This window comes from Filimonas lacunae (assembly GCF_002355595.1).
Taxonomy (GTDB): domain Bacteria; phylum Bacteroidota; class Bacteroidia; order Chitinophagales; family Chitinophagaceae; genus Filimonas; species Filimonas lacunae.
The window spans coordinates 7,151,264-7,266,606 of the sequence record NZ_AP017422.1 but is presented as its reverse complement, the minus strand read 5'-3'; the positions used below and the strand labels follow the sequence as shown (position 1 = coordinate 7,266,606).

Genomic DNA, 115,343 nt, shown 5'->3' with positions numbered 1-115,343 from the left:
GTATCCAGTGTATGTGTAGCCAGTTCTTTCTCTATATCACATAATTGCTGAATCTGGTAAATGAACCAGCGGTCGATATGTGTAGCCTGAACAATGGTTTTTACAGTTACGCCTTGCATCAGCGCATCTTTGATGCGGAAAATACGATCCCACTTCGGAGTTTTGATATATTCAATCAACTCGTCTGTTTTCATCAGGCTTTTGCCATAGTAGCCTAAACCTATAGCATCGTTTTCCAGGCTCTGACAGGCTTTCTGGATAGCCTCGGTAAAGCTGCGGCCAATAGCCATTACTTCACCAACGCTTTTCATTTGTAAACCTAATGTATCATTAGCGCCTTTGAACTTGTCGAAGTTCCAGCGTGGCACTTTTACAATTACGTAGTCCAGTGCAGGCTCGAAATAGGCAGAAGTTGTTTTGGTGATTTGGTTTTTCAGTTCATCCAGGTTATAACCAATGGCCAGTTTCGCTGCTATTTTAGCGATAGGATAACCGGTTGCTTTAGAAGCCAGCGCAGAAGAACGGCTTACGCGCGGATTAATTTCAATAGCAATCAGTTCTTCTGTTTCAGGATTTAAAGAGAACTGTACGTTACAACCACCGGCAAAGTTGCCCAGATCGCGCATGATGTCGATAGCGGTGTTACGCATCAGTTGAAACGCGGTATCGCTTAACGTCATGGCAGGTGCAACCGTGATAGAATCACCGGTATGTATCCCCATTGGGTCGAAGTTTTCTACCGTACATATAATTACTACGTTATCAGCAGAATCCCGTAACAGTTCCAATTCAAATTCTTTCCAGCCTAATACTGCTTTTTCTACCAGTACTTCATGTATAGGAGAAGCAGACAAACCACGGTTCAATGCTTCATCCAACTGATCTTTACTGTGTACAAAGCCACCACCTGTACCGCCCAGGGTGAAAGAAGGACGGATTACTAATGGGAAGCCAATTTCCTGTGCAAATTCTTTGCCTTCCAAGAAGCTGTTGGCTGTTTTAGCAGGGGCAACGGGAACGCCCATCTGGATCATCCACTGACGGAATTTTTCCCTGTCTTCTGCTTTATCAATTGCTTTAATGTCCACCCCTATAAGGCGACAGTTGTACTTTTCCCAAACGCCTAACTCTTCGGCTTCTTTGGCAAGGTTCAACGCAGTTTGTCCGCCCATGGTAGGCAGAACCGCGTCAATCTGATTCTCTTCCAGAATCTGCTCAATACTATCCACAGTCAGCGGAAGCAGGTATACCCTGTCGGCCATCATAGGATCGGTCATAATAGTGGCAGGGTTACTGTTAATCAGTATCACCTTTATTCCTTCTTCACGTAAACTACGCGCGGCTTGTGAACCTGAATAATCAAATTCACATGCTTGTCCTATCACAATAGGTCCTGATCCGATAATTAGTACTGACTTAATTGAATTGTCTCTGGGCATGGTACTTGCTACTAGTGCTTTTAATGTTATTAAAGCAATTTACCCGAAAGCGGTTGTTTATGTTGCTCCGGCTGGATAAATTGCGCAAAAGTAAGTTTTAGAAATCAATTGTAGCCGGATAAATTTTATTTTTTGATGCCCAAGCCATTATTTTTTTTAGTGCTTCTCGTAAGCAACCTCCGTATCCAAGCCCAATCTGCCACTGTTTTCCCGCAGGAATACTTCCGTAACCCGCTGGGAGTGCCCATACAGCTGAGCGCCAATTTTGGAGAAATTCGCAAAGATCACTTCCATATGGGGCTGGATATCCGCACCAAACAACGTGAAAACCTGCCTGTTTATGCCGCTGCCGGTGGTTTTATCAGTCGTATTTCTATTCAACGCTATGGATATGGAAAAGCCATATATATTCAGCACCCTAACGGTTTTACCACGGTATATGGCCATTTGAACGGTTATTACGATACACTTAGCCATTATATTATTCAAAAACAATATACAGATAAACAGTGGGAACAGGATATTACCTTTTCGCCCGGTCAGTTTCCGGTAGAAAAAGGCCAGTTTATTGCCTGGAGCGGTAATACCGGCTCTTCCGGCGGACCACACCTGCATTTCGAAATTCGTGACACCCGCACCGGCAAAAACCTGAATCCCCTGCTGTTTGGAATGGAGGTAGAAGATAATATTCCCCCCGTGCTGGAAGGATTATATTGGTTCGATCGCCGTTACAGCACCTACCAAACCAGCCCCAAACCCATTGCCATCGTGAATAACAAAGGTAGCTACCAGCTGAAAGGTGGTGGTGATACCCTGCACATAGGCTCGCCCCGCATTAGCTTCGGCGTTCGGGCAGAAGACCGTACCAACAGCTCATCTTTCCTGTTTGGCATTTATGAAGCGGGTTTGTGGATGGACGATAGCCTGCGCTGCTATTTTCAGGTAAACAATTTCTCTTATCCTGATAGCCGGTACGTGAATGGCAGCATTGATTACGCTACCTTTTTGCACACCGGCAAAGGCATTCAGCATTTGTCGCGCCTGCCAGGTAACGAGTTAAGCATTTATAATACAGATGACAACAATGGCGTTATCTCGCTTACCGATACCCTGCCACACACGGTTCGTATACTGCTGAAAGATGTGGAAGGCAACAGCACTGTAATGCAGTATATGGTGCGCTACGACAGCACTTTACAGGAAGACCTGTTTTTTACTATGAACAGCGTGGCCGTGCCGCCAAACCAACCTTACAACATTAACGAGCAGGAAGTAAAAGCGTCTTTCGATGCCTTTGCTTTTTACGATATAGTACCTTTTGTGCTGGGCCAGCAGCCCCGCCAGCAATGGCCACAGGCTTCTTCACAAGCCCTGTTGCACAATGAAAACGTGCCGGTACACGATATGTATACCGTGCAACTACCTTTGCAGCCCGTAGCTGCTAATTATACGGATAGATTGGTGATGCAGCTGCAAAGTGGCCGTTATCGTTTATACCAGAAAGCACAACCTGCTTCTAATGGCTGGTTTAGCGGCAGCTTTAACCGCCTGGGCAATGTGCAGTTGCTGGTAGACACTGTACCTCCTTCCATTACTCCCATAGGCTGGAAAGACAACCAGGTATTTACCACCCAAAGCAGCATTCGCGTGCGTTGCAGCGATAATATTGATGAAGTACGCAACTTCAATGCTTACCTAGATGGGCAGTGGATATTATTCACCCACAGCACCTACGATTATATCTATACTTTTGACGAACATTGCACCTTAGGTGAACACGTGCTGAGTGTGTCGGTACAGGATCTGGCTGGTAACACCAGTGTACGTGAATTTAATTTTATTAAAAAAGAACCCAATGGCAACAATAAAAGAAGGAAGTAAAGCACCAGATTTTACAGGCACCGATCAGAACGGCAACACCGTATCGCTGCACGATTTTAAAGGTAAAAAAGTAGTACTGTATTTCTACCCGAAAGATGACACTCCAGGTTGTACTGCACAGGCCTGTAACCTGCGTGATAACTACAGTGACTTACTGAAAAAAGGCTATCAGGTAATTGGTGTAAGCACAGATAGCGTAAAAAGTCACAAGAAGTTTGAAACCAAATACGAGTTGCCTTTTCCGCTGATTGCAGACGAAGACAAAGCTATTGTTGAAAAATATGGCGTGTACGGCGAAAAAACCTTTATGGGCAAAACTCATATGGGCACTATCCGCACCACATTTTTAATTGATGAAGAAGGTAGCGTGTATAAAGTGTTGGATAAACCCGATACTAAAAATCAAACACAACAGGTGTTTGAAGCATGGGAAGCAGCCAGCTAAAGCACCCATTGCACTTCGCCAAACTGAAAACTTTCCTGCATGGCTTCTTTTACCCAAAGGAGGCCATTGCTGTCTACATAATCAATCACGCAGGTAAACGCTGTGTTTTCTTTTCTCAGCATTACCCTTTCACCCCGCTTAAACAGGATGTTGTTGTAAGATTCCAGTAACAGCCGCTCTTTTTCGGGGTTATTGATACTCTGTTGCAACTGAGTATAGCGAATTTGCAGGCAAGCACACAGCTCTTTGGCCAGGGCTACTGTATCGAAAGTTTTACCAGTAATTTGCCTTAATGAAACAGCGCGTTGCAGTTCTTCAAAGGCTCCCTGGTTTACATTAGTGCCCATTCCTACTACGGCCCACTGCCATTTACTGCCTTTTACCACCGTTTCAATCAGCATTCCTCCTGCCTTTCTGTCACGCCAATACAAGTCGTTTGGCCATTTAATTCTTGTTTCGTCCAGCGCATATTTGCTGTAGAAATCGTGCCAGGCCAGCGAAGCCGCCATACTCAGGTAAAATTGTTTGGAAAGCGGTAACCAGCTGGTATCCAGCAACACAGACAGGATAACGTTTTGCAAAGGGGCTGTTTTCCACACTTTGCCGCGTTGTCCCTTACCGGCTGTTTGTTCGTGGGCAAACCAGGCACTGCCATGTATTCCTGCACCATTTTGAACAATGCCCATGGCATAGTTGTTGGTACTGTCAACACTGGTCAATTCTGTAAAAGGTTCCCCAATTATTTGAATGGCACGTGAAAGAGGCAAAAGAATTATTATTTTTGACGAGGCGAAACTACAATTTATTCATTTTAAACTTGTTTGATTATTGGCACCACTATCCGTTTTAGCTGCACGCCCAAAAAGCAGTGTTACTGCGCTCACCAGGAATTCTAAAATATTCAAATCTATAATAAAGGCCATCCAGGATAAAAAGGGTGAAAATATCATTTCGCTCGACCTCCGACAAATACCGGAGGCTGTAGCGGATTTCTTTATTATCTGTGAAGCCACAAGCACCACTCAGGTTAAAGCTATCAGCGACAACATAGAGGTTGAACTCAAAGATCAATTAGGAGAAACGCCCTACAAACACGAAGGCTTCCAGGCCCTGCAGTGGGTAATTATTGATTACGTGAATATTGTAGTGCACGTAATGCATCCTGATACCAGAAAATTTTATAAACTCGAAGAAATGTGGAACGATGCTTCAGGAATGGAGCATAACGACTAAACATTTTATACACTCAAACCTTATTAATACAATTTAGCTTTAGCAAACGACCGTATGGCACAAGATGATAAAAAAACAACGCCCGGCTTTAACGACAAGGGTGGAGATGACAAGGGACAGAGACGAGGGCCTAAATTTAGCATATACTGGATATACGCTATTATAGCCGCTATTTTAATAGGGTACAACTTATTAAACTTTAATTCAGCTAACACGCAGCAAACCAATGAGCAGGAATTCAAGCAAAACATGGTGGCTACCGGAGATGTTGATAAGCTGGATTTAAACAGCACCCGCTCGGAAGTGCTGGTGTATATTAAAAAAGACAGCGTTCACAAATCGTTTTACCAGGACAAATTCAAACGCACTGGTAGCTCTGATCTTTCTAAAGGACCACAGTTTGCTTTTAAAGTGACCGAATTAAAAGATTTCCAGGAAAGACTGAACAAGTTTACTGCCGATCATGGTATCAAAGAAATTGAAATTCATGTTACCCAGGATACAGAATGGTTTAGCCCTGTGTTCAACACCCTGTTTATGGTGTTACTGTTTGCAGGTATCTGGATACTGATGATGCGCAAAATGGGTGGCCCTGGTGGCGGTGGCGGACCAGGCGGTATTTTCAATATCGGTAAATCTAAAGCACAGCTATTTGAAAAAGGTACCAAAGTAAACATCACCTTCTCTGATGTTGCCGGTTTGGATGAAGCCAAACAAGAGGTAATGGAGATTGTAGACTTCCTGAAAAATCCGAAGAAATATACAGCCCTGGGTGGTAAAATACCGAAAGGCGCATTACTGGTAGGCCCTCCCGGTACAGGTAAAACCTTACTGGCAAAAGCAATGGCCGGTGAAGCACAGGTTCCTTTCTTTAGCATGAGCGGTTCTGATTTCGTTGAATTGTTTGTAGGTGTAGGTGCCAGCCGTGTACGTGACCTGTTTAAACAAGCCCGTGAAAAAGCGCCTTGCGTAATTTTCATTGACGAGATTGACGCTATTGGTCGTGCACGTGGTCGCAACGCTATCATGAGCAATGACGAACGCGAAAACACACTGAACCAGTTACTGGTAGAAATGGATGGTTTTGGCACAGACAGCGGTATCATTATCCTCGCTGCAACCAACAGACCTGACGTACTGGATACTGCGTTATTACGCCCAGGACGCTTTGACAGACAAATAAGCATTGACCGCCCGGATGTAAAAGGTCGTGAAGCCATCTTCAAAGTACACCTGAAACCGATTAAAATTTCTCAAACACTCGATATTCACAAACTGGCTGAACAAACTCCTGGTTTTGCAGGTGCTGATATTGCCAACGTTTGTAACGAAGCTGCCCTGATAGCTGCCCGTAAAGGCAAAGAAGCGGTAGACATGAGCGACTTCCAGGATGCCATTGACAGGGTTATTGGCGGTTTGGAGAAAAAGAACAAGATTATTCTTCCGGAAGAGAAAGAAATTATCGCTTATCACGAAGCCGGACACGCTATCTGTGGCTGGTATTTAGAACATGCCTATCCCTTATTAAAGGTGACAATTGTTCCACGTGGCACAGCAGCATTAGGTTATGCACAGTACACTCCTAAAGAGCAATACCTGTACAATACCGACCAACTGACCGATCAGATTTGTATGACTTTGGGGGGCCGTGCTGCTGAGGAAATTTTCTTTGGTAAAATTTCTACCGGAGCATCTAACGATCTTCAACAGATCACCAAAATAGCCTACTCGATGATTACTGTATACGGTATGAACGATAAAGTAGGTAACATCAGCTACTACGATCCGCAACAAGACAATACTTTTACCAAGCCTTATAGCGAAGAAACAGGTAAACTGATTGACACGGAAGTAAGAAAACTGATACAGGATGCTTACGTACGCACTAAACAATTGTTAGAGGAGAAAAAAGCACAGGTAGAAATACTGGCTAAACAACTGTTAACAAAAGAAGTGTTGTTCCAGAGCGATGTAGAGACTTTAATTGGCAAACGTCCTTTCGAAGATAAAAAGCCGCTGGATATAGATCCGGAAGGAAAGCACACAGAGCCAGGAGCTATCAGCGAAGGTGTTCCTCCTTACGATGGTGGTTTAAACAAACTGCCGGTGGAAGAAAAAAACGAAGGCAACGTATAGAACATATATAAAAGATGAAAGTTTCTCCTTCAAAAGAAAACATTCTGAAAAAAATAAGACAGGCACTGAGTAATCCGGTGCCTGTTCCTTTTCCACACAGTGAGGGCACAGAATCAATATTTAAACCTGCACAGCAGGAATTGGAAGTAGAGTTTGCAGAAAATTTTACGAGCCTGCAGGGTCGTTTTGTGTTTTGTGAAAACGAACAGGAACTCGTACAACAACTACAGGCATTAATAGTTTCTAAAGAGTGGAAGCAATTGTATTGCCGCGAAGAGCAAATGAAAACCGCTTTACAACAAAGTGGCTTTTCTATTCCCTTTAATGCGCCTGATGTATACAGCAGCGATGCTGCCATCACCACCTGCGAGTGGCTGGTAGCGCGTACTGGCAGTATTATTATGAGCAGCGCACAACCCAGCGGACGTACCACCAGTGTATACACGCCTATACATATTTGCGTAGCCTACACCGATCAGCTGGTATATGATATTAAAGATGCGCTACTGGGTGTAAAGGAACGTTACCCACGCAATATACCTTCCTTAATAACCCTCGCAACAGGCCCCAGCCGTACCGCAGATATTGAAAAAACGCTGGTTACCGGTGTACACGGACCTAAAGAAGTGTTTTGTTTTTTAGTGGAAAGGACAGCCCCATAACAGCTTATTTTTATCTTTACCCCATGACTGAAGTTGCGCCAGGCAAGAAAATATACTTTTTATCCGACTTTCATTTAGGGGCTCCTAATTACGAAGCCAGCCTGATAAGAGAGAAAAAGATTGTTGCCTTTTTAGACGAGATCAAGCACGACGCACAGGAGATTTTTATAGTAGGAGATATGTTCGACTTCTGGTATGAATACAAAGAAGTGGTTCCGAAAGGCTATGTACGCTTATTGGGTAAGCTGGCCGAAATAACCGACAACGGCATACCTGTTTATTTCTTTTTAGGCAATCATGATATGTGGATGAGTGGCTACTTTGAACGTGAATTACATATTCCTGTATATAGCGAGCCTAAAGTATTTGAGCGCAATGGCAAATCATTCTATATTGGTCACGGCGATGGATTAGGCCCCGGAGATCACGGCTATAAGTTTATTAAAAAGGTGTTCCGCAACCCCGTTTGCCAGTGGTTATTTGGGCAATTACACCCTACCTGGGGCATTGGATTAGCCAATTATTTTAGCCGCAAAAGCAGGGCTAAAACGGGCAATGCTGATTCGTTTTTCCTGGGAGAAGACAACGAGTGGCTGATTATTTATTCCAAAGAGGTGTTGGCCAAACAGCACTACGACTTCTTTGTTTTTGGGCACCGCCATTACCCGTTAGACCTCTCATTAGGCAATAACAGCCGGTATATTAACCTTGGCGACTGGATCACTAACTTTACATATGCCTACTTCGATGGCAATGATGTGTACTTGAAAAAGCGGGATTAATACCTGCTAATGCTATAAAAGCCACCTGGTATGAAAGAACTACTACAACGCTCTATTTTTGGCAATACCATTGAAACCTATTTAATAGTTGCCACCTCCATTGCTATTGCCTTATTGGTAAAACGGTTTGTTTCTAAATACCTGGCAATACTGCTGTTTAAAATATTTACCAAGGCAGGCAAAACCTTTCACAAAGCCTATTTTCTGCAATTAGTGGTATCGCCATTGGAATGGTTTCTTGCCTTGTTTATGATAGTGGTAGCACTGGATAAACTACACCTGCCGTTCTTCCTCGATTTTAAAATTTACCGGGCCGATAGCAGGGATATAATTGATGCTGTAACCAATGCTACATTAATTATCATATTTATACGGTTGTGTGTTCGGGTGGTTCAGTTTTTTGGGATGATACTGGAAGAGAAAGCCCGTGAATCGCAGGCCGACAGCCAGCTGGTAGTATTTTTTAAAGACTTTTTTCGCGTCATACTTATTATTATAGGCATTCTTTTAATACTACGTTTCTCGTTCCATTACAACATCAGCAACCTGCTTACCGGCCTTAGTATAGTAGGTGCCGCTATAGCACTGGCCACCAAAGAAAGCCTGGAAAACTTAATCGCTTCTTTTATTATATTTTTTGATAAACCTTTTACTACAGGCGATACCGTTAAAGTAAACAGCTTTACCGGAGCCGTGGAGAAAATAGGCTTACGCAGCACCCGTATACGTACCGATCAGAAAACCTATATCACTGTTCCTAATAAACAGATGGTAGACTCTATACTGGACAATATTACCCTGCGCAGCCAGCGTAAAGTAGAATTAAGGCTGGAAGTAGGTTTGTCAGCTACAGTGCCACAGCTACAAGCCCTTATCGCTAATATTAAACAGATATTGAAGCAGGATGATGTTATCAGCAACTCCGTATTTTTAAGTGATACGGGTAAGAATGCACATATTATTACGGTAGATTATTTTACCGCTATGCACCAGACTACAGAAGAGTTTAACCAGTTCAGGGAGAAAGTGAATTTTGCTATTATCGACTTACTGGCTCAAAAAGAAACTGCACTGGCAGCAGCCAGTGCAGATGTAGTTATTCATCAGGCCCAGCCTTAACAGCCGGGCTCTTTAATATCTGGTTAAGAAAGCAAACTAGCTTTAAACTCCAGCAGAAAATTACGCACTTTGGTTAACGATTGCACCAGTTGTGTATTGGTATCTGCCTTCTTCTTATTCGTTTTCAGGTATTCTTTTGCTCCTTCAATAGTAAACTTCCGCTGACGTAACAGGTAATAGATCACCTGCAAGTTTTTCACATCTTCCGGACGGAATAAACGATCACCCTTCCTGTTTTTACGTGGCTTTAAAATGGTAAACTCATTCTCCCAGAAACGAAGCAGGGAGGGATTTACATTGAACCAACTTGCCACCACACTAATAGGATAGTATTGTTTTTCAAATAATACATCATCATCCGGCACCTGCAACAGATCAATGTCTGCATCGATTTCCCGGAGCGACTTACGACCTCTTTTCTGCTTCCCCTGATTCGGCAGTTCGCGCTTACCGGTTTTGTCGCCGGAAGCCCTTACAGCTAAAGCTTCTTCTTCTGCCGTGGTAATATACACATCTTCTTCCTCTTCGTCATTCGCAGCATCAAACAAAGATTGTTCTGCGTACACAGGTTTTTCTACAGCCTCGGCATACTCAAATACAGACTGCTGTTTTACTCCACCAGTAATATTTTCTTTGGCAACAGCGGCCACTTGCTCTTCTGCCAGGTCATTAGACTTCTCTGCTTCCGCAACAACCAGCTGCACTTCTTCAACGGTTGCAATTTCCTCAGTCAATGCATCCTCTTCCGTCTCTTCCTCTTCATAGCTAACACCATCTGCATCCTGAGCAACTATATCTTCTTCAAAAACAGGCTCTTCAGCTTCAACAACCTCTTCTTCAATTACTTCATCCTGTTCTTCTGCAGTGGCTTCCACTTCTTCTTCCCATATCTCGTATACTTCCAACTCTTCATCGCCTTCTTCCTCATATTCTATGGCTTCCTCTACCACTTCTTCCACTTCACCACTCGCAGTTACCTCTATCAACTCCTCTTCATACGCTTCTCCTTCTTCCAGTTCTTCATATTCCTCGAATTCATCCTCTTCAACAACAGCTTCTGTTTCAGAACCAGCTTCTACAGTATCCAATTCTTCCTCATCATCCTCTTCATTCTCTTCTGATTCTTCATACTCATATTCCTCAGTGTCCTCTTCTTCTGCAAGCTCTTCTGATTCTTCAATCTCGGAAACCTCTTCGCTCTCTTCTACTTCGGCACTGGCTTCTATAGCATCGAACTCTTCTTCAGTTTCTGCTTCACCTTCTTCCGACTCTTCATATTCGTCAGTTTCCTCTTCTCCAACAAGCTCTTCGGTTTCTTCTACCTCAGCAACTTCCTCGCTCTCTTCTACTTCGGCACTGGCTTCTATAGCATCGAACTCTTCTTCATTTTCAACTTCGCCTTCTTCTGACTCCTCGTATTCATATTCTTCGGCTTCCTCTTCTTCTCCAATCTCTTCGGTTTCTTCTACCTCAGCAACTTCTTCGCTCTCTTCTACTTCGGCACTGGCTTCTACAGTATCGAACTCTTCTTCATTTTCAACTTCGCCTTCTGACTCCTCGTATTCATATTCTTCGGCTTCCTCTTCTTCTCCAATCTCTTCGGTTTCTTCTACCTCGGAAACTTCTTCATTCTCTTCTACTTCGGCACTGGCTTCTACAGTATCGAACTCTTCCTCACTTTCAACTTCGCCTTCTTCTGACTCCTCGTATTCATATTCTTCGGTTTCCTCTTCTTCCACAAGCTCATCGGATTCTTCCACCTCAGCAACTTCTTCGCTCTCTTCTACTTCAGCACTGGCTTCTACAGCATAAAATTCTTCTTCATTTTCAGCTTCCTCTTCTTCCGACTCTTCATATTCACCAGCTTCCTCTTCTTCAACAAGCTCTTCGGTTTCTTCTACCTCGGAAACTTCTTCATTCCCTTCTACTTCGGCACTGGCTTCTACAACATCGAACTCTTCCTCTCTTTCAACTTCGCCTGCTTCCGACTCCCCGTATGCTTCAACACCTTTATCTTCAACAACTTCTTCTGTTTCTTCCTCAACCTCATATTCAGAATCAGCAGATTCACCTATTTCTGTGTAAACCTCTTCTTCAAAAACATTTACCGGTTCGGGAATAACAACAGTTTCAGCAACTTCTGTCACCTCTTCACTAATGATTTCAGTGGCAATTGCAGGTTCCGCAACTTCCACTGTACTCTCCGCAGATATTTTTTCCAGAGCATGTTCTTCTGAAACTACCTCATCATCATCTTCCTCAATGGTGATAATGGTGGGTCTTTGCAGCCAGGTACGGTACGCAGTAATAGGTTTGATTTCTTCCTTAACAAGCTCCGGAGCAGGCTCTTGTATAGTGACAACTGGTTCAGCTGTTTCCTCTTCTTCCACTGGAGTTGCTGCCGTAACAGGTTCACTTACAGCGTCAGGCTGTGGGAGAATAACCTCTTCTATTTCTGGTAGTATCGTTTGTTGAACCAGAGTTTCGTCTGCTTCAATAGCAGCTGGCGCTGTTAAAACAGGTGCAGTCTCTTCTACTTGTATTGCTTCCTCAAAAACAATTTCTGTTGCTACGAGCTCTTCGGCGGATATTATGATTGATTCGGGAACTACCTCTACAGTCGTTTTTTCGGCAACCTTTGTAGCAGCAGCAACCTCAGCCATTGCCGTAGGACGCTGCAGTTCCTTAGGTTCTTCTGCGAAAAAAGGAAATTCCAGGTTAACGAATTCTCTGATGGGTGCATCAGTTGTTTTTTCTTCTGCCACCATGTTGGATTTGACAGTAGCCACTTCTTTCCCCCTGAACACAGGTAATGGCGAAGAAGCTTCTTTTACCACAGGTTGAACATCAGCTGCCTGGGTTTCTACATTACCAGGTTTCAGCTTTACTTTCACTCCAATTTTATTATCAGAAAAAACAAGCGGGTTGTCGGCAGGCGGTGCCACAACAACTTCTTCCGGTTGCTCTATCTCTAAAGGCTGCGGCTCGGTATTTAAACCAAATAAATCTAACTGTCGCATAATGTAAAAATAGTCATCCTTCTGTAGCTTATTATATGGCTACAAACGCGTTATACACATTGTGGATAATATGTAAGTATGTTATGAACGCCGTATGTTTGTAAAAAGTATACACTATGAGTCAAACAACTGTTATTTGTGTATGCGGTGCAGGAACTATGGGAAGTGGTATTGCCCAGCTGGCAGCACAAGCCGGTTTTACCACTATTCAGTTCGACATGCAGGAAAACATGCTTGCCAAAAGCCGCTCTTCTATCAGCAGTAGCCTGGACAAACTGGTGGAAAAGGGAAAGATAACAGCCGACGAAGCAACTGCTGTTCTATCCCGGATCTCCTTTACCAGCACACTGGAAAACTGCGTAGCCAACGTTGTGATAGAAGCCATTATTGAAAACAAAGAAGCAAAAACAACCCTCTTTAACCAACTGGCCGCCCTTAATACACCCGATACCATTTTCGCAACCAACACTTCCTCCATTGCTATTGATGCATTGGCACAGGAAGTGGTAAACCCGGAAAGGGTAGCAGGTTTACACTTTTTTAATCCCGCACCCGTAATGAAACTGGTAGAGGTAATTAAAGGCAGTAAAAGCAGCAGTAAGGTCATCAATCAGCTTACTCAACTGGCTAAAACCATGGGTAAAACACCGGTTGTTTGTAAAGATTCACCCGGCTTTATCGTCAATCGTGTAGCACGCCCTTATTACCTGGAAGCCATGCGTATTGTGGAATTACACCATACCGACATAGCCGGGATAGACAAGCTGCTGGAAGCCACCGGTTTTAAAATGGGGCCGTTTCGCCTGATGGACATGATTGGAATGGACGTGAACTTTGCCGTAAGCAATATTGTGTGGGAAGCACTGGATAAGCCAGAACGACTTACACCCAGTTTGCTGCAACAACAAAAAGTAGCGGCAGGAGAATTAGGCCGCAAAACAGGTAAAGGCTTTTATCAATACCTTTAGCAAACTTTATTTACAGCATTATGATACTTGTAACGGGCGCAACCGGCCTTGTAGGATCTCATCTGATACAGTCTTTATTACAGCAACAGCAGCCCATAAGAGCCACTTACCGTTCTGCCATTCCTTCTTTTACAGGGGCAGAAAAAGTGGAGTGGGTGCAGGCCGATATTCTGGATATTATCAGTCTGGAGCAAGCCATGCAAGGCGTTAAACAGGTGTATCACTGTGCTGCCATAGTATCGTTTCATCCTAAGCAAAAAGAGACACTACAACATACAAATGTAAATGGTACAGAAAACGTGGTAAACGCCTGCCTGCTGTACCATGTAGAAAAGTTGCTGTTTGTAAGTTCAGTAGCGGCACTGGGTCGCATTCGTGAAAAAGAAACCATCAACGAAACCATGTACTGGACGCCCGAAACCAGTAACAGTGAATATGGCAAAACCAAATACCTGGCCGAGATGGAAGTATGGCGCGGCATAGGGGAAGGGTTGAATGCAGTAATTGTAAACCCGGTAATTATACTGGGAGCCGGTGACTGGGAGAAAGGTTCTTCAGAACTTTTTAAAACAGCCTACAAAGAATTCCCCTGGTATACAGAAGGCGTTACCGGATTTGTAGATGTTGCGGACGTGGTAAAAGCCATGGTTGGACTGATGAACAGCAACATTTCGGGTGAACGCTTTATCATTAGTGCCGAAAACATCACTTATCGACAGTTGTTTACTTCTATGGCACAGTGTTTTGGCAAACGTCCGCCGCATCGCAATGTAACCCCACTGATAGCTGCTATTGTATGGCGATTGGAAGCGGTAAAAGGAATGCTTTCCGGTAAAGCCCCTTTACTTACCAAAGAAACCGCTCATACAGCCCAGGCTAAAGTGTATTTTGATAACAGCAAGCTCTTGAAGTTTTTACCCGACTTCCGTTACAAAGCATTAAGTAGTTCCATTACGGACATTTGTGGTGAACTGAAAAAGAAATACCAACTTCCCTAGAATGGTTTAACACAGTAAAGTGTTCATAATAAAAAAGTGGAGACACACTGTGATTACGAAAGTTATTGGAAAAAAATAAGGTCTGCTATAGCAGACCCCATTGTACACTTTTCAACAGAACAGTATATTTTTATTTGCCTTTCAGGATATTCCACATTTCAGGAATACGTTTAACCCACACTAACTCGCGCTTTTTAATACCCGCGTCTTCTGCAGGAGAACCAAAGTAAATTTTACCCCCTTCCAAAGAACCAGCAACACCACTTTGTGCAAGCACTACCGCATTCTCACCAATGGTGAGGGTTTTACTTACACCTACCTGACCCCAAAGGGTAACGCCATCCTCAATAACTGTGCATCCGGCTATACCTACCTGCGCAGCAAACAAACAGTTTTTGCCCACCACGGTATCATGTCCAATATGTACCATGTTGTCAAGCTTTGTTCCCCTGCCTATGCGGGTAACTGCTGTAACACCACGATCAATAGTACAACCAGCACCTATTTCTACATAATCTTCAATTACCACATGCCCGCAACTTTCCATTCTTTTATACCATACTTCACGGTTCTTTTTGGTGTTGTAATAAAATGCATCACTACCAATTACCGTTCCTGCCTGAATAACTACGTTATCACCAATCTCGGTGTAGTCCATAATGGTAACATTGGGGAAAACAACACAGTTACTACCTATAGTAACATGCTTTCCAATAAACACATTAGGCATAATCACCGTGTTTTCACCCCTTACCAGTGTGCTACTGATGGTTTCTACCGGCGCAACAAATGGCCTGAAGTGGTTCACTATCTTAAGATATGCTTCAAACGGCTGCTCAGTTACCAGCAAGGTTTTACCTTCCGGCACTTCTACCTCGTTTGTGTTGATGATGATGTGTGTAGCAGCGCTGTTTAAACAGGTGTTGTAATATTTTGGATGATCTACAAACGCAAGATCGCCTGCTTCTACCTGATGTAACTCATTTATACCCGAAGCTTGTGCCAAAGCATCGCCTTTAACGGATGCGCCTATGATGTTTGCGATATATTGAACGGTTACCGGAGCGGGAAACTTCATAAACTCTACTTATTTAGGCCGCAAAGTTAGGAATAGACATGTTGCTTACAGAAAATTTAATGTTTCATTACGAAGCGCTAAAAACGCATCAATAACATGTTCTCTCCTGCGCAAAAAATGCAATCGCTTTATGAAAGAACAATCGCTACAATGCAGTGTTCATCAATGTTTCAACCACTCATCATTTTTTGTTTTGCACATACACTACACACTTTATATTCGCATCATCAGCCTCTGATTACATGCCTCCCTTAACATAATTCACAGATTCTACAAAAAATGTGAATAAAATTCTTGTCATTTTTTTTTGAGTTAGAAAAAACTCTTTTTAATATTGTGTCGGGAATACAAGTTCCCGTACTTACTAACCCATCCATATAATAATCCCGCTTCTGCGGGATTTTTTATTTTATATGACTCACTACTTCATTATTTACAAGCCGTACCTGGTGTTATCACAGTTTTCTACACAAGACACCGACAAGAAAACATTGAAAGATTGCTTTGATGTTCCTTCTGATGTATATCCTGTAGGCCGTCTTGATTACGACAGTGAAGGTTTGTTACTGCTTACTAATGATGCGCGTTTAAATCACCGCTTGTTGCATCCTTCTTTTGCACACGAAAGAGAATACTGGGTGCAGGTAGATGGCGCTATCGACGCAGCCGCTATCAACAACCTGCAAAAGGGTGTGGTAATAACGCCCGATGGTAAACCGTATACTACCAAACCTTGCCGCGTTAAACTGTTAGAGCCTGCACCACCTGTTCCTGAACGTAATCCACCTATCCGCTTTAGAAAAGAAATACCCGCCCCGTGGGTGCAAATGATTTTGACAGAAGGCAAAAACAGGCAGGTGAGACGTATGACTGCTGCTGTAGGTTTTCCTACCTTAAGGTTGATAAGACAACGGATAGAAAAACTGGAACTGGGTAACATGCAACCTGGAGAAATTATCAGTTTATCTAAAAACACCCTCTTTAAAAAACTGTTCAATGAATAACTTTTATCAGGCAAAGAAAGAAGCGTATTTCATCAGCACCGATCCTTCCTTGCTAAACATCGAAGTAATCCATCACTTTCTTGCCTTCGAAACGCATTGGGCTAAAGATGTACCGGTATCTATTGTTGAAAAGTCAATTGCCGGTTCTTTATGCTTTGGCGTGTATCACCAACAACACAGGTAGGTTTTGCCCGCCTGATTACCGATAAAGCCACCTTTGCTTACCTGATAGATGTATTTATACTACCGGAATACCGTGGCAGAGGATTATCTGCATGGTTAATGGAGGTAATGCATGCACACCCCGAACTGCAAACAATACGCAGCTGGTTATTGACCACCTCCACTGCACACGGCTTGTATGAAAAGTGGGGATATGAAGTACATCCTAATCCACAAAAAGTGATGAGAAAATTCAACAATCAGGCATATACTAAAGACAAATAAACCCATTATATATACGCGCATTTTGTACTGTAACAGCTACTCATTTTCTAATGAGTTTTTAACCTGTTATTACCCGAAAAATACTATATTAGAGTAAGAATAACGTACCCCCTACAGTTGTAAGATTCTCTTCAATCCTTTGTCCTCTAAAAAGCCGCTTTAACGCAAACTACCTATGAACATTGTTAAACTAAACTGTATGCCCTATGGACTCGAATTTTACAGATTTCAATGTATTGGATTACCGCGAAAAGATTGCGGCACTGGATCAGGCTATATTTTATGTGTATGACGATAACGGAAGTAAACAGCCTATCAGTTTAATTACCCATTTCGATTTTGATGAAAACGGCACTTTGTTTTTCTGCTGTAGCCGGTTGCCCCTGACAGTTGCCAACTGGAATACCTTTGATGCAGAACTACAGTTTCATAAAAAAGGAATGTCGTATACACTACAACTATCCGGAATAGCAACAGTAGAAGATGCTGCCACCCGGCTGGTTTATTTTAAAGCATTGGATATCCAGCATCATGGAGACAGTGAAAAGCAGGTTAAGCACACTTACCTGCACAAACAGTGGCTATTTTTAAGAAGCCTATTAGGTCAGCAACAAGCAGCTTCTTTTTAAAGAACATAGTTATTGCATACGGCGATAATTGTAAAACTGCAAACCGCCGTTGCCCTGAACGGTGATAGTGGCAGCTGTATTACCCCCTGTTTTTATCTCTACCTTATTTTCCCCTTTTTTCAATGGAACTCTTATATAAGAGATCTGTGCAGGTAACGACTGCCAGTTACGAGTATCTGCTTTTTCTACCAGCAAGTTTACTGCCTGTAAAATATCCCCGGCTGTTTGATTCTTATCCTTCACCTGCTTCTCTGCAATCTTTTTCACCAGCAGGCGACTTAGTGCCAATGAGATATCCTTCAAAGCACGTTCACTAAGTGTGTTGGTGGCTATATAGTTAATGTCTTCAATAGTATTTACCATCCCCATTGCCACACTGTCTACCGTTACCGAAAACTGGGCATTGGCTAATGGACGCACTACATAGGAGGGCATAGCCAGGCGGAATACATTGAAATCGCTTACCGATAGCTTACTGGCATCAATACCTACTGAAAAATTTACCGGTACCGTAATGAGCTTACTGCTGTTGGTAAAGAAAAAGCCGGCTTCATTTTTAATCAGGGTAAAAAAGTAATCATCCTGCTTTTTATAAGGTGCCGTTCCGTTTTCCAGAAATAGCACCAACTCCCCACCATCAGACACAGGTTGGGCCTGATAGCTAATGCCCAATTTTTGCTGATATTCTGTTACCTGATCGGTAAATCCTAACAGGGTAGCCATACGCAACAGATCCTGCTGCAACTGCAGGGGCAAAGCAACTCCATAATAGGTATGGTTAGGTTGCCTTAAAAACAAATCTGCGGCGTTTCTATACGAGATAAAGGCATTGTTGATGTCATTGTCTCCTTCGTACAAAAGCCCTTGTATAATCAGCGCAAATGCATCCTGGCTATAACGGCTGCTTTTATCATTGAATTTATCGCGCTGCTCGTTATTGCTTAATGTAATACGACGGGCCTCTACCAGCGCATCTTCTTTCTTACCCAGGTACAGGTAGTTCAATGCCTTGTAATAGTGTACCAGGAAAATTTCAAAGTCTTCACCCCGGTAAGTTTGCATCATGGGGTTGGTCAATGTGCCTACGGCTATATCCCAGGCGCCGTTTCTAGGACCTTCTGTAAAATTATCCGCCAGGTTAAAATAGGTATTGCTGGTATCGTACTGGTGCAATAAATGCGACACGTAGCCCTTTTCCATATAATACAGCAAACGGTTTCTCCTGGCTTGAATGAGTTTATTCTTGTCCAGTGAACGTTCGGCCTGCTGGTAATTATTGGTTTGTAACCCATCATAATACGATTGCGCTCTTTCATGATAGGTGGCACACGAAAAGAAAACAGGCATCAATAGCCATGCTATCCATGCCTGCCTGTACTTGAACATATCAATGTAGTTATGTTATCAAAATAGATGGAGTAAAACAGGCATTGCCTAGTTCTTCACGTACTTGGCAATTTTTTTATCGCCTATCCAAACCACTTCGTTTGTTTGCAGATTGGTCAATTCCAGGTTTACCTGGTAAGTAACAGTTTTCTGGCGTTTATAGGCATCTACAATAGAATTGATACTGCCTTGCAGTATATAGTCTGCACCTGATTCCAGGCCAAACTTTTTCATGGTAGATACAGAAGCGTTGGTTTGCTGATCGGCACGTTCTGCACGTAGCTCTTCTCTTTTTTTACCGCTTTGCACCAGGGTTACTCTGCCACCATTTACAAAAGCACGTTCCAGATCTTTCATAAAAGTTTCTGCTTCAATATGCTCGTGACTTTTATTTAAAACCATTCCCACAATCACTACCGGCTTTTTACCAGCTTGCTGTGTATAATCGGTAATCCAGTTGCGACTTAAAGCATCGGTGATCATTTCATCAGAAACCAGGCGGCTATCGGTATTATTCCATGAACCGCTGATATCAACTGTAGCATTAGGATCTAAGCGGGTTACTTTGCGGGAGCATGAGGTAAATGTTCCCACTGTTGCCAGCATAAATGCGGCAGCTATCATTCTTTTGTTCATCTTGTATAATTGTATTTGAAGAGTGGCGTTTTATAAATGCTTAAACGGTTACCAGCCAAACCGCCAGTTACCGGAACGGAAACCAATGCTGGGAATGAAAGAATTGTAATAGCCATTGTTCCATGAGTTGTAACCATAGTTACTATACCCATACGAAGGATAATAGCCTCCATATTGTGCACGTGTCAAATTCACGTTATATCTTCTTTCCCTGCGCTGCGCACGGCGTTCCAGTCTTGCCTGGTAAAAGTCGTATGCTTTATATGTTTGCTGAATGGTGGTGTTAGAACCTGCCAGCAGAGAGTCTTTGTGCCATGTATACTTCTCCTGGCTTTCGAGGTAGTTAGGGTTTTGATCAGGCACTGTTGTTTGTGCATGCGACACTATAAGGCCTGTAAAAAAAAGCACGATTAGGGTAAAAAACTTTTTCATAACAGTATGTGTATTAGATGTTATTTGATAACATTTCCTCTACAAAAATACTTTATTCTTCCATCAACATAGTGTTAATAAGTACTCAATTGGGATGAACGGCAGGCAAAAAAAAGCCCCGCAGCCTTTTTAAACTGCGGGACATAAAGAATGTTGTATATATGTTCGAAAACGTTGTTCTTTTTACTTCCAGGTAGCCAGTACGGTAACGCCGCCCTGTACTTTCTGGTTCAGGTTTACATTAATCTCAGTTCCAACGGGTAATAACACGTCTACACGACTACCGAACTTAATAAAACCCATTTCTTCGTTCTGTTTAACAGTCTGGCCAGGAGCCAAGTAGTTACAAATACGCTTGGCCAAAGCTCCGGCAATTTGTTTTACCAGGATAGTGCCTTTATCATTTTCCAGTACCACACTATGTCTTTCATTTTCCGTAGAAGACTTAGGGTGCCATGCTACCAGGTATTTACCGGGATGGTATTGGCTGTACTTCACCGTTCCACTCATGGCATTTCTGTTCACGTGCACATTAGCAGGGCTCATGAAAATACTCACCTGGATACGTTTGTCTTTGAAATATTCTTCGTCAGTGATCTCTTCAATTACTACCACTTTGCCATCAGCAGGGCAAATGATTTTGTTTTCACCTACCGTGAGCTGACGCGCCGGAATACGGAAAAAGGAAATGATAAATAATACCAGAAAAAGGGTAACAAAGAAAATGAGGGCTGCAAGCCAGAAATACGAAAAACTTAAAAAAGTAAAGGATAAAATATTGATGACGCCGAAGATAAGCGCTGCAATACCAATGGACTTATATCCTTCTCTGTGAATAGTCATGCTAAAAATTTGAACGACAAAGATATGGTTTGACACTACATTTTAAACTATAGAAACAGTTTTAAATACAGCCACACGAAAGGCGTAGCCAGCAACAGCGAGTCAAAACGGTCTAAAAAACCGCCATGGCCCGGCATAAAACTGCCGCTATCTTTTACACCTGCCATCCTTTTCAACTTACTTTCCAGTAAATCTCCGGCCGTACCTATTACAGCAGCTATACCCGAAATCACCAGTAAAGACTGCACATCCCTTAAATTGGCTACAAAATAACCCACTAATGTAACGGTAGCAACCGCCAGGATAGCCCCACCAATAGTACCCTCCCAGGTTTTCTTGGGTGAAATGGATGAAAAAGGAGTTTTACCTATAAAAGAACCCACGATGTAAGCCATGGTATCGTTAATCCAGATAGAAGCGATTAAAATCACCGGGAAAAGCCAGCCGATATTAGCACCTGATAGTACTCCAGCGTAAGAAGCCCCCATACTGTACAGATCTATCATAAAGCCCCAGCTTAAAGAAACGTATGCCAGCCCCAATAAAGAGTAGCCAATGTTTTTTAACTGAAACTGCTTGCTAAACAATACTTCTGTAATAGGCAGTACTATTGCCATAATAAGCAAAAGCCACCAGCCCCCTTCATGTAACGTTATGCTACCAATTTGCCATTGCGCACTCGCCATCCATAACATAAATCCCCAGCCCAACAATATAACGCCATACTTATGAAAAGGGTTGATCTGCTGATAATCAGCATCAATCAACCCTAATAATTTTTGATATTCGAGCCAGCAGCCCACATGGATAATGGAAAATAGAATAAAAAACGACCATTGATTCAGGAATAGACCAGCCAGCATTACTACAGCAAACACTACTGCTGTTAATGCCCTTGTTTTAAAGGTCTGCACGTTAAAAGCCATGCGAAAGGTAAAATTGATGAGGTTCAAAGGTCGTATAAAAAAGCATTCTGCCGTCAACCTTCCTATATCGATGCTCCCTGAACGCTGATATGGCCCTGAACACCTTCTTCATCTCCATTACCACCTGTTACAGCTTTTGCCAGGATATTAAAAAAGGTGATGGCCTTGTTATGTTTAGTGTCCCAGTAATAAGCTTCCTGTGGCGCTACGCAAATCACCGTTAATTCCGGATCATCCAACCCGCCCGGAAACCAAACTTTATCAACTGCATTCCATAGCTCTTCTGCTTTTGCGCGATTGTGATCAAACACAGTGGCATCACCATACACACTTAAAAACTCTGCTTTGGAAGTATTGGAAAAGAACAGTTGCACACGCTTGTCGTTTTTAATATGCAGGTTTTTATCGCTGCTCTTGTTACTTAAAAACCAAAGGTTACCAAATTCATCTACCTGGCTTACGCTCATTGGACGCGTAGAAAGAGGTAACACAGTTAATGCAGTAGTAAACAAACATATGTCTGCACTTTTAGCCAGGGCTTTTAATTTTTCTACAGCCTCTTCACTGGTTAGGTTTTGAATGTTGCTCATAGATTTTCCATTTAACAGGTGAAACAATAAAGGTGCATCCCTTTTGGAATACACCTTTTTATGAATGCTTATTCCTTTTAATTTTCTTTTCTCCTCACAGAAAAGAATGTTTAGCAGGAAATCACCATTCCGTTGTCTATACCCATAAAAACTTCGTGCCATGGTTTACCACAAATGTTAATTGCTCTTAAACGGGAAAAGAAGGAAACATATTTTGTGGCTAAATGCTGAAAGAAGTCTACATCATTATGCCTGTAAAGCCTTTAAAGCAGCCTGCTTACCACTCACTAACGCTGCTTCTACCGTGCCTGTGTAAGAGCCCTGGTAAAATGCTTCGCCTGCAAAGTATAAAGTATCTGCAAGGCCCTGCTCTATCAATGGAAGAGCAGCAGGAGTTTCTACCGTAGCATAAGAGTAGGAGCCCAGTGTAAAAGTATCTTCCGTCCAGTTGGCAACCTTGCTGGCAGTTACATGCTGTTGCAAAACAGCTACCTCTGTCTGCAATATAGTGGCCAGCGATTGCAAAGCCATTTGTAACAATGTTTCGGAAGATGCATGTAAGTGTTTTTTAGCTTTAAACCCACCTAACCAACCGGTAAACACAGGCTGTTGTTGCGGCACCTGTGTCCACCAGGTATCTATCAACTCTTCTGAAAAAAGAAATTGCATATGCTGCAATCCTTTTTCCTGCAATAGTTGCTGATAAAAAGCAGGAGCAAACTCTATCAGAATTTTTATTACAGCGCCCATGCCCACCTGGTGAAAAGCCTGCTCCAGCTTATCAATAACAGGCATAAAGGCAACCGCCGCTTCTTGTTTTGCATTCGCCTGCAACACACCCAACGGTAATGCTATTACTATTTTGTTCGCTATGTAATAACTACCTTCTTCTGTATGCACGGTTACTTTTCCCGGTTGCCAGTGAATTTCTTTTACCAGTGCATTTACAATGATCTGCGAGCCCAGGGCAGTAATATTTTCTGCCATAAAAGCAATCATACTTCCATAGCCCTTATCAATTCTGTATTGTGGTGCATCTTCTTCCTGCAACCATTCTTTACGTAATGCAAAAACACTGGCATTGGAAGCATCGGCATTATCGTAACCGGCAGCATAATTTTCTACCGCCTTACGTAGACCTGAATATCTTTCTCCGGGAAAATATTGTTGTAAAAAGCTTTCCAGTGTAATGTCTTCTTGTAGTAATTCTAGTTGCTTTACCAGCAAAGGCCAGTCGGGTATAAACATTTCACTCTTCACCAATGCCCCTTTCTCCATTCGCCACATTTCACCGGCTACTTCATGATAAGTTAAGCCAGCTTCCTTTAGCAATTGTTGTGTTTCGGGTAAATTGCCATGTATAAACTCAGCACCTAGTTCTAGCTGTCCATTTCCACCGGCATCTGTAGTCGTATAAATACGACCACCCAAACGCGCCCTGGCTTCCAGTACCTGCACTTTTTTGCCGGCTTTCGCCAATTGTAAGGCAGCCATCAGTCCTGACGCGCCGGCTCCAATTACTATCACATCATATCCACTCATACCGTCCATATTATCAGCTTAAATATACAGGATGCTTTTCCCGAACAGGGAACAGGTAATACGTTATGCAGAACTCATTGCTTAATTCAGCAATGCTTTATTGAGTAGCTGATTAGCAAAATCTTTCAAATGTACGGGTACATATATTTCTATCTCTCCGAAATTGAGGTAACTACTGTCCTGCTTATTCAGCAACAGCACTTGTATCAGATTCTCTTCCAGCAAGCCTTTTACAATGCTGGCACGTGTGTAATCGGAAAGACGTAATAATAAAAACCACGAATTAGGTGTCATGGGTTCGTATGATTAAATGGTTCCTGATCATTAGGATATAATTGTGCCACCCTTTCACTTTCCGTTTTAAAACGAATCAATAAAGAAACGGTCACCATTAATCCCAGTAATCCAATATACAAAGGAAAAGTGTCATTCATAGAATCATTTACCGAATCGGGCGTTAGTTTACCGGAACGGCTTAACGAATACACACTGGTTAATGCCATGGCATTATTGAAAAAATGCGCCCAGATATTTAACCAGATATTGTTGCCATAATAATACAGGTAGCCCAGTACCATACCCAGCATCAGGCGGGGTAAAAAACCGTAAAAGGAAATATGAATAGCACTGAACAACACCCCTGTAATCAATATACCTAACCAGGGCTTGCGCACCAGTCCAACAGCCACCTGCTGCACACAACCTCTAAACAACATTTCCTCCATCATAGCAGGTAAAAAAGCAAGCAGTAACAAGGAAACAATATAGTCCTGTATGTTGCGCATACCTGCAATGACCATAATATCTTTATTGTAATTGTCTTCCAGCTTTTTAAATGCTTGGGCCCAATTTGCCGGCACTGGAAGCTGTTGGTTTACTCTGGCCAGCGCACCGCCTAACAAAACCGCAGCAAACACAATTACAATTACCAGAAACACCTGTTTGCCACTGATGCGGCGGGTAAAACGGAGATATTGGGCAGGTTTATGGTTATTTACTATATAGCCAAATACGAGTGAGGGAAGTCCCATTGTTAAAAAAGCGCCAATACATTGCGACAACCTGGCTATGCCCGGAGAACTGGTGAGCGCATCAGGACTCAGGTGTAAAGCCGACATAAGTACCTGAATAAGAAGCGCTAGTACAATTGCACTGGTGCCGAAAATAAAAAGTAACAGACCTAACTGAGCCAGGTAATTGTTCCGAAGTGTTTGACGCATGCTTTAAATATAAGAATCGTAATTTTGCAAATTTACGAGTAACCCGTAGTATTTATTACATGGTGAGAATTGGAGAGATAACGTTACCGGAATTTCCGCTACTGCTGGCGCCCATGGAAGATGTAAGCGACCCGCCGTTTCGTGCTGTTTGTAAAGACAATGGCGCTGATTTGATGTACACTGAATTTATCAGCAGCGAAGGATTAATCCGGGATGCTATCAAAAGCAGACAGAAACTGGACATATTCGATTACGAACGTCCTATCGGCATCCAGATATTTGGAGGTGATGAAGAAGCGATGGCTTTAAGCGCCCGCATTGTAGGTGCCACCAACCCCGACCTGGTGGATATTAACTTTGGTTGCCCGGTGAAAAAAGTGGTAAGCAAAGGGGCAGGGGCAGGTGTGTTAAAAGATATTGACTTAATGGTAAGGCTTACCAGTGCTGTGGTAAAAGCAACGGATAAACCCGTTACAGTAAAAACCCGCCTGGGATGGGATGAAAGCTCTATTAATATAGAAGAGGTAGCAGAACGCCTGCAGGATGTAGGCATTAAAGCACTTTCTATACATGGCCGCACACGCTCGCAGATGTATAAAGGTCATGCCGACTGGACCTTAATAGGTAAAGTAAAGAACAATCCACGCATCCAGATCCCTATTTTCGGCAATGGCGATATTGACAGTCCCGAAAAAGCACTGGAATATAAAAACCGCTATGGTATAGATGGCATTATGATTGGCCGTGCTGCTATTGGTTATCCCTGGATTTTTAATGAAATAAAACATTTCTTCAACACAGGCACTCATGCACCTGCGCCCACTGTACAACAACGTGCAGATGCTATTAAAAAGCATTTACATAAAGCAGTAGAATGGAAAGGAGAAGTGGTAGGCATACTGGAAATGCGCAGGCATTATACCAACTACCTTAAAGGCTTTCCGCATATTAAAGAATTCCGCAACCAGCTGGTAACAGTAAAATCAGTAGCAGAAATTGAAGAGATACTGCAACAGATAGTAACACGTTACGATGGTTTTGTTCCGGAAAGGCGAATGGCCACCTTCCCGGAAGAAAAAGGCTGCGAATGCTAGTTCTTTAACAGGAAAATGTATTTAATCATTTGCTGCGCGTCTGCTTCTGACAGTTGTGGATGCGCAGTCATAGGAACCGGCCCCCAAACACCCTGTCCGCCTTGTATCACTTTATTAGCCAGCATTTTAATATTGGCCTCATTGTTTTCGTACTTATTAGCCACCTGCCTGTAAGATGGCCCCAGCATTTTATCTTCTATTTTATGACAGCTTAAACAGTCATTTTTGGCAACCAGCTCTATACCTTTCTGATAATCGGGGTTGCTGCTGTTGTCTTTTAAAGGTTTGGCCTGTGCCTGATTTTGTCCACTCTGTTGTCCGCAGGCAACCATTGCCACTGCAATCATTGCCAAAGCCCAATACTGCTTTTTCAAAGTAAAATAGTTTGTCCTTCACAAAATTAAGGTGCGTAACTTGTATCTATAAATACTTTTATGCAACATGCCTTTCTACAGCCCATGCAGCAACATTATACCAATGGTGCTACGCGTAGTTACAGCTTTAGAATTCAGCAGCTGAAAAAGTTACGCAACGCCATACAGGAATATGAAACCCGCATTATAGAAGCCCTGTATAATGATCTGCATAAATCGCCCGAAGAAGCCTACACCACAGAAATAGGCATTTGCTATGCAGAAATAAAACATATCCTGTACCACCTGGAAGAGTGGATGCGTCCTTCACATGTATCAACACCATTGGCCCTGTTTCCCGGCAAAAGCAAAGTGATCAAAGACCCGTTAGGCGTATGCCTTATTGTGGCTCCCTGGAATTATCCTTTTAACCTTATGATGATTCCATTGACCGGCGCTATTGCAGGTGGTAATTGTGTTGTACTAAAACCTTCTGAACTGGCGCCGCACACAGCCGCTGTTATTGCAGATATGATACAGGCTCATTTTGCACCTGAGTTTATAAGTGTAGTGCAGGGAGAAGGCAGTACCGTAGTGCATTCATTGCTACAGGAATTCCGCTTTCATCATATTTTTTTCACTGGAAGTATTCCAGTAGGCAAAGCCGTTGCACAGCAAGCCGCAGCGCAATTAATTCCTGTTACGCTGGAGCTAGGTGGTAAAAGCCCTTGCATTGTGGATGAAACCGCTAATATCACTACCGCTGCTGCACGTATTGTATGGGGTAAGTTTACCAATGCCGGGCAAACCTGTGTAGCACCGGATTATCTGCTGGTGCATCAGTCTAAAAAAGAAGCATTGATACAAGCAATGACAGCCGCCATTCAAAAATATTATGGCACTGACCCGCTTCAATCCTACGACTATGGTCGCATTATCAACACCAAAAGATTTGACACCTTACAGGAATACCTGAAACAGGGGCAAATAGTTACCGGCGGCCAAACCAACAGGAACAGTCTTTACATAGCACCTACTATACTGGACCATGTTGCAACTACCGCCCCTGTTATGCAGGAAGAGATATTTGGCCCATTGCTTCCGGTATATACTTACCAGCACCGCGAAGAAGCGCTGGCGTTTATACAGCAACACCCTAACCCGTTGTCGCTATATGTGTTCAGCAGCAACCGCGAAGCACAAACTTACTTTACAGAAAACATTGCATTTGGCGGTGGTTGCATCAACAACACATTGATGCATCTGGGCAACCCGTATTTGCCGTTTGGAGGTGTTGCCACCAGTGGTATGGGGCAATATCATGGTAAATACAGTTTCGATATCTTTACCCGGCCTAAAGCTATTCTTACATCAGCTATATGGCCCGACCCTTCAGTAAAATACCCGCCCTATAAAGGCAAGCTGAAGTTATTAAAATGGCTTTTAAAATAATTGGTTACCATGAAAGGGAAACAGTCTTTTTTACGCTTCGTCTACCCGCTGCTTATGAAACTTACCCGTTTGCTGGGCGTGAACAATCGCATACAATATAACACCAATGAAGCTGTGCCGCCAGCCTCTTTCTACGCATTACAAACCGTGCAGAACAATGGCGTTACCCTTAGCTTTGAACAGTTTAAAGGCAAACAGGTGTTACTGGTAAATACCGCTTCCGGTTGTGGCTGGACCGCTCAATACACGCAACTACAACAACTGCATCAGCAATATCCGCAACTGGTAATTTTAGGCTTTCCCGCCAACGATTTCAAAGAGCAGGAAAAAGGAAGTGATGCAGAAATAGCACAGTTTTGCCAGGTAAATTTTGGAGTTACTTTTCCATTGATGAAAAAAAGTGTGGTGATAAAGGATGTTGCACAAAGCGAAGTGTTCAAATGGCTTTCCGATGCATCGCTCAATGGCTGGAATAACATTCAACCTGAATGGAATTTCAGTAAATACCTGGTGAATGAACAAGGCAGTCTGCAATATTACTTTGGCCCTTCTATTTCACCACTGAGCACCACTGTTACACAAGCTATCACTCATTGATAACCCGTATCCATGCTTACTCAAACAGATATTGAAAAATATTTCACCGCCGAAAAGCAAACAGCACTGGCATTTATCATTACAGGTTGTGTGCTGTTGGTGTTTGCAGTCATCTGCTGGCTGGCGCTAAAAACACCCGCCTGGAAAGGAGCTGCAATTCCTGCTGTTGCTGTTGGTTTGCTGGTGATTATTGCCGGTTACACCGTATATAACAGAAGCGATGAACAACGTATCAGCAATGTGTACGCCTTGTCTATGAATCCCGATCAGCTGCAGCAACGCGAACTACCGCGCATAGAGGCCGTAAACAAACAGTTCAGATACATACACATTGCCGAATGTATATTGCTGTTAACTGGCAGCATTATAATAGCCGCAAACAGGAACAAGCCTGAAAGTTCTTTCTGGTTTGGATTTGGTGGTGCATTAACATTGCTGACCATTATACTGCTGGTTACTGATATCTTTGCAGCGCAACGTGCCAGCCAATACACCCACCAGTTAAAATCTTTATTACAGCAATAATGCCTTTGTACGACGATACTTATTTTATGCAGCAGGCTTTAAAAGAAGCACAGCTGGCCTTTGATGAAGAGGAGGTGCCTGTGGGTGCTATAGTGGTAATTAATAATAAAATAATTTCCAGGGGTCATAACCAGGTAGAACGCTTAAACGATCCTACCGCCCATGCTGAAATCATCGCATTAACATCTGCCTTTAATCACCTTGGCGCTAAATACCTGCCCGATGCTACTTTATATGTAACAGTGGAACCCTGCCTTATGTGCAGCGGGGCCTTATACTGGAGTAAAGTGGGGCGTATTGTATACGGCGCCAGTGATGAAAAAAACGGTTACCAGCGCTTTACCGATCCGGCACCCTCTTACAGCAGCGCTCCTTTTCATCCAAAAGCGGAGATAGTAAAAGGTGTTATGGCAGCTGAATGTGCCTGGTTAATGCAATCCTTTTTTCGGGCCAGGAGAAAGTAAGCTAACACTGGTAAATGTAATTTGGTACTATTCCCCATCTGGCAATAAATTTGTTGCACTTAACATTCTTAATTTCGATCAATAAACATAAAACCAATAATTATGGCATTTACTTTACCGTCACTTCCATATGCACATGAAGCTTTGGAACCACATATCGACACTCTTACCATGCAAATACACCACGGCAAGCACCATCAGGCTTACGTAGATAACCTGAACAAGGCTATTGCCGGTACTGAACATGAGAACAAGAGCCTGGAAGAGCTGGTGAAGAGCGCGGGCGCTATTTCTCCTGCTGTTCGCAACAACGGTGGTGGTCACTGGAACCACACCTTTTTCTGGGAAACACTGGCTCCTAACGCAGGTGGCGCTCCTACAGGTGATTTAGCAGAAGCTATCAACGCTGCTTTCGGTTCTTTCGATGCTTTCAAAGAAAAACTGAATGCTGCTGGTACTACCCGTTTCGGTAGCGGCTGGGCGTGGTTGTTAGTGAAAGATGGCAAATTGGAAGTAAGCTCTACCCCTAACCAGGACAACCCTCTGATGGATGTTGCTGATGTAAAAGGCGCTCCTATCTTAGGTGTTGACGTTTGGGAACACGCTTATTACCTGAAATACCAGAACCGTCGTCCTGAATACCTGGGCGCATTCTGGAATGTGGTAAACTGGACCAAAGTGGCCGAACGTTTTGCCGCAGCTAAATAAAAAATTAGCAAAAAATTCAAATACGTTATAATTTGAGTCCGGCAATAGATAATATTGCCGGATTTTTTATTCAACCTGATCTTCAATTAATAAACGATTACAATGACAATTAAAAAGACATTGTTAGGTCTTATGCCGCTTGCTTTGTTAACAGCCTGTGGTGGTGGTCCCGAAACAAAAGTGCTGGTGATAGCCAAAGGCACTATTGAGCATAATGAAAACAACATTACTGTAAAAGACGGTAGTGGCTATGCACAGTTGGAAATAACCGTAAAAGGCAAAGACAAAAACACCATTACTGCCGATGGCCCTAATGGTAAAGTGAGTGTAGATGTAACTGCCCCTGGTTATTATGTATTAAGCCTGCGCGCTGATACCGTAGTAGGCGCTTACCAGAAGCTGGCCACTAGCAGCACCCCGCACATGTCGCAGGAAGAGCTGAAGGCTAAAATCGATAGCCTGCAACAATTAACAACAGGAGCAAACGTATCAGCTGCTAATCATAACTACCTGGTAGCTCCTAATCAACTGGTGAAAGTAAGTGATAACGGTAATGCACGTGTATACGGCCCATTCCATAAAGTACCGGACAATATTGAGCCGTCTGCAGATGGTAAAGAAGTAGAGATTTACAAATTCTCTACCAATAATGAAGTACGTGAACTGGTTGGCAAACTGTCTAAATTAACACAGGCAGAAGCTCCTAAGCAATAAGAGCATTCAACTACCAGCATAAAGAACGGGATAAAGTGGATAAACAGGCGCTTTGTCCCGTTTTTGTTTTCGGCCTAGACACCTGCCTATGGGACAGGGTCATAACCGCTGCCACCGCCAGGACGACACCTGGAAATTCTTTTTACCGACAATCCCATTCCCTTTATCACACCATGTTTTTTCAATGCTTCTGCGGCATATTGTGAACAGGAAGGCGTAAAACGGCACTTAGGCCCTAAAGCAGGAGATATTACATACTGGTAAATACGTATCAGCAAGATAAAAGGATAGCTAAGTAGCCGGAGTAGTATTTTCATCTAGCTCTTTTATAATACGTTTAATCACTAATGGCATTTTCTGGTGCAGCAACTCCTGGGTAGGTAATACTTTGTCTATATATAGCATAAACACCACCATTGGCTGCTGCTTTTCCTCCACATACTGTTGCAAAGGCAGGGCGTGCAAACGATATGATTCGCGCATCAGGCGTTTTACCCGGTTACGGTGTACCGCTCGTTTAAAATGACGGGTTCCGGCCGCTACACCCGTTTGTAAGGATTCGCCAGGCGTTTCTGCTTGCAAAAACAGCACCTTTAAAGGAAACAAAGTAAAACTGCGCCCTTGTTTAAACACAGCATCCAGCAGCTTCCTGCTTTTAAGCTTACTTTCTTTTCCGTATGTATAACGCTGTTTAATAGACGGTTATTTTAAAATGTACAGGAGGAAGAACCTGATTATAAAAAAAGCTCCACTTTGCAGGGAGCTTTCAATACTATAAATAGCTTTTACTACTACTTGAGTCTTCTCTCGTCAGAAACTGTCAGTTTCTTACGGCCTTTCGCGCGGCGGCTTGCCAACACTTTGCGACCATTGGCAGTTTCCATACGCTTACGAAAACCATGTACGGTTTTACGACGACGTCTGTGTGGTTGAAATGTACGTTTCATACAATAAATTTTTAACTAACCCTTAATTTTATTTCAACTTTCAGATAACAGCCACCATCACTGCCACCCGGTGAAAGGACGGCAAAAGTAGGACATTTTCCTGTTTCCTGAAAATATTAATTATATTTTTTCACCTTGGTAAACCAGAAATCACGGTACATCACCGTAAAATTTACCATAGAGTAATTCTGTTTAATCAAATTCTGCTTAGTGGTACCATTAACGCCTAATTCAGCGCTAATCTGGTAGGATAAATAGCCTTTGGTATTCAAGCCTATACCCAGTGTAGCACCATAATTTTTCATTTGTTGGCTGTACATCTGCAAGTAAGAGTTTCCATAAAACAAACCGGCCTGCAGATAATATTTCTCGTAGAATGCATTGGTAAACACTTGTTTCAGAGAAGAATATTCAATACCAACAGAATAACGGTCACTATTTACCAGCTGGTAACTTAAGCCTCTGTATTTCAGGTCGCTCCAGTTTTGTGCCTGATAATCAGCTGCGATAGTTAATTTACGGTTGTAATTCAGTGATGCTCCAAATCCATAGGAAACCGGCAGATCAAAATGACTTTTCTGAGTTATCTGGTCTGTAGTTGTCGTTGTAGCTCCATTTACTACCGAAACATAGGTAGTAGACTTCAAATAGGTTTTGTTGGAAGCGGTAGCCCCCAGCGCCAACTTCCATTTGTCGTTTATTTTGCCATTATACTGTAACCCATATTTAAACATGCCATTACGCATATACTGATCACTGGTAGTTTGGATAGTAGAACCTGTGATAATAGAAGCATCTAAAGTTTCTACCTGCTGTTTAGATCCGAATATGTAGGAAGCCTCGATACCAGCAGACAGATTTTTAGTAATCTGGAAGGCATTGGCAAAGTAAGCTTTATGTAAACCGCCAGAACCCTTATAATAAGCGTCCATGTTATATTCAGGCTCATTCACAACGCCTTTGCTGCCTAATAGAGAATAGTTACTGCTGCTATAAGGCAATATGCCTATGCTGGAGCCCCACCATTTTTTTACTTTAATAGCTAATGCCAGCTTTGCCACCTGTAAATCGGTAGAATTTCCAGGGCTGTTGGTAAGTGTATTGCTCACATAGTTAACCGCCTTAAAACGACCCGTCATTTCTACTGCAAAAAAGTGATCATCCAGTTTAGCATAAGAAGCAGGGTTGGCATGATACATAAACCTTCCCGACGAAAGGCTGATACCAGTGTTGGCCATACCTGCCGAACGGTCTAAGTTGCCGGTTTCCAGGTCACCTATGCCCAAAATAGAGTAAGGTGAAGTGTTGTTCTGCGCCAACACACCTGTATATTGACCTGCCAACAAAATGCACAAAAATATTTTCGATACTTGCTTCATTATTTCAATTCTAGCAGTTAGTTATTTTATTGTCATGTAATAAATTACCAGCGACATCTGGCCGTCCGAATTGGCATTATCTCCTAATACCAGCCTGTCAAAGGCAGAAGTATAAGATGCGGATGGTGGTAACAGCAACAACCCGTTTTCATTGTTCAATTGCGTTACCTGTATCAGTGACTTCAGATAAGATGTAACATCATAGGTATACCTGGTATCCCTCAGGTTGGTTGGGGAAAACGACAGATTACCTGTTTGCACGGTACTGGACGAGCTGGAACTGTATATCAGATCTGAACCCAGTTCATTTTCAATATCAGTAGTACTCAATCGCAAACTTGCAGGTAAAGCATACGGATAATTATAGGTATTCAATACAGGCTTTATTGTTAGTGTAGCCAATTGAATTCCGTAATAGTTGGGAGCGTTGGTTAACGCCGTTCGCAATGTCGGGAATCGCACTTTTACCATTGAGCCGGTAATGTACTGCATAAAAGCTGTATTACCTGTGCTGGTAGTGTATAACTGCTTATTGTTAGAATTATTGAATCCTGCGTTACCCAATACAGTACCTGTACGGTCAATGTCTATATGATTAAACTGGTGGCTGGTATTAGACAACTCAAAAGTGGTATAGGTTTGTTCTTTCACAATACCATCATTTTTATAATACAAACGCATAGATACGCTATCACCATATCCCAGTATCAGGTCATCAGTTGCATCGCTGCCAATGTATAAGCCTTTCAGAATGTAGGTACGGAACTTTTCGCTGGTGGTAAGCGCGTCGTCACTGTTCTTTAACAGGGAAAACAAGGTATCGCCCAGGTTAGTTCCATTTAAACGTACCACCACCGAATCGGTCTGGTAAGGCCTTACGGTAACCGTAGTGCTACCCAGCAGAGTGTTTTTTTTCTTAAATGAAGTGGTGTTGTATAAGGTACCCGAAGTGGCGTAATCTGTAGTAAGAATAGGCTCAATCAGTTCATCCAGCTCATATACATTCAGGTGAACCGGCTTCGTGGTATCGCCATACCAGGTATGATTAGGCTTTAAAATCAGAACCAGCGAATCGTAAGTAGCTTCGGTAGCAGGCGTCACACCTGTTGGTGCAGTTACTTCAAAATAAGTAGAAGCTGCTATTTTACCAAACGCCACATCCTTGAATGTGCCAATTAACACTGAGGAAGGAGCAGCTGTAGAAAAGGAATCAACATAAACAGTAGAAACGACAGGAGTAATAGTATCCAGCTTGATAATGTCGGTATGACTGTTATCAACGTACTGTCCTCCATAGTCAATATCAACCTTTTTACAGGAAGGCGCCAAAAAAAATGCTAATACAGCCAGCAGCGTCCATTTCATAAAACTATTGCACTTGGCAGTGAAAGATGGGCAAATACAACTGGTGTGCATGAGTATAATTATGGTTATAAATAAATGTTAGAAAATCTTTAATCGGCCACAATATTAGGATTATTCAAAAATATGCGCGCAAATAGCCTTATTTATTATTGTTAAATGAACCACAAATCCCCCATGTTTCACACCCGGGAACTATAAATTTATGTTACTATGCAACATTTATATCCCCCGCAAAATCACCGTTCCCGTCATTGGCAGATCATTTTCCAGGTGTTCATCTGGATAATTGTACTACTCTTCCCCCTTTTTTCGTACAACATCCGGGTACTGGATCCGGCCTTTTATATAAAGGAGTGTATTAACACCCTTTTTTTAATCGGACTGTTCTATTTCCACATGCTTTTTCTCATCCCCCGCTTTTTTGTACACCGGAAAATTCTCCTGTACCTTATTTTTATCGTAGCAGCCATACTCCTTATTACAATCGAGCAACAAGCGGTAGAGTTTGCTATTTTTAAGCGCATATCGGGCAGCCCCAACCAGGCTTTTATTATGCCGGCCCACAGCGCGCCCCACCATCACTTTCATCATAACGAAGACTTTGCTCCTCCGCCGCCCCCACATTTACAAGGGAAAAAAATAGCAGGAATGCCCGCTTTCATATTTAAAATGACCTTGCGCAAGGCATTATTCTCTTCTTTTTTTATTCTGCTGGCCAGTGGCTTTATTAAAATAGCCCTGGAATGGTTTAAAGCGCAACGCAGACAGGAAGAGTTGGAAAAAGAAAAGTTAAATGCAGAATTAGGCTTCTTAAAGCAGCAGGTAAATCCCCATTTCCTGTTTAACTCCCTTAACAGTATTTACGCTTTAACACAACGGAAGGCAGAAGAAGCTTCTGAAGCGGTCATGCAGCTGTCACTCATGATGCGCTACATGATATACGAGAGTAACACCCCTACAGTGGCCCTGGAAAAAGAGCTGGACTACCTCCAAAACTATATGAATCTGAAAAAATTGCGTTTGAGCAACCAGGTAACTGTGCATTACCAGGTGGAAGGCAACACTACAGGACTACGAATAGAGCCTATGCTACTGATTCCTTTTGTTGAAAATGCCTTTAAACATGGTGTCAGTTATAAAGAGAATTGCGATATACAGATAAAAATAAACGTCGGGCAGCGAAAATTACACCTCGTGGTATCTAATAAAATACACCGACATGAGGATACTGAGCCGGGAGGAATAGGCCTTGATAATGTAGTGAAAAGGCTGAACCTGCTATACCCCACTGATCAACATCAACTAGTTATAACACAAGAAAACAATATATATACCGTATCACTTTCCCTTCTATTAAAAGATGTATATGATTAACAGCGTAATTATTGATGATGAGCCACTGGCAGCAGGTATTCTTCAAGACTACATTGAAAAAGTACCGTTTTTAAATCTGAAAGCTACTTTTACCAACGCCCTGGAAGCTATTCAGTATATTGAACAGGAAGATGTAGACCTTTTGTTCCTGGACATAAGAATGCCTGACATTACCGGCGTAGACCTGTTAAAGAACCTTAAAAAGCGCCCTGCGGCCATTTTCACTACTGCCTATCAGGAATATGCTATTGAGGGTTACAGCCTTAACGTGGTAGATTACCTGTTAAAACCTATTCCTTTTACCCGTTTTGTAAGCGCAGCCACCAAGGCTTATGATTACATTAACATGGTTAAAAGCAGCAGATCTGGTGGCTACGCTGCCCAGCAAGAGTTTATTTTCATTAAAACAGAATACAAGATTGTGAAAGTAGACCTAAGCGATATATTGTACATAGAAGGTTTGAAAGATTACTCTAAAATCTATCTCAAAGACAACAGTAAGCCTATTTTTACCCTCCAGAACCTGAAATCTTTTGAAAGCAAACTTCCCCAGGATCGCTTCATCCGTATTCACCGTTCTTACATCGTTTCTATCAATAAGATCAACGTTATTTGCAAGAATAGAGTAATGATTGCACAAACAGATATACCCGTTAGTATTGGTTTTAAGAATAATTTACAAGAAATTATATTCAGAAATTCATAGTCCTAATTAAAAAAGCCGTTATTTTGGCCGCGATAAATTTTCAAAACTATATGAATTATATGAAGAATTCATTACTTATTCTTAGCACGGCTTGTGTAGCCCTTATAATGGGTTCTTGTAACAAAAGCTCGGATACGCCAGATACTGAAGAAGGAAACTGGGTGAAAAGAGGTTCTTTTGACGGTCCTGCACGTACCGGTGCTGTGTCTTTTGTAATTAATGATACTGCTTATGTTGGAACAGGTTATAATAAATCGGTTTCTAACAGTTATGTGAATGCGGATAGTGTAGCTCTGGCAAATAATGGCTATCTGAAAGATTTTTGGAAGTTTAACATGCCAGCAACAAGCACCGGCAACACCCAAACAGGCTATACCTGGACTCAGGTAGAAGAGCTGCCAGGTGAAGTTCGCGCTTATGCTGTTGGTTTTAATATTCAAAACAAAGGCTATGTTGGCTGCGGTATCGCGTTTGATGGTCTTAAATTGCTGAAAGACTTTTACGAGTTTGATGGCAATACCTGGACTGCCAAAGCAAGCTTTGCTGGTTCAGCCCGTATCAATGCTACCGGCTTTGGTCTGGGTAACAAAGGTTATATCACCTGCGGCTACGACGGTGCCAATACTTTAAAAGACAACTATCAGTACAATCCTGCTACCAACTCCTGGACTTCTGTAGAAGCTATTGCAGGTGGTAAACGCAGAGGTGCTTCTGTATTTGTTTACAAAGACAAGGCTTATTTATTCTGCGGTTATAGCAGCTCTACTTACCTGGATGATATGTGGGCATTTGACAGCACCACTTTAAAATGGACAGAAAAGAACAGAATCACCAACGCTACAGATAACAGCTTTGATGATGATTACTCTGACATTTACCGTCAAAACGCTAACACCTTCGTTATTGATAATTACGGTTATTTAACAGCTGGTGACCAGGGTGGTACACTGATCTCTAAAACATGGCGCTACGATTTCGTTAACGACACCTGGATCAGAAGAACTTCACTGGAGCGTACTCAAAGAACCTATGCTGTAGGCTTTACCGTTCATAACAGAGGTTTCGTAGGTACTGGTGTTTATGGTTCTACTTCTTACCTGGAAGACTTCCAGGAGTTTATCCCAAGTCAGACTTATGAAGCTAACGACTAAGATATACTTAGGTTTTTCTTTCCTGCTGTTTGCCGGACTAACAGTAACAGGCTGTAAACAGCAGGAAAATAAAAAGAAAAAAGAAGGCTCGGATGATCTGGTTTTTGTTGAATTGAAAACAGTGAAGCTGGGCGAAGAAAGGTGGGAATACGATATTTACGTTGACCACAAACCTTATATCAAGCAAGACCGGATTCCGGCAATAGCAGGGCTTCATCCTTTTGTAAGCGAAGAAGAAGCCAAAAGAACCGGAGAATTTGTGATAGCTAAGGTGAAAAAAGGCTTAGGACCTGCGCTAAGCAAAGAGGATATACAAAAATTGAATCTTACAATAAAGTAGACTTCTGACAAGATCTAATAAAAGGCCCGGATTTACCGGGCTTTTTTAATGTCTATAAGCTAACATGGCCCGATGTTACCGAATGTCCATAGAACAATGAAGCTGCTGCATCAAAGTCGGCCGGGTCGTCAGTAGTGTAAAACGCCCGGTTTCCGTTACGTGTAATACGTGTTTCCATTTCAGGATGGCGTTGCAGGTAATCTTCCAGGCTGTTGGCCACTATTTCTCCCTGCGCCAGCACCTGCGTTCCTTCTGGCAAATAGCGGCTTATTTTATCCTTAATCAGCGGATAATGTGTGCAGGCCAGTAAAACGGTATCAATGTCTTCCTGTTTAGCCAGTAGTTGGTTAATATACTTCTCTATAAAGAAATCAGCGCCTGCATTATCATACTCGTTATTCTCAATCAAAGGCACCCAAACAGGGCAGGCCTGTTGCTGTACCTGCACATCCGGAAAAAACTTTTCAATCTCTAACAGGTAAGATTGCGACTGCACCGTTCCATTCGTTGCCAGGATGCCCACCTTGCCCGTTTTTGTATAATTGCCTAACACCTCCGAGGTGGGCCTTATAACGCCCAGCACGCGCCTGTCAGGTGCCATTTCGGGCAAATTAATCTTTTGTATGCTACGCAAAGCTTTTGCTGAAGCGGTATTACAGGCCAGAATTACCAGGGGGCAGCCTTGTTTAAAAAACCATTCCACACATTGTAAGGTATAGTGGTACACCGTTTCAAAAGAGCGTGAGCCATACGGTGCGCGGCTGTTATCACCCATGTATATGTAATCGTATTGTGGTAGCTTCTTTACTATTTCCTTTAAAACAGTAAGTCCTCCATAGCCGGAATCAAATACCCCAATCGGTTGAAGTGGTTGTTGCATATACCTTCAAAATTACATATAAACGCAAAAAGGCTGTCTTGCGACAGCCTTTTTGCTAATACTATAACAATAATAATATCTTAGTGAGCTTTAGGTGCTGGTTTGGTACCTGCGCCTGCTGGTTTAGCTTCATCAGACTCAACGTTACCAGTTCCGCCTAATTCCTGTGGCAATGCCACTTTTAATTCTTTCGCTACCAGAACAAAGATGTTCTCTACAGCAGAAGAACCGAAGAATTCAAAGCTGTTAGGCTTTAATACCAGGGTGAATTTCTTAGCATCTAATACTTTTTTGTAAGCAGCTACTACTTTTTCAGTAATAGGCTGTGCTAAGATTGCTCTTTTCTGCTGAGACTTATTCTCGGCAATTTGCTGCCAGTAAATCAGGTTCATAGCAACCTGCTGACGACTTTGCTTTTGCAGATCCAGTACAGACTTTGCCTTACCAGCAGCAGAATCTGCTTTGTAAGTGCTGTCTAAACGGTGATATTCTGATTGGTAAAAATCATATTCGTTTGCCAGAGAATCCCTCTCATAAACTTGCACAGCGCTATCAACACCACGGTAACCGGGCATCACCTGCATCATGATCTCAATATCGAAAACCCCGATTTTCAATGGCTGCTGTGGAGTCTGAGCCTTCACTGCTTCTGAAGATGCTAACAAGCAACCCGCAACAGCCAGCAGTGATAATAACACCTTTTTCATTTTGTCGATTGTGTATGAAGTTAAAAAATAAAAACTTTAGTTTTTGATCCCCAGTTCGGCTAAAATATCGTCGCTTTTATCCAGTTTGGGGTCGGCAAATATAACAGTAATTCCTTCACTTTTGTCCAGAATAAAATCGTAACTGCGTGCTACAGCAAGCTTTTGCACTGCATTATACACTTTATCCTGTAAAGGTTTTATCAATTTTTGCCTTTCTTTAAACAAATCGCCTTCGTAGCCAAAGCGTCTTTTCTGTAAATCCCTTACTTCCTTCTCTTTATTAAATAATTCGTCTTCTCTCTTTTTCTGTAGCTCGTTGCTCAACATTACCTTTTCTGCCTCGTAATCTTTATACATTTTATCCAGAGCAGCCTGTTTACCATCAATTTCTTTTTGCCAAACCTCACTGGTTTGTTGTAAACGTAGCTCGGAATTTTTATACTCCGGAATCTTGTTCAGAATGTACTTGGTGTCAATAATAGCATAGCGCTGGGCGTTAATGGTACCCATTGCCAGGCACACTACACACACCAGGAGAAATAATTTCAGCTTCATACAAAAAGTTCTTTTGATGAAAATAATATATTATTCTGGTTCAAAACCAAGCATGAAGGTAAATCTGCTGGCACCTTTCAATCCGTTACCCGGTGTGGTTCTGTCTAAGCCAATACCATAGTCAAAGCCAAGCAATCCAAACATTGGCAGGAAGAAACGCATACCCACACCTACCGATCTTCTTAAACGGAACGGATTGTAATCTTTAAATGAATACCAACCGTTGGCCGCTTCAAAGAAGGTAAGACCGTAGATAGTACTGCTTGGATTCAAGCTTAATGGGTAACGTAACTCCAACACATATTTGTTAAACATGGTGAAGTATTTGGAAGCACCCTGCTGATCGGGGTTAACCGTGGGATCAGATGATTCATATACAGGATAACCACGCTGGGAAATGATGTCATAACCCAATAATGCATAAGTGTTACTTAAACCAGCGTCACCCACCTGGAAGCGTTCGAATGGAGATACCTGTAAATCACTATTGTATTTACCAATGAAACCATACTTGGCTGCAGCTTTCAACACAAACTGCTTGTTACGCTCTGCGCCATGTGGTTGCCCCAATGGAACATACCATTCGCCAGAGAAGCGCCACTTATGATATTCTACCCATTTGTACGGGTTGGTTTCATTTACAATGTCTTTATTAATTAAAGAGTATGGCGGTGTAGCCTGTAAGCTCAGTAAGAAGTTAGAACCGCTTCTTGGGAAAATAGGCTGATCTACAGACGAACGCTGTAAAGCTATTTTCAAGCTCAGGTTATTAGAGTGGCCATTACGCCACACATTGCCATCCTTCAAAGTAAGGTTCGCATCAATAGGATAGTTCCTCAGCTTATAGCGTGCATAGCTTAAAGTAAAGCCTAAAGAAAAATAGTCATCGGGCCATTTCAATTGTTTAGCCAAACCAACAGATGCACCCGTGGTACGGAAATAAGAAGTATCACCTGCTGCCTTTTCGTAGCGGCCGGTTAAATAGTTATAGGCATTAGAATATTTGGTATCAAATAAACCAATGGTAAATGCATTTCTTTTTTTACCACCTAACCACGGCTCAGTAAATGAGATGTTGTAGCTACGGTAAGCACGTCCGTTACTCTGTACACGCAGACTTAACTTTTGACCATCACCCGTAGGTAACGGATCCCAGGCTTTCCTGCTAAATATATTACGTGCCGAGAAGTTGTTAAAGGTTACACCCAGTGTACCGGTTAAGCCAATACCACCACCAAAACCTGCACTCAGTTCTAACTGATCGCTCGACTTTTCTTCCAGTGTATAATTAATATCTACCGTACCCTTGTCTGGGTTTGGTACAGGGTTGATACCAATTTTCTCCTGGTTAAAATAACCCAGGTTGGCAATCTCACGCTGCGAACGGATAAGATCGGTACGACTGAACTTTTCACCAGGTATGGTTCTCAGTTCACGACGGATAACGTGTTCCTTCGTTTTGTCGTTACCAGCGATGGTAATTTTGTCAATGGTGGCCTGCGGACCTTCCACTAAACGGATTTCAAAATCTATGGTATCATTATATACCGCTGTTTCTACAGGATCTGTACGGAAGAACAGGTAACCATCATCCATATATAAACCGCTGATGTCGCCCCCTTCCGGTGAAGCAGATTTACCTAATTTCTTATTTAAGATTTCAGCATTATAAATGTCACCTTTCTGAATGCCCAGAATCTGGGATAACACAGAATCAGAATATTTGGTATTGCCTCTCCAGTAGATGTTACCGAAGAAATATTTATGACCTTCTGACACACGAATGTTAATGTTCATGTTACCATTCGCATTATAGTAGAAGGTATCTTTATCAATTACCGCATCTCTATAACCTAAAGAGTTATAGTAGTCAATGATGTTCGTTTTGTCTTCATCATACTTCTTGTCGTTGAACTTTGCTGAAGAGAAAAGTTTAACGCGCACGTATGGATCTAACACCTTTTTGGTTTTAGAGGGAACCAGGAAGCCCCATTCTTTTACATACTCTTCAAAAGTATATTTCTTAGGATCGTACCAGCCACTGGTATCCACTGGTGGATTCAGGGTAAATCGGCTCATTTCTTTGGTGCCTTTCAGTTGCTTTTTCAACTTCAGCTCATCAATCTGGTTGCCTACGAAATTAATGTCGTTGATCTTTACCTTATTGGCTTTGTTGATCATAAAGTACAAGAGCTGGTAGTTATCTGCCGAAGGATCTTTTACTTCATTAATCTTAACAGTGATATTACGGTATGCTTTTTCATAGTAATATTTCTTGATCGCTTCAATTGCCGAAATCTTCATGTTTTCGGTAATCACACGTCCTATGATCAAACCCGTTTTTGATTTCAGATCGTCCTGTTCGCTTTTCTTAGCCCCTTTAAAATAAAACTTAGATAAACGCGGGCGTTCTGTAACAGCAATCTCCAGTTCTATTTCTTTACCGCTCAATTTAGTGATATAAATTTCCACATCACTGAAATAGTTTTGTGCCCACAGCTTGGTAATAGCTTTGGAAAAGTTATCACCACCCGGAATAGAAATTTCATCGCCGATGTTTATGCCGGCAATAGACAGCAATAAAGACTCGTCAAAGAATTTGTTGCCGGTTACTTTTATAGAAGCCACCTTATATTTCTTAGGCGTCTTCTGGTTCAACAGGTTCATCAAATCAGCATCAATAGAAGTGATCTGACCGGTTGAATCCGGCGTTTTTTCTGGAACCTGTGCCATGGCGAAACGAGTGCCCAAACAGGCAACAACTACCAGAATAAATGATTTACAAGCTGTACGCATCCAATTGCTTTTGTTTAAAACCGGGCTGATAGAGCCTTATCCAGCTCCATTCAGCAGTTGGCTTTGGGATAAGTGGCGGCAAATTAACGGGAATTATTAAAAGTGTTTGTTAAATCGCCTCTACATTTTCATCATTATTTAAATAAATCTGTTAAATAGAATTAGCAGATTGCTGTAACTGCTCACTGGTCTTCCCAAATCTCCTTTCTCTCTTCTGAAAATCGAGAATGGCCTGGTATAGATTCTCCTTCCTGAAATCGGGCCAGCAGGTGTCTGTAAAGTACAGTTCAGCATAAGCCAGCTGGTACAGTAAAAAGTTACTGATACGGTATTCGCCGCTGGTTCTTATCATCAATTCCGGATCGGGAAATGCACTGGTGGCAAGGTATTGCTGAAACAAAGCCGGGTTTACCTGCTCTGGTTCTACTTTTCCTGCTTTCACATCTTCTGCTACACGTTTCATCGCATTTACCAACTCCCAGCGACTGCTGTAGCTTAATGCCATTATCAGGTTTAATCCAGTGTTTTTGCTGGTTTCGTCCAATGCTTCCTGCAGTTCAGTTCTGGCATACTCCGGCATCATGGCAATATCACCTATTACATGTAACCGGATATTATTTTTATTTAATGTGGGAACTTCTTTCCGAATGGTATCTACCAGTAATTCCATCAGGCCGGTAACTTCGTTTTCGGGCCTGTCCCAGTTTTCTGTGCTGAAAGCATACAGCGTCAGGTATTCTAACCCCAATTCTGCGCTGCCTTCCACAACATCACGAACGCTTTGCACGCCATGAAAATGGCCATACAACCTATCCTGACCCTTTTCTTTGGCCCAACGTCCGTTACCGTCCATAATAACGGCGATATGCCTGGGTAACCGGCTTTTATCAATAGTATCCTTCAATTCCTGCATATATATGCCTTATAGAGGCGGACAAATTTAGTCTTTCTGCAATGAAATAAACAAAAACAGAAAGAAGCATCTACCTAGGATTAGGGGAAGGACACTTGTAAGTAGAAATATTAAAGGAAACACCTAACAGTAAGGTAACATAACTGTCGTTTTGCGAACTGTTGCCACGCTGCCTGCCTTTGATGCCTATCATACTGCCCGTTTCATAACTTCTGTCCTGTAACAGGTAGCCAATGGAAGGATCACCGGTAGAAGTGGTGGGGAATGCATCCGGTGCGTAGGTGGTGCTAACATCATCCAGGTAGTCAGTAGTGGTAAAACGGTAACCGATTTCGCCAAACAGGTTCACTGCCGAAGAAATACTGTATTTCATACCCAGCGTCAATGGAATGCACATAGCGGTAGAGCTGTAAGGCTTACGACCAGGGTAAGCAACACTGCCCTGACCTTCGGTACCAATCTGGCGCAGGTGATACTTCTGACCACCTAAATAAGCATAGGGATCAAATGAAAATATACCAATACCTAACCCTACATAAGGCGTATAGTTTAACCCTTCTACACCAGGGTAAAATTTCATAAAGTTAAACTCACCTGTTACGGTCAGTTCCCAGATGTTGGAGTTAAAGCTGAGGTTTCTCCTACGCTGGGTTTCATTCTTACTATATTTATCGGAGTAGCCTACCGCCGCATAAGTGCCGGCTACTTTTACACCAATGTAATTGTTGATTTGTTTGCGGAAGAAAATACCGCCTGCAAACTTGGGCCTGTTCAAGGCTGCCCTTGTATTCAGGTCACCAAAGTAATGTGCGGCACCTACCGCTATCCCAAATTCACCCTGTTGCACATAGCTGTCCAGCCATTGAGCATTAGCTTTGGATGTTAACACGGTAACGGTCAACAGTAGTATAATTTTCTTTAACATATTTGCAAAATACGGAATGTTGATATAACGAAAAATCCCTTTAATTTCTTGTCTTTGAACGCTTAATTTCTTTTATCCATTCCCCACGTAAGCTTGTTTCTAAGCGTTGAAAGAAAACTATTTTCGTTTAATCGTATTAATTTCACGCCAAAGCTCTCCTTTTTAATGGCCAGCTGAACGTCTTTATCTACAATTTCTCTTCTCGAATCCAGCGTGCATATAAACTGGTTGTGGCGACCTTCCACTTCAAACGAAATGATGTTGCTGTCCGGCACAATAATAGGCCTTACATTCAGGTTATGCGGTGCAATAGGTGTTATCAGAAAACTGGAAGAGTCAGGAAACACAATCGGACCATTACAGCTTAAACTATACCCGGTGCTGCCCGTAGGAGTAGAAACAATTAAGCCATCTGCCCAATAGGTATTTAAAAACTCCCCGTTTAAATAAGTATGCACCTTAATCATAGGCGATACATCTCTTTTGTGCAACGCAAACTCGTTTAACGCAAAAGAAGCATTATCAAACAAAGGAATATTGGCATCCAGATGAATTAAAGATCGTTTATCTACTACATAAGTGCCGTTAGCCAGTGTATCTACCGCAATGCTCAGTTCTTCTTTACCAATGCTGGCCAGAAAGCCCAACCTGCCAAAGTTAATACCCAAAATAGGCACTCCCTTATCGCGAACCAGCCCTACAGCGTCAAGAATAGTGCCATCACCCCCTAAACTGATTAAACATTCCACTTCTTCATTTAAATCGTTATGATCTTTGAAGATGCTGATGTCTGCCCCTGTAGTACGCAAATAATCAAAATGCTCCTGCAGGGCCTCATGTAATAAAATGGAAATGTTGTAGCGTTGTAGTTCTTCTGCCAGAATAAGCAGCTGGCTGTGCTGTTCAATGTCTAATCCACGGCTGTAGATTGCTACTTTCATGCGCAAATATAGTAAGCAATACCTCCAGGCTAACAGATACTAGCCTTTTTTTCAAAGGAGGATTACATTTTAAGATAGGTCATTAACAGATCGTAGTTCTCTTTCAGTTCGTTCTGATACGATTCTTCGCCAAAGTAATGTTTTACCGTATACTCGTAGCGCTGAAAAGTAGCCACAATATCCGAAATCTCGGACTTGTTCACTTTCATGGTAATCTGTAATAAACCGGTGGAACTGTCTATGTAGGTGTTCAGCTGTGTTATATAAGCATCGTTAGTTTCTACCAGCCTGCTCATTTCGCCAAACGAAAAATTCCTTTTTTCCATCTCCATCACTATTAAACCACCGGGCTCTTCCGCACCGGTAAATTTTTCCGCTGCATGTAACAACTCCACCCGGGAAATGACTCCCTGTAGTTCGGACTGTTCATTAATAACGGGAATCAGTGACAAATCAAGCGCAGAAGCCTGCTTTAAAGCCTGTAAAAAATGATCGTTAGCATGCACAGAAGCTTTAATCCATTGTTCTTCTAACAAAGCAATGGGTGCTGCCTCATCTGCATCCAGTAAATCATCTTTGCTGATAAGGCCCCGGAATTTCTCATCGCTCACAATGGGCAGGTGCTGAATGTCGTAGTCTTCCATTAGCTGCAACGCAAACCCTGCTTTGTCAAATAAATTGACAGCAGGGTAGCTGGTTACTATTAATTGAGATGTTAACATTCAGGTACATTTTATATAACAGACAACAAAAACTAGGCAATAGTTGCAGCAGGTTCTTTCAACTTGCCTAAAAAATCTTCCAGTATTTTGTTAAACTCTAACGGTACTTCCATCATAGGGGCGTGGCCGCACTTATCAATGAAGTGTACTTCGCTGTTTGGAATCAGCTTATTAAACTCTTTTGCTACAAAAGGAGGCGTTACGTTATCGTTGTTCCCCCAGATAAGCAATGTAGGTTGTGTAATCTGCCCCAGTTCTTCACCAAGGTTGTTGCGGATAGCACTTTTAGCCAGAGAAATGGTTTTAATAACCTTTAACCTGTTATTGGTGATATCGAACACTTCGTCAACCAGATCCTTGGTGGCCATAGCCGGATCGTAGAAGGTCAATTCTGTTTTCTTACGGATGTATTCATAGTCACCTCTTTTCGGATAACTATCACCCATGCCGTTTTCAAACAAACCAGAACTTCCGGTGAGGGTAAGCGACTTGATTTTTTCCGGGTGCTTTAAAACATACAGCAAACCAACGTGGCCACCCAATGAGTTGCCCAGCAGGTGAATCTTGTCGTATCCACCTGTGTCAATAAAGTTTGCTACATACTTTGCCAACCCTACTACTGTGGTATGGAAAATATCCAGGTCGTACAAGGGCAATAAGGGAGCTACTACTTTATACTTATGTCTAAAGTGCTCAATCAGATCACTAAAGTTGCTTAAAGCGCCGAACAGACCGTGTAATACCATCAGCGGCTCACCTTCGCCTTCTTCAATAAACCGAAACTTGTCGTTTGTTTTAATCTCGTAATTCATCACTCGTCATTCTTAATGGCTAACAACCATTTGGATGGCCACAAATAAACGTAATTCAATTGACATAACCCAAACTCATTATATCATCTTCTCCCAAAAATAGGCATTCAACTAAGTGATCCAAAAAATTGTTGCAATTCACCGAACATGTTCCTGAAAACAGGAAGCACTACCCCCAATCCCTCAATTGCTTTTGGCCCCCAGGGTTGAATAAACCCATAAAAGCGAGACGCCATAATAGTTTCAGGCTTTAGCATATTCATTTGTTGTGCATAAAATAAACATACACTTAGTATGGTTATGTACAACATCATATATAACAATGCCCCCCCTAATTTGTTAATCCATCCCATCAAAACCAGGTCTAACCCCACTTCAATAAGGGAAGCGCACCATCTTACCAATAAGGTCACCGCTACTATCACTATTATAAAAGACAATGCTGGCAGCCAACGCATACCCACATTGGTATTATGTTGCAGCCACAATGCTACGGTAGCCGACAACTTCATAGCCGCAGCCAGGCCAATGATAATGGCAATAAAGGAAAATACTGCTAATACCAGGCCCTTTTGCAAACCTTTGACGATAGCCAGTACCATCAGTATAGCAAAAATGATGTCAATAATCACCCTTACTTGCTTAATAGTTCTTTCACTGCTGCAGAAATGGCTTTGCCATCTGTTTTACCCGCCAGTTGCTTGGTAGCAACCCCCATTACCTTGCCCATATCGGCAGGAGAGCTGGCGCCTGTTTCGGCAATAATAGCGGCTATAGCTGCTTTCAGGTCAGCCTCGCTTAATTGCGCTGGTAAAAACTTTTCTATTACGGCAATCTCCTGTAATTCTTTTTCTGCCAAGTCGGTGCGGTTTTGCTGCTGGAAAATGTCAACAGAATCACGGCGTTGCTTTACCAGCTTTTGCAACAACTTCACTTCACCCTCTTCATTCACTTCACCACCGGCACCAGTTTCAGTTTTAGCAAGTATAATAGCTGCTTTAATGGCTCTTAAGCCACGCAAAGTAGCTTCATCTTTTGCTTTCATGGCTTCTTTCAGGTCAGCCATTATTTTTTGCTCCAGGCTCATACTGTAGAATTTAAATCTAACCTATTGATTTTGTTGCTGTTGAGTTAATCTGAACTTATGAAAGAAGTCTTTGGCAAACTTCTTCATATCGTCCGACAGTTCCTGCTGCTGCGTTGCACGCAGATAGGTGTCGGCCATAGTAGTCATGGTCTGGTAAAAAAAGTCAGCCATTTCATCTACCATCATATCCTTGGTCCATAAGTCAATTCTCAGGGCGCTTTTATCTGCCGCATCCCAGAAAGCTACCATCATAGCATTGGCTTTCTGATATTCATCAGCAGTGCTGCTACTTGCCTTCCATTCTATCTGGTCAGGCACCTTATCTTCATCCAGCTTCACATTGATGGTAATAGTAGAAGTATGCATATTTATCTGTTAAGCTTGCAAATGTAGAAAATACAAGTCATCTATCTTTGCTCTATGCAAATTGCAGTTCAGGGCAACCTCGTTGCGCAACAGGGAAGAGTGGCAGAAAACGACTTTTTACTACAGGTTTTGCTGCCGTTGGTACAAAAACAGCACGTAAATCTTCTTTTTTTCGTGTCTTCTGCCGAAAAAACGGAAGTGTTAACAGCGTACGGGCAGCAGCAATTATTATCCCCACCCGGCTTTCTGCCCATAAAAAACTGGGCGCAACAGTGGAAGTTCAGCCAGCAGATACCCGGTGTACTCAAAAAACAGCAGATACCATTTTATATCAGCAACCAGCAGGCAGCCAACTCCCCTACGCCGCAGTTACTGGTTGTAACCACCCCTCAACCCGTTTCGTTTGCCAATAAAAACGGAAAAATAATTGTTACTACCCAATGGGCGGCCACACAAATGCAACAGGAATATCAGGTACCCGCCGAAAAAATACAGGTAATACCCGCCGCACCTTCGCCCTTGTTTCAAGCATTACAATGGGAACAGTCTGAAGCCATTAAAGCAAAATATACCGATGGTTGTGAATATTTTGTATTGGACGGAAGCCTGGCTCAATTATCTCAGATCACCTATGCCTTAAAGGCTTTTTCTGTGTTTAAAAAATGGCAGAAAAGCAGCATGAAACTGGTGATCACCGGGGTAGACAACTCTCAACTACCTGATATTGAAGCTTATAAATTCAGAAACGACCTGATGCTATTGCCTGATGCGCAAATTACCGAACTAACCAGCGTGCTGGCCGGAGCGTATGCCATGATATACCCGGTAGAAACAGATGCCACTGCCATTCCTGCCCTGCATGCAATGGCCAGCGAGGTTCCGGTAATTGCGATGGACATACCCGCCCATCGTGAAATTGGGGCAGAGACCTTTTTATATGCTGACACCCAGGCATTTAACAGCCTTGGACAACTGATGATTCAGCTATATAAAGATGAATCACTGCGCAGTCGCCTGGCCCTGGCCGGTAAAAACCGGGTGGCCTCCAACAGCTGGCAGCAATCGGCCGACATTCTGTGGCAAACAATCAAAATACTGACCAGTTGACAGGTTGGAAAGTAAAGCCTAATTTTGCGCTCCGTTAATAAAAAATATGAGTCAACAACATTTGTCTGAGCAGGAGCTTATCCGCCGTGATAAGTTGAACGAGTTAAAACAACTCGGAATAGATCCTTATCCTGCACCGCTATATCCGGTAAGTCATTATTCGGAGGATATTAAAGCGCAGTTTACAGAAGAAACTAAGGAACAGTTTTCTAATGTAACTGTTGCAGGACGCATCATGACCTTAATGTCAAGAGGTAAGGTATTTTTTATTAAGATACAGGACAACAAAGGCATTATTCAATTATACGTTAAACGCGATGACATTTGCCCGGGAGAAGACAAATCATTGTTCGACAACCTGGTAAAACGCTTAATCGATCTGGGAGATTTCATTGGCGTAACTGGTTCGGTTTTTATCACGCACACAGGTGAAACTACCGTGCATGCAAACACTTTTACCTTATTGGCCAAATCACTGAAACCACTTCCTGTGGTAAAACGTGACGAAGAAGGTAATGTGTTTGACGCTGTAACCGATCCTGAATTCCGTTACCGTCAGCGTTATGCCGACCTGGTTATCAACCCGGACGTAAAAGATACGTTCCTGAAACGTACCAAAATTGTGAACACCATCCGTGATTTCCTGAACGAACAGGGAGCGCTGGAAGTAGACACCCCAGTATTACAGGCAATACCCGGTGGTGCTGCTGCACGTCCGTTCACCACTCACCACAATGCGCTGGATATTCCTTTTTATCTGCGTATTGCCAATGAATTGTATCTGAAAAGATTAATCGTAGGTGGTTTTGACTGGGTGTATGAGTTTAGCCGCAACTTCCGTAACGAAGGAATGGACCGTACACACAACCCGGAATTCACCGTTCTGGAATGGTATACTGCGTATAAAGATTACTTCTGGATGATGGAAGTAACCGAAAAACTGTTTGAAAGACTGGCTATTGCCATCCACGGCACTACGGATGTAAAAGTGGGTGAAAACATTATCAGCTTTAAAGCGCCTTTCAAAAGAATCTCTATCCTGGATTCTATTAAAGAGAATACAGGTATTGATGTAAGCGAAATGGATGAAGAGCAGCTGCGTGCCACCTGCAAACAATTAAAAATAGACGTGAAACCTGGCTTAGGCAAAGGCAAACTGATTGACGAATTGTTTGGCAACACCAGCGAACACACCTATGTGCAGCCCACTTTTATTACCGATTACCCGGTAGAAATGAGCCCTCTTACCAAAAAGCACCGTGAAAAAGCGGGCCTGGTAGAGCGCTTTGAATTAATGGTCAATGGTAAAGAAATAGCCAACGCTTATAGCGAGTTAAACGACCCGATTGATCAGCGCGAACGTTTTGAAGAACAGGTGAAACTGATGGAAAGAGGGGATGATGAAGCGATGTATATTGACCACGATTTCTTACGTGCGCTGGAATACGGTATGCCACCTACCTCTGGTATTGGTATAGGAATTGACCGCCTGGTAATGCTGTTAACCAACCAGCCTTCTATCCAGGATGTATTGTTCTTCCCGCAAATGCGTCCGGAAAACAACCAAGGTTAGTAAAACCTATAGTTAGTCGAAAAAAATCCGAAGATAAAAGACAAAAAAGGCTCCTACAGGGGCCTTTTTTATATGTTACCTTTTTGTTATCGATTAACTTTGCGTTCTTTTAAAGAACATACCCCATGGTGAAAGAAATAACCTCTACCCTCTACCAAAGAAGCCGCACCTTTTTATATAGTTCACTATTTGTGCTATTGCTATTGCTGCTTTGCCGTATTTTCTTTCACATCTACTACCACAATTCCTTTACGCATATCTCTTATAAAGACCTGTTTCGTATTTATACTGCAGGTATTTATTTCGATTTGTCGGCGCTGGCCGTGCAAAACGCCCTGTTTATTTTGTGGATGTGCCTTCCGGTAAATGAAGGCTTTAGAAAAATACATACCAGGGTTGCTATATTCCTATTCATTGGCTTTAATGCGCTGGGAGTGGCTCTAAATATCTTTGATATTGCCTTTTTCGACTTTGCCCACAAGCGCATTACGTTTGAAATGTTCAACTTTGGTGGCTCGCAGGATAATTTCATGGGTTTGATCCCTTCTTTCCTACGCAACTACTGGTACCTGATAGTAGTGTTCATTATTATGTTTCTGATCATCAGAAACTTCTCTAAAAAATTCATTGTATCCAATACCTCAGCCCCGCAGCAAAGCAAAAGTGGCTGGGTTGTGGGTTCCATTCTTACCCTGATTATATGGATGGGCTTAATGTTGCTCAACTTCAGGGGATGGCTGGCCTATATACCCATTGATGTAAATGATGCAGGCAAATTTGCGTCGGCTCAAAACGTACCGCTGGTACTCAACAGCTCGTTTACCCTGGCCAAATCAGTAGGACATGAAGAAATAACTACTTATCACTTTTACAGCCCGGAAGAAAGTGATAAAATATATTCCCCTGTTCAACAGCCCGTCTCTACTCAAAAACAGTTTACCCATCCCAATATTGTAGTAATTGCCCTGGAAAGTTTTTCCAAAGAGTTTACTGCAGCCGCCAACAAGGGCATTTCCTTTACACCTTTCCTCGACTCACTGGAAAAGGAAAGCTTGTATTTCAGCAATGCCTGGTCTAACGGTAAACACTCTGTGCAAGGCATCCCGGCCATACTGGCTTCTGTTCCCAGCATTATGGATGGCGCTTTTACCCAGTCAGGCTACGCCAGCAACATGTATAAAGGCCTGGCAGGAGTGTTAAACGATGAGCATTATTACACCGCCTTTTTCCATGGCGCCAACAATGGTTCTTTCAACCTGGATGCTTTCGCCAGCCAATCCGGCTACCAGAATTACTTTGGGCGTAATGAATACAACAACGAAACTAATTATGATGGTAACTGGGGTATATGGGACGAGTATTTTCTGCAATATGCCGCAGATAAGATGAATACATTCCAGCAACCTTTTCATACCGCTATATTCACATTAAGCTCACATCAGCCATTCTCTCTTCCCGGGAAATATCAATCGCTTTTCAAAGGAGATGACAACCCACTTAGCAGATGTGTACAATACACCGATTACAGCTTACGCCTGTTTTTTGAACGTGCTAAAAAAGAGTCCTGGTACAACAATACCATTTTTGTATTGGCTGCCGACCACACCGGCATGTCTTCTAATCATTTCTTTGATAACCTGGCCGGACAGTACCAGATACCGGTAATACTATTCGATCCATCACAGCATATCATTCCTAAAGGTATAAATAACAGCACCCTGTCACAGGCCGACATAATGCCCACCTTACTGCATTTAACAGGCTATAACAAGCCGTTCTTTGCCTATGGCAATGATGTGTATCAGCATCCTTCTTTTGCCGTGTATTATACCAACGGCAGTTATAACATGGTACAGGATAAGTATTTATATTCTTTCAATGGTAATATGGGGGTAAGCCTGTATAACTACCAGGCCGATTCACTGTTACAGCATAACATTTTAAAACAACCGGAGGATACGGTAAGCACAGGCATGGAAAAGACGCTGAAAGCCTATCTCCAGTCGTATACCGATGGGGTAAAAAACAATAAGATGTCAGTGCATATGCGCTAACATCTTATTCCTTTATAAAAACAGATCGGGAAATAAACCGGCATCGGGGTTAATCGCATATTTGTCAAAGTCCGACACACCTTCTGCCTGCAACACTTCTTCATCTATAAAGTTGTTGCCCGTATACTGTAGATTTTCTTTACTCACAATATAATAAGCCGCATCTGCCACAATATCGGTAGAGCGGCTTCTTTGTATCAGATCTTCACCACCCAGCAGGTTTTTCACGGCTGCTGTAGCAATGGTAGTACGTGGCCACAAAGTGTTGCTGGCAATTTTATCGGCTTTAAACTCTGCCGCCCAGGCCAATGCCATCATACTCATGTTGTACTTGGTAATAGTATAAGCCACATGTGGCGCCAGCCATTTAGAGTGCAGGTTAACGGGTGGAGAAAGCGTAAGAATATGTGCGTTGCTGCTTTTTTTCAAATGAGGAATGCAATGCTGCGTCATTAAAAATGTGCCCCTTACGTTAATAGCATGCATCAGGTCAAACCTTTTGGCTTCGGTTTGCTGCGTGCCCGACAACTGTATAGCCGACGCGTTGTTTATCAGCACATCAATACCGCCAAACTTACTTACGGCCTGTTCCACGGCAGCAGCCACCTGCTCTTCCTGCCGTATGTCCAGTTGCACCGCAAGCCCTTTGCCACCTGCCTGCTCCACTTCCTCCGCCACAGTGTATATGGTCCCACCCAAACGGGGGTCTTCCGTTACACTTTTCGCTGCTATAACAATATTGGCACCTTCCGCCGCCAGCTTCAAGGCTATTGCTCTTCCTATGCCCCTGCTGGCCCCAGTAATAAATACAGTCTTTTGTTGCAAGCCCATCGTATAAAATATTTATACGTTAAGTTACGCTTTTAAGCCTTCTCCTAAAAACTCAATTAAGGCAGCTTCAGTTTCGCGACAAGCTTTTTCCAACTCATCGTTTAAAATAACGCGGTCAAAAGAATGCTTAAAGGATATTTCATAAGAAGCCTTATTCACCCGGGTTTGTAATGATTCTTCCGTCTCTGTTCCACGGCTTTCCAGGCGCTTGCGCAATTCAGCTACAGAAGGCGGTTCAATAAACAGCGACAGAGAATTATCAGGAAACTGTTGCTGCACATGTATAGCTCCTTTTACATCAATATCCAGCATAGGTACTTTGCCCATTTGCCAGATGCGTTCCAGCTCACTTTTCAGCGTACCGTAATATTTGCCTTCATACACCATTTCCCACTCAATAAAATCCTCTTCGTGTATATGATGCTGAAACTGCTCCACGCTCATAAAGTAATAATCCACACCATTCTGTTCTATTCCTCTTGGCTGACGGGTGGCTGCGGAAACAGAAAAAGATAGCTTAGGATATTTTTGCAATAAGTAACGGGTGATAGAAGTTTTACCTGCCCCGGAAGGAGCTGTAATGATGATAATTTTTCCGTGTGCTATAGCTGTCATACGCCGTATTTACGGCAAAGAAACAAAAAAAGCCCGCTAATTATATCAGCAAACCGTTTACTGGTATACCTATACCCTGAAATGGCCCCAATGTTTAATAAGACCTGTCGGTAGTATAACGCACCATTTCTTCCAGTGCTGCGCGGGTGTCAGAAACCGGAAATGTATACAGCAAAGCCAGCGCTTCATCGCGATAAGCATACATTTTACGCTCAGCATAATCCATTCCCCCGGCTTTAACCACCTCGGCAACAACTTCATCCACTTTATCTTTATTGGTGTTGTGGTGTTGTAAAATGTGCATCAGCTTTTTACGCGTAGCAGCGGAACAGGTGTTCAGGGTATAAATCAGTGGCAAGGTGATTTTGCGTTCTTTTATATCATTTCCTACAGGTTTGCCAATAGCTGCATTGCCATAATCGAACAAATCATCTTTCAGCTGAAAGGCCATCCCGGCCTTTTCTCCAAACAGGTGTATTGTTTTAATCAGCTCTTCATCGGTAAAAGAACTACGTGCTCCGGCAGCACAGGCAGCCGCCAGGAAGGAGGCAGTTTTGGCATTAATCAGCTCATAATAAGCCTGCTCATTCACCTGTATCTTCTTGCTCTTTACCATTTGCAGCAACTCGGCTTCTATCATCTGGCGGATAGCATTGCTGTAGGTGCGTAATATTTCTTCATCCCTGTTCGATAAGGATAACACCAGGCCATCCGAAAACAGGTAATCGCCTGTTAACACGGCTATCCTGTTTTTCCAAAGTGCGTTTACCGAAAATGCATTTCTTCTCAACATCGAATCATCCACCATATCATCATGCACCAGCGAAGCAGTATGCAGCATTTCTACCAGCAGGGCAGCACGATAGCTTTGTTCATTTATACCACCGCCCAGTTTGGCGCATAGCAACACAAACATGGGGCGCATTTGCTTGCCTTTCTGCTTTTCCAGGTATTGCAGCACGCTGTTCAGTAAACCAACATTATTGGAAAGTCTTTGCTGGTAGTATTCTTCAAACCGGAGTAATTCCTGTTCCAGTAATGTGCGGGTGAGTTGCATAAGGTAAATATGAAAGATAAAATATGCCTTGCATTAAGCGGGAATAATAGCCACAGTTAGCCTGCTTATACAAACCAGCTTTTGGTTTTCAGTGTAAATTTTAATATCCCACACATGCGTTTTACCGCCAATATGCAAAGGAGTGCAAACACCGGTTACATAGCCGTTTTTTACCGGCCGTAAATGATTAGCATTTACTTCCAGCCCCACAGGCCGGTACTTTGCCGGGTCTACCACCAACAGGCTGGCCACACTACCCAATGTTTCAGCAAGTACTACCGAAGCCCCTCCATGCAATATACCAAAAGGCTGGTGTGTTCTGGCATCTACCGGCATACGGGCCTGGATGGAATTATCATCCCACTCTGTAAACTCAATGCCCAGCACGGTACCTATATTGGGTGGAAACTGCGTTAGTTGCTCCCAGGTAACTTCCTTAAACCAGATCATATATCAGTAAACTTATTTAACCAGCTTATAGTTTTTATATTCTCCTATACGCCAGCCGGTAATATTTTCAATGGCATGCAAAAACCGATGCCTTGGATTCTTGAACTTTCCTTTAGAAGGGTCGTAGGTGAACTTCCAGTCCTGCCGGGCAATACAATCCTGCATGGTTGCCGGATGTGTGCCTGTAAACGGCTTCACCACATCTATCACGGTATGAAAATCAAAAGCTTCTGCCTGCTCTTCAAAATCCTTTTCACTCGCTTTGCTGGCATCGTAATAGCTTTGAAACTTCTTACCCCTTCCGCTTAACTGGTAAGGATTACGGCAGTAAGAATAATGGAAGATCCTTGCTTTCAGTTGCTTTACACCCAGCTTACGGCCTTTTTCGCCCGTTTTATACCCTTCTTCTGAAGTATAGCTTCTAAAGCCCTGCGAATCGTTGTAGCTGAAATAAGAAGGATCGTTGCGTAACACCCTTATCTCTTTGCTGTGCCATTTACGCGAAGGACCGTAATGCTTGTAATCGCCAATAAAATGGATATAGTTGAGTAAAAAGCCTTCTACTTTTTTGTTGTGCAGGTTATCTTCCATTGCCTTTTTAATCTCGGCAATATCTTCTTCGTGCAGTACTTCATCTGATTGGATGTGCAGCGCCCAGTCGCTATCAGCAGCAATAGCCTTTAACCCTATATTGGCCTGCTGGGCAAATATTTTACCACCCTGTGTCAGCTGCGGGTCCCATTCTGTATCAATAATTTTTATTTTAGGCGAGCCAATGGCTTCAATAGCTTCACGTGTACCATCCGTGCTTTTTCCTACTACTGCAATAAATTCATCACATAAGGGCAGGGCAGATTTAATTGATTCAATGACAGGATAGCCATACAGGAAGCTGTTACGCATGTAGGTGAAACCACTTACTTTCATTATTGATCTTTCTTTTCTTAAATTGATAACCCACGGGGTAAATAAGCAATAAAGATAATAACAAAAAAGGCTTTCCCTGTTTTTGATCAGAGGAAAGCCTTTATCCCATAAATAGTTGATTTTTAAAACGAAGAGCCCCTTACACATTGAGAAAACCATAAGAGGCCCCTGTTTGACCGCTGTAGGGGTAGGAGTCGAACCTACACGAAGCAGTTAGCTGTAGTACAAAGTCCGGTGGTCAACCCCGGTCTTCCTTGCGGAAGGCTCTATGCTACGTTTATCCTGTTATCTTCACCCCCGAGACGAGAGGGCATGTCTGCCAAAAGTTTCATCACCCCACAGTATTTGAAAAGAACTTGTTTGTTTGTCGTTGTTTGACAACACAATATTAATAAATATGCCGTTTTGTTGTAAATATTTCAAAGAAAATTTTGAAAGTATAGAAATTATCCAATAAATTGCTTTATATATTAAATAAATTCAAAAAAGGGGAATCAAAATGGCGGGTAAATTGAATTTAGACAAACTGGATTTTCAGATAATCCAGGAGATGATGGAGGATGCTGAAATTTCCTATGCAGATCTTGGCAAAAAACTCTTCGTTTCTGGTGGCACCATACACGTACGCATCAAAAAACTACAGGAGCTGGGTGTAGTTAAAGGTACAAAACTAAGTGTTGATTTAAAACTTTTAGGCTACGACGTTATCGCCTTTATTGGAATTTATCTTGAAAAAAGCTCTTTATACGATACAGTTGCTAAAGAATTGAAGAAAATACCAGAAATCGTTCGGGTTAATTATACCACGGGAAACTATAGCATGTTTATAGAAGTAGTGTGTAAAGATATTCAGCAACTGCGTTTTGTACTGCACGACGAACTGCAAAAGATCAAGGGCATTGAACGTACCGAAACACTTATTTGCCTGGAAGAAAGCTTTAACCGGAATGTGCTGGTAAAAAGTTAGAACCTGCTTTTTACCTGTAAGGCATCGCGCAAGCCATTGCCCAGCAGGTTAAAAGCCAGCACCAGCAACATAATAGTGATACCAGGCGCCAAAGCCAGCATGGGATTGTGTGTAATAATAAAGTTGTAATTCTCCTTTATCATTAACCCCCAGCTGGGCTGCGGGGGCTGTACGCCTACGCCTAAAAAACTCAACCCTGCTTCTATCACTATAGCTGAAGCAAAATTGTTGGCGGCAATCACCAGCACCGGCCCCAGAATATTGGGCAATATATGACCTGCAATAATGCGCGCATGCGAAAAACCTAAAGCCCGCGCCGCTTCTACATATTCCATTTCACGCACCGCCAGCACCTGCCCCCTCACCAAACGGGCCACATTTACCCACATGGTTAATCCCACCGCAATAAACACCTGCCAGAAACCTTTACCCAATACCAGGGTTATGGCAAACACCAGTAACAAGGTAGGCACACTCCAGATCACGTTAATCAGCCACATGATGATATCATCTGTTTTGCCTTTAAAATAACCGGCCAAAGCGCCTAACAGCATACCTATGGTCAATGACAATAAAACGGCAATACAGCCCACTCCTAAGCTTACCCGGGTGCCTATGATTAAACGGCTGGCTATATCCCTTCCAAAGCGATCGCTGCCCAGGTAAAAGCGCAGTGTAGTTACCGGCTTTGCGGCACAGGCATCTACAGCATATGACTTACGTTCATACACTCCATCATCAATAAACTTTTGAATGATGATAGAATCACCTTGCATAGTGTATTGTTGTAAAGGAATATACTGATACCTGTCGGGCCTGCCATTGATAAGGCCGTTGACAAAGGATACCTGTTCGCCACCCGCTGGTTTCCGTAACCGTAATGCCTGTATAGCAAAGCCTGGCTTTTTGTTCGCCAGCTCCGGCAGCATACGGTTGGCGTTAGGCGAATTGTCGGGGGCTATTACATATGCCAGCAATGCTACTACACAGCTTATCAAAATAAGCGTAGCTCCTATACGTGTGCCTGTTGTATAACGCCTTTTTTGCTTCACCCTTAGCGGTTGTTGAAGGTTATTTAACGGTGCGGCCTTTCCACTGGTACTTGCCAAACTTGCCCAGCCAGCCTGCCACTACAATATAAGCAATATGAAACGGTTGCATAATAGCAAACCAGTTTAATAACGCACACTGATTAAAAAACCGGGCTACCGGAAACAGAAAGCACAGCTCCACAACAGTTTTAATGCCTATCAGCGCCAGCGCCCATCCCATAAAAGCCCAGTGTATCAAACCGGTTAGCAGCAGCAACAACAGGCACAGATTCATGCAATACACCAGCACCAGCACCCAAAACACAGCCTTGTCTTTATACTTGTCTGCTTTGCTGGCCCACCGGATACGCTGGTTAATAAAGCTTTTCCAGTCAGGCATGGGGGCGGTACTCACAATGGCATCAGCCGAAAAGATGTAACCGGTTTTGCCGGGATAAGCCTGCTTTATCTTATGCATCAACAACATATCATCACCACTGGCAATAGCGTCAATTCCTTTAAAGCCACCTACTGCATAAAAAGCTTCCTTGTTATATGCCAGGTTAGCCCCATTACACATACTATGTACGCCTGCCGACACTGCTGCTGCTGTAATGCCCTGCATGCTCATAAAATCAAGACACTGAAATATGCCTACAAAATTGGCCGGACTGCTAAACATCACCGGTGCTGCCACAAACACGGGCCGCTGCTCTTGTATGTAAGCATTATAAGTAGCCAGCCATTGCGGCCCCAGCGCACAGTCGGCATCTGTGGTAATAATCCAGTCGCCTGTGCTTCGGCCTATGGCCATTTCAATCGCTTTCTTTTTATAGCTATTCAGTTGCTGTCCCTGTAGTTCTTTGGCCAGCTGCATCAGATGCAGGTTGGCATAGGTTTGTTGTAGTTGCTGTATAATAGCTGCCGTGTTATCCGTAGAATGATCATCTATTACTATCACTTCATACAGGTAAGCAGGGTAATGCTGTTGTAGTATAGCCAGCACACAGGCACCTATCTGCTCTTCTTCATCGCGTGCAGGAATAATTACCGAAAACCGCGTAGCAGGTTGCATACCGGCAGGCTTTACATACAACTGTAGTTTTAAAAACCACTGCCTGTAAAAAAGGATCAATACAGCATATAAAAGCAACAGTACACTGCTCAGCGTAAGTAAAATATTCATCCACATCATTACAACAAAGAAAGCTAATATTATTCAACTACCAGTTTAGCTATCAACGGCAGATACTTTTCCTTCAATAGCTGGTGGCCTGCATCTATCACCTGCACCTGTGCCTGTTGCTGGTGCAGTGGTTCAATAAAACGATAACCATTACGGCTTAATATGACTTTATCGTACTTACCAAACAACAGGCGTACCTGTGTATGGTTTGCTGTAACCAGCTGCTGTATCGTTCGCAGCGAAGGGATAAACCGGCGCAAAACCGTCCAGCGCGAATACAGGTTTTGCCGTTGTTCTGTGTTATCAATATAATGGCGGGTGATCTTATACATCGCCTTATTAATCAACCCGGTTTTGTCGGCAATGGTCACCAGGCTAAAAATAAACTTCGGGTGGGCTATGGTATGCTTAAACACCCGGTTGCCCATCCAGGTTTGGGTGCTGAACCAGTACCAGAAATTGGTGTGCAGCCCGTCAGGAGCAATCAGCACCAGTTTATTATAACAGGTTGCATAACATTGATATAACGAAAGAGCAATGCGTCCGCCAATGCTGTAACCGATTAAGGTAACCGGTTTATTTTCCGGGTTGCATTGGGTAGTAATCTCCTGCCACATGGCCGGGGTGCAGGTTAAGCCCTCGTTCCATTCTGTTCTGCCATGCAAAGGCAGGTCAAATGCATACACGGTATGCGTATCTTCCAGGCTGATAGCCAGCTGGTTATAGGTATAGCAATTCTCTCCGTAGCCATGAAAACAAAAGGCAATAGCCGGCCCGTTCCCTGTTTTTTCACAAAAAATGCGTGACTGGCCGTAGCTGATAAACTGTTCCATAAATACACAATCTTACACAAAATTTTAAGGGAACAATAGTTGGAGTTTTAAATAAAACAAGCCAACTTTGAAATAGTTGCATAACTAACTAATATGACCGGTATCCAATTTAAAAGAGGTGAACTGTACAGCGTTATCACTGGTATGGCTTCCATAGCGGTGGCGCGACGCTTACAAAAAAACTTCCGGCAGGCCGGTCTGGACGTAACCATTGAGCAGTGGAGCTTGTTATATCACCTGTGGAAAGAAGATGGCTTAAGCCAGCAGGAGCTATGCAACCGTACGTTTCGCGATAAGCCCAGCATTACACGCCTGGTAGACAACCTGGAAAAGCAAAACCTGGTAAAAAGGGTTTCGTCCAAGGAAGACCGGCGCATTAACCTGGTATACTTAACAGAAAGCGCCCGTGAGTTACAGGAAACGACCATACAGCTTGCCAACCAGACTATGGAAGAAGCCCTTGCCGAGGTGAACAAAGCTGATATAGAAGTTACCAAAAAGGTATTACAGCAGGTTTACGATAATCTCAAATAATCAATCCATTTTAAACTATCATACTATGAGCACGGAAACATCTCAACAACAAGCCCTGGCTGGTGGGGAATGGCTTATTAAAGAAAGCAACCCCTTTGATACGTTTACACCGGAAGACTTCAATGAAGAGGAGCGGATGATTATGGATATGTGCCACCAGTTCTTAAAAACGGAGGTGCGACCGGTTGCAGACAGAATTGAAAAACAGGAAGAAGGGCTGATGGCTTCGCTGCTGGAAAAAGCAGGTGAGCAGGGCCTGTTATCCACCGCCTTTCCGGAAGCTTACGGCGGCCTGGGTAAAGATTTTATTACCGCTACCATTGTAAATGAGGGGCTGGGTGCCGGACATTCTTTTTCCGTTGCCATTGCTGCCCACACCGGCATAGGCTCGTTGCCTATCCTGTACTTTGGTACCGAAGAACAAAAGCAGAAATACATTCCTAAACTGGCCAGCGGCGAGTGGAAGGGTGCTTACGGTTTAACCGAACCCAACAGCGGCAGTGATGCCCTGGGCGCTAAAACCACCGCCACTTTAAGTGCCGATGGAAAGCATTATATACTCAATGGTCAAAAATGCTGGATCACCAACGGTGGCTTCGCCGATGTGTATACCGTATTTGCCAAAATCAATGGCGACCAGTTCACCGGCTTTATTGTAGAAAGAGGTTTTGAAGGCTTTACACAAGGCCCGGAAGAACACAAAATGGGTATTAAAGGCTCCTCTACCGTACAGTTATATTTCCAGGACTGTAAAGTACCTGTTGAAAACGTGCTGGGCGAAATTGGCCGTGGTCATATCATTGCCTTCAACATCTTAAACATTGGCCGTTTAAAGCTGGATGCAGCTGCACTGGGCGGCGCTAAAGAAGCAGCTACCACCACTATTCAGTATGCTGTTACCCGCGAACAGTTTAAACAACCTATTGCCAACTTTGGCGCTATCAAACATAAGCTGGCCGAAATAGCCATCCGCATATGGGTAGCCGAAAGCGGCCTGTACCGCGCGGCTAAGTGGATCGATAATAAAGAACATGAGTTGCTGGCCAGTGGCGCCTCTTTTGATAAGGCCCTGTTAGGCGCTGCAGAAGAGTTTGCTATTGAGTGCGCCATCTTAAAAGTGTTCGGTAGCGAAACCCTCGACTTTGTAGTAGACGAAGGTGTTCAGGTGCATGGTGGTAACGGGTTCAGTGATGAATACGAAATCAGCAAATCCTATCGCGATAGCCGCATCAACCGTATTTACGAAGGCACTAACGAAATCAACCGCCTGCTCACCCTGGATATGACGCTGAAACGCGCCATGAAAGGCAAGCTGGACCTCATGGGCCCTGCACTGGCAGTGTCTAAAGAACTAATGAGCATTCCTGATTTCGGCTCTGGTGATGAAGAACCATTTGCCAAAGAGAAGAAATACATTGTCAACTTTAAAAAGGCCATTTTAATGACAGCCGGCGCTGCTGTACAAAAACTGATGATGAGCCTGGATAAAGAACAGGAGCTGTTAATGAACATTGCCGATATGGCCATTGAAACTTACCATGCCGAAAGCGCTTTATTACGCTTAATAAAATTGACGGAGAAATCAGGTAAGGAAGATGCTGCACTCATCAACGACATTGTACAAACCTATATTTACGATGCAGCCGACCGCATTAATAAATCAGGTAAAGATGCACTGAACAGCTTTGCAGAAGGCGATGAATTGCGCATGATGCACATAGGTTTAAAACGCTTTACCAAAGTAGAGCCGTTTAATACTAAAGCTGCCCGCAGACGTATTGCCGACAAGCTTATCGACGCTCAGAAATATGCTTTTTAATCATAACAATCGCTAAAATAATAAAGGCCGGAGCTGTTCAGCTCCGGCCTTTATTATTTTATTAGGCGGTTCACCTGTTCAGGCAAACACACGCTTGTAAACAGCTTCTTTAAAATTTCACCAATAAGCCTGCACCTACCACCGATTTCAACTGCAAACCGGCAGAGTTTTTATCCGGACCAAACAGCTTGGTATCATCATCGTAAATTAAATCCAGGCTCCAGGTGGCAGATAATACTCTTGATATTTTCACCGCAAACAGGTTCGTCATATATAAATCTACATTCTGCGGATTGTGCTTATAGTTAGAGAACAGATCCATCCTGCCTTTATAACTTACGTTATCATTTATCTTGGCAGTGTAGTTAATGGTGGCATAAGCACCCATTTCGTTTTTGCTGTGACGGCCGGTGTCAACACCATACATACCCCTCGCAGATAAGGAATCATCCTTTACAATAACCCAACGGGAAGATACAGGAGACACAAAGATGCTCAGGTTTTTAACCGGGTGATAGTCCAAACCCAAAGACAAGGTTACATAAGCAGGAGCCAGAAATGTAGAAGCGAATGTTCTTTCTGTTCCATCATACGTATAGCCACGCAACATTTGGGTTCTGAAGTTAAACAATCCCGCCAGGTTCAGCTTTTCATTTAATTCATAACCATACTTACTCAGGTAATCCACCCGGTCGTCGTTCTTACGGGCGCCTAAGCTGGTTGTATTTACATAGCCGAAGTTAATGTCCAGCGTATTATCCCAGCTATGCTTTCCTTTTTTATAAAAGGCAAACATGTTCGTGTAGGCTGTAATGGCCATTGAAAAATTATCACCGCCCGCACTCCAGTTACTGAGTGCTGCCTGCGACAGGTTTAAGCTGAACAAACCCCCTTTTTTCCACGTTTTTTTTGTTGTGTCCGCAGCATCTTTCTTAATAGCCCTTGACCCTTCCGTTTGAAGGTTCTGAATTGTTTTGTCCTGCGCCATACCTAATGTAACGCAGCCAGTCATTGTAAATAGTAGCAGTAAATGCTTCCTCATTTTCTACAGGTTAAATTTTTTGGGTATAGCCGGCAATATAATAAATTTTAGATTTATGGATTATTTAACGAGGATATACCAGCAAACTATGCTGACTAGCCGTATGAATATCTCGCCATACCTGGTTAATCACGCTGTGTTTATTAGCCGCTGCCAGCCCGCAATAAGAATATAACATTTGCACAGCCTGTATGCTTTTTGCGGCCAGTGTACGCGCAGCAACACTTATCTCCTGCAACGCTTCTACCGAAACCTCACCTGTAAACACCTGCTGTTGCCAGGAGGCATCCAAACTTGTATAAAATATACGTCTTGCCTGTTCCATCATTTCCTGTGCATCTCTTACATACTGTTGCGCTACAGGCTGTTCTTTCTCATTTTTCTGTTGCACTATAGCTTCGGCTTCTTCTATAAAATGCAGCGCCATGCCTGAGATATTAGCTGCCAGTGTTACTTCTGCCAGTTGTAAAAAGGGATACTGATATAAAGGAGCTTTTATAATCGCGGCGTCAGGCTCTATCGCAAATAAACGGTTAGCAGGCACCAGCAATTGCTGTACTTCAAAAGCATGGCTGGCAGTAGCTACTAATCCAAACGATTGCCAGGTGGGTATCAATGTTACTTCTTCCCGCATTAACGCAAAGGCTTTTACCAACGGCTGCCCCGCTGCATCCGTAAGCACTTTGCCCTCTTTTACCAGCCGACAATTCGCTGTAAATACCGTGTTGTGTGGCGCCCCACTGGCATGCCACCATTTACCGCTTACCAGGTAACCTTCTGCCGTTTCTTCTGCGGTGCCTGTAGCGGCGCCACTACCTGCCAGGCAGGCATGTGGGTTAGCAAAAACAGCATCTGCCAGTGAAGGCTGCATAAAGCCCCCGAACCACCCCGCTCCCGAACACAGGGTAACCACCCAACCCATACTGCCATCCGCCCAGGCAATAGCTTCTTCCAGCCGCACCATTTCGGGCAATGCTTTTTGCAGGCCATTGTATTGCAGTGGAACAAGCATAGTAAACCAGCGCTGCTCCACTGCCAATGCTATTTGTTCCGGTTGTAGCTGTTCCGCAGCTTCTGCTTTGTGTACATTATTGCGTATGATAGTTGTTTGCTCCGGTGTCAGGCAAACAGATGGATGATGTAACTGGTTGGTCATGCCCCCAAAGATAATTGTCCCGCTTTGCTTAACTTCAATCTATGAAAGCAATAGTAATTCTAACCCTGACAATCTGTACCACCTTTGCAAAAGCACAGCAGCAAACCTCCTACTGGATGGGCCGCACCACCGGCAAACTACCACACTTATTATATGGCCTTGGCGAAGACAGGCTGGGTGGCGCTAAAATGACCTACCTCGATTCCAACATTGCCATTTGCGTGGTAGACAGTACCAAAGAAAATTATAAGGTAAAGCTATCCGGTTACCACTATGCTTATATGCCTAAAACAGCTGTAAAGCGCGATTCTTTGCTGATATCCAAACCTTACCACCTCTCGCAAAACTGGAATGTTTATGGCGATAGCCTGTTTGATTATGTAAAGATTATACTGGATGAAAAGCTGCCTTATAAAAGTGTACAGCAAATGAACCCATCGCGCATTGTAGTTGACATCTATGGCGCTACCAGCAATACCAACTGGATCACACAACTTAGTAACGTAAAGGAAATACAAAACACCTGGTACGAACAACCGGAAGATGATGTACTACGCGCGGTAATAGAGCTAAAGCACGATCAGCATTGGGGCCATCATATTTATTACGACAGTGCTTCTAATGTATTAGTCATCCGCGTTAAACGTCAGCCTTATCCATTAACACTGCGCAATCTGCGTATAGCTATTGATGCAGGACACGGTGGCAGCAACGGTGGCGCAGAAGGTGTAACCAGCCGTGTACTGGAAAAAACATATACACTTCAATTTGCCAAACAACTGGAAACCACCTTACGCGAAGCGGGTGTTACCAATGTATATATGACACGCACCAAAGACACTACACTAAGCATGCCCGAACGCGTAGATGGCCTTTTACAATTTAACCCTGATGTGCTTATCAGCCTGCACCTGAATTCTTCTAATTCAGATACCATGCGGGGTGTAGGTACTTTCTACCGCTACATAGGCTTCCGCCCGTTAAGCCAGGCATTGTTAAAGCAAATGTTGTCGTTAGGACTGGCAGAGTATGGTAACGTAGGCAATTTCAATTTTGCACTCAACGGACCTATAGACTATCCGAATGCGTTAGTAGAAATAGCCTTCCTCAGTAATAAGCAGGACGAGAAATTAATTATGAGTCCGGAGTTCAGAACCAAAGTGGCAGCACGCATTATGCGTGGCATTCAAAACTGGATTGCGGCGATGGAAGAGTAGTAGATAATGGAAAAAAACAGACCATTTTCCTGGCGTCAGGAAAATGGTCCAAATGCATTGCCAATAAGGATTAGCTTAAATTACCAGCCGCAGCCTGATCTACAAACCAAATCAGCTGACCACTCTCTGGTTTTATTACTTGTGAAGGATATAAATCAGGGTTGTAGGCTCCTGTTATCACTTCTTTTAAAACGGTTGTTTTGTTTGCGCCGGCAGCCAGAAAAACCACACAGGCAGCTTTGTTCACCACAGGTGCTGTTAAAGTGATACGATACATATTTTGCGACTCCAGCCACAGCGAAATAGCCCACAGTTTTTGTTCGTGTATCACTTCTGTTTTGCCAGGGAATAATGACAGGGTATGTCCATCATCACCCATGCCTAATAACACCAGGTCAAAGGTGGTTGGCTTACCGTCGAAATAGTTGTGCAACAGTTTTTCATACTCCGCAGCTGACTCTTCGGGCGCAACGTCCGGGCGCATAATATGAATTTGCGCTTCATTCACAGGCACATGATTGAGCAACGTGTCGTAAGCCATTTTAGCATTGCTGCGTTCGTCCGTTAAAGGCACATAACGCTCATCACCCCAGAAAAAATGCAGCTTGCTCCATTCTATTTCGTTGCGGTATTTATCAGTAACCAGTAATTCGTGTAATTTCTTGGGAGTGCTGCCACCAGAAAGTGCAATGGTAAAACGATCCTGCTTTTGCAGCACCTGCTTTATATACTGCACCAGCCAGTCTGCCACTCCTGTGCTCAGTTTGTCTAAGTTTTCGGAAATATGTAATTGCATAGTCTATGATATTAAAAACGAAGTGGAAACGCTTTTGAATTGCCGTTTCCACCTCTTATGTGATTTCATTGGAATAAACCTGTGTTACGGTTTAATAGGTAAGGATACCCAGTTATGACCATCGCGGGCAATCAATGCTTCTGCATCTTCCGGGCCCCAGCTGTCTGGTGCATAGTTAGGGAAATCTACCGGCGGTCTGGCTTCCCATGCTTCAATAATAGGCATTACCACTTTCCAGCCTGCTTCTACCTGGTCGGCACGCATAAACTGTGTAGGGTTTCCTTCCATTACATCCAGCAACAGTGTTTCATATGCCTCAGGCTCATGTCCGTCGTAAGCATCTTTGTAGCTGAATATCATGTCTACCGGGTTCAGCGTCATGCTCTGGCCCGGACGTTTAGCCTGGAAACGCAGCCTGATATCCATTTCGGGCTGTATGCTAATGGTTAAACGGTTAGGACGGAAGGAGTCTGCTGCTTCCTGCGGAAACGCATAGTGTGGCGCTTGCTTAAACTCAATAGAAATAATCGTTGATTTCTGGTGCATGAATTTACCGGTGCGCACATAAATAGGCACACCCTGCCAACGCCAGTTATCAATAAAGAATTTTGCCGCTGCAAAAGTTTCTGTATTCGATTTTGGATTCACGCTTTTTTCCTGGCGGTAAGCCTGCACCTTAGTGCCTTTCATCCAGCCATGACTGTATTGGCCACGCACGGCATATTCATGCACCTGATCGCGGCTGATGGGGCGGATAGCGTTTAATACATCCGTTTTCTTGTTGCGTATTTCGTTGGCATCAAAGTTTACCGGCGCTTCCATAGCAATCATACATAACAGTTGCAAAATGTGATTTTGCACCATATCACGCAATGCACCGCTTTGCTCGTAATAACCGCCGCGGTCTTCCACGCCTACGGTTTCTGCTGCAGTAATCTGAATATGATCTATATAGTTACGGTTCCAGATAGGCTCGAACAAAGCATTGGCAAAACGTAAAGCCAGGATGTTTTGCACCGTTTCTTTACCCAGGTAGTGATCTATGCGATAAATCTGGTCTTCGGTAAAGATGCTGTTTAATAAACTGTTCAGCTCACGCGCGCTTTTCAGATCATGTCCAAAAGGCTTCTCTACTACAATGCGCACGGTTTGCGAATCTTTACACCATTTCAATGCACCCAGTTTGGTAGCAATGTCGGGCACCAGTTGTGGTGCTACGGCCAGGTAAAAAATTACGTTGGCGTGTACACCCCATTCTTCTTCATATTGCTTTACCACGTCGCTCATCTTGTGATAAGCTTCCGGGTCGCTCGCATCCATTTGCAGGTACGACACATGCTCAGAAAAACCAGCCCACTTGTCGTTGCTTTCCCCCTTGCGGCGCGAAAACTCCTGTATGCCATCAAATAAGTGATTGCGGAATTTATCGTTGCTGTATTCTGTACGGCCTAAACCAATTACCGCAAATTTTTCAGGCATCCAGTTATCAATGAATAAATTGAATAAAGCCGGTGCCAGCTTACGCTGGTTTAAGTCGCCACTGCCCCCGAATATGAATAATATGGAAGCCGGCGGTTTTATAGTTGTTTGTGACATGTTATACGTTTTTTAGTTATGCACCCCATTCTGTATGAAAACTTCCTTCTTTGTCAATACGCTGATAGGTGTGTGCGCCAAAGTAGTCGCGTTGCGCCTGAATAAGGTTAGTGCTCATACGCTCTGTGCTGTAAGCATCAAAATAAGCCAGTGCGCTCATTAAGCCACCTACCGGCACCTGCTGCTGCACAGCAGTAACAATTACGCTACGCAAGCCTGGTAATTTCTGCTGCACAATAGCTGCTAACGGACCATCCAATAATATGTTGGCCAGTTGCGGATTGTTGCTGTAAGCAGTGTAAAAATCTTTTAATAAGGTACTGCGGATAATGCAACCGCCTCTCCATGCTTTTACCACATCCTGTAAAGGAATATCCATTTTCAGTTCGCGCGAAGCCTGAAACAGCATCGCTAAGCCCTGTGCATAACAAAGGATGATAGCTGTGTATAAAGCTTCGCCAGCCTGGTTAATGATGGCCTGCTTCTCGCCGGAAAAAGGCTTCACGGTATTGGCGTATATTTTAGCCGCTTCCACTCTTTCGGCCTTGTAACCCGAAATGGTACGCATAGCTACGGCAATGTCAATAGTAGGAACAGCCACCGGCAGCTCCATGGCATCCTGTGAAGTCCATTTACCCGTGCCTTTGCTGCCTGCCTTATCCAATATCACATCCACCAGCCTGTTGCCGGTAATGTCATCTTTCTGTAAAAAAATGTCGCGGGTAATTTCTACCAGGTACGATTGCAGTTCACCTTCGTTCCATTGCTTAAACACCTGGTGCAGCTCGTCGTTGTTCAGGCCTGCACCTTTATGTAAAATATCGTATATCTCACTGATCAGTTGCATAATGGCATATTCAATACCATTGTGCACCATTTTCACGTAATGGCCTGCCGCATCCTTACCCATATAGGCAGTGCAAGGCTCTCCGTTTACCTTTGCTGCAATAGCTTCCAGTAAAGGTTTTACGTGCTGGTAAGCTCTTTCGTTGCCACCCGGCATAATGCTCGGGCCTGTACGTGCGCCATGCTCTCCACCCGAAACGCCCATGCCCATAAAATGCACGCCTTTTTCTTCCAGGTATTTTACACGACGTAATGTATCGGTGTAATGCGAGTTACCGCCATCAATAATAACATCTCCTTTTTCTACCAATGGCAACAGGCTTTCTATCACATCATCCACCGGTTTGCCTGCCGGCACCAGCATCATTACCTTTCGTGGCACCTGTAACTGCTGCACCATGCTCTCTAACGAGCCTACACCTTTTACAACTGTTCCGGCTGTTGCCGCTGCTTCCAGCGAACCGGTTTTTTGACTGTCTTTATCAAATCCAATCACACTAAATCCGTGATCGGCCATGTTCAGCAACAGGTTTCTACCCATAACGCCCAGGCCTATCATTCCGAAGTCGTATTTATTCTCCATTATGTATAGGTTGTGAATTTGCTATGCAATTTAACCATATGTTCCCATACTCAGTTGTACAAACAATAGGTTAAATGGTAAAATTGAAATAAGTATCGTGCTACTTTTACATCAAATTATGTACAATGAGCAAACTGGTAGAGGAATTTAATGAGTACCGCACCAAGATGAACGAGGTAATTTTAAGCAAAGACAACCTGGTAATGAAACGTCTGTGGAACCTCGATACCAACACTTATGAAGAAGGTGCACTGGATAAAAAAACCAAGGAAATGCTGGGCCTGGTAGCAAGCATGGTACTGCGTTGCGACGATTGTATCAAATACCACCTGGGCAAAAACCACGAGCTGGGCGTTACCACCAAAGAAGTATATGAAATTTTTGCAGTGGCCAATATTGTAGGCGGCACTATAGTAGTACCCCACACCCGCAGGGCTGCTGAATACTGGGAAGCCTTGGAAGAAAACGGCTCAGCAAAGTAATGTTATATTTTTTCCGGCGAAGTTTTTACTCCTTTTTCAGGCATAAAAACCATTTCCCCGGCAACACTTGCCCCTAAGGCAAGCTTCGCAACCTTACACAAATCCTACCTGGCTATCTATTTATAATCAAGCCCTTACGCGCAAACGTAAGGGCTTTTTATTGTTACAGTAACACCGCTGTTTTCTTAATACTTTATTTATCAGATAATTCATCGTGAAAAATCACGCAAAAATCAGTGTTTAAACCATTGTTATCTCCCTTTAGAAACAACAACTTTGAAAACATAAACGATGAACTTGCCTTTGAGCAACTTTTTCATTGGGGGTTATATGCTGACACAACTACGGCGACTCTCTAGTCGCTGTTATTTTTTTTAAGCCAACACTAACTGCTTTATTTTCCCTGTTTACCTTGCTGCTTCCAGTTCTTTACCCGCTTCGGCATACACTTTCTGTTTTTTCCACTCATACCATTTCATAGGCATGGTCTTTTTCATCAGCGTATCAATATTGCGCATACCTACCAGGTTCCACACACCTTTCAGCTTACCACTTACCGAGCTGTTCAGTGAACGCAGGCTCATGGCAAAACCATTGTCCAGGTATTCCATATGATGCCAGTAGCCACCAGGCATAAACAAAGTATCACCATGCTCCAGGGTTAATTCGTATCCCTTCGCAAACTGCACTGCCGGAAAAGCTTCTGTGTTCAGTTTGCTTTTATCACTATCATAATAATTGCTGAAATCGGCCATGCTCAACACCTCAAACGGGCGGCGGTATAGCTTGTGCTGCTCGTTGTACGGAAACAGTAACACTTTTTTTCTGCCGGCAAACTGGGTGTGCATAATATGGCTCAGGTCAATATCAAAATGCATATGCGTAATAGATCCTTTACCTCCTACAAATAGCATAGGCACCCGCTTTACAAACCCTTTCATCAAATGTTCGGGCCAGGTAAAATCCCGGGTAAGCTGTGGGGCATGGTTAAAGATGTTGAAAAGAAATATACGCCAGGCGGCATCTTTTTTGGGGTCGGCCTGCAGCATATCCACATATTTTCCAAACGTGGTATACTCATCAGCCTTGTTTATAGGTGTGTAAGCGTCGCTTTTTACGTTATTATAAATACCCACCTTTTTATCACCTGCAATTTCTTTAAAATATTCCCAGGTCCATTTGTGATAGGCTGGCCATTGCTTAGACAAGTTTTTTATTACAACTGGTATCTGCGGCTCAAAGTATTTACTTCTGAATTCTTCCGCAGAAATCTCTTCTACCAGATCAACAGAACGTAGCAACATGTTTAATCGTTTATTCCTGCAAAATTAATATTTACCGGAATAATTTTTTATGCGGATGATTAGAACGTGTTTTCTATATCCGCTCTTTTTTGTTAAAAACTATAACATAACTTACATCATGCTTTTAGAAATACATCCGGAAGACCCGCAACCGCGGCAAATAAAAATGGTATTGGAATGCCTGCGGGATGGTGGTGTTATCATTTATCCCACCGATACCATTTATGGTTTGGGCTGCGATATTTCCCAGCACAAAGCTGTTGAAAGAGTTTGCCGCATTAAACAGGTCGACCCTCAAAAGGCCAACCTCAGTTTTATCTGTTACGATTTAAGTGATTTAAGTAAGTACACCAAAAGCATTTCCACGCCGTTGTATCGCATTTTGAAAAGCCATTTGCCCGGCCCGTATACATTTATATTACCTGCCAGCAAAGAGGTGCCTAAAATATTACAAAGCAAAAAAAGCACGGTGGGCCTGCGCGTACCTGATAATAATATTGCCCGCACCATTATACAGCAGTTGGGCAACCCCATATTATCAGCGTCCCTTCCAGGTGATATGGTGGAAGAATATACCGATCCCGAACTCATTTACCGCAACTTTAGCAAGCTGGCCGATATTGTAATAGATGGCGGCATGGGTGGCATGATACCATCTACGGTGCTGGACTGCACGGGTGATGAACCTGTTATTATTCGTAAAGGGCTGGGCGAATGGGAGCAGGAAGATTAAACAGTTAAGCTGCGTAAATTTTTTGCAGCAGCTTTTCTTTTACTCCACCAATCCATTCTTCTTTTAATACAGACAGGATAACAGAGTCCCTTCTCACACCAGGTTCCATACTGGGGCCGGTGCTGCGTAAAATACCTTCTACCGTACAGCCAATGTTTTTCATGGCTTCAATGCTGCGGGCATTTTTTCCATGCGCACGAAACTCTACCCGTTTTATGCCCCACTGTTCAAAAGCATAGCTTAACAGCAGCAACTTGCAATGCCGGTTTAACCCACTGCGCTGAAAATCTTTTCCATACCAGGTATAGCCCAGCTGGGTTGTTTCGTTTACAGATTGTATATCGTAAAAACGGGTGCAGCCTGCATAAGCATTGGCAGCTTTGTCAAACACCAGGAAGCAGGAAAACAATATCTGAGGTTTGCAGTGGCGTTAACCTTACCCGTTCGTTTTCCAATACCAGGTTTTCTGGAAATAGTATCATAAGTTATCTGCTGAAATAGTAAGCTGTGTAGAAGCGATATTAAAGCTTTTGCGGTGGTATTTGCACAACCCGTGCTGGTCAATGGCCTCGCGGTGCGCCAATGTACCATAGCCTTTGTTCTTCGCCCAGTTGTAATGCGGAAACTCATCATGCAGCCGGGTCATGTAAGCATCCCTTGCTGTTTTGGCCAGTATACTGGCAGCGGCAATGCTGGCATAAATGCCATCGCCCTTTACAATGCACGTGTGCTGAATGCTGGGGTAGGGTGTAAACCGGTTACCATCTATCAGCAACAACTCCGGCACCACACGCAACTGCTCAATGGCCAGGTGCATGGCTTTAAAGGAAGCCTTTAATATATTAATGCGGTCTATTTCTTCTTCACTTACCATGGCAACACCATAGCTGATGGCATGCTCTAAAATGGATATTCTTACCTCATTCCGCTCCGCAGCTTTTAATTGCTTGCTGTCGTTCAGTAATGGATGAGTAAATGTTGCCGGCAGTATTACAGCCGCTGCAAAAACAGGACCGGCATAGCAACCTCTTCCGGCTTCATCACAGCCAGCTTCCACCATTTTTTGCTGATAATAAGGTGCGAGCATGAAGTAAAGATAAGTTGATATAGTTACATAGGCTACCTTTGCGCAGCTAAAAAAAGGTACTATGAGTAATACAAACAATGCCTATCTCAAATACACCCGGTTTGTTCTCTTTTTTGTTTTTGTGGTAATTGCAGCCGGTGGCATTGTGCGTATGACACAAAGTGGTATGGGATGCCCGGATTGGCCGCGTTGTTTTGGCAGCTGGATACCGCCTACCAATGCCAGCCAGTTACCCGCTGATTACGAAAAATACCTGCGCCAACAAGATATCGACCACGAGTTTAATGCAGTACACACCTGGACAGAATACATTAACCGTTTACTGGGAGCCATCCTCGGTTTCCTGTTCATCATACACACCATCTGGAGCGCCCGCAAGTTTTTCAGCACCAGACCCTCCATTTTCTGGATGTCGTTTTTAATGCTGGTTGCTACCGGTGTACAGGCCTGGCTGGGCAAACGTATTGTAGATGCCAACCTAGCCGTGGTAAAAGTAACCACCCACATGCTGGTAGCGCTGGTAATTGCCATTATACCCGTAGTTATACTACGCCGCCTGCAAAACATTCACCCGGTAGAAAACAAAGGCACCAAGTGGCTGGCCATACTTACCTTATTGTTGCTGCTGGTGCAGATAGTGATAGGCACCGAAGTGCGTGAGCAGATTGATGAAGTATCCCGTGCATTACATTACGAACAGCGCGAACTGTGGATAAACAGGCTGGACTTTTTCTTTACCCTGCATAAAACTTGTGCCTGGATAGCTACTGCCTGTTGCGTGGGCCTGTTCTGGCGCAGTTTACCTTATAAAGTACTTTCTGCTATAGGCGGATGGATATTTGTAGTAGTATTGACTACCCTGGTGCTGGGTTTATCTATGTTATACCTGAATGTTCCTGCTATTGCGCAACCACTGCACCTGATCTGTTCCAGTTTGCTTTTTGTGCTGGTATATGCTTTAATACTACGTTTAAAATAATTTACGCCATTTATCATTTAGCCTGTATGTAACGTTTGCTTTTTTACCCTAAATTGTAGTAAGAAAAGAAGCCGAAAAAGGCCGGTCAACAATTAAAGAACGGATATGAAAAAGTACCTGGTCGGCATATATTACTCCTTACCCCTACAACTGTTTTTGTTGCACTTCCGGCGTTACCAGGTATTTCTTATTTTCTGGTATATCCTGTTTGCCACGGTATCGGGGCATTTTATGGAAACCTACGGCGCCCACTCCCTGTACCTGGCTCCTGAATACCTCGGGCAGGTAAATGCGCTGGGCACTGCCATTGTAGGTTTTACCATCGGCACTTTTATTATGAGCTGGAACATTACCACGTTCATACTACATAGTAAGCATATCCGCTTTCTGGCTACCACGGCACAACCTTTCTTAAAATACTGTATCAATAATGCCATCATTCCCCTGGTGTTCCTGGGGTTTTATTTATACCATGCTATTGATTACGAACGTTACCGCGAGTTAATTCCCCTGAAAGAGATCTTTTTTCTTACCGGTGGTTTTGGCGGCGGCTTTGTATTGTCGCTTATCATTTGCTTTGTATATTTTTTCGGTGCCGATAAAACCATTTACCGCAGCATGGCTTCGGTAATTACGGTGGCCCACAAAAACTACCAGAAGGCACTGAAAAAAAAGCCCCTGCCTGCCGAGAAAAAAGAAATAAAGGTAGAGTGGTTTTTAAGCGCCACGCTGCACCTGCGTAAACCGCGTGATGTGCGCCACTATCCACAGGAGTTTTTAGACCTGATATTTAAACGTCACCATTTCTCTGCCGTACTGGCCATTTTAATGGCTTTTATTTTTTTAATCGTCATTGGCTTTTTATCCGATAATTCTGTTTTCCAGGCACCCGCTGCTGCCAGCATTACTTTATTATTTGCTATATTAATAGGTGTAGCCGGGGCATTGTCGTCTTTTCTGCATAGCTGGACGCTTCCACTGGTAGTGATACTATATGTAGCTGTTAACTGGATGTATCAGCACGATATCATTGACCTGCGCAATAAGGCCTACGGCCTGGATTATACCCAACAAAAAGAGCGTCCTATTTACAACCGTGAAACGGTATTGGCTTTGGCTTCTCCCGAAAACGAAGCAGCCGATAAGGCCGCTTTCCTGCAACGGCTGGAAACCTGGAAGAAAAAGCAAAGCAGTAAAAAACCCACTTTATTTCTGATCAATGTTAGTGGTGGCGGCACCCGTAGCGCCACGTTTACCATGAATGTGCTGCAAAGGCTCGACAGCCTTTCCCAAGGTAAATTCATGCAACAAACAGTATTAATCAGTGGAGCATCGGGCGGTATGTTAGGAGCAGCGTATTTCAGAGAACTGTACCTCCAAAAACAACTGGGCCACCCCATTCACCTGCAGGATAAAACCTATGTAGATGATATTTCCAAAGATCTGCTGAATCCGCTCTTTTCGTCTTTTATCTCGCGCGACCTGGTAGGCCCGGCTAAAAAGTTTTCATTGGATGGCAATATCTATATTAAAGACAGGGGCTATTCCTTTGAACGAAAACTGAACGAAAACACGCACGATCTGTTGAACAAACCGGTAGGTGATTATATGCCAGCCGAAGACTCCGCATTGATTCCCACCATGCTGTTTAATTCTGTTATCAGCCGCGATGGCCGTAAAATGATCATCAGCACCCGCCCGGCCCGTTTTCTCATGCGTAGCGCAACAGACAGCAGCCGCATTTCGCAAGCCGATGCAGATGCGATTGATTTTAATTCCTTCTTTCACAACCAGAAGGCCATGAACATACGGGTAACGTCTGCACTGCGCATGAACGCTACCTTCCCGTATGTGCTGCCCAATGTGTGGCTACCTACCATGCCTGTTATTGATGTAATGGATGCAGGACTGCGCGATAACTATGGCCAGGAAACTTCCCTGCGCTTTGTACAAACCTTTAGCACCTGGTTAAAGGAAAATACCGATAAGGTGGTGCTGATACAAATACGTGACCGCAAGCTGGGCGAGTGGGACGAACCAAAAGAAAATAGCAGTATCCTCAGCTTTTTAACCAAACCTTTCCTGTTACTGCAAAACAACTGGTTTCGCCTGCAGGAATATTATCAGAACGATCAGCTGGAGTATATGTACAACAGTTTTGGCGACCATTTTTACCGCCTTTGCTTTCAATATGTGCCTGGTAATAAAGATGCACATGCCTCTTTAAGCTTTCACCTGAATGCCGGCGAAAAGCTGGATATTGCCGAAACACTGAACAATCCCACCAACTCCAAAGTGTTTGAATTATTCAGTCAGTTGCTTCCATAGGCATTTTTCTTTACAATTCCTTCACAATTGCGTTACAATGTTTTAATTGGCCGGTAATGTACAGGTAACATTCATAAGGGAGTTTTGATAAACCAAATTCCACATGGATAGAAGGCCGGTAGATGTGGTGGTCATGAGTGATTTACACCTGGGAACGTATGGATGCCACGCACAGGAAATTATTAACTATCTCAAAAGTATTCAGCCACAGATTCTGGTGCTGAATGGAGATGTTATCGACGGATGGCAGTTTAGCAAGCGTTACTTCCCCGTAGCGCACATGCAGGTGATTAAAGAAATTATGAGCCTGCTTAGCAAAGGCACCCGTGTTATTTATATTACCGGCAACCATGATGAAGTACTACGCAGATACAGCGATATACAAATAGGCAATTTTCAGCTCACCGATAAAATGGTCATGGAAATCAATGGTAAAATGACCTGGATTTTCCATGGAGACGTATTTGATGCTACCACTAAAGGCAGTGCTAAAATACTGGCCAAATTAGGCGGTCATGGCTACGACCTTCTTATCCTGCTTAACCGCTGCATTAACTGGTTTCTGAAACTGGCAGGCCGCGAAAAAATGAGCTTTAGCAAAAAGGTAAAGAATGGTGTGAAAAAAGCAGTGTCGTGGATTGCCGATTTTGAACAAACCGCTGCCGAGCTGGCCATTAAAAAGAAATACGACTGCGTTATCTGTGGTCATATTCACCAGCCACAGAAAAGGGTTATTGAAACCAAAGATGGCAGCGTTACCTACCTCAACAGCGGCGATTGGGTAGAAAACCTTACCGCCCTGGAATATGCGCACAACGATTGGACTATTTATCAATACGATGCAAAAGATTTTACCACTAATGTAACAGCTATCGAGAAGAAGCTGCCAGAACTGAATGTGGTAACGGATGAAGTTATGATGTTTCAACCCGGAGCTCTTTCCAATAACAGGGTAGCCATGGCTACCCCACTTTTTCAACTATTGAATCAAACACTGTAAACAGCCGGTTATGAAAATATTTTATGCAGTACAGGCAACAGGTAATGGACACATAGCCAGGGCTATGGAGTTAGTTCCTTTTTTACAGCACTATGGCCAGGTAGACGTGTTTTTAAGCGGCACCAATAGCAACCTGCCGTCCACCCTGCCTGTAAAGTATAAAAGCAAAGGCATATGCCTGTTCTACGGTAACCACGGAGGTCTTGATTACATGAAAATGCTGCGCGCTTTTAACCCGGTACGTGCCTGGAAAGAAGCCAAAGCATTACCCGTTGAAAACTACGATGTAGTGATCAACGACTTTGAAAGCATTACAGCACTTGCCTGTAAGTTAAAAGGTGTGCCTTCTATCAACTTTGGCCACCAGGCCAGCTTCCAGAGCGCCAACACCCCACGTCCTTCTAAAAAGGACCTGATGGGCGAAATGATATTAAAGCATTATGCCAAAGCAGAAGCCTATGTGGGCCTGCACTTTGACAGGTATGATGACTTCATATTCTCACCCGTTGTGAAACAACAGGTGTTACAGGCTCAGCCTGAAAACAAAGGCCACGTTACGGTATACCTTTCTCACTATTCTGATGAGGTGGTAGCCAACAGTCTGCGCCAGGTAAAAGATGTGCAGTTTGAAGTGTTTTCTAAAAAGGTAAAAAGCAAAACCGTACAGGGCAACATCACTTTTGTACCTATCGGTAATGAAGCGTTCAGCGAAAGTATGATCAACAGCTATGGTGTAATTACCGGCGCTGGTTTTGAAACACCTGCCGAAGCTTTATACCTGCAAAAGAAATTACTGTGTCTGCCTATCAAAGGCCAATACGAGCAGCTGTGTAATGCAGCCGCACTCGAAAAGTTCAACGTACCTGTAGTGGAAAGCATTGACAATGCCTTTGTTGGTAAAGTAAACAGCTGGTTACAAGCACCTGCTCCGGCAGCACTCACTTTATCACATTCTACTTACGAGTTGGTTCAGCATGTAATTGAAAAAGCCAGAGCCTTACAATTACAGAAAGGCGCTGGCTCTAACACTATCTTCAACCCCGAAGACTGGGCTTCTCCTATTTATTAATTCAATCCAGGCTGCCTGCCAGCAATACCTGCCAGGCAGCTTCTATATTGTTTTCTTTCAGCAGCTCTCCCGCATAGGAGTGCAGTTCCAGATCCATGTCGTCCGGATTAATGGAATAATACTGTACAATATTTTTTAACCGGTCATCTGTATAAGCCGGGTTTACCACAGGCATTTCATGTACATTGGCCAGTTGCCCCAGATCGTTACCCGTAAGCACTTTACTGTTGCGTATACCGGTGGGCAGCGCATCAATACCAATGCCCAGCTGCGTGTTAGGCTTGGGCACTTTAAACAGGCTGTTGTTGTTTATAGCACAATACCAATCTCCTCCCAGGCGGGCTACATGCTGTATCTTCTGCTGGTCTATCATGCCGTTTGCATCCAGTATGCTGTCATCAATGTGCATGCAAAGCACCTCACATATCACCAGGTTGCCTGCACCACCTTCCTGACCCAGCGGCTTCACTTCCTGTACCCGGCATTCCAGTTTTATTTTGCTTTCCTGCACCATAGGTGGTTTTACCATACTGGCCGGTTGTGCTGTAAAGCCTGCTTTTATAAATTCGTCGGTGCCTTTGGGATATTCGCAGCTGGCCAATGAGGTTTGCTGCACCATAGCATAGTCTACTATATTAATAACCACCTCCGGCACCTCCAGCACATTTTCCAGCGTATGCTTTACCGTGTTGTCCCGCACGCGGCGTGAAGGAGAAAATATCACTATCGGCGGCGCAGAAGAAAACAGGTTAAAAAAGCTAAAGGGGCTCAGGTTTACATTGCCTTCTTTATCTATCGTACTGGCAAAACAAACCGGCCGGGGCGCAATGGCCGCCTGCAAATAGCCGTGCCGTTGGGCAGTAGGCATTTTGTCTAACGCTAAAAACATACAATTACTTTTTCCTTTTCAAAATGCTCCAGTCCGTATCTTCTTTCACAATAGTGTTGGAGAGTTTACCTAAACCTTCTACGGTCATTTCTACCACGTCTCCGGGCTGTAGCCATTGCTCAGTATAATCGGGGTTATTCAGTTTGCCGGTACCATTCAGTTCCAGAAAACAGCCAGTACCAACCGTACCGCTACCAATTACATCACCAGGATGCAGGTCTACGCCATAGCTACAACGTTCTATTATTTCAGCAAAGGTCCAGTCCATCTGGTTTACATTGCCATCACTTACCTGAACGCCGTTTACAAAACATTGCATAGGCAAATCCCAGCTTTTGCCCACGTGCCCTTCTTTAGGAGCGGTTTCAAAAGCAGCCAGCTCCTCCAGTGTTACCAGCTGGGGGCCTAACACCGTAGCAAAGTCTTTGCCTTTGGCAGGGCCCAGGTTCAGCAGCATTTCTTCCATCTGCAGGCGGCGGGCGCTCATATCATTCATAATCATCAGACCGCCGATATATTCATCGGCCTCTTCGGCACGAATGTTACGGCCGTGTTTATTAATCACTATCGCCACTTCCAGCTCAAAATCCAGCTTTTCAAAGTGGTCGGGCATACAGCGTATATCGCCGGGACCTTGTATAGTATGATGATTGGTAAAATAGAAAATAGGGTATTGGTCAAACTCCGGAATCATAGGCACATTGCGGTTGCGGCGGGCAGCAGCTACGTGCTGGCGAAACGCATATCCATCGCGGCAGCTGGAAGGAAATGGTACCGGCGACAGCAACTTCACTTTTGCCAGCGGCAAGGCTTTTTCTTTTCCAACGCGGCCATTGGCTATGCTTTCATTCACATTTTGTAACGAGGGTAAAATGTCTTCCCAGTAGGTAAGCAGCATGCTCATGCTGTTAGGCAGTTCGGGATGTATCTCTTCCAGGTTATATACATAGCCCTCTGCTAATAATCCCAGGTGGTCGTGGCCATCCTGCAGGTAAGAAACAAGTTTCATTTGATTAGATTGAGTTTATAGCAAGGCCACAACGAATATTTCCTATTCATATGGCACTTTGAAAAAAAATCGTGGCCAAAAATAAGGGTAATTTTTGGCTTGGTCATCATAATTGAGCGGCTCATAAATAGCTAAAAATCAGCATATTATTAAATTATTTTCTATTGTTAGACGTAATGAAAACTGCAAAAAGCTGTCTTGCACAGGCCTGAATACCGTTCTACATTTGTATCGTTAAATAGATTCATCGCCACCCTAACAGGTAGCTCCTAAATAAAAAGATTATGAACACACAATCAAAAAGCAACGCAATAACAAAATTCTTAACAGCCGGTATAGTAGCGGTGTTATTGATCGTTGCCAATCCGTTTACCGGCAAAGCAAGCACTAATAACGAAAAAGGCAATACACGCATTGCTGACAACCAGGTATCTGTTCAGTACACTGGCACCAGCGACGAAGCGGTTACCTTTAAGGTACAGTTTGCAAATCCTGAAGCTCAAAAATTCACTTTAACTATTAAGAACGACGCTGGTGATGTTTTATACCGCGGTCATTTTAATAACGCCAACTTCAGCAAAACCATTCACCTGTTAAATGAAGATACTGAAATGAATCCTGTATTCATCATCAGCATGGGCGACCAGAAAATTGAACGTAGCTTCAACGTTAACAAAACCACCGGCACTACCGAAGAAGTGGTTGTTAACAAAATATAATTGATTTTTAGGTTTACTTTTAATCTGAGAACTGAGCCACGATTTTTCGTGGCTTTTTTATTGGCCCTCATTTACACACAGCTGTAACCTCTTCTTTCTGTTACACCAGGTGCTTTAATATCACTATCTGCCCAAGATGATAGTGGGCATGTTCTACCACACCATGCAGGTTTTTATAAAACGTAGTTTGCCCGTTGGCGGTAAGTTCAAACAGCCGTTCTTCCGGAAACTGTAAAATGCCTTCCGCCAATGCATGGGCCGACTGCCTGTTTTTATGCTGCAATTGCTGCCAGCCTTCTTCAGTAGTAATGCGTGGCATGTCAAACCCATTCGATTGCGGAATAGGCTCATAAATGTCCAGTAACCTTTGCAATACTACTTCGTTGTAAAAGGTAAGATGATGCAGCAGCATAGCAATGCTGTTGGGCGAAGCAATGGTAATGGAAATAGCTTCTTTGTAGGTTACGCCCTTTAATGTGTCTTTGATATTTACATCGGTCCAGTTATCGCCCAAATGCACATCCAGTACATGCTGGGCAATGTTTTTCAGCAAGCTCATACGCTAATGGTTAATGGTATTTTTCAATCACACCCAGGCCAAACAAGGCAAAATCATATTTAACCGGGTCTTTAGCATCTAAAGTTCGTAAATAACCGGTTAATTCCAATGCCGCCTGCCAATCCATTGTGGTACGGTGTAATAATTGAAAACGTTTGGCCACCCTGGCCACATGCAGGTCTACCGGGCAAATCAGCTGTGAGGGCTTCATGGTGCGCCATATGCCAAAATCCACCCCGTTTTTATCGCGCCTTACCATCCAGCGTAAAAACATGTTCAGGCGTTTACAATTGCTGCCTTTGTAGGGGGTAGCCACGTGTTTGCGTGTACGCAACGGAGCATCTTCCAGCGAAAAAAAATAATGATGAAAACCGGTAAGCATAGCTTCCACTTCAGTGCCCCAGCGGGTAAAAGCTGTTTCCAGGCTATCGTGCTGGTTATAGTGGTGCTGTAAAAACTCTACAAAATACAGTAAGTCGGTAGCGTTAAAAGTGCGGTGTTTAAACTCGGTTAAGCGCTTTAACCCATCCACACCAGGGTTCAGGCAAAACTCATGCGGGCTGTTGTCCATTAGCCCCATCAGTTCTTTCGACTTCTTAATAATGATGGTGCGGTTGCCCCAGGCAAATGTAGCGGCAAAAAAGGCCGCTATTTCTATATCCTGCTTTTTAGTAAAAAGGTGCGGAATACAAACAGGGTCGTCTTTTATAAACGATGGCTGATTGTACTGCGCAACCTTTCTATTGAAAAAATCTTTCAGCTTTTCCTGCGTGTTCTCTTCCATATTTATCCAATGGCCTGCTCCAGGTCTGCAATCAGGTCTTCCACATCTTCCACACCCACACTTAAACGGATAAGGCAGTCGCTTAAACCATTTTTCAGCCTTTCTTCACGTGGAATAGAAGCATGCGTCATGGTTGCCGGATGGTTGATCAACGATTCCACGCCACCCAGGCTTTCGGCCAGCGCAAATATTCTGGTAGAGGATAATACTTTATTAGCCGCTTCTATGCTGGTATCTTTTAATTCAAAGCTTAACATGCCACCGAAGTCGCGCATTTGCTTTTTAGCAATGTGGTAGTTCGGATGATCTTCAAAACCACACCAGTATACTTTGCCCACCTTCGGATGATTGCGCAGGTAACGCGCCACCTGCTCGCCATTCTCGCAATGACGCTGCATACGCAGGTGCAGGGTTTTAATACCACGTAACACAAGGAAGCAATCCTGCGGGCCTGGCACCGCTCCGCAACTTTTCTGAATAAAATATAACTGATCCCGCAGGGCAGTATCATTCATCATCAAAGCGCCCTGTATCACATCGCTATGGCCGCCCAAATATTTGGTGGCAGAATGCATTACTATATCTGCACCCAGGTCAAGCGGGTTTTGCAGGTAGGGCGATGCAAACGTATTATCTACACACAACAGAATACTGTGCTTTTGGGTAATAGCAGCAATAGCAGCAATGTCTACAATACTCATCAGCGGGTTGGTAGGCGTTTCGGTCCATACCAGTTTGGTGTTGCTATTGATAAAAGGCACAATGTTATCGGCCTGCTGCATATTCACATAGTGAAACTTAATACCAAACTTTTCAAACACTTTGGTAAACAGGCGGTAGGTGCCACCATACATATCGCTGGCTGCAATTACTTCATCACCGGGCTGCAACAGTTTTATCACGGCATCAGTAGCCGCTACACCGCTGCTAAAGGCCAGGCCATATTTACCGTTTTCAATTTCGGCAAAGGCTCTTTCCAGTGCAAAACGCGTAGGGTTTTGCGAACGGGCGTATTCATACCCCTGGTGCTGGCCCGGAGCGGTTTGTACAAAAGTAGAAGTTTGATAAATCGGCGTCATTACCGCACCGGTAGAAGGGTCTGGCTCTGCCCCGGCATGTATCAATTTAGTGGCAAGTTTCATTGTATCGGTTTTGCTGTATAAAACAGAATGGAATTTATAAAGTAATAGGCAGGCTTATCTTCTGGTTATCCCACATAACAATCAGGTTAGATCCGCCCTTCACATCTTCAAAGTAAATGGTAAGATACTCAATTACATCGTTCAGTTTCTGTACCGGAACATCGGCACGAAGGATATCTTTTTTAGGGTTCTGTAATAAACCCCAATAATCTTTCTCGGTGTTAATAGCCACCGTCCATTTGGTTTCGTTGCAAATGGCATACAGGGTATAACGGCCTTTAGGCACTGTTTTACCATATATTTTTACCGGGCGGAAAAATTCAACCTCAGTGGCTTCGTTGGCGCCCATACGCCAGATTTCGTTGTAGTGCACCAGCTCGCCAAATATTCTGCGGCCATTGCATTGAGGCCTGCTGTATAATACGCGGGCAACGGGCTGATCGGCTGCTTTACCATTCATTTTAAGAATAGGGTAATTCTGCGGCCAGTAATTGACATCCATTGGCGACTTATCTACATCCGTAGGCTTTTGTTGTGCCTGTGCATAAACAGACATGGCAGCCAGTAAGCACGCCATGAAAAATCTCATACTCATCTAAATACTATTTTTTGCAAAGATAAAGGTACTGTTCCCACGCAAAAGCCTTTAAAAGCGGAAAAAACTGCTGATAGCAAGCTTGTAAATGCTCGTAATTGTGTTCAAATGCTGTATAAGCAGCAGTGGCCGATTCGTCGTTTAAATAAGTGGCCCGATAACTAAGCCCCTTGAATGTATTTTGAATACCCCACCGGTAACGGTAATTAAACAACCAATCCTGCGAACTCATATATGTCAGCATCCGTGCAAAACGCTCAGGAACATATGTATACTGTTGTAACACAGCATATGTGTCGCTGCTAAATTGCTTCCATTCCCCCTCTGTACGTTCGGTGGTGTCCAGCGCCAGAAAATGATCATACACCACATCAATAAACGCTCCGGCATACAATCCTATTGCCGGTTTAAAAACCTTTTTTGCTTCTGCCGTAACCGCATGTTCATCTGTAAACTGGTCAATTGCCCGGTGCAGCACAATACCCTTTTGAATCTCTTCACTGTAAGTGAATTTCTGTTTCCCCTTCACAAAGTCGCTGATCATGTTTCCCAGCAAAATGTCCGGTTCATTAAACGATAAATGGGCGTGTGCGAGGTAGTTCATAAAGGGTTTATTTAACATGCCGGTTTAGCCACTGCACCACCGTATCCAGTGCTTCGGGAGCAAAGGTTTCCTCCAGTTCGGCATATTCGGCAAACGTACAGGACCGGCAATGCTGAAAGATATGATTCAATCCTTTCAGTTCCAGCACGTCATATACTTTTATCTTACTTTTCGCAATTGCTTCCCTGATTGGAGGGAGGTTTATGCCTGGCAGCACCTGAATGTCTTCACTTCCATTTAGCGCCAGGTATTTACAACTCAATTGTTCAATATAGGTAGATGGATTTGCCTTTAATAATGCCCGCATAGAAGGTGTGGAAAACACCTTAGACAGTTTTTGCGTAATGGCAATGGCCTGTTCTTCATTGCCCATGCCCAGCATCAACAGCACCGAATCGGGCACCGTGGCTTTCCATCGGCGGTAAGTAGCCAACGCTTCCTGGTTGATAGTAGCCGAGTCGCTGTGAATGGTTACCATATCGGCCAGTTGCAAAAAGAAACGGCGATAAGCACCCGCTGCTACAGCAGGCGCACCATTCTTAATTAATATAGCTTCGTTCTGGTTGGCCAGCAAAATAGAACCTTTAGCGCCCGGGCCGGCAAGTGTAATAATAAAGTGTACATCCATAGCACGTTTTACCCCTGCAATATCAGCAATATAACCTCCTTCACTATGCCCTATCAACCCTATCTTACCTGCGTTTACCTCCTTACGGGTTTTCAGGTAATCGATGGCAGCTTCCACATCGGCAGCCTGGTCTTCACTGGTAAGGTCTTGCACCTTGCCGGTGGTTTTGCCTATGCCCCGGTCGTCTACCCGTAATACCCCGTACCCGTTTTTGGTTAAATAGTCAGCCAGCACCGCAAAAGTTTTATGGCCCATCACTGTTTCATCACGGTCTTCCTGGCCACTACCGGTAATTAATATAGCAGTGGCAAATGGCCCACCTGTTTTAGGGCTGGTGAATGTGCCACCAAAACGAATGCTCTTGTCTGCATTATCATATTCTACATCTTCACTGTTATAGGTAAAAGGCGGTACCGGTGTTTGTGGCCGGCGAACAGCTGTTTTTTTAAAAGTAATAGGCAACAGGCTGGCCCCCTGCTTCCACGAGCCACTAATGGTAGTATCATTTACCAGCCTGCCTTTATAACTGGCTTTAATGTTATCCAATGTAACCTGCAAAGTGTCCTGTAAAAAAGTTACCTGCGACAGGGGAATACCAAAGGCCATCTGGTCAGGACTGTCGAAAGTACCCGTAAGGCTGTCCTGCTTTTGTACCAGGTTAAACACCAGGGTTATTTGTCCGCCAAATTTGCCAATCCATTTTCCAGGTAAAGAAGGTTGCTGGGCAAACAATCCGTTGCTTATTAACAAGGCTATGAATACTATGGTTTCTTTCATATGATTCTTACTTCGTTTTGAAATGCTTTAATCAAATACGACTACCTTATTAGATAGTATTCAAACAAATGTCTCAATAGTTTTTTACATGCGAACGAATACAATTTATTTATAACATGTACAATCTCCTCTAACTTTTCACTAAAAAACCTGGTTACAGGGTATATACTTATAATAATACACTCCATTATCCTCCATTCCTGCCTTTCATACCTGTTTTTTTGCCTTTATGTCCGGTTATAACAAAAAAATGAGCCTTTTTCTCATATATTTTTTTTCAATTCTTGTTTTTTAAATAATTATTACTAACTTTCCATCGCAAGCAACCAAACTACTGTTTCTGAAGCACATGAGAGGACTAAAACTACCTGTTTTATCATTCCTCACTTAACGAGTTTACCGCTCATCACATTTCATGATTGAATTACACCTTTTGTGATTTTTTTAAGGAATCACCGCCTTTGCACGCCCCATAAGCATTTCAGCATTTTTTAAGTTTCCTTTCAGCCCATTTTAATTACCGTTCATCACACCTGATGCCGTTCATCATACCAATGGTCACAATTCCTGCCAAAGCGTGTTCCTGCATTCTACTTTTGGGTCGTCAATTCAATCAGCAGGAAAGACAAACGAGAACATAGAAACTATCTATAAAAATTTTAACAAGAAAGACCATGAAAAAGTTATTATTCGCCGCAATGATGGTAATTGCTTTAGCAGCAAATGCCTTTGCAGATGGCAACACTGTAAATACTAAAGTGTTGAACCACTTTCAAACTCAGTTTGAAGGCGCATCCAACGTTCGTTGGAAAACAGGGGATTTATACGTAAAAGCTTCCTTTACCATGAACGAGCAGAAGATGGAAGCCTTTTACGATGCTGATGGTGAATTAATTGGTACCAGCTATGCAGTAGACTACAGCAAATTACCTGCCCGTGCTACTAAAAACATTGCTGAAAAATATGCAGCTTACCAGGTTACTGAAACTATTGAGTTCGACAACGTAAAAGACGGTTTAAACTATTACGTTTCAATGGTAAGCGCTACAAACAAAGTTGTATTACAGGTTAGCGCACAAGGTGAGGTTTCTGTTTTCAAGAAATCACGTATCTAGTGGTTGCACCCAGATAACAGTTTTTAGTTTTGTTGCAAATTGATTTTTATAAGGCGCCTGCTTCTGCGGGCGCCTTTTTTAGTTAATATCCATAGCCCCATTTATCTGTTCTTCGTTGTCCTGCAATTTTATAATCCATACGGTCCAGCGCTTTTTGAATCAGGGGCCTGTTTACATATAAGGAGTGCTGCCGGTAGTTCCAGTAGCCCAACCCCAAATGAAAAACAAAGCCCAGCGCCAGCATACCACCCAACATTCTTTTCACCAGCACCGGTTTCAGGCTTATCAGCCATTGGTAGCAGTAACATGAGTAAATAACCGGTAACGGCATCACTACATAAAAGGCATGTGATGAAGGGCCTATAATGGCAAATAAAAAACTCACATACACCATTAGCCAGGTAAACAACATCATCCACTTTACCTGCTTCCAGCCTTCTGTTGCTTTTACGGTAAAAAAGGAAATGATAAACAGGCCTACCTGCAAAAAACCCACCACCAGCAACACCAATGTAAACGGAATCATCCAGGGCAGGGCTTTTAAAGTATCAATCCTTTCCTGCGGTGCACCCAGCATATAAGGAATTTCATAACTGGCAAAACTCAGGTAACGCGCCAGCACCAGCACAATCTTAGATATATTGTCTGTGTTAACCATAATGTTGCTGATGGTTTTACCAGCCAACGCATCAGGATGCAGCAGCGTAGGTATTAAGGTAATTGCTCCTGCAAGCCAGCCGCCCAGGTATAGCAGGCCGCTTTTCAAAGCCGCAACACCACCCTCCTTTTTATAAGCGCCTATCCAGGCTACCGCCGTGTAAGGCATTAACAACACCCACGACATATGCAGCTGCATAATACAGGCAGTGCAAAAACCGGTTATCAGCCAGGCATGGGTGGGCTTTACCAGCTTATGTTCATACACCGGCAGCAATTCCAGTATGGATATAAAAAAGGGTATGGCAAACACCATTACATATGAGGGGTTGGTTACCCGTGTGGTAAAAAACAAGGCCCAGGGTGTGGTACAACAAAGAATCCACACAAACCATTGGGGTACCCCTGTAATACGCCGGGTAATGTACCAGGCCAGCAAGCCAATGCAACCAAAAGAAAACACATTTAATAACACAGTGGGCAATTCGGGAAGCCTGGCAATACAAAAAGCCGCCGCTATCAGCAGCCCCTGCAAACCACCTGCAATCTGTGTGTGGGTATACACTACATCCGGGCCGTAATAAGGCCAGGTATGTGTGGTAAAACTCTTTAATCCAATTAAATAGATCTGCAATTCATCTTCAAACCAGAATTCATTGCATAAGCCATAAAAAGTTCTGAAAAGGAAAAGGAATGCGAGCAACCCGTACAAGTGCTTTTTTTTCATAAAAAATAGAAAAGGATGTTGGATATGAAATAGTTATATCACTTGCTTTTTACAAGTGCGGCTAAAACTAGATGGCGTGCCAGGCAGGAAAATGTTATATGCTGCAAACGCTGTTGTTTAACAGACATCGATGGGTAAAACAGCTCAAATGGCTTACTTTTGCTCCCTAAAATTCTGAATGATGAGTAAAGGTCCTGTTTCGCAGTTTATACAGCACCACTACCGCCACTTTAACGGTGCAGCGCTGGTAGACGCAGCCAAAGGGTATGAAACACACCTGGCCGAAGGTGGTAAAATGATGGTAACCCTTGCCGGCGCAATGAGTACAGCAGAACTGGGTATTTCACTGGCCGAAATGATACGTCAGGATAAAATACAGATCATCAGCTGTACGGGAGCCAACCTGGAAGAAGATGTAATGAACCTGGTAGCACATAAAAGTTATAAACGCGTTCCTAATTACCGTGATCTTACTCCGCAGGATGAGTGGGATTTACTGGAAAATCACTACAACCGCGTTACCGATACCTGTATCCCCGAAGAAGAAGCTTTCCGCCGTTTGCAAAAGCACCTGGTAAAAGCATGGGAAGATGCAGAAGCAAAAGGTGAGCGCTATTTCCCACACGAGTTTTTATACCAGGTGGTATTAAGCGGCGAGCTGAAACAGTATTATGAAATTGATCCTAAAGACAGCTGGATTGTAGCTGCTGCAGAAAAGAATATTCCCATTGTAGTTCCGGGATGGGAAGACAGCACCACCGGTAACATCTTTGCCAGCTACGTAATTAAAGGTCAACTGAAAGCAAGCACTGTTAAAAACGGTATTGAATATATGGTTTGGCTGGCCGATTGGTACAGACAAAACAGCGGTGGTAAAGGTGTAGGCTTTTTCCAGATTGGCGGTGGTATTGCCGGCGATTTCCCGATTTGTGTGGTACCTATGATGTACCAGGATCTGGAATGGCATGATGTTCCTTTCTGGAGCTATTTCTGCCAGATCAGCGATTCTACTACTTCCTACGGTTCTTATTCCGGTGCCGTTCCTAACGAAAAAATCACCTGGGGCAAGCTGGATATCAACACGCCTAAGTTCATTGTAGAAAGTGATGCTACCATTGTAGCGCCGCTGATATTTGCCTACCTGCTGGGATGGTAATACTATAAACCACAGAGAGGAAACGTAACTATGACAACCAAAGTAGAAGAAATATACCTGGATGCCGAAGCGGATATCAGGAACAGTAATTATCATGATGCTTTTCAAAAACATGAAACCATCATATATGAAGAACCTGCATTCGCACCGGCGCATAATTCTATCGGCTGGTTGTATAAAACGCAGTTTGATAATTATGAAAAAGCAGAGCGGCATTTTATAACGGCCATGAGCTGTGACCCGTTATATCCGCATCCGTATTTTCACCTGGCCAGTTTGTACATTGACCTGGAGCGTATCAACGACCTGAAAAAGCACCTGGAAAAATGTTTACAGGTGGTAACGGTAGATAAAGCCTGGGTGCACTACCGTTATGGAATGGTAGAAGAGATGCAGGGCCGGTACGATAGTGCCATTAAGTTTTACCAGAAAGCTGTAGTGCATAGCTTTAATAACGAAAAGATTAAAGACTACCAGGCTGATATGGAACGTTGCAGAACCAAACAGGAAACTATTGAGGTAATGCGAATGGCAGAAGCTGGTGAGGATACATTGCCTGCAGGCAAATAAGAAAGTTGAATGTAAAATGAAATAGAACACCATACCACACGGTATGGTGTTTTTTTCGCAGGTAACCCAACCAAAGGCCCAGCGGAAACAACCATACCAAAGCAATAGAATTCAGGTGCATAATAGCAAAGATGGCAGCCGTAATCACTACTACCCGCACTTCATCGGTAGCAGCTGAAAAATACTGGTATAAAACACCTCTGAAAGCCAGTTCTTCAAACAATGCGGGTGTTAATGCTACAGAGTATACCATAACCACTTCGGGCGAAAAATACGAGCTCATATGACTGTAATAATCCACACCTACATTGCGCACTTTTACATGCAGCAGTGCAATTATATATTGGCTAACAAACCAGAAAGCAACAGCCAGCACTATCACCAGCAAAGCCGGGAACCAGCGCAACCCGTCTAAACGTAAAGCAGGCTGCAAAGCATGACGATTCATCCACACAAAAACCAGGGTAATGGCGGCCAGCAGCAACTCCATCCAAAACAGGTGCGTATAAGAATTAAACCAGTCAGTGTTTTTTATCAGCATGCACACAAAAAGATAAAGGGCGTAAAAAATAACGCCCCATCTTACCTGATAATTATTGAAAATATCTGCTCTTTCTTCCACGTTGTTTTTACTTAAGCGGAATATCCCTTTTCAACATATTCTCCCTGTTTACCATATCCCAGGCAGTAAAAAACACTAACCTGGCACGCTTCTCCATTGTGTTAAACAATATCTTATCCACGGTATCAGAAGGCTGATGATAATCATTATGAATACCATCAAAGTAGAAAATAATAGGCACCCCTTTACGGGCAAAGTTGTAGTGGTCCGAACGGTAGTAGATACGGTTAGGATCTTTAGGATCGTTAAACTTCCTGTCCAGCGTCAGCTTCACATAGTTTTTATTAATGCTGTCGGTGATAGGCGTTAAGTCAGAACTTAACTTGTCATCGCCCACTACATAAATATGTTTGGTGGAATCGGAGTTTTTATAAGCAGGGTCTAAACGGCCGATCATATCAATGTTCAAATCCACAGTTACACTATCCAGGTTTACGGTAGGATGGTCGGAAAAGAATTCACTTCCCCACAATCCTTTTTCTTCACCCGATACCGTCATAAACACCATAGAACGCCTGGGGGCATAGCCTTTTGCTTTGGCTGCCACAAAGGCTTCTGCCAGTTGCAATACGGTTACGGTTCCGGAACCATCATCATCAGCACCATAAAATATCTTATCGCCTCTTACGCCTAAATGGTCGTAATGGCCCGTAACAAAAACATACTCCTCTTTTTTATCTGTGCCGGGCAGTATACCAATTACGTTAGTGCTCGATAACAGTTTCGCTTCTCTTTTCAAAGAAACCTTCACATCTGTAGCAATGGTGGTGGATAAAGAATGACCGGTAGAGATCATCTCGTCTATATCAGTGGAAAATCCTTTTACTATCGTTTCCAGCACTTTGGCATTTACCGTAACAAGGTTGGCTCCTATGTTATTAGCTGTTCTGGCCTTGTTGTACATGCCACTTTTTACCTGTGGCGCTTTTAACATGGCTTGCTGGTAAAACAATACCAAAGCGGCGCCATGCTTGCGTGCATTGGCCAGCTTTACATATTGGTTGGCATTACGTGAATGCTTATCCGTTCCGGTAAGCAGGTAATTGCCGTTTTCCAGCTTAGGCTCGCCTTCTGCTATCAACACCAGTTTGCCTTTTACATCCAGGTCTTTATAGTCATCATAAATAGAATCGGTAATGCCATATCCGGCCAATACTATTTCTTTAAAAGAAACAGTGGTATCCGTTACACTTTGCAGGCCAATGGCAAAATCTTCACCAAAAACCAGGGGAGTGTTGTTGATGAGTAAAGAGCTGGCACTGAGTGTGTCAATGTATACCGGGAACGACTGCTGAAAGCTGTCTTTATTACCCGGCTGCAGGCCCAGCTGTTTAAAAATACCTTCAATATAAGTAGCCGCTCTACGCTGTCCGGCAGTAGCCGTTTCACGGCCTTCCATTTCGGCAGAGGCTACAATGGTGAGTTTTTCTTTTAAGCCAGCGGCAGTAACTGCCTTGGACATCTTTACTGCGGGTTTACTTTTTTGGGCTACACTGCCTGTTGCTATAGTACCCAGCAGCGCCAGCGTCATAAACAGTTTTTGCATGGATATCGATTTTATTAATGGCACGCTATTTTATTCACCCTGTCTGCATGGCGACCACCTTCAAAAGCCGTGTTCATAAAAGTGGTGAGCAGGTCTAATGCCAGCGGCAATGCAATAAAGCGTGCTGGCATGCAAATGATGTTAGCGTTGTTATGTAAACGAATCAGTTTGGCTACTTCATTGTCCCACGCTAAACCTGCTCTTACGCCCTGGTGCTTGTTGGCAGTGATAGCCACTCCATTTGCCGAGCCGCAATAGAGAATACCGAAAGCGGCTTCTCCATTTTCTACCGCAGCAGAAACCGGATGCGCAAAGTCGGGGTAATCCACCGAGCTGGTGGAATAGGTTCCCATATCTTTTACAGCTATTCCTTTTTCGGTAAGCCACTGAATGGTGGCTTGTTTGTATTCAAAACCAGCATGGTCGCTACCAATAGCTACAGGCTTAGACAAGTCAAACGTGTTACTCATTTATAGAAGTATAAAAAATTAAATACAGTATTTCAAATTACGCCATTAGCTCCATTCTTCCTTCTCTTTTTTCTGCTCGTCTTTATACACACGGCTGGATACTAATACACCCAATTCGTATAAAGTGAAAAGAGGAATGAACACCAATGTCTGGCTTACCCAATCAGGACTTGGGGTAATAAATGCGGCTACTACCAGAATTACTATAATGGCATATTTACGGGTACGCCTTAAAAAGGCGGGAGTTACCAGGCCAATTTTAGTAAGCACAAAGGCCAGTACCGGCAATTCAAACGCCAGGCCACAGCCTATTAAAATATTGGTGAGGTTATCCAGGTAATCGGCCAATGTAGGGCGCGCTACCATCAGGTTAATATCGCTGATTTCAAAACTGGATAAAAAGTTAAAGGTAAAAGGCGCCAGGATAAAATAGCCAAAGGCTATACCGGTAAAAAAGAAGAACGAAACCCAGAAAATAGCAAAGCGGGTATTTTTCAACTCCTTTTCTTTTAAAGCCGGCCTTACAAAACGCCAGAACTCCCAGAAGATGTAAGGGAACGACAACAGAAAACCACCTACAAAGGCAATGGTAAAACTGCTTAAAAACTGGCCGCCAAACGTGGTGGTTTGCATTTCCACCTTTACCGGGGGCAAACACAATGCTTCGCCCAGATGCGCCCAGTGACTAAACTCGCAAAAAGCAGTATAGCTCCAGAAACTAGGATTAATAGGACCAGCTATCACATTGTCAAACACCCATTTGATGTTCAGAAATATGATAACGGCCAGTACTAAAATAACGATCACACAACGTATAATGTGCCACCTTAATGCTTCCAGGTGATCAACAAAAGACATTTCCGCTTTACTATCATCGCCTCCTCTGGTAAATAAACTTGCCATGTAATAGTCTAATAGAAGTTAAGGATGGCGAAGTTAACGTAATACTTTCATCTTCACCGTTTCAATACGCGTATCGCTGACTTCCTTAATTTCAAATTCGTAATGATCTAAAATAATGCGTTCGTTGCGGGTAGGAATGCCTTTATGTGCATTGATAATGTAGCCCGATAAGGTTTCCGAATCGTTTTCAGGAAAACTGAGGTCATATTTCTCGGCCAGGTGGTCTAACGTTAACCGGCCCGATAATTCATATTCATGCTCAGAAAGCTGCTGTTCGTCGGTTTCTTCCGTATCGTATTCGTCTTTAATATCGCCGAACAGTTTTTCCAGCACATCTTCCATGGTAACAATGCCTGCCGTACCTCCAAATTCATCTACCACCCAGGCTATCGTTTTTCTTTCTTTGGAAAATTTACTGATGAGGTCTGGCGCGCTCATGCTTTCCGGCACCACAGGTATGGGTAGTAATACCGCCTGTATGTCTTTCGGCTTTTTAAACAGGTCAAGCTGGTGTATATACCCCATAATATTGTCAATATTATCCTGATATACGACCATTTTGCTCAGCTTGGTTTCTATAAAATGCTGTCTCACTTCTTCAATGGTAGCGCTCATGTCAATACCATCTATTTCGGTACGTGGCACCAGGCACTGGCGAATTTTAACCGAAGGCAGGGATAAAGCGTTTTCTATTAAATCGGTAGTGCTTTCTACATTATCATCATCTACCTCGCGGCTTTGCTGCAAAAAATTCTCCAGGTCTACTTTAGCAAAGGCTTCTGATTTTTCTTTTACACGGATGTTAAAAATGTTTTCCAGTACCCAGCTGGAAGTGGCTACCAGGAAGGTTGCCAGCGGATGAAACAGGTTGTAAAAAAGGTTGGCTACCGGGGCAAAGAAAATAAGCACCGAATCATTTCTTCTTCTGAACACTGCCCTGGGCAAAAATTCGCTCACCACCAATGCCAGCAATGTGGCCAGCAATGAGTTCACCAGCAACTTTACCCATGGGTTGTTAATATGCACATGCAGCAGGTACCATACACTGCTGCTTACCCATATACTGAATAAGATACCATATAAAACCAGGCAAATAATATAACCGATCAGGCAGGTGCTGATGAAGGTGGCCGGATTATCCATAAAGCGCGATAAAATAATACCGCTGCGGTGTCCCTGCTTTTTCTTTAGCTCAATGTTCAGCCGGTTGGCGCTGTTAAATGCGAGTTCTATACCAGTAAAAAATCCGGCCAGCACCAGCGAACCCAACAGGCATAATAACGTTTGCATGTTCGACATATCCCGAAAATAACGATAAACTACGGAAAATTAAGGCCCTGCCAGGGTGGAATCTTCCACCTTCAGGCGGCCCGAAGCCTGAAATAAAGTCCAGTCTTTAAAATTTTGATCAGCCTCCATACCAAACTGGCCAAAGAGTCTTTGCTCTGGCTGCAGAATGCTTACTGGCTTATCAGTATAAAATTTCTGGCGGTTCTGATCCCACCATAATTCTTCTGTGCGCAGGGTGTCGTGTTTCAGTATGTTAATTACAATCACACTGTCTTTCAGCAACACCTTTCTGTCTCTTTCCAGATAGGTGCCATATTTAGCAAACAAAATACTTTCCACCTTCAGGCTATCTGTAAAAAAGTCTACATGCAGCGTATTGGGGAAAACAATGCGGGTAGTATCAGTTAAATACCGCAGCATAATGGGCGCTTTCAGCCGGGCCTTGGTTTTACTGTCCTGGCTTAAATAGCTCTCAATTTGCTTACCTTCTTCCACACCTGTTTTTTTCTGGCCCAATGCGCGTACCTCCTGCAGGTTGTTTTCGCAACCAACAAGCACCGCCATAGCCAGCAGCACAGGAAGTAAGGGTTTGTGTATTAAACGGCTCATACTAATTCAGCATTATGTTGGCTTATTGCATACAATCCTTTGTATAGCAGGTAAGGCTCTGCAAGAATATTGTTTTTCAGGTGAGGCAGGAAAAAATTCATATCACCACCGGTTAGCAATACGTTAAAGTCTGTGTACTTCTCTTTATACAGATCAATCATTCCGTCAATTTCCTTGCTCATCCCCAGAATTACGCCACTCAGCATGTTGGTACGGGTGTCGTAACCTATCAACGGAAAATTCCAGTCGGGCTTTACCAGTGGCAGTTTAGCCGTAAACTCGTGCATGGCCCTGAAACGCATTTCCAGACCAGGCGATATGCTGCCACCCAAAAATTCGCTGAACTTATTTACAAAGTTAAACGTGATGCAGCTGCCCAGCCCTATTACCAGGTTGTGCTGGTTGGGGAACATGTGCACAGCACCTACTACCAGCGCCAGCCTGTCGGCCCCGATAGTTTCCGGCTTGCCTACCGGCGAATTCACCGGTATTTTGCTGGAATAAGTTAATTTATGAAAGCGGGTATGTGCTGCCAGCACGCCCTCAATAGCTTCGTCGTGGTGGATAACAGAAGCCAGGATGCTTAACGTGGGTTTATATTGCTGTATCAGCCCTTCAATGGTGGCTACAGTTCCATCAGCCAGTACCACCAGGTCTTTCAGTTGTTCTCCTTCAAAAATGGCACATTTAAGCCGTGTATTGCCAAAATCGAAGCATAACGTTGTTTCCATATACAAATAACTGCTTTACAAATCCAGATTAAAGCCCTTCAATTCTTTAAAGTGGCCATTTAATTGAATTCTTGTTTTCAGGTTTTCCATCCCACCCACAATAGGAATCACTTTTGCCAGGTGCCTTTTAATATATTCCAGCCGCTGATCCTCGCTCAGCAACTGCAAAAATTCGTACTCTTCCTCTAGCGATAAGCCGGTATGATGTGCAATATCGTAACTCAACAGCTCTTTATCAGGCTTGTTAAAATCTTTCGATACATGCAACAGGTTATGCAGGTGGTGTACCGACTCCATTATCTTGGCCATCCGGTACTTGTTTTGCGTAATATCATTATCTGGATGGTTAACAATAGCACCGCTGTATAGTTTATCCGGCACCCTTTGTACTACCTCTAGTATTCTAAACACACTTTCACCACGGGTTTTAATATCCATCCGTCCATCTTCATACACTTTGGTAACCTCGGTAATATTTACCAGGGTACCCATTTCCAGCATTTCATTGTTTAGCACCGTAGGTATGCCAAAAGGCTTACCCTCGGTATAACATTCGTGTACCAGTTGCTTATACTGCTCTTCAAAAATGTGCAAATTCAGGCTTTCCCCCGGAAACACTACTATGCCCAAAGGAAATATTCTTACAAAATTGGTCATGGCGTTATCATCAATTATCACAGAAACCAGCTACGAAGCTATCATTTATTATTTATTACAAAAGATTTCGGTTCTTTGAGCCGTTTAAAACCATTGACTCTTAACCAGTACGATGCCAGATAATATTATCATAGATGCAGAACGGATGAAATATCCTCATACCGGATTGTATCACTTTTGTTTGCACCTGGGCAAGACCCTGCTGCAACAGCAACCAGCCAATGCCGCCACTCCGGCATTTTATGTTCCACCCGGTGCAGTAAACCTGTTTGGCACCAACACGCCCTACCGTTTACAGCATTCCCTGCATAAATTCTGGCTTCCATTTGCCAATCAGTATGCTATCTGGCACAGCACTTTCCAGGGAACCAATTATTTTCCTGCTGGCAGTAAGGCTAAAATTGTGCTTACCGTGCACGATCTCAACTTTTTACACGAAGGTAAAAGCCCCGCCAAAGAGCAGAAATACCTCAAAGCCGTGCAACGTAAAATTGACAGGGCCGATGCGGTGGTAGCTATTTCGCAGTTCACCAAAAAAGAGCTGGAAACACATATACAATTGAAGCAGAAAGAGGTGCATGTTATTTATAACGGCTGCAACATCAATACCGAAGTAGTAGCCGAAAAACCGGCTACTGTACCCCATACGCCATTCATTTTTACCATAGGCACCATTGCTGCTAAAAAGAACTTTCACGTACTGCCCCGCATGCTGGTAAACAACCAGTTATCGTTGGTGATAGCAGGCATTAACCAAAGCCCCGAATATCGTCAGAAAATACTGGACGAAGCAGCACAGTATGGTGTAGGTGACCGTGTGTTTTTACCCGGCGCCGTAACTGAAAGTGAAAAGTACTGGTACCTGCAAAACTGTGCAGCCTTTACACTGCCTTCCCTGGCAGAAGGTTTTGGATTGCCTATTATAGAAGCCATGCACTTTGGTAAACCATTGCTACTATCTACCTACACTTCTGTTCCGGAAATAGGTGGCGATCTGGCTTCTTATTTTCATTCGTACGAAGCAGCCGACATGTCGGCTCTGGCACTCCACACTATTGAGGCCCATGCTGCTAATGCAGAACAGCATGCGCAGCAACTGTTCGAAAGATCACAGTTGTTTCAATGGAAAAATGCGGCCGACCAATACTGGCAGTTATACCAGCAATTACTCAATAAAAAATAATATCTAACATGCAGCCCCTGGTGTCTATTATAGTATGTACTTACAACGGTGCCGATTTTGTTGCAGCGCAAATACAGTCCCTGTTACAACAAACCTATGCACCGCTGGAGATTATTATAGCCGATGATGCTTCTACCGATAACACCCGCGCAATACTCAACACTTTTGCAGGCGACAGCAGGGTGCAACTGATATATAACGATACTAATAAAGGATATACCAAAAATTTTGAACAGGCTGCGCTACAGGCAAAAGGCGATTACCTGGCCTTTTGCGATCAGGACGATATATGGTTGCCCGAAAAAGTGGAGAAGCTGGTACAACAAATAGTACAAACAGGCGTGTTGCTGAGTTACTCCGACAGCTTGCTGGTGAACGAACAGGCGCAAAGTATGAACAAACAGTTATCGCATATGTACCGCATGTACAGCGGTAGCGATACCCGTGGCTTTGTATTCAGCAATGTGGTGTGGGGGCATGCTATGCTGGTAAATAAACAGCTGCTGCAAAAAGCGTTTCCCATCCCTACGCCTATACCACACGATATATGGCTGGCAGTAGTGGCGGCAGCCAACAGCGGCATTGCCTATGTAAACGAGCCATTAACTTTATACAGGCAACATAGCAAAACGGTTACTCAAACCATTATGCCTAAAAACGTAGCTTCCCGTAAGGCAGATAAACGCTTCCGCGATTTTCAAAAGCAACTGAACTGGATGAAGGCTATTGCGGCAGTAGAACAAACCCGCAACACCTATACTGATTTTTACAGCAACCTGGTAAGCCTGTTTGCGAAAAAAGCAGAAGGCCGCTTTGTATGGCCTTTATTCCGCTTTTTACTCAAACACCAGCATGCACTGTTTCAATTTACCAATAAAAGTGGCCTTAGCCGTTTTGTAGAAATAAGAAAACTCAGCCGGGGCGAGAAAGGAAGTGCCTAAGCCTGTAAGCATAAAAAAAGCACCTGTTATATAACCAGGTGCCCATGTCTTTGCTCGTCGTAAACCTTCTTCCATCTGCGGTGACTCCACAAATAGTTTTCGGGCTGTTCGCGAATACGGTCTTCAATATAATGTGCCAGCGCTTTTGTTATTTCACCATCCGGCAACTCCTTTGGCGTGGTAGTATATAACTTAATAGAAGCCTGGTAATAACCACGTTTTACTTTCTGTATACTGCCCATCAATACCGCAGCATTGCTTAAGCGTGATCCTTTTTCCGGACCGGTAACAAAAGGCGTCATCTTTCCAAAAAAAGGCAGCCAGTAGCTATGGTCTGCCGCACCTGCGCTTTGGTCAGCTACCAGTATTAAACAATGTTGCTTACGCAAATAAGGCAATATCTCTTTACGATAATTGGTAGCTGCAATTAAGCCGCCGCCAAAGCGCATACGTAAATGCCGGAACAACCTTTCCATTACCTGGTTTTTAATAGGCATGTACACCACCAGTTGCTGAAAAGGGTTGTGAATGCTAAAGGCGATATTTGCCACCTCCCAGTTAAAAAAATGCGCCAGGTGTATCTGCGCTTTCTGGCCGGTTTTAAACGCTTCATGCAAAGCGCTGTAATCGACCTTAAACCGCTTGTCTACTTCTTTAGCAGATATAGAAAACAGCTTAATTGCTTCAATAAAATTATCTGTGAAATTTCTATAGAATTTTTTAGAAATGCGGGTAAGCTCTTCCGCTGATTTTTCCGGAAAAGCGGTGCGCAGGTTTTCCATCACCACATCGCGCCTGTACCGGATTACATAGTATAATAAGAACGCAGCAAAGTCACTAAAGAGGTAAAGGACCCGGAATGGTAACAGCGAAAAAAGATATAAAATACCAAAAACTATATAATACATAGCCAACAATAATTAGTAAAGGTACGGTTAAGTGGGCATTACAGCCCGGTTCAATAGTTAAAATAACTGCCGCCCTTAAATTGTTTTATTCAAAAAGTAAATATTTTTGAAACAATCCAGTAAATAGTGAAAGTAGCAGCCGTTGTAATATTGTATAAACCTGATGCACAGGTAATTCCTAATATCCAGTCATTTGAGCCATATGTAGATGTATTGTATGTATACGACAATACAGGTTCTCGCACGCCTACCTTTAACGTATCTGAGTTACCCGCCAAAGCACGTTACATCAACGATGGTAGTAATGAAGGTATTGCCAAAAGAATTAATATGGCTGCGGAAACTGCGCGTGCCGAAGGTTTTGAATGGTTGTTGACGATGGACCAGGACACCTTTTTTTCGCAGGAAAGCATTACATACTACATGAACTGCTTTCAAAACTACGCCGGTAAAGAACAGGTAGCGGTGTTTGGCACTGCCTATGGCAGGGAACCTAAAGCATCGGAGCCCACCTGTGCACCACAGCCGGTAGAGGTAATTATCACCTCCGCCTCACTCATTAACCTAGCACTGTTGCCTGTAATAGGCCGGTTTGACGAAAACCTGTTTATTGACCTGGTAGATTATGACTATTGCCTGCGCGCAGCAGCACAGCATTACGCTATCATTCAATTCAACAATATTCATGTAGTACATCACATAGGCACTATGGTAAACAGGGCCTCTATCAAAACCCTGTACCTGGTTAAAAAGCGCAAGCAAATTCATACACCGTTGCGCTGTTACTATATGTACAGGAACATGCTGTATATAGAGCAAAAATTTGCCGGCATTAACCCGGGTTATGCTGCACGTATTCGCGCTTTTGTAACAGATTATGTAAAAACCAATATGCTGTATGGCCGCAACAGCCGTCAGCTGAAACAATACATACAGGAAGCCAAAGCCGATTTTGCCAGTAACCGTATGGGCAAAAAAGCACAGGCATAAAATAGCATTATGAGCGCATTACAGCCATTAGTACATTCCATTCAACAAGGCACATCAGAAGCCTGTCGCGGTTAATTACACTGGTTTAAAATGAGCTGCCTGGTTATTACACTGGAAGGAGGAGATGACATTCAAACCATGAAAGCAGGCTTAATGGAAATAGCCAATGTGTTTGTGGTAAATAAAGCCGCCCGCCCGGGAGCAGACCTGTTTACCCGCAACCTGGTAGCCGCCTTACAGTTTTACGAAAAACACCATAATCAGAACATTCCTGTTATCAAAACCATTGCCACCAGTAAGGAAGGGACGGCCAACCTGGCAAAAGCCATTGACCAACACCAGCAACAGGTAAACGGCAGTTTCTACAAAAACGCCCTGCTGGCCGAGAGAGCCTATACATTAATAGGAAAACAACGCATGCGGGACATAAGCAAGGTACAACTGAAAGATGCCCGGGAAAAAGACAGTAACAACAGGGAGTTTAACCTGTACCGCTTTGTGCAGCAATATATTACTGACTAACCTGTTTTTCACGCTTCCACCAACGGAAACCAATAACGCCCATAATAGCCAGTGGCGCACTCATCAGGTATAAAATACCACCATTCAACCCCTTGGCAGGGCCTTCCCCTAACTGCATAGCAGTTTTAGTACAAATAGAACATTGTGCCTGTAAGGCCAAAGGCAACACTAATGTCAACGCCACCACTAAAAAAACAATGCCTCTTTTCATAAAACCAATGTTTTTACAAAGATAAAAGAAAAGCGGACAGGAGTTTAACACCCTGCCCGCTTTTATATATTACATAAGCATTGCTGCCTGTTGTAAATTATGCTTCTTCAGATTTCAGAGAACGTGATGCTTTTTTACGCTCTTCTTCGTCCAGTACGGTTTTACGCATACGGATGTTGTTAGGCGTAACTTCAATACACTCATCACTCTGGATATACTCCATACACTCTTCCAGTGTCATTAAAGTTTTAGGAGCAATGTTGGTAGCTGCATCACTACCGCTGGCGCGCATGTTGGTAAGCTTTTTACCTTCAATAGCGTTTACTACCAGATCTCCTGGCTTAATGTGCTCGGCAATGATCTGACCAGCGTATACTTCCTCTCCCGGATCAACAAAGAAAGTACCTCTGTCCTGTAATTTATCAATAGAGTAACCGGTTGTGTTACCTGTTTGTTTAGCCAGTAATACACCGTTGTTACGGCCAGGGATAGTACCTTTCCAGGGCTTATATTCGCTAAAGCGGTGTGCCATTACAGCTTCACCGGTGGTAGCAGTCAACATCTGCGTACGCAAACCGATTAAACCACGTGAAGGAATTTCAAACTCCAGGTGTTGCATATCACCTTTGGTTTCCATTACGTGCATTTCACCTTTACGACGGGTAACCAGGTCAATTACCTTGCTGGCAAATTCCTGTGGAACGTCTACTACCAGGTTCTCGTATGGTTCAGACTTTTTGCCGTCGATGGTTTTAACAATTACCTGGGGCTGACCTACAGTTAATTCATAACCTTCACGACGCATCGTTTCAATCAATACACCCAGGTGCAGGATACCACGACCATATACCAGGAAGGTATCACCGTTGTCAGTATCAACCACACGTAAAGCCAGGTTTTTCTCTGTTTCTTTCATCAGACGGTCACGCAGGTGACGGCTGGTAACAAACTTACCATCACGGCCGAAGAAAGGAGAGTTGTTGATGCTGAAAGTCATGTTCATGGTTGGCTCATCCACGCTGATAATTGGCAGCGCTTCCTGAACTTCTGAATCGGAGATGGTATCACCAATGTTGAAGTCTTCTAAACCTACCACAGCGCAAAGATCACCGGCAACTACTTCAGTTACCTTTCTTTTGCCCATGCCTTCAAATACATATAATTCACGAACCTTTTGCTTTTTAACAGTACCATCGGTCTGCATTAAAGCAATAGGCTGGTTTTCTTTAATAGTACCACGGGTTACTTTACCAATGGCAATACGGCCCAGGAACGAAGAGTAATCCAGGGAAGTGATCTGCATTTGCAGCGGACCTTCGTTGATTTTAGGAGCTGGTACGTACTTTAAGATGCCATCCATTAAAGGAATGATATCTTCACGCTGCTCTAATGTATCGTTGAACCAGCCGTTTTTACCGCTACCGTAGAAGGTAGGGAAGTTCAGCTGCTCTTCGGTAGCATCCAGGTTAAAGAACAGTTCAAACACAGCGTCATGTACTTCGTCAGGACGGCAGTTTGGCTTATCTACCTTGTTAATTACTACTATAGGCTTCAGGTTCAGCTGTAAAGCTTTCTGCAGCACGAAACGGGTTTGAGGCATAGGGCCTTCAAACGCATCCACCAGCAGAATTACACCGTCTGCCATTTTCAATACGCGCTCCACTTCACCACCAAAGTCGGCGTGACCGGGAGTGTCAATAACGTTTATTTTAACACCGTTATGGGTAACGGCTGCGTTTTTACTGAATATGGTAATACCACGTTCTCTTTCAAGGTCATTATTGTCCATGATCAGTTCACCGGTGTCCTGGTTGTCACGAAATACTTTCGTGGTGTGCAGAATACGGTCAACCAGCGTAGTTTTGCCGTGGTCAACGTGAGCAATAATGGCGATGTTTCTTATATCCATAAAATACAAATGTTGAATGGTTTTATAGTTGAAAGGAACCCCCATTCAACCTAATTTGGGCGCAAAGGTACAAAAAGTAACCGGCAGATAAAATGAAAACGGGATATTAGGAATTTTTCACCTAAAATTAATGGCAAACAAGCGAAGAGGCAAAGGTATTTACATAAGCAGCTACCCCGTTTTCGGGGCAAATCTCCTTAAAAATCAGTGGATATACATAAATTCGATATATATTCGATGGAATCTCATTCATCTTTTGAAAAAAACTAACGATTGCTTAACATGCCCAAACCAACGTATACCAGGCAAAATGTGGGCGCAGCCCTGCGCAAGGTGAGGATAGAGAAAGGTTTAAAGCAGGCTTACGTGGCCATGAAGGCCGGAACCAGCAAAGAATTAATCAGTAAAATGGAAAACGGCAAATGCGATTTCCGCATGTGCCGTTTGAATCAGTTGCTACAGATATACGATTGCACCCCTATCGATTTCTGGAATCTTTTCGACTATTCAGGCTTTTTTAACCTGGAGCCCTGGGTGATGGCAGATTAAAACCAAACGCATCGAACGCTGTTCGCTTCTTCCGAGCGGTGCGTAAACTTACATTTATACGTGGCGGTTAATTCAAAGCCGCCTTTCATATTACTGGCGGTTTTTAGCTTAGATACGTTTACATCGTAGCTTAAACCTACCGACCAGTCGAACATTTCCATTTTAATAACCGGAATCAACGCATCGTTCCAGCGATAATAACCCCCAAAATACAGGCTGAATACGTTTTCATCATCATAGTTCTGTATAAGGTCATTTCCATACAAAATACCCCCTAGAAACTGGCGGTTACCCCCTTGCATGAAATAATCGCCATATAAAACCACGCGGTTAAAATCAGAAGTAGGAATAGTAGCACCAGCATTAAAACCAAACTTCCTTTCCAGGTAAACGTTAGAGTTTTGTGTGTAAAACGCCACCTTAGGCCTGTTCAGGTGAAACAAACCTACACCTAAATAATAACGTCCTTTTTCGGCAAAACCGCTACTATACGTTAAACCGGTAGAGGCATCCCAATAATTAAAACCGGTACGGTCAAAAACCTGCGACGTAGGTGTGGTGGGGTCGTAAGTACCACCCTGGAATTGGTCGTCCAGTTTAAGCTTGGTAGGATCGAACTGGCTGTTCACAGGGCCGCCCATAAAGGCTAACGACAAATAATCATCTGAATTACCGCTTATCGATTTATGGTAGTTAATAACGGGTAAAATAGAAGTGCGCTTTAGTTTAATATCGCCCGCAACATCATAAGTAGCCTGTAAGCCTACTGTTATCCAGTCGTTCCAATCTTTCATCGGAAACTTCACCTCGGCACTCATAGCACCGGTTTGATAGGGTACAGTTACGCTTTGCCACTGGTTACGCCAGGCGCCGCTGATACGTAAATCGCCATTGAACACCCCTGCCAGCGCCGGGTTGCGCAACATAGGCAGTTCGTTAAACTGCGAAAACGTATAATCCTGCCCGTTTCCGGGCAGGGTTATTATGATTGTTGTAAGTAAACTTAGCAGCCATCGGGCAAACACCATCCTCCTCATAACATCTCTTTTAGTGTTTTATTTTAATATAGCTACGTTTCCTTTATAAGTAAACGCCTTGCCATCGTCACAAATCACCTCTGCCGTATACACATATACATCCGGCGTTGGCAATGATCCTTTTATGGTTCCATCCCATCCAAAGCTTTTATCGTTTGGCGGGAAGTTAGCTCTCTCAAATACTACCTGACCCCAACGGTTGTAGATGCGGAACGATTTCACAGACCGGATACCCTTACCGCGTACCATTAACAGGCCGTTGTTTACACTTCCCGGAACAAACGCATTCGGAATAAACACTTGCGTGCTTTCGCAGAACGCCTGTATACATACGGTGTCTTTGGCCTCACAACCATATATGTTTTCAGCGGTTACGCTGTAACATACATCCGTTCTTACCGTAGCAACCGGCACAGCACAATTACTGCAGCTGAGGTTGGCTTCCGGAGTCCAGGTCCATTTCACCATTGGTCCGTTAATGTAGGTAGTAGTTAACTGTACCTCCGTACCAGTGCTTAACACCTTATCTGGTCCCAGACTTATTTTAGGCCATTGACCTACTGTTATGGTAATGTAGCCGGTATCACGGAAACAGTTTAAGCTGTCCGAACCTTCCACACTATATATAGTAGTCAGTGTTGGACTGGCCACTGGTGAAGCAATAGTGGTGTTGCTGAGCGAAGCAGCAGGCCACCATCTGTATTTTTCTGTACCATCAGCATATAACTGTGCCGATTGGCCCACACATATAGTATCTGGTCCGCTTACCTGCACCCTTGCCGGTTGTACCACATTAATGACAATAGTATCTGTGCTACTACAACCATACACATTAGAACCTCTGGCCACATACTGCCTGGTTTCTAATGGAGTAGCTACAGGTTTTAAACAGTTACCACAATCCAGATCGTTAATCGGCGACCAGGCAGCTTCGGTAGCACCTGCCGCATTTAACTGTACAGATGCGCCACGACAAATGGTAACATCATTACCCAATGAAACCGTTGGTGTAGGATTGATTACAAAGGTGGCATTGGCTGTATCGTAACAACCGAATATAGTACCTGCTACCAACTGTACCTGGTAAGAACCCGCAGTGCCAAACTTAGTAGTGATTTGCTCTCCATTGGTAGCAAAACCATTGCTGAAGTTCCATGCATACAGGCTTACACTATCCTGAGAGTTTACATTGGCAGTAAACATCATTGGCTGAGCCACACAACCACTGGTAGCAGCCATAATCTGCACCACAGGTTTGTTGTTGGGCTTCACAGATACATAAGCCATAGTAGTATCCTTACAACCGCTGGTGCCTGTAATAATTAAGGTTACCGGCCAGCTGTTGGTGCCCACATAACTGTGTTGCGGATTTTTATCGGTAGAAGTACCGCCATCACCAAACCTCCAATCCCAGCTTTGGATGCCAAAATAAGAGCGGGAAGTATCGGTAAAGGCCACCAGGCTGTTACCACACACTTTTTGCTGTACAGAGGTGAAGCCGGTTTGGTAGTAATCCACCATTATCTGGTTGGTGCCATATATCCACACACCGCAATCAGCTGTTAGTAGCTGTACTGCAGGTTTATAAATACCTGGTTGCTTATAAATATGGAATACCACGTTGGCATTAGTTACCAGCGTATCACCATCTCCAAATATGTATTTGTAACTGGTAGTACGCACAGCATTCACTTCCAGACGAACGGCTTTGTCTTTACAGATGTATCCGTTATCATAAATGAACTGTCCTTCGGGACCTTGTATCACTACATTCTTAGCATGCTCGTAAGTACAACCGCCCGGATCAAGCGAGTTCATTTTTACGGTGAATGTTCCGTTTTGTGTATAAGTGTGCGTAACCACATCACCTGTAGCCGTACTGCCATCACCAAAATCCCAGCTGGTAAGTGCAGAAGGAGTGATAGAATTAGTGAACGTAATAGTATACGGTACACAATTACCTATAGTATCAGTGGCCGTAAATAAACCAGGTAAGGAAGCAATAACGGTTACCGGGTGGGTAGCTGTGGTAGAACACACCATACCACTTTGATACTGTATGCTTCCGGTTAAAGTTACATTATAAGCATTCGCCGTCTTGTAAGCGTGATTAGGATTAGTGACTACCGAAGTATCTCCGTCACCAAACCTCCATACCAGACCCGTTAAGGTAGAATTACTGTTATTGGTAAAATGTATAGAATCACCAATACATACCTGTGTTGGTAATGCTGTGAAGTCTACTTCCGGCACAGCCAGCACCTCTACCATTTCATAACCAGTTGTATCGCTACAATAGTTAGAAGCAATTAACGTAATCGCATACCTGCCCGGTGTAGTAAACACATGGGTAATAGTATCTATGTTCTCGGTTGTATTTAACACGTTGCCGTCACCAAAATCCCAACGGAACGCGCTGGCTCCACGGGTATTGTTGTTAAACTGTACAGTTAACGGGGCACAACCTTGTCGCTGATCGCCGTTGATAGACATATTCAGCGAAATAGGATTAGGCGATACCACTATGTTGTAATAGCTGGTATCTGTTCCACAACTGTTGGTAGCTATTAACCTCACATGGAATGTATCCTGTACAAACGTGACAAACGTATGGCTTGTTTGACCTGCAGAGGTAGTAACACTATCTCCATGTCCATCATCAAAATTCCAGGTATACGTTATACGCTCACCTAACGAATTGTTATTAAAGAATACCGTCAATGGCGAACAACCTGCAGTAACAGAAGGTGTAAATGTTGCCTTTGGTGCAGCATATACTTTAATGGTATCTGTTAATACTGCCCTGTCACAACCTGTAACAGCAGTAAGTTTCACCACATAGAATGTATCTCTTCTATCCGGATTGATAGGATAAGTAATATCCGCCGGATTAAAGTTGGTTGTAGTTTGACCGTTACCTAAATCCCACTCATAGTTCACACGTGGTGAATTATTGGAATTATTGGTGAAGTGTACAGTATATGGTCCGCAACTGCTATCCTGACTTACAGTAAACTGAGGATCAGGAGTTGGGAACGAGAAAAATTTCTGCTCCATACTATCGCTTTTACAACCATAGAGGCTGGTGGTAACCAAACGAATAGTTACAGAGTCATCCACATTATTAATGGTATATCCCGGGAATGCTACAGTGGTTCCGATTAATACACCATTGGCCAACCAGTTATATCCGCCATTATTAGCAGCATAAGGCGTATCTACAATGTTTGCAGCAGTAAGAACAAATGGTGCACAACCAATAGTATCTCTTACAGAGAATCTCGCTTTTGCATCCGGATTTACCTTTATAATTACGGAATCACTCACATTCTTTTGCAGGCCAGAACATAATGCAGTAGTTACTGTTCTGCGATACAGGGTGGTTTGCGTAAGTACGCCCGGTGCATAATCTTTACCGGTAGCGCTAGCTATAACCGACCAGGTAGCCGCATTATCTATACTTTGTTCCCAGGTATATATGTAGCCTCCGCCACCTTCCTGTGGAACAGAACCTACTATAACAGCAGGAGCAGTGTTAATACAAATATCCTGACTGGAAGCTAATGTGTTATTGGTAATAGCTTTTCTTACTGTTAACACCACCACATTGCTGAAGTTGTCGCACGGACCGGAAATAATTCTTCTACGGATATATAAGCTTACAGAAGATGCTGTAAAAGAAAAATCTTTCGCAGTAGACAACGTTCCGAAATTGTTCCAGGTGATATTGTCTTCGCTGTATTGCCATTGATAAGCATAAGCGCCATTACCGCCTGTTGGAGTGCCGCCGGTAACATTTACCAGAACGCCTTCACAAATGGTAAGCGGAAACTGATTGGTGGTATCAATTATATTGGCTATAGGGTTGCGCACCACTACATCAACAGAATCTCTTTTAACCGGACAGGTTCCTCCATTATCAATAGACCATATAAAAGTATAGGTATTACCTGCTATTAAACCAGAGATTCCAGTGGCAGGGTTGGTTGCACTTGCAATAACAGCACCGGCTGCATTTCTTACACTTTGAGTCCAGGTGCCATTTTCACCAGCAGCAGTATTTACACTATTAGCCGCCAATGTAGTGCCATTGGCATTACATAAATCCTGATCAATATTAGCATCAGGAGTGGTCACCGGATTTTTTATAGTTACCGTTGCCACGGTAGAGTAAGCAGGTACGGTACAGTTTCCGTTATCTACTACCGCCCTGTAATAAGTAGTTTGTGTTACACTATTATTATAAGTAAGCGTGCTGGTTGTATTAGAAATAGTAGTCCAGGTAGTACCATCAGTAGATGACTCCCAACGAACAACATTGCCTGTATAGTTATCCAGGTCGATGGTATTGGTAGGCACGCTGCCTCTGCAATAAGTGCCACCGCCTAAAGCATCACCACCCTGTGCAGCAGCAGATATATCAATACGCACGTTGGCAGACTTAGTTCCACATACACCACCATTAGATACCGTCCATTTTAAAATGTACGTACCCGGTGAAAGGCTGGTAACCGTGGTTTTAGGATTATTCACATCTCCAAACACAGCATTAGTGCTACCGGTGGTGGTAGATTGAGACCAAACACCTATTTCACCGGAGTGTGTTACCGCACTTGCGTCCAGTGTGGTGCCCGTTACGTTACACAGATTTTGTGCACTACCTGCTGTAGGCTGCGCAATAGAAGGTATTACTGTTATTGTACTAACAGCTGAGTATACCTGGCTACATACGCCATTTTGCACAACAGCCCTGTATTGGGTAGTTGTTTGAATATTGCTATAATCCAGCCTTTCGCCAGTTACACCAGGAACAGTAGTCCACGTGGTTCCACCATTGGTAGAAGCTTGCCAGGCAATTACACTGCCCCTATAGTTAGTTAAAGTGAAGAAGGTGGAAGTACCCTGACAAACAGTAGTATCTTTTCCATTCCCACCTATAGATAAAGCAGATACATTAATAGTAATAGGAGTGGCCGTAGATACACTCGGACAACCTGCCGCATTTCCGGAAGAAATGACAATAGCACGCACAGCAAATGTGTCCTGGGTATTCAGGAAATCAATAGTGGATGTTTGCACAGCCGTATCAACCCAGCTTAATCCATCGTAGGAATACTGCCATTTTTGAATAACCCCGGTATATCCGGAAAGGGTTACCCTCACGTCTGTACCCGCACAAACAGCAGTGGTGGTGGTAGCTACACTTCCTGAAGCAGGAGGTGCATATACATTCAGTGTTAACACTGCCGAAGATGGCGTACAACCGGCATCGCCCGAAATAGTCCATCGTAAAGTATAGGTACCCGGCATGCTTACCGTAAAAATGGCATCATTATCAGTGTCGTCACTGAAACTATAGCTGCTGCCTGTAGGCGAGCCGTCCACTGTCCATTTACCAGATTCAAAAGCTCTGGTAATAATATTACCGGTAAGAGTTTTATTATTATGTGACAGATCACCGGCCACAAAATCACACAATGTTAATGGAGTGGTTACAGTCGCTGTTGTAGTGGCAGGACGATTATATATAATTACCGTATCGGTAGTAAATCCACAATGGCTGGCAGAATTGTCGGTAATAGTCCATGCAAAACGGTATTCGGTATTTCCCACCAAACCCGTTACTGTTGAAGCAGGGTTATTAGGATTGGTAATGACTGCTGCTGGTCCCAATGTTTGCGACCATACACCTGTACCTACAGTAGCAGTATTACCTTCCAGGGTAACCTGGCTAACGTTACAATATTTTTTATCGCTACCAGCATTTGCATCCGTTACTTTAGGATGTATAGTAACCAGCGCATTCTGCACAGGACTTTTACAGCCATTAGCCGAAACAAGCTGTATAGCATATTTTACCTGGGCATCTGTACTGGAAGTATTCAGCAACTCGTCATCAATAGTATATGTAGTACCCGCAACAGTAGTACCCTGCTGAGTAGTATAATAACCACTGGCAGTTCCTGAAACAGGAGACGCCAGCCACTGGAATGTGGCACCGGCTAAAGAACTGGTAAGTGCCAGTCCGGTTTTGTTGCCGCTACACATTGCACTTGTTAAAGGATTAACCGTAAGCGCAGGTGTTGGCTGTACTGTAATAGTAATAGTAAACGGTGTACCATTACATCCGTTGGCCAGTGGTGTAATAGTATAAGTAACCGTACCGGCCGAACTGCTGGAATTGTTGGTGAGCACATCGGTAATTACGCTGCCGGAACCAGATGCTGTTGCACCTGTTACATTAGCTGTACTTACAGAAGTATATGTAAATGTGCTACCTGTGGTAGACGCCACCAACGATTCGTTCAAAGCAGTTCCCGAACAAATATCCTTGGAATAGCTGGTACCCTTGTTTTCCGGATACATGCTAATAACACGGCTTGAATTTTTTCTCGGACATACCGAACCATTAGGGCCGGTTATAGTAATAATAACAGTAGCAGTTTTATTTGCTATATCATTTGTACCAAATGTATAAGTGGTAGCAAGTGTGTTGGTAGGAGAAAACGTACCATTGGATGCTCCATTGGTAGTCCATGCCAATGTGGCATCAGAAGGACCCGTTGTATTGGCAGCAAGATTGATACTAGTTGTTCCCCAACAAACGGTTGTATTTGCAGACGGCGTGTTAATATTAATTAACATCGGCTTATCAAACCTGATCACCTGCGAAGAGGTTTGCGTACCACACATGTTGGTAAAGCGTACCGTTACAACATATCTTGCGTAGTCGTTAAATTTAATAATGGGGTATGCCGAAGTAGCAGTACCAGATACAAAAGTATAGGCACCACCCGTTACAGTCCACTGATAAGATTCACCACCTATAGCTGAAGTGCTATAATTAGGTTTGTGGCTGGCGTTAGTGCCAAAATTAATTCGCAGGGTATCACAATACCTTGCCGAATCGGGCATGGTTACGTTTGCATAATACGCTTCAACCAGTTTTTCACTGAAGAAACTTCCACAGGAGTTACGAACAGTATACCTGATATAGTATTTACCTGCAGTATCAAACTGAATTTGTGGTTCTGCTCCCGCCAGGCTGCCAGCTATTACTTTATATCTGTTAGCAGGTGCTACATTTTTATTAGAATCCAGAACAGTATATTCCTCTACATAAGGAATACAATATACTCTGGATGTATTTAAAACAGTATCTGTTTTAACCACAAATGGAACACACGACTTATTCACATCTATATGGAAAGTAGAATCCGGCTTGTCTTCTACACAGAAAAACACAGTGGTATCAGATTCACCACACGGGTTATTACTCACCAAAAGCGTTATCTGGTGTACACCTGGTGTAGGGAAAGTTAACACCTGATCTGGCGGAGCTGCCTCTGGCACACCAGGATCATATATAGTTGTACCATCTAATATCCAGGTATATATAGCTTTACCCTCACACACGTTTCCTCCATCATATGTACCCTGGCCTACAAGACTGGTACTTCTGATTGTAATGTTTGAGTTAACGCACACCCGGCCGGAACTTAATGAAATGCGGGCATCCGGAGCAAGGAAAACCTGTATTGTAAGAAAAGCCGGGTTATTGAGGTTACAAAAATTCCAGTTAGAAGGAACTGCAATAGTAGAGGTTACAGTAAATTTTCCACCCACTTCATCACACGATGTTTTTGTGTACAGGTGAGTGATCTTACCATTGCTTTTTATCAATGAATCCAGTGAAATATATTCAGTAGTACCATCACCCCATGAAATCTGGTAACGTAATCCAGGGTAGTTGGTTTTTAATAGATCCATACCCAGGTTAATATCAATGCTGTTAGGCATACAACCTGTTTGGCTACCATTAGAACCAATGTTATTGTTAGTG

The 115,343-nt window shown here is 43.4% G+C and carries 116 protein-coding genes (2 of these 116 running past the window's edge); 46 read left to right on the top strand and 70 right to left on the bottom strand.

The window, feature by feature from the left end; genetic code table 11:
• A protein-coding gene (gene carB / locus FLA_RS28845; RefSeq protein WP_231940353.1) for a carbamoyl-phosphate synthase large subunit crosses the window boundary here: on the bottom strand, positions 1-1,385 show its 5' portion. The gene continues 208 nt to the left of window position 1, outside the view; 1,385 of the gene's 1,593 nt are visible here — the first part of the coding sequence; the start codon lies at positions 1,383-1,385; its stop codon lies beyond the left edge, outside the window.
• A gap of 189 nt (positions 1,386-1,574) precedes the next feature.
• On the opposite strand from carB, the gene FLA_RS28840 reads away from it, so the two are divergent.
• The gene (locus FLA_RS28840) at positions 1,575-3,320 is read left to right on the top strand and encodes a M23 family metallopeptidase (protein WP_076376884.1); all 1,746 of its coding nucleotides are present in this window, start codon (positions 1,575-1,577) and stop codon (positions 3,318-3,320) included.
• A complete protein-coding gene (gene bcp, locus FLA_RS28835; protein ID WP_076376882.1) occupies positions 3,295-3,765 on the top strand; it encodes a thioredoxin-dependent thiol peroxidase in 471 nt (156 codons plus the stop codon). The genes FLA_RS28840 and bcp overlap by 26 nt, the downstream gene beginning before the upstream one ends.
• Here bcp and FLA_RS28830 read toward each other — a convergent pair.
• Positions 3,762-4,532: a biotin--[acetyl-CoA-carboxylase] ligase gene (locus FLA_RS28830; protein WP_231940352.1), complete on the bottom strand. Its 771-nt coding sequence runs from the start codon at positions 4,530-4,532 to the stop codon at positions 3,762-3,764. The genes bcp and FLA_RS28830 overlap by 4 nt on opposite strands.
• Before the next feature lie 61 nt (positions 4,533-4,593).
• On the opposite strand from FLA_RS28830, the gene rsfS reads away from it, so the two are divergent.
• Genes rsfS through FLA_RS28805 form a run of 5 tightly spaced genes read left to right on the top strand, consistent with a single transcriptional unit; the run spans position 4,594 to position 9,697 of the window.
• Positions 4,594-4,998 (top strand): ribosome silencing factor, encoded by a 405-nt coding sequence (rsfS, locus tag FLA_RS28825; RefSeq protein ID WP_076376880.1) that lies wholly within the window; start codon positions 4,594-4,596, stop codon positions 4,996-4,998.
• Between the two features lie 54 nt (positions 4,999-5,052).
• Positions 5,053-7,134 carry an ATP-dependent zinc metalloprotease FtsH gene (ftsH, locus tag FLA_RS28820; protein ID WP_076376878.1) on the top strand — a complete coding sequence of 694 codons (2,082 nt, stop codon included), beginning with the start codon at positions 5,053-5,055 and terminating at the stop codon, positions 7,132-7,134.
• Positions 7,135-7,148: 14 nt separating this feature from the next.
• The gene (locus FLA_RS28815) at positions 7,149-7,796 is read left to right on the top strand and encodes a LutC/YkgG family protein (protein ID WP_076376876.1); all 648 of its coding nucleotides are present in this window, start codon (positions 7,149-7,151) and stop codon (positions 7,794-7,796) included.
• A 23-nt stretch (positions 7,797-7,819) separates the two neighbouring features.
• The gene (locus FLA_RS28810; RefSeq protein ID WP_076376874.1) at positions 7,820-8,578 is read left to right on the top strand and encodes a UDP-2,3-diacylglucosamine diphosphatase; all 759 of its coding nucleotides are present in this window, start codon (positions 7,820-7,822) and stop codon (positions 8,576-8,578) included.
• 30 nt (positions 8,579-8,608) lie between these two features.
• Positions 8,609-9,697 carry a mechanosensitive ion channel family protein gene (locus FLA_RS28805; protein WP_076376872.1) on the top strand — a complete coding sequence of 363 codons (1,089 nt, stop codon included), beginning with the start codon at positions 8,609-8,611 and terminating at the stop codon, positions 9,695-9,697.
• Positions 9,698-9,720: 23 nt separating this feature from the next.
• Here the strand turns inward: FLA_RS28805 and FLA_RS31300 are convergent, their stop codons facing one another.
• Positions 9,721-12,717, bottom strand: a complete 2,997-nt coding sequence (locus FLA_RS31300) for a MerR family transcriptional regulator (protein WP_076376870.1) — start codon at positions 12,715-12,717, stop codon at positions 9,721-9,723.
• A 116-nt stretch (positions 12,718-12,833) separates the two neighbouring features.
• Here FLA_RS31300 and FLA_RS28795 point away from each other — a divergent pair, with 116 nt between their 5' ends.
• Both FLA_RS28795 and FLA_RS28790 read left to right on the top strand, forming a co-directional pair.
• A complete protein-coding gene (locus tag FLA_RS28795; protein WP_076376868.1) occupies positions 12,834-13,685 on the top strand; it encodes a 3-hydroxyacyl-CoA dehydrogenase NAD-binding domain-containing protein in 852 nt (283 codons plus the stop codon).
• Positions 13,686-13,705: 20 nt separating this feature from the next.
• Positions 13,706-14,683, top strand: a complete 978-nt coding sequence (locus tag FLA_RS28790) for an NAD-dependent epimerase/dehydratase family protein (RefSeq protein ID WP_084206064.1) — start codon at positions 13,706-13,708, stop codon at positions 14,681-14,683.
• Positions 14,684-14,813: 130 nt separating this feature from the next.
• Here FLA_RS28790 and FLA_RS28785 read toward each other — a convergent pair whose 3' ends face one another.
• Positions 14,814-15,761, bottom strand: a complete 948-nt coding sequence (locus FLA_RS28785) for a UDP-3-O-(3-hydroxymyristoyl)glucosamine N-acyltransferase (RefSeq protein ID WP_076376864.1) — start codon at positions 15,759-15,761, stop codon at positions 14,814-14,816.
• Positions 15,762-16,174: 413 nt separating this feature from the next.
• Between FLA_RS28785 and FLA_RS28780 the strand changes: the two genes are divergently transcribed.
• The 4 genes from FLA_RS28780 to FLA_RS28770 all read left to right on the top strand — a co-directional run bounded on the left by FLA_RS28780 (position 16,175) and on the right by FLA_RS28770 (position 17,841).
• The gene (locus FLA_RS28780; RefSeq protein ID WP_076376862.1) at positions 16,175-16,765 is read left to right on the top strand and encodes a pseudouridine synthase; all 591 of its coding nucleotides are present in this window, start codon (positions 16,175-16,177) and stop codon (positions 16,763-16,765) included.
• Complete coding sequence (locus FLA_RS31900) at positions 16,758-16,949, top strand: hypothetical protein (RefSeq protein ID WP_231940351.1); 192 nt, start codon at positions 16,758-16,760, stop codon at positions 16,947-16,949. The genes FLA_RS28780 and FLA_RS31900 overlap by 8 nt, the downstream gene beginning before the upstream one ends.
• A complete protein-coding gene (locus FLA_RS28775; RefSeq protein WP_231940350.1) occupies positions 16,916-17,212 on the top strand; it encodes a GNAT family N-acetyltransferase in 297 nt (98 codons plus the stop codon). Before FLA_RS31900 ends, FLA_RS28775 begins: the two co-directional genes overlap by 34 nt.
• A 206-nt stretch (positions 17,213-17,418) precedes the next feature.
• Positions 17,419-17,841, top strand: coding sequence for a hypothetical protein (locus tag FLA_RS28770; protein WP_076376860.1), 423 nt, complete (start codon positions 17,419-17,421; stop codon positions 17,839-17,841).
• 9 nt (positions 17,842-17,850) lie between these two features.
• On the opposite strand, the gene FLA_RS28765 is transcribed toward FLA_RS28770, so the two are convergent.
• From FLA_RS28765 to FLA_RS28725, 9 genes are all read right to left on the bottom strand, one after another.
• Entirely contained in the window at positions 17,851-19,227 is a 1,377-nt protein-coding gene (locus FLA_RS28765) for a COG3014 family protein (RefSeq protein ID WP_076376858.1), read from the bottom strand.
• A 48-nt stretch (positions 19,228-19,275) separates the two neighbouring features.
• A complete protein-coding gene (locus FLA_RS28760) occupies positions 19,276-19,863 on the bottom strand; it encodes a penicillin-binding protein activator LpoB (RefSeq protein WP_076376856.1) in 588 nt (195 codons plus the stop codon).
• Positions 19,864-19,911: 48 nt separating this feature from the next.
• The gene (locus FLA_RS28755) at positions 19,912-20,295 is read right to left on the bottom strand and encodes a hypothetical protein (protein ID WP_076376854.1); all 384 of its coding nucleotides are present in this window, start codon (positions 20,293-20,295) and stop codon (positions 19,912-19,914) included.
• Between the two features lie 183 nt (positions 20,296-20,478).
• Positions 20,479-21,138: a phosphatidylserine decarboxylase family protein gene (locus FLA_RS28750; RefSeq protein WP_076376852.1), complete on the bottom strand. Its 660-nt coding sequence runs from the start codon at positions 21,136-21,138 to the stop codon at positions 20,479-20,481.
• A gap of 47 nt (positions 21,139-21,185) precedes the next feature.
• The gene (locus tag FLA_RS28745; protein ID WP_076376850.1) at positions 21,186-22,064 is read right to left on the bottom strand and encodes a phosphatidate cytidylyltransferase; all 879 of its coding nucleotides are present in this window, start codon (positions 22,062-22,064) and stop codon (positions 21,186-21,188) included.
• Between the two features lie 62 nt (positions 22,065-22,126).
• Positions 22,127-22,654 (bottom strand): pyridoxamine 5'-phosphate oxidase family protein, encoded by a 528-nt coding sequence (locus FLA_RS28740; protein WP_076377404.1) that lies wholly within the window; start codon positions 22,652-22,654, stop codon positions 22,127-22,129.
• Between the two features lie 246 nt (positions 22,655-22,900).
• Positions 22,901-24,196 (bottom strand): flavin monoamine oxidase family protein, encoded by a 1,296-nt coding sequence (locus FLA_RS28735; protein ID WP_159445068.1) that lies wholly within the window; start codon positions 24,194-24,196, stop codon positions 22,901-22,903.
• Positions 24,197-24,277: 81 nt separating this feature from the next.
• Complete coding sequence (locus FLA_RS28730; protein WP_076376846.1) at positions 24,278-24,490, bottom strand: putative signal transducing protein; 213 nt, start codon at positions 24,488-24,490, stop codon at positions 24,278-24,280.
• Positions 24,487-25,416, bottom strand: a complete 930-nt coding sequence (locus tag FLA_RS28725) for a CPBP family intramembrane glutamic endopeptidase (protein ID WP_076376844.1) — start codon at positions 25,414-25,416, stop codon at positions 24,487-24,489. Before FLA_RS28725 ends, FLA_RS28730 begins: the two co-directional genes overlap by 4 nt.
• Before the next feature lie 59 nt (positions 25,417-25,475).
• Here FLA_RS28725 and dusB point away from each other — a divergent pair, with 59 nt between their 5' ends.
• The gene (gene dusB / locus FLA_RS28720) at positions 25,476-26,510 is read left to right on the top strand and encodes a tRNA dihydrouridine synthase DusB (protein WP_076376842.1); all 1,035 of its coding nucleotides are present in this window, start codon (positions 25,476-25,478) and stop codon (positions 26,508-26,510) included.
• On the opposite strand, the gene FLA_RS28715 is transcribed toward dusB, so the two are convergent.
• Positions 26,507-26,884: a c-type cytochrome gene (locus tag FLA_RS28715; RefSeq protein WP_084206062.1), complete on the bottom strand. Its 378-nt coding sequence runs from the start codon at positions 26,882-26,884 to the stop codon at positions 26,507-26,509. The genes dusB and FLA_RS28715 overlap by 4 nt on opposite strands.
• 60 nt (positions 26,885-26,944) lie before the next feature.
• Between FLA_RS28715 and FLA_RS28710 the strand changes: the two genes are divergently transcribed.
• From FLA_RS28710 to FLA_RS28685, 6 genes are all read left to right on the top strand, one after another.
• On the top strand, positions 26,945-28,315 hold the full coding sequence (locus FLA_RS28710; protein ID WP_076376838.1) for an aldehyde dehydrogenase: 1,371 nt from the start codon (positions 26,945-26,947) through the stop codon (positions 28,313-28,315).
• A gap of 54 nt (positions 28,316-28,369) precedes the next feature.
• Positions 28,370-28,912, top strand: a complete 543-nt coding sequence (locus FLA_RS28705) for a glutathione peroxidase (RefSeq protein WP_231940349.1) — start codon at positions 28,370-28,372, stop codon at positions 28,910-28,912.
• A 12-nt stretch (positions 28,913-28,924) separates the two neighbouring features.
• Positions 28,925-29,437, top strand: coding sequence for a hypothetical protein (locus FLA_RS28700; RefSeq protein WP_076376834.1), 513 nt, complete (start codon positions 28,925-28,927; stop codon positions 29,435-29,437).
• Positions 29,437-29,901 carry a nucleoside deaminase gene (locus FLA_RS28695; RefSeq protein ID WP_197705835.1) on the top strand — a complete coding sequence of 155 codons (465 nt, stop codon included), beginning with the start codon at positions 29,437-29,439 and terminating at the stop codon, positions 29,899-29,901. Before FLA_RS28700 ends, FLA_RS28695 begins: the two co-directional genes overlap by 1 nt.
• Before the next feature lie 102 nt (positions 29,902-30,003).
• Positions 30,004-30,609 carry a superoxide dismutase gene (locus FLA_RS28690; RefSeq protein WP_076376832.1) on the top strand — a complete coding sequence of 202 codons (606 nt, stop codon included), beginning with the start codon at positions 30,004-30,006 and terminating at the stop codon, positions 30,607-30,609.
• A 102-nt stretch (positions 30,610-30,711) separates the two neighbouring features.
• Positions 30,712-31,323, top strand: a complete 612-nt coding sequence (locus FLA_RS28685) for a hypothetical protein (RefSeq protein WP_144263982.1) — start codon at positions 30,712-30,714, stop codon at positions 31,321-31,323.
• 86 nt (positions 31,324-31,409) lie between these two features.
• On the opposite strand, the gene yidD is transcribed toward FLA_RS28685, so the two are convergent.
• The 6 genes from yidD to FLA_RS31600 form a co-directional block, all read right to left on the bottom strand.
• Positions 31,410-31,640, bottom strand: a complete 231-nt coding sequence (gene yidD, locus FLA_RS28680; protein ID WP_076376828.1) for a membrane protein insertion efficiency factor YidD — start codon at positions 31,638-31,640, stop codon at positions 31,410-31,412.
• Positions 31,615-31,956, bottom strand: coding sequence for a ribonuclease P protein component (locus FLA_RS28675; RefSeq protein ID WP_159445067.1), 342 nt, complete (start codon positions 31,954-31,956; stop codon positions 31,615-31,617). Before FLA_RS28675 ends, yidD begins: the two co-directional genes overlap by 26 nt.
• 158 nt (positions 31,957-32,114) lie before the next feature.
• A complete protein-coding gene (gene rpmH, locus FLA_RS28670; protein WP_076376824.1) occupies positions 32,115-32,270 on the bottom strand; it encodes a 50S ribosomal protein L34 in 156 nt (51 codons plus the stop codon).
• 116 nt (positions 32,271-32,386) lie between these two features.
• Positions 32,387-33,649 (bottom strand): hypothetical protein, encoded by a 1,263-nt coding sequence (locus FLA_RS28665; RefSeq protein ID WP_076376822.1) that lies wholly within the window; start codon positions 33,647-33,649, stop codon positions 32,387-32,389.
• A 21-nt stretch (positions 33,650-33,670) separates the two neighbouring features.
• Positions 33,671-35,014 (bottom strand): DUF4270 family protein, encoded by a 1,344-nt coding sequence (locus tag FLA_RS28660; RefSeq protein ID WP_076376820.1) that lies wholly within the window; start codon positions 35,012-35,014, stop codon positions 33,671-33,673.
• Positions 35,015-35,386: 372 nt separating this feature from the next.
• Entirely contained in the window at positions 35,387-35,605 is a 219-nt protein-coding gene (locus FLA_RS31600) for a hypothetical protein (protein WP_076376818.1), read from the bottom strand.
• Positions 35,606-35,662: 57 nt separating this feature from the next.
• Here FLA_RS31600 and FLA_RS31595 point away from each other — a divergent pair, with 57 nt between their 5' ends.
• From FLA_RS31595 to FLA_RS28640, 4 genes are read left to right on the top strand one after another with little or no spacing between them, the layout of a single operon-like run.
• Positions 35,663-36,388: a sensor histidine kinase gene (locus FLA_RS31595; RefSeq protein ID WP_076376816.1), complete on the top strand. Its 726-nt coding sequence runs from the start codon at positions 35,663-35,665 to the stop codon at positions 36,386-36,388.
• Positions 36,381-37,094, top strand: a complete 714-nt coding sequence (locus FLA_RS28650) for a LytR/AlgR family response regulator transcription factor (protein ID WP_076377400.1) — start codon at positions 36,381-36,383, stop codon at positions 37,092-37,094. Before FLA_RS31595 ends, FLA_RS28650 begins: the two co-directional genes overlap by 8 nt.
• Positions 37,095-37,153: 59 nt before the next feature.
• The gene (locus FLA_RS28645) at positions 37,154-38,245 is read left to right on the top strand and encodes a Kelch repeat-containing protein (protein ID WP_159445066.1); all 1,092 of its coding nucleotides are present in this window, start codon (positions 37,154-37,156) and stop codon (positions 38,243-38,245) included.
• Entirely contained in the window at positions 38,229-38,585 is a 357-nt protein-coding gene (locus FLA_RS28640; RefSeq protein ID WP_076376812.1) for a DUF4907 domain-containing protein, read from the top strand. Before FLA_RS28645 ends, FLA_RS28640 begins: the two co-directional genes overlap by 17 nt.
• A gap of 52 nt (positions 38,586-38,637) precedes the next feature.
• Here FLA_RS28640 and murI read toward each other — a convergent pair whose 3' ends face one another.
• The 12 genes from murI to gldC form a co-directional block, all read right to left on the bottom strand.
• On the bottom strand, positions 38,638-39,465 hold the full coding sequence (gene murI / locus FLA_RS28635) for a glutamate racemase (RefSeq protein WP_076376810.1): 828 nt from the start codon (positions 39,463-39,465) through the stop codon (positions 38,638-38,640).
• A gap of 80 nt (positions 39,466-39,545) precedes the next feature.
• Entirely contained in the window at positions 39,546-40,172 is a 627-nt protein-coding gene (locus FLA_RS28630; RefSeq protein ID WP_076376808.1) for an OmpH family outer membrane protein, read from the bottom strand.
• A 36-nt stretch (positions 40,173-40,208) separates the two neighbouring features.
• Positions 40,209-40,727 (bottom strand): OmpH family outer membrane protein, encoded by a 519-nt coding sequence (locus FLA_RS28625; protein ID WP_076376806.1) that lies wholly within the window; start codon positions 40,725-40,727, stop codon positions 40,209-40,211.
• Between the two features lie 30 nt (positions 40,728-40,757).
• Positions 40,758-43,460 carry a BamA/OMP85 family outer membrane protein gene (locus tag FLA_RS28620; protein ID WP_231940348.1) on the bottom strand — a complete coding sequence of 901 codons (2,703 nt, stop codon included), beginning with the start codon at positions 43,458-43,460 and terminating at the stop codon, positions 40,758-40,760.
• 214 nt (positions 43,461-43,674) lie between these two features.
• Complete coding sequence (locus tag FLA_RS28615) at positions 43,675-44,436, bottom strand: isoprenyl transferase (protein WP_076376802.1); 762 nt, start codon at positions 44,434-44,436, stop codon at positions 43,675-43,677.
• A gap of 70 nt (positions 44,437-44,506) precedes the next feature.
• Positions 44,507-45,361 carry a type IX secretion system protein PorG gene (gene porG, locus FLA_RS28610; protein WP_076376800.1) on the bottom strand — a complete coding sequence of 285 codons (855 nt, stop codon included), beginning with the start codon at positions 45,359-45,361 and terminating at the stop codon, positions 44,507-44,509.
• Positions 45,362-45,423: 62 nt separating this feature from the next.
• Positions 45,424-46,302: an NAD kinase gene (locus FLA_RS28605; protein WP_076376798.1), complete on the bottom strand. Its 879-nt coding sequence runs from the start codon at positions 46,300-46,302 to the stop codon at positions 45,424-45,426.
• Positions 46,303-46,364: 62 nt separating this feature from the next.
• Positions 46,365-47,024 carry a CBS domain-containing protein gene (locus FLA_RS28600; RefSeq protein ID WP_076376796.1) on the bottom strand — a complete coding sequence of 220 codons (660 nt, stop codon included), beginning with the start codon at positions 47,022-47,024 and terminating at the stop codon, positions 46,365-46,367.
• 32 nt (positions 47,025-47,056) lie between these two features.
• Complete coding sequence (locus FLA_RS28595) at positions 47,057-47,836, bottom strand: alpha/beta fold hydrolase (protein WP_076376794.1); 780 nt, start codon at positions 47,834-47,836, stop codon at positions 47,057-47,059.
• Between the two features lie 107 nt (positions 47,837-47,943).
• Positions 47,944-48,468: a CvpA family protein gene (locus tag FLA_RS28590; protein WP_076376792.1), complete on the bottom strand. Its 525-nt coding sequence runs from the start codon at positions 48,466-48,468 to the stop codon at positions 47,944-47,946.
• 2 nt (positions 48,469-48,470) lie between these two features.
• Positions 48,471-48,923: a GatB/YqeY domain-containing protein gene (locus FLA_RS28585; RefSeq protein WP_076376790.1), complete on the bottom strand. Its 453-nt coding sequence runs from the start codon at positions 48,921-48,923 to the stop codon at positions 48,471-48,473.
• 21 nt (positions 48,924-48,944) lie between these two features.
• Positions 48,945-49,289, bottom strand: coding sequence for a gliding motility protein GldC (gldC, locus tag FLA_RS28580; protein WP_076376788.1), 345 nt, complete (start codon positions 49,287-49,289; stop codon positions 48,945-48,947).
• Positions 49,290-49,343: 54 nt separating this feature from the next.
• Here gldC and FLA_RS28575 point away from each other — a divergent pair, with 54 nt between their 5' ends.
• The 3 genes from FLA_RS28575 (at position 49,344) to FLA_RS28565 (ending at position 54,023) form a co-directional block, all read left to right on the top strand.
• The gene (locus FLA_RS28575) at positions 49,344-50,396 is read left to right on the top strand and encodes a glycosyltransferase (RefSeq protein WP_076376786.1); all 1,053 of its coding nucleotides are present in this window, start codon (positions 49,344-49,346) and stop codon (positions 50,394-50,396) included.
• A 46-nt stretch (positions 50,397-50,442) separates the two neighbouring features.
• Entirely contained in the window at positions 50,443-51,969 is a 1,527-nt protein-coding gene (lysS, locus tag FLA_RS28570) for a lysine--tRNA ligase (protein ID WP_076376784.1), read from the top strand.
• A gap of 125 nt (positions 51,970-52,094) precedes the next feature.
• A complete protein-coding gene (locus FLA_RS28565; RefSeq protein ID WP_076376782.1) occupies positions 52,095-54,023 on the top strand; it encodes an LTA synthase family protein in 1,929 nt (642 codons plus the stop codon).
• A 12-nt stretch (positions 54,024-54,035) separates the two neighbouring features.
• Here FLA_RS28565 and FLA_RS28560 read toward each other — a convergent pair whose 3' ends face one another.
• The 5 genes from FLA_RS28560 to FLA_RS28540 form a co-directional block, all read right to left on the bottom strand.
• The gene (locus FLA_RS28560) at positions 54,036-54,854 is read right to left on the bottom strand and encodes an SDR family oxidoreductase (protein ID WP_076376780.1); all 819 of its coding nucleotides are present in this window, start codon (positions 54,852-54,854) and stop codon (positions 54,036-54,038) included.
• Between the two features lie 24 nt (positions 54,855-54,878).
• Positions 54,879-55,469: a guanylate kinase gene (gene gmk, locus FLA_RS28555; RefSeq protein WP_076376778.1), complete on the bottom strand. Its 591-nt coding sequence runs from the start codon at positions 55,467-55,469 to the stop codon at positions 54,879-54,881.
• Positions 55,470-55,563: 94 nt separating this feature from the next.
• Positions 55,564-56,526 (bottom strand): polyprenyl synthetase family protein, encoded by a 963-nt coding sequence (locus FLA_RS28550; RefSeq protein WP_076376776.1) that lies wholly within the window; start codon positions 56,524-56,526, stop codon positions 55,564-55,566.
• Positions 56,527-56,559: 33 nt separating this feature from the next.
• Positions 56,560-56,976, bottom strand: coding sequence for a hotdog fold thioesterase (locus tag FLA_RS28545; RefSeq protein WP_076376774.1), 417 nt, complete (start codon positions 56,974-56,976; stop codon positions 56,560-56,562).
• Positions 56,977-56,988: 12 nt separating this feature from the next.
• Positions 56,989-57,903, bottom strand: coding sequence for a glycosyltransferase family protein (locus FLA_RS28540; RefSeq protein ID WP_076376772.1), 915 nt, complete (start codon positions 57,901-57,903; stop codon positions 56,989-56,991).
• 499 nt (positions 57,904-58,402) lie between these two features.
• Here FLA_RS28540 and FLA_RS28535 point away from each other — a divergent pair, with 499 nt between their 5' ends.
• A complete protein-coding gene (locus FLA_RS28535; RefSeq protein WP_076376770.1) occupies positions 58,403-58,870 on the top strand; it encodes an Lrp/AsnC ligand binding domain-containing protein in 468 nt (155 codons plus the stop codon).
• Here FLA_RS28535 and FLA_RS28530 read toward each other — a convergent pair.
• From FLA_RS28530 to FLA_RS28520, 3 genes are read right to left on the bottom strand one after another with little or no spacing between them, the layout of a single operon-like run.
• On the bottom strand, positions 58,867-59,922 hold the full coding sequence (locus tag FLA_RS28530; RefSeq protein ID WP_076376768.1) for an ABC transporter permease: 1,056 nt from the start codon (positions 59,920-59,922) through the stop codon (positions 58,867-58,869). The two genes, FLA_RS28535 and FLA_RS28530, sit on opposite strands and share 4 nt — an antisense overlap.
• 19 nt (positions 59,923-59,941) lie before the next feature.
• On the bottom strand, positions 59,942-61,096 hold the full coding sequence (locus FLA_RS28525) for a glycosyltransferase (protein WP_076376766.1): 1,155 nt from the start codon (positions 61,094-61,096) through the stop codon (positions 59,942-59,944).
• Positions 61,097-61,116: 20 nt separating this feature from the next.
• Positions 61,117-61,920 (bottom strand): alpha/beta hydrolase, encoded by an 804-nt coding sequence (locus FLA_RS28520; RefSeq protein WP_076376764.1) that lies wholly within the window; start codon positions 61,918-61,920, stop codon positions 61,117-61,119.
• A gap of 93 nt (positions 61,921-62,013) precedes the next feature.
• On the opposite strand from FLA_RS28520, the gene FLA_RS28515 reads away from it, so the two are divergent.
• Both FLA_RS28515 and FLA_RS28510 read left to right on the top strand, forming a co-directional pair.
• Complete coding sequence (locus FLA_RS28515) at positions 62,014-62,454, top strand: MarR family winged helix-turn-helix transcriptional regulator (protein WP_076376762.1); 441 nt, start codon at positions 62,014-62,016, stop codon at positions 62,452-62,454.
• Between the two features lie 25 nt (positions 62,455-62,479).
• Complete coding sequence (locus FLA_RS28510; RefSeq protein ID WP_076376760.1) at positions 62,480-64,273, top strand: acyl-CoA dehydrogenase family protein; 1,794 nt, start codon at positions 62,480-62,482, stop codon at positions 64,271-64,273.
• Between the two features lie 109 nt (positions 64,274-64,382).
• On the opposite strand, the gene FLA_RS28505 is transcribed toward FLA_RS28510, so the two are convergent.
• Positions 64,383-65,315 carry a DUF3078 domain-containing protein gene (locus FLA_RS28505; RefSeq protein WP_076376758.1) on the bottom strand — a complete coding sequence of 311 codons (933 nt, stop codon included), beginning with the start codon at positions 65,313-65,315 and terminating at the stop codon, positions 64,383-64,385.
• Between the two features lie 64 nt (positions 65,316-65,379).
• The gene (locus FLA_RS28500; RefSeq protein WP_084206057.1) at positions 65,380-66,471 is read right to left on the bottom strand and encodes an acyl-CoA dehydrogenase family protein; all 1,092 of its coding nucleotides are present in this window, start codon (positions 66,469-66,471) and stop codon (positions 65,380-65,382) included.
• Positions 66,472-66,512: 41 nt separating this feature from the next.
• Between FLA_RS28500 and FLA_RS28495 the strand changes: the two genes are divergently transcribed.
• Positions 66,513-67,688: an N-acetylmuramoyl-L-alanine amidase gene (locus tag FLA_RS28495; RefSeq protein WP_076376756.1), complete on the top strand. Its 1,176-nt coding sequence runs from the start codon at positions 66,513-66,515 to the stop codon at positions 67,686-67,688.
• Positions 67,689-67,758: 70 nt separating this feature from the next.
• Here the strand turns inward: FLA_RS28495 and pgl are convergent, their stop codons facing one another.
• The 3 genes from pgl to gndA all read right to left on the bottom strand — a co-directional run bounded on the left by pgl (position 67,759) and on the right by gndA (position 71,509).
• On the bottom strand, positions 67,759-68,484 hold the full coding sequence (pgl, locus tag FLA_RS28490) for a 6-phosphogluconolactonase (RefSeq protein WP_076376754.1): 726 nt from the start codon (positions 68,482-68,484) through the stop codon (positions 67,759-67,761).
• A gap of 84 nt (positions 68,485-68,568) precedes the next feature.
• Complete coding sequence (gene zwf, locus FLA_RS28485) at positions 68,569-70,080, bottom strand: glucose-6-phosphate dehydrogenase (protein WP_076376752.1); 1,512 nt, start codon at positions 70,078-70,080, stop codon at positions 68,569-68,571.
• 16 nt (positions 70,081-70,096) lie between these two features.
• Positions 70,097-71,509, bottom strand: a complete 1,413-nt coding sequence (gene gndA, locus FLA_RS28480; RefSeq protein ID WP_076376750.1) for an NADP-dependent phosphogluconate dehydrogenase — start codon at positions 71,507-71,509, stop codon at positions 70,097-70,099.
• 125 nt (positions 71,510-71,634) lie between these two features.
• Here gndA and FLA_RS28475 point away from each other — a divergent pair, with 125 nt between their 5' ends.
• Positions 71,635-71,991, top strand: coding sequence for a carboxymuconolactone decarboxylase family protein (locus FLA_RS28475; RefSeq protein ID WP_076376749.1), 357 nt, complete (start codon positions 71,635-71,637; stop codon positions 71,989-71,991).
• Positions 71,992-72,398: 407 nt separating this feature from the next.
• Here the strand turns inward: FLA_RS28475 and FLA_RS28470 are convergent, their stop codons facing one another.
• A complete protein-coding gene (locus FLA_RS28470; protein ID WP_076376747.1) occupies positions 72,399-73,295 on the bottom strand; it encodes a cupin-like domain-containing protein in 897 nt (298 codons plus the stop codon).
• A 118-nt stretch (positions 73,296-73,413) separates the two neighbouring features.
• Here FLA_RS28470 and FLA_RS28465 point away from each other — a divergent pair, with 118 nt between their 5' ends.
• Positions 73,414-74,028, top strand: a complete 615-nt coding sequence (locus FLA_RS28465; RefSeq protein ID WP_076376745.1) for an L-threonylcarbamoyladenylate synthase — start codon at positions 73,414-73,416, stop codon at positions 74,026-74,028.
• A 4-nt stretch (positions 74,029-74,032) separates the two neighbouring features.
• Here the strand turns inward: FLA_RS28465 and FLA_RS28460 are convergent, their stop codons facing one another.
• Both FLA_RS28460 and FLA_RS28455 read right to left on the bottom strand, forming a co-directional pair.
• Positions 74,033-74,437, bottom strand: a complete 405-nt coding sequence (locus FLA_RS28460) for a GNAT family N-acetyltransferase (RefSeq protein ID WP_076376743.1) — start codon at positions 74,435-74,437, stop codon at positions 74,033-74,035.
• Between the two features lie 69 nt (positions 74,438-74,506).
• Positions 74,507-75,115, bottom strand: coding sequence for a ribonuclease HII (locus FLA_RS28455; protein ID WP_076376741.1), 609 nt, complete (start codon positions 75,113-75,115; stop codon positions 74,507-74,509).
• Between the two features lie 61 nt (positions 75,116-75,176).
• Here FLA_RS28455 and FLA_RS28450 point away from each other — a divergent pair, with 61 nt between their 5' ends.
• From FLA_RS28450 to FLA_RS28435, 4 genes are all read left to right on the top strand, one after another.
• On the top strand, positions 75,177-76,094 hold the full coding sequence (locus FLA_RS28450) for a COX15/CtaA family protein (RefSeq protein WP_076376739.1): 918 nt from the start codon (positions 75,177-75,179) through the stop codon (positions 76,092-76,094).
• Positions 76,095-76,199: 105 nt separating this feature from the next.
• Positions 76,200-78,422 carry a patatin-like phospholipase family protein gene (locus FLA_RS28445; protein ID WP_076376737.1) on the top strand — a complete coding sequence of 741 codons (2,223 nt, stop codon included), beginning with the start codon at positions 76,200-76,202 and terminating at the stop codon, positions 78,420-78,422.
• A 103-nt stretch (positions 78,423-78,525) separates the two neighbouring features.
• On the top strand, positions 78,526-79,422 hold the full coding sequence (locus tag FLA_RS28440; RefSeq protein WP_076376735.1) for a UDP-2,3-diacylglucosamine diphosphatase: 897 nt from the start codon (positions 78,526-78,528) through the stop codon (positions 79,420-79,422).
• A 10-nt stretch (positions 79,423-79,432) separates the two neighbouring features.
• Positions 79,433-80,491 carry a glycosyltransferase family protein gene (locus FLA_RS28435; RefSeq protein WP_076376733.1) on the top strand — a complete coding sequence of 353 codons (1,059 nt, stop codon included), beginning with the start codon at positions 79,433-79,435 and terminating at the stop codon, positions 80,489-80,491.
• 1 nt (position 80,492) lies between these two features.
• Here FLA_RS28435 and FLA_RS28430 read toward each other — a convergent pair whose 3' ends face one another.
• Together FLA_RS28430 and FLA_RS28425 are read right to left on the bottom strand one after the other, a co-directional pair.
• Positions 80,493-81,380, bottom strand: a complete 888-nt coding sequence (locus tag FLA_RS28430; RefSeq protein ID WP_076376731.1) for a flavin reductase family protein — start codon at positions 81,378-81,380, stop codon at positions 80,493-80,495.
• Positions 81,381-81,384: 4 nt separating this feature from the next.
• On the bottom strand, positions 81,385-82,389 hold the full coding sequence (locus FLA_RS28425) for a fumarylacetoacetate hydrolase family protein (protein ID WP_076376729.1): 1,005 nt from the start codon (positions 82,387-82,389) through the stop codon (positions 81,385-81,387).
• 284 nt (positions 82,390-82,673) lie between these two features.
• Here FLA_RS28425 and FLA_RS28420 point away from each other — a divergent pair, with 284 nt between their 5' ends.
• Entirely contained in the window at positions 82,674-83,108 is a 435-nt protein-coding gene (locus FLA_RS28420; RefSeq protein ID WP_076376727.1) for a hypothetical protein, read from the top strand.
• 100 nt (positions 83,109-83,208) lie between these two features.
• Here the strand turns inward: FLA_RS28420 and FLA_RS28415 are convergent, their stop codons facing one another.
• From FLA_RS28415 to FLA_RS28390, 6 genes are read right to left on the bottom strand one after another with little or no spacing between them, the layout of a single operon-like run.
• Complete coding sequence (locus tag FLA_RS28415; RefSeq protein ID WP_076376725.1) at positions 83,209-83,667, bottom strand: DinB family protein; 459 nt, start codon at positions 83,665-83,667, stop codon at positions 83,209-83,211.
• Between the two features lie 10 nt (positions 83,668-83,677).
• Positions 83,678-84,451: a TIGR02757 family protein gene (locus tag FLA_RS28410; RefSeq protein ID WP_076376723.1), complete on the bottom strand. Its 774-nt coding sequence runs from the start codon at positions 84,449-84,451 to the stop codon at positions 83,678-83,680.
• Positions 84,452-84,453: 2 nt separating this feature from the next.
• Positions 84,454-85,593 carry a cystathionine gamma-synthase gene (locus tag FLA_RS28405; protein ID WP_076376721.1) on the bottom strand — a complete coding sequence of 380 codons (1,140 nt, stop codon included), beginning with the start codon at positions 85,591-85,593 and terminating at the stop codon, positions 84,454-84,456.
• A gap of 34 nt (positions 85,594-85,627) precedes the next feature.
• The gene (locus FLA_RS28400; RefSeq protein WP_084206055.1) at positions 85,628-86,182 is read right to left on the bottom strand and encodes a DUF2911 domain-containing protein; all 555 of its coding nucleotides are present in this window, start codon (positions 86,180-86,182) and stop codon (positions 85,628-85,630) included.
• A gap of 13 nt (positions 86,183-86,195) precedes the next feature.
• Positions 86,196-86,792 (bottom strand): acyl carrier protein phosphodiesterase, encoded by a 597-nt coding sequence (locus tag FLA_RS28395; protein ID WP_076376717.1) that lies wholly within the window; start codon positions 86,790-86,792, stop codon positions 86,196-86,198.
• Between the two features lie 7 nt (positions 86,793-86,799).
• Positions 86,800-88,197, bottom strand: a complete 1,398-nt coding sequence (locus tag FLA_RS28390) for an alpha/beta hydrolase family protein (protein ID WP_076376715.1) — start codon at positions 88,195-88,197, stop codon at positions 86,800-86,802.
• A gap of 674 nt (positions 88,198-88,871) precedes the next feature.
• Between FLA_RS28390 and FLA_RS28385 the strand changes: the two genes are divergently transcribed.
• Positions 88,872-89,312, top strand: a complete 441-nt coding sequence (locus tag FLA_RS28385) for a hypothetical protein (RefSeq protein WP_076376713.1) — start codon at positions 88,872-88,874, stop codon at positions 89,310-89,312.
• An 82-nt stretch (positions 89,313-89,394) separates the two neighbouring features.
• Here FLA_RS28385 and FLA_RS28380 read toward each other — a convergent pair whose 3' ends face one another.
• Positions 89,395-90,696 (bottom strand): hypothetical protein, encoded by a 1,302-nt coding sequence (locus FLA_RS28380; protein ID WP_076376711.1) that lies wholly within the window; start codon positions 90,694-90,696, stop codon positions 89,395-89,397.
• Positions 90,697-90,874: 178 nt separating this feature from the next.
• On the opposite strand from FLA_RS28380, the gene FLA_RS28375 reads away from it, so the two are divergent.
• Both FLA_RS28375 and FLA_RS28370 read left to right on the top strand, forming a co-directional pair.
• Positions 90,875-91,852, top strand: a complete 978-nt coding sequence (locus FLA_RS28375; RefSeq protein ID WP_231940347.1) for a deoxyhypusine synthase family protein — start codon at positions 90,875-90,877, stop codon at positions 91,850-91,852.
• A 30-nt stretch (positions 91,853-91,882) separates the two neighbouring features.
• On the top strand, positions 91,883-92,422 hold the full coding sequence (locus FLA_RS28370) for a tetratricopeptide repeat protein (protein ID WP_076376707.1): 540 nt from the start codon (positions 91,883-91,885) through the stop codon (positions 92,420-92,422).
• Here FLA_RS28370 and FLA_RS28365 read toward each other — a convergent pair.
• From FLA_RS28365 to FLA_RS28330, 8 genes are read right to left on the bottom strand one after another with little or no spacing between them, the layout of a single operon-like run.
• Positions 92,364-93,044 carry a CPBP family intramembrane glutamic endopeptidase gene (locus tag FLA_RS28365; RefSeq protein ID WP_076376705.1) on the bottom strand — a complete coding sequence of 227 codons (681 nt, stop codon included), beginning with the start codon at positions 93,042-93,044 and terminating at the stop codon, positions 92,364-92,366. The two genes, FLA_RS28370 and FLA_RS28365, sit on opposite strands and share 59 nt — an antisense overlap.
• Positions 93,045-93,051: 7 nt before the next feature.
• Complete coding sequence (locus FLA_RS28360) at positions 93,052-94,590, bottom strand: M28 family peptidase (protein WP_076376703.1); 1,539 nt, start codon at positions 94,588-94,590, stop codon at positions 93,052-93,054.
• Positions 94,591-94,604: 14 nt separating this feature from the next.
• On the bottom strand, positions 94,605-95,060 hold the full coding sequence (gene rpiB / locus FLA_RS28355) for a ribose 5-phosphate isomerase B (protein WP_076376701.1): 456 nt from the start codon (positions 95,058-95,060) through the stop codon (positions 94,605-94,607).
• 45 nt (positions 95,061-95,105) lie between these two features.
• Positions 95,106-95,963, bottom strand: a complete 858-nt coding sequence (gene tatC / locus FLA_RS28350) for a twin-arginine translocase subunit TatC (protein WP_076376699.1) — start codon at positions 95,961-95,963, stop codon at positions 95,106-95,108.
• 33 nt (positions 95,964-95,996) lie between these two features.
• Positions 95,997-97,262 carry a hemolysin family protein gene (locus FLA_RS28345; protein ID WP_084206054.1) on the bottom strand — a complete coding sequence of 422 codons (1,266 nt, stop codon included), beginning with the start codon at positions 97,260-97,262 and terminating at the stop codon, positions 95,997-95,999.
• A 30-nt stretch (positions 97,263-97,292) separates the two neighbouring features.
• Positions 97,293-97,862, bottom strand: coding sequence for an LPS export ABC transporter periplasmic protein LptC (gene lptC, locus FLA_RS28340; protein ID WP_076376695.1), 570 nt, complete (start codon positions 97,860-97,862; stop codon positions 97,293-97,295).
• Positions 97,859-98,593: a type III pantothenate kinase gene (locus tag FLA_RS28335; protein ID WP_076376693.1), complete on the bottom strand. Its 735-nt coding sequence runs from the start codon at positions 98,591-98,593 to the stop codon at positions 97,859-97,861. The genes lptC and FLA_RS28335 overlap by 4 nt, the downstream gene beginning before the upstream one ends.
• Before the next feature lie 15 nt (positions 98,594-98,608).
• Entirely contained in the window at positions 98,609-99,271 is a 663-nt protein-coding gene (locus tag FLA_RS28330) for an LON peptidase substrate-binding domain-containing protein (RefSeq protein WP_231940346.1), read from the bottom strand.
• Between the two features lie 91 nt (positions 99,272-99,362).
• Between FLA_RS28330 and FLA_RS28325 the strand changes: the two genes are divergently transcribed.
• Complete coding sequence (locus tag FLA_RS28325; protein WP_084206053.1) at positions 99,363-100,433, top strand: glycosyltransferase family 4 protein; 1,071 nt, start codon at positions 99,363-99,365, stop codon at positions 100,431-100,433.
• An 8-nt stretch (positions 100,434-100,441) separates the two neighbouring features.
• Positions 100,442-101,374 carry a glycosyltransferase family 2 protein gene (locus FLA_RS28320; RefSeq protein WP_076376689.1) on the top strand — a complete coding sequence of 311 codons (933 nt, stop codon included), beginning with the start codon at positions 100,442-100,444 and terminating at the stop codon, positions 101,372-101,374.
• A 26-nt stretch (positions 101,375-101,400) separates the two neighbouring features.
• On the opposite strand, the gene FLA_RS28315 is transcribed toward FLA_RS28320, so the two are convergent.
• On the bottom strand, positions 101,401-102,282 hold the full coding sequence (locus FLA_RS28315; protein ID WP_076376687.1) for a lysophospholipid acyltransferase family protein: 882 nt from the start codon (positions 102,280-102,282) through the stop codon (positions 101,401-101,403).
• A 126-nt stretch (positions 102,283-102,408) separates the two neighbouring features.
• Between FLA_RS28315 and FLA_RS28310 the strand changes: the two genes are divergently transcribed.
• On the top strand, positions 102,409-103,272 hold the full coding sequence (locus FLA_RS28310) for a glycosyltransferase family protein (RefSeq protein ID WP_076376685.1): 864 nt from the start codon (positions 102,409-102,411) through the stop codon (positions 103,270-103,272).
• A gap of 90 nt (positions 103,273-103,362) precedes the next feature.
• Positions 103,363-103,794 (top strand): P-loop NTPase family protein, encoded by a 432-nt coding sequence (locus tag FLA_RS28305; protein WP_076376683.1) that lies wholly within the window; start codon positions 103,363-103,365, stop codon positions 103,792-103,794.
• Here the strand turns inward: FLA_RS28305 and FLA_RS28300 are convergent.
• On the bottom strand, positions 103,784-104,005 hold the full coding sequence (locus FLA_RS28300; RefSeq protein ID WP_076376681.1) for a hypothetical protein: 222 nt from the start codon (positions 104,003-104,005) through the stop codon (positions 103,784-103,786). The genes FLA_RS28305 and FLA_RS28300 overlap by 11 nt on opposite strands.
• Positions 104,006-104,102: 97 nt before the next feature.
• Entirely contained in the window at positions 104,103-105,914 is a 1,812-nt protein-coding gene (gene typA, locus FLA_RS28295; protein WP_076377394.1) for a translational GTPase TypA, read from the bottom strand.
• Positions 105,915-106,196: 282 nt separating this feature from the next.
• On the opposite strand from typA, the gene FLA_RS28290 reads away from it, so the two are divergent.
• The gene (locus tag FLA_RS28290) at positions 106,197-106,463 is read left to right on the top strand and encodes a helix-turn-helix domain-containing protein (RefSeq protein ID WP_076376679.1); all 267 of its coding nucleotides are present in this window, start codon (positions 106,197-106,199) and stop codon (positions 106,461-106,463) included.
• Here the strand turns inward: FLA_RS28290 and FLA_RS28285 are convergent.
• Entirely contained in the window at positions 106,460-107,500 is a 1,041-nt protein-coding gene (locus tag FLA_RS28285; protein ID WP_076376677.1) for a PorP/SprF family type IX secretion system membrane protein, read from the bottom strand. The genes FLA_RS28290 and FLA_RS28285 overlap by 4 nt on opposite strands.
• Before the next feature lie 18 nt (positions 107,501-107,518).
• Positions 107,519-115,343, bottom strand: the 3' portion of a protein-coding gene (locus FLA_RS28280; RefSeq protein ID WP_076376675.1) for a PKD domain-containing protein. It continues 701 nt past the right edge of the window; 7,825 of the gene's 8,526 nt are visible here — the last part of the coding sequence; its start codon lies beyond the right edge, outside the window; it ends in the stop codon at positions 107,519-107,521.

Excerpts from the sequence above, each read along its gene's own strand:
- FLA_RS28840 (WP_076376884.1), top strand. The coding sequence starts at position 1,575 with ATGCCCAAGCCATTATTTTTTTTAGTGCTTCTCGTAAGCAACCTCCGT.
- bcp (WP_076376882.1), top strand. The coding sequence starts at position 3,295 with ATGGCAACAATAAAAGAAGGAAGTAAAGCACCAGATTTTACAGGCACC.
- ftsH (WP_076376878.1), top strand. The coding sequence starts at position 5,053 with ATGGCACAAGATGATAAAAAAACAACGCCCGGCTTTAACGACAAGGGT.
- FLA_RS28815 (WP_076376876.1), top strand. The coding sequence starts at position 7,149 with ATGAAAGTTTCTCCTTCAAAAGAAAACATTCTGAAAAAAATAAGACAG.
- FLA_RS28810 (WP_076376874.1), top strand. The coding sequence starts at position 7,820 with ATGACTGAAGTTGCGCCAGGCAAGAAAATATACTTTTTATCCGACTTT.
- FLA_RS28805 (WP_076376872.1), top strand. The coding sequence starts at position 8,609 with ATGAAAGAACTACTACAACGCTCTATTTTTGGCAATACCATTGAAACC.
- FLA_RS31300 (WP_076376870.1), bottom strand. The coding sequence starts at position 12,717 with ATGCGACAGTTAGATTTATTTGGTTTAAATACCGAGCCGCAGCCTTTA.
- FLA_RS28795 (WP_076376868.1), top strand. The coding sequence starts at position 12,834 with ATGAGTCAAACAACTGTTATTTGTGTATGCGGTGCAGGAACTATGGGA.
- FLA_RS28790 (WP_084206064.1), top strand. The coding sequence starts at position 13,706 with ATGATACTTGTAACGGGCGCAACCGGCCTTGTAGGATCTCATCTGATA.
- FLA_RS28785 (WP_076376864.1), bottom strand. The coding sequence starts at position 15,761 with ATGAAGTTTCCCGCTCCGGTAACCGTTCAATATATCGCAAACATCATA.
- FLA_RS28780 (WP_076376862.1), top strand. The coding sequence starts at position 16,175 with ATGACTCACTACTTCATTATTTACAAGCCGTACCTGGTGTTATCACAG.
- FLA_RS31900 (WP_231940351.1), top strand. The coding sequence starts at position 16,758 with ATGAATAACTTTTATCAGGCAAAGAAAGAAGCGTATTTCATCAGCACC.
- FLA_RS28775 (WP_231940350.1), top strand. The coding sequence starts at position 16,916 with ATGCTTTGGCGTGTATCACCAACAACACAGGTAGGTTTTGCCCGCCTG.
- FLA_RS28770 (WP_076376860.1), top strand. The coding sequence starts at position 17,419 with ATGGACTCGAATTTTACAGATTTCAATGTATTGGATTACCGCGAAAAG.
- FLA_RS28765 (WP_076376858.1), bottom strand. The coding sequence starts at position 19,227 with ATGTTCAAGTACAGGCAGGCATGGATAGCATGGCTATTGATGCCTGTT.
- FLA_RS28760 (WP_076376856.1), bottom strand. The coding sequence starts at position 19,863 with ATGAACAAAAGAATGATAGCTGCCGCATTTATGCTGGCAACAGTGGGA.
- FLA_RS28755 (WP_076376854.1), bottom strand. The coding sequence starts at position 20,295 with ATGAAAAAGTTTTTTACCCTAATCGTGCTTTTTTTTACAGGCCTTATA.
- FLA_RS28750 (WP_076376852.1), bottom strand. The coding sequence starts at position 21,138 with ATGACTATTCACAGAGAAGGATATAAGTCCATTGGTATTGCAGCGCTT.
- FLA_RS28745 (WP_076376850.1), bottom strand. The coding sequence starts at position 22,064 with ATGGCTTTTAACGTGCAGACCTTTAAAACAAGGGCATTAACAGCAGTA.
- FLA_RS28740 (WP_076377404.1), bottom strand. The coding sequence starts at position 22,654 with ATGAGCAACATTCAAAACCTAACCAGTGAAGAGGCTGTAGAAAAATTA.
- FLA_RS28735 (WP_159445068.1), bottom strand. The coding sequence starts at position 24,196 with ATGAGTGGATATGATGTGATAGTAATTGGAGCCGGCGCGTCAGGACTG.
- FLA_RS28730 (WP_076376846.1), bottom strand. The coding sequence starts at position 24,490 with ATGACACCTAATTCGTGGTTTTTATTATTACGTCTTTCCGATTACACA.
- FLA_RS28725 (WP_076376844.1), bottom strand. The coding sequence starts at position 25,416 with ATGCGTCAAACACTTCGGAACAATTACCTGGCTCAGTTAGGTCTGTTA.
- dusB (WP_076376842.1), top strand. The coding sequence starts at position 25,476 with ATGGTGAGAATTGGAGAGATAACGTTACCGGAATTTCCGCTACTGCTG.
- FLA_RS28710 (WP_076376838.1), top strand. The coding sequence starts at position 26,945 with ATGCAACATGCCTTTCTACAGCCCATGCAGCAACATTATACCAATGGT.
- FLA_RS28705 (WP_231940349.1), top strand. The coding sequence starts at position 28,370 with ATGAAACTTACCCGTTTGCTGGGCGTGAACAATCGCATACAATATAAC.
- FLA_RS28700 (WP_076376834.1), top strand. The coding sequence starts at position 28,925 with ATGCTTACTCAAACAGATATTGAAAAATATTTCACCGCCGAAAAGCAA.
- FLA_RS28695 (WP_197705835.1), top strand. The coding sequence starts at position 29,437 with ATGCCTTTGTACGACGATACTTATTTTATGCAGCAGGCTTTAAAAGAA.
- FLA_RS28690 (WP_076376832.1), top strand. The coding sequence starts at position 30,004 with ATGGCATTTACTTTACCGTCACTTCCATATGCACATGAAGCTTTGGAA.
- FLA_RS28685 (WP_144263982.1), top strand. The coding sequence starts at position 30,712 with ATGACAATTAAAAAGACATTGTTAGGTCTTATGCCGCTTGCTTTGTTA.
- yidD (WP_076376828.1), bottom strand. The coding sequence starts at position 31,640 with ATGAAAATACTACTCCGGCTACTTAGCTATCCTTTTATCTTGCTGATA.
- rpmH (WP_076376824.1), bottom strand. The coding sequence starts at position 32,270 with ATGAAACGTACATTTCAACCACACAGACGTCGTCGTAAAACCGTACAT.
- FLA_RS28665 (WP_076376822.1), bottom strand. The coding sequence starts at position 33,649 with ATGAAGCAAGTATCGAAAATATTTTTGTGCATTTTGTTGGCAGGTCAA.
- FLA_RS28660 (WP_076376820.1), bottom strand. The coding sequence starts at position 35,014 with ATGAAATGGACGCTGCTGGCTGTATTAGCATTTTTTTTGGCGCCTTCC.
- FLA_RS31600 (WP_076376818.1), bottom strand. The coding sequence starts at position 35,605 with ATGATGAAAGTGATGGTGGGGCGCGCTGTGGGCCGGCATAATAAAAGC.
- FLA_RS31595 (WP_076376816.1), top strand. The coding sequence starts at position 35,663 with ATGCCCGCTTTCATATTTAAAATGACCTTGCGCAAGGCATTATTCTCT.
- FLA_RS28650 (WP_076377400.1), top strand. The coding sequence starts at position 36,381 with ATGATTAACAGCGTAATTATTGATGATGAGCCACTGGCAGCAGGTATT.
- FLA_RS28645 (WP_159445066.1), top strand. The coding sequence starts at position 37,154 with ATGAAGAATTCATTACTTATTCTTAGCACGGCTTGTGTAGCCCTTATA.
- FLA_RS28640 (WP_076376812.1), top strand. The coding sequence starts at position 38,229 with ATGAAGCTAACGACTAAGATATACTTAGGTTTTTCTTTCCTGCTGTTT.
- murI (WP_076376810.1), bottom strand. The coding sequence starts at position 39,465 with ATGCAACAACCACTTCAACCGATTGGGGTATTTGATTCCGGCTATGGA.
- FLA_RS28630 (WP_076376808.1), bottom strand. The coding sequence starts at position 40,172 with ATGAAAAAGGTGTTATTATCACTGCTGGCTGTTGCGGGTTGCTTGTTA.
- FLA_RS28625 (WP_076376806.1), bottom strand. The coding sequence starts at position 40,727 with ATGAAGCTGAAATTATTTCTCCTGGTGTGTGTAGTGTGCCTGGCAATG.
- FLA_RS28620 (WP_231940348.1), bottom strand. The coding sequence starts at position 43,460 with ATGGCACAGGTTCCAGAAAAAACGCCGGATTCAACCGGTCAGATCACT.
- FLA_RS28615 (WP_076376802.1), bottom strand. The coding sequence starts at position 44,436 with ATGCAGGAATTGAAGGATACTATTGATAAAAGCCGGTTACCCAGGCAT.
- porG (WP_076376800.1), bottom strand. The coding sequence starts at position 45,361 with ATGTTAAAGAAAATTATACTACTGTTGACCGTTACCGTGTTAACATCC.
- FLA_RS28605 (WP_076376798.1), bottom strand. The coding sequence starts at position 46,302 with ATGAAAGTAGCAATCTACAGCCGTGGATTAGACATTGAACAGCACAGC.
- FLA_RS28600 (WP_076376796.1), bottom strand. The coding sequence starts at position 47,024 with ATGTTAACATCTCAATTAATAGTAACCAGCTACCCTGCTGTCAATTTA.
- FLA_RS28595 (WP_076376794.1), bottom strand. The coding sequence starts at position 47,836 with ATGAATTACGAGATTAAAACAAACGACAAGTTTCGGTTTATTGAAGAA.
- FLA_RS28585 (WP_076376790.1), bottom strand. The coding sequence starts at position 48,923 with ATGAGCCTGGAGCAAAAAATAATGGCTGACCTGAAAGAAGCCATGAAA.
- gldC (WP_076376788.1), bottom strand. The coding sequence starts at position 49,289 with ATGCATACTTCTACTATTACCATCAATGTGAAGCTGGATGAAGATAAG.
- FLA_RS28575 (WP_076376786.1), top strand. The coding sequence starts at position 49,344 with ATGCAAATTGCAGTTCAGGGCAACCTCGTTGCGCAACAGGGAAGAGTG.
- lysS (WP_076376784.1), top strand. The coding sequence starts at position 50,443 with ATGAGTCAACAACATTTGTCTGAGCAGGAGCTTATCCGCCGTGATAAG.
- FLA_RS28565 (WP_076376782.1), top strand. The coding sequence starts at position 52,095 with ATGGTGAAAGAAATAACCTCTACCCTCTACCAAAGAAGCCGCACCTTT.
- FLA_RS28560 (WP_076376780.1), bottom strand. The coding sequence starts at position 54,854 with ATGGGCTTGCAACAAAAGACTGTATTTATTACTGGGGCCAGCAGGGGC.
- gmk (WP_076376778.1), bottom strand. The coding sequence starts at position 55,469 with ATGACAGCTATAGCACACGGAAAAATTATCATCATTACAGCTCCTTCC.
- FLA_RS28550 (WP_076376776.1), bottom strand. The coding sequence starts at position 56,526 with ATGCAACTCACCCGCACATTACTGGAACAGGAATTACTCCGGTTTGAA.
- FLA_RS28545 (WP_076376774.1), bottom strand. The coding sequence starts at position 56,976 with ATGATCTGGTTTAAGGAAGTTACCTGGGAGCAACTAACGCAGTTTCCA.
- FLA_RS28540 (WP_076376772.1), bottom strand. The coding sequence starts at position 57,903 with ATGAAAGTAAGTGGTTTCACCTACATGCGTAACAGCTTCCTGTATGGC.
- FLA_RS28535 (WP_076376770.1), top strand. The coding sequence starts at position 58,403 with ATGGCGGGTAAATTGAATTTAGACAAACTGGATTTTCAGATAATCCAG.
- FLA_RS28525 (WP_076376766.1), bottom strand. The coding sequence starts at position 61,096 with ATGATGTGGATGAATATTTTACTTACGCTGAGCAGTGTACTGTTGCTT.
- FLA_RS28520 (WP_076376764.1), bottom strand. The coding sequence starts at position 61,920 with ATGGAACAGTTTATCAGCTACGGCCAGTCACGCATTTTTTGTGAAAAA.
- FLA_RS28515 (WP_076376762.1), top strand. The coding sequence starts at position 62,014 with ATGACCGGTATCCAATTTAAAAGAGGTGAACTGTACAGCGTTATCACT.
- FLA_RS28510 (WP_076376760.1), top strand. The coding sequence starts at position 62,480 with ATGAGCACGGAAACATCTCAACAACAAGCCCTGGCTGGTGGGGAATGG.
- FLA_RS28505 (WP_076376758.1), bottom strand. The coding sequence starts at position 65,315 with ATGAGGAAGCATTTACTGCTACTATTTACAATGACTGGCTGCGTTACA.
- FLA_RS28500 (WP_084206057.1), bottom strand. The coding sequence starts at position 66,471 with ATGACCAACCAGTTACATCATCCATCTGTTTGCCTGACACCGGAGCAA.
- FLA_RS28495 (WP_076376756.1), top strand. The coding sequence starts at position 66,513 with ATGAAAGCAATAGTAATTCTAACCCTGACAATCTGTACCACCTTTGCA.
- pgl (WP_076376754.1), bottom strand. The coding sequence starts at position 68,484 with ATGCAATTACATATTTCCGAAAACTTAGACAAACTGAGCACAGGAGTG.
- zwf (WP_076376752.1), bottom strand. The coding sequence starts at position 70,080 with ATGTCACAAACAACTATAAAACCGCCGGCTTCCATATTATTCATATTC.
- gndA (WP_076376750.1), bottom strand. The coding sequence starts at position 71,509 with ATGGAGAATAAATACGACTTCGGAATGATAGGCCTGGGCGTTATGGGT.
- FLA_RS28475 (WP_076376749.1), top strand. The coding sequence starts at position 71,635 with ATGAGCAAACTGGTAGAGGAATTTAATGAGTACCGCACCAAGATGAAC.
- FLA_RS28470 (WP_076376747.1), bottom strand. The coding sequence starts at position 73,295 with ATGTTGCTACGTTCTGTTGATCTGGTAGAAGAGATTTCTGCGGAAGAA.
- FLA_RS28465 (WP_076376745.1), top strand. The coding sequence starts at position 73,414 with ATGCTTTTAGAAATACATCCGGAAGACCCGCAACCGCGGCAAATAAAA.
- FLA_RS28455 (WP_076376741.1), bottom strand. The coding sequence starts at position 75,115 with ATGCTCGCACCTTATTATCAGCAAAAAATGGTGGAAGCTGGCTGTGAT.
- FLA_RS28450 (WP_076376739.1), top strand. The coding sequence starts at position 75,177 with ATGAGTAATACAAACAATGCCTATCTCAAATACACCCGGTTTGTTCTC.
- FLA_RS28445 (WP_076376737.1), top strand. The coding sequence starts at position 76,200 with ATGAAAAAGTACCTGGTCGGCATATATTACTCCTTACCCCTACAACTG.
- FLA_RS28440 (WP_076376735.1), top strand. The coding sequence starts at position 78,526 with ATGGATAGAAGGCCGGTAGATGTGGTGGTCATGAGTGATTTACACCTG.
- FLA_RS28435 (WP_076376733.1), top strand. The coding sequence starts at position 79,433 with ATGAAAATATTTTATGCAGTACAGGCAACAGGTAATGGACACATAGCC.
- FLA_RS28430 (WP_076376731.1), bottom strand. The coding sequence starts at position 81,380 with ATGTTTTTAGCGTTAGACAAAATGCCTACTGCCCAACGGCACGGCTAT.
- FLA_RS28425 (WP_076376729.1), bottom strand. The coding sequence starts at position 82,389 with ATGAAACTTGTTTCTTACCTGCAGGATGGCCACGACCACCTGGGATTA.
- FLA_RS28420 (WP_076376727.1), top strand. The coding sequence starts at position 82,674 with ATGAACACACAATCAAAAAGCAACGCAATAACAAAATTCTTAACAGCC.
- FLA_RS28415 (WP_076376725.1), bottom strand. The coding sequence starts at position 83,667 with ATGAGCTTGCTGAAAAACATTGCCCAGCATGTACTGGATGTGCATTTG.
- FLA_RS28410 (WP_076376723.1), bottom strand. The coding sequence starts at position 84,451 with ATGGAAGAGAACACGCAGGAAAAGCTGAAAGATTTTTTCAATAGAAAG.
- FLA_RS28405 (WP_076376721.1), bottom strand. The coding sequence starts at position 85,593 with ATGAAACTTGCCACTAAATTGATACATGCCGGGGCAGAGCCAGACCCT.
- FLA_RS28400 (WP_084206055.1), bottom strand. The coding sequence starts at position 86,182 with ATGAGATTTTTCATGGCGTGCTTACTGGCTGCCATGTCTGTTTATGCA.
- FLA_RS28395 (WP_076376717.1), bottom strand. The coding sequence starts at position 86,792 with ATGAACTACCTCGCACACGCCCATTTATCGTTTAATGAACCGGACATT.
- FLA_RS28390 (WP_076376715.1), bottom strand. The coding sequence starts at position 88,197 with ATGAAAGAAACCATAGTATTCATAGCCTTGTTAATAAGCAACGGATTG.
- FLA_RS28385 (WP_076376713.1), top strand. The coding sequence starts at position 88,872 with ATGAAAAAGTTATTATTCGCCGCAATGATGGTAATTGCTTTAGCAGCA.
- FLA_RS28380 (WP_076376711.1), bottom strand. The coding sequence starts at position 90,696 with ATGAAAAAAAAGCACTTGTACGGGTTGCTCGCATTCCTTTTCCTTTTC.
- FLA_RS28375 (WP_231940347.1), top strand. The coding sequence starts at position 90,875 with ATGATGAGTAAAGGTCCTGTTTCGCAGTTTATACAGCACCACTACCGC.
- FLA_RS28370 (WP_076376707.1), top strand. The coding sequence starts at position 91,883 with ATGACAACCAAAGTAGAAGAAATATACCTGGATGCCGAAGCGGATATC.
- FLA_RS28360 (WP_076376703.1), bottom strand. The coding sequence starts at position 94,590 with ATGCAAAAACTGTTTATGACGCTGGCGCTGCTGGGTACTATAGCAACA.
- rpiB (WP_076376701.1), bottom strand. The coding sequence starts at position 95,060 with ATGAGTAACACGTTTGACTTGTCTAAGCCTGTAGCTATTGGTAGCGAC.
- tatC (WP_076376699.1), bottom strand. The coding sequence starts at position 95,963 with ATGGCAAGTTTATTTACCAGAGGAGGCGATGATAGTAAAGCGGAAATG.
- FLA_RS28345 (WP_084206054.1), bottom strand. The coding sequence starts at position 97,262 with ATGTCGAACATGCAAACGTTATTATGCCTGTTGGGTTCGCTGGTGCTG.
- lptC (WP_076376695.1), bottom strand. The coding sequence starts at position 97,862 with ATGAGCCGTTTAATACACAAACCCTTACTTCCTGTGCTGCTGGCTATG.
- FLA_RS28335 (WP_076376693.1), bottom strand. The coding sequence starts at position 98,593 with ATGGAAACAACGTTATGCTTCGATTTTGGCAATACACGGCTTAAATGT.
- FLA_RS28325 (WP_084206053.1), top strand. The coding sequence starts at position 99,363 with ATGCCAGATAATATTATCATAGATGCAGAACGGATGAAATATCCTCAT.
- FLA_RS28320 (WP_076376689.1), top strand. The coding sequence starts at position 100,442 with ATGCAGCCCCTGGTGTCTATTATAGTATGTACTTACAACGGTGCCGAT.
- FLA_RS28315 (WP_076376687.1), bottom strand. The coding sequence starts at position 102,282 with ATGTATTATATAGTTTTTGGTATTTTATATCTTTTTTCGCTGTTACCA.
- FLA_RS28305 (WP_076376683.1), top strand. The coding sequence starts at position 103,363 with ATGAGCTGCCTGGTTATTACACTGGAAGGAGGAGATGACATTCAAACC.
- FLA_RS28300 (WP_076376681.1), bottom strand. The coding sequence starts at position 104,005 with ATGAAAAGAGGCATTGTTTTTTTAGTGGTGGCGTTGACATTAGTGTTG.
- typA (WP_076377394.1), bottom strand. The coding sequence starts at position 105,914 with ATGGATATAAGAAACATCGCCATTATTGCTCACGTTGACCACGGCAAA.
- FLA_RS28290 (WP_076376679.1), top strand. The coding sequence starts at position 106,197 with ATGCCCAAACCAACGTATACCAGGCAAAATGTGGGCGCAGCCCTGCGC.
- FLA_RS28285 (WP_076376677.1), bottom strand. The coding sequence starts at position 107,500 with ATGAGGAGGATGGTGTTTGCCCGATGGCTGCTAAGTTTACTTACAACA.